Source organism: Maribacter corallii, from assembly GCF_047345415.1.
GTDB lineage: Bacteria > Bacteroidota > Bacteroidia > Flavobacteriales > Flavobacteriaceae > Maribacter_C.
This window is the reverse complement of record NZ_JBLFEP010000003.1, coordinates 344823-460165: the sequence shown is the minus strand read 5'-3', so window position 1 is coordinate 460165 and position 115343 is coordinate 344823. Positions and strand designations below refer to the sequence as shown.

The following is a 115343-nucleotide window of genomic DNA, read 5'->3' as shown; positions in this document are numbered from 1 at the left end:
TATCTTGGTATAATAGTTGGAAAATTTCACAACGAATGTACTGTGCTTGGCTCGTATCATTTTCTAATATTCATTGTGGATCGCGATGATTACAAAAAAGAAGAACTGAATAAAAAACAGCCAGCGTGCGGGTTTATTGTGTGTATTTAGTTTAAAATGTTGCATACTCCAATTAAATAGTAACGCCAATAGAAACCAGACCACATAATTACGCAGGGGTGGGTCGTTTTCCAAAAAGGACCACATGTCCATCAAAGGAGCTACTTTTTCAAGTAAGCTATCGTAAAGCAGCATCAGGGCGGCTGCCCCTAGGATGATCAAACCGTTTTTCGATGTGTATTTTGAGATAATACTATTGGAAGCATAGACTAGAAAAACCCAGTTAAGACCAATGATAATGGGCACATCGAATATTTTGAGACCAAGTCCATTGCCATATACATATTCGCCGAATACTTTGCCCGTTGCTACACCGATAATTTCGATGATAATGCTTACCACAAAGATACCCGCCAAAACCGCAATGGTCTTTGAGGTCCATCCCTTGTGATGCGAAAAGATGGCCACGGCAACCAAAACCAAAGTATACGGTGTAATCAGTACAAAGAGGTCATGTGTAAAAGGGGTAAAATACAAGCCCAGACCAACAGCGTAAAAAATGATGAACGTAATGGGCAGCCCCTCATTCACTAGATATGTAAGGATCCGATTCATCTGATAGGCGAGCATTTCATTCGTAGAAATTTTTCACTGACCGAGCGGTCCTTCCTTCGCGCAGTTGGCCCATACTTCCTGTACACGTGGCCAATGGCCAAAAACACAACTATTATACCGATCAATACTTCCTTCATGCGTTTTCCACTCTTTTAAATCGCGTTTCAAACATATGGGTCAGCGCCAATGGTAATAGAAGCAACGAAAAATTGTAAAACATGTCTTCTAAAGGAATGGAAAGAATCCGAATTCCCATGAAGACTTCAGGGTTGTAATCAAAAACCGCTTGTTCAATTCCCGTGCCTGTTAAGATTCCGTTGACAATAAAAAACGGAATGAGTAAAATAGGATATATGGGCAGGTAGTATTGTACCACTTCCCTAGCGAAAAAATAACTTAACAAAAGCACTGCCGGCAACACCAAAAAATTGACAAAAGTGTAGCTAAGCTCTCGATTCAAAAATGATACGATGACCGATAACACCACTATCGCAAATGTCAAAATCGTTGTCCAACGCTCGGATAATTTAAATTTTGGAAAATGGAATTGAATCGCATAAAAGGAGAAGGCACATGCATATGGAATAACAATAAAAAACAGGTATTCCTCTAAAGGGAGCTTGTTGATATAAATGCCCGAATTGTAAATCGGATTGAAAAACCAATAGCCCAGATGCGTAAAAACCATATCCCAAACAACAAAAACGATCATCGTAATTAAAATGGCGGGAAGTAGGTATTTCCAACGCGTATAGAGCCTAAGATTTTTCTCGAAACTCAAAGCGAGTGGTCCGGCAAGTGAAACAGTCAGTATGATCAAATAGAGCGACATAGTTCTTTGGTTTCGTATGTGCTATGCCAGTGAGAATTTATTTAGAATCGTCATTATTAGCTCACGCGAAAGTAATAATCTTTTTCAAACTCGCCTATTTTTAAATAGGTGAGCTTCCCCGATTCCAAAAACCTTTTGTAGTTCAATTACGTCACCGCTTATAGACTACGGATATATGGCGGAATTTTTCTTTTTGGTTACCCTTACGTAACATCATCACAAATCAATCGTCTTTAAAAAAAGGTGGAAAAGCATGGGCACCATAATTGCGATTATCATTCTTTTTGGAGCCATACAGGGCTTTGCGGTTTGCGTGTACCTCTACCATAAGAAAAAGGAAAATGTAAGGGCCTTTCACTTTTATTTCCTCTTTCTGTTTTCCTTAGCCTTTTTTAATTTCCTTTATGCCCTGAAATACATAGACATTGACGCTATAGGCTTTATTCCTTTGGCCGCTTTCCCTTTTCCCTATAAATATCTCATCGGAACAGGTTTTTATCTGTACATAATACATCAGATTCCAACTGAAAAAAAGAGCGCTATAAACTACCTCTTATTCCTACCTGCTTTCTGCTATGGTATCTTGAGAGCCTATTGGTATTTCGTGCTACACTCCGGAAAGGACAAAGATATCTTCTGGAACGTGTATCAAAGTGGCTTTTTCACCTACAACGAGTATGTCTATTTGCTTTTGAATCTGCTATTGGTAGGTTTGGCCATACGATTTTTGAAAAAGAACAAATCTCGACTTAGGGGAACCAATATCACCCGTAAAAACTGGGAATGGCTTCTGAAATTTTCCTATGCATTTTTGGTGTTTACTGGCCTACACCTTGTGCTCGCCGTAATTGTTCATGCCGTGGGAGATGCCTACAATGGCATCGTCTATTCCATACTCCTGATGTTGAACTCCGTTTATATTTATTGGGTCGGTTTCGAATCACTTGTCAAACTGAGGTTTTTATTCAACCGGCATACGTTAAAAGAGGAGGGTCGAGATAAAAATGAGTTTTCAGATCCATTGGCTCGAAATCTTGCCCATTATATGAACGGAGAAGAAATTTTTGTGAACAAAAATTTAAAGATGGCCGAGGTGGCCGCTTTGGTCAACAGTACGGAAAAAGAATTATCGCAATACATATACGAGACTTTTGGGGTATCCTTTTCAACCTATATCAATGAACTAAGGGTGCAAAAAGTAAAAACGCTCTTACAGGCGGAAGAACAAAAGAAGTTTACCCTCTTGGCTATAGCCGAAAATGCAGGATTTAATTCAAAATCCTCTTTTAATGCCGTATTCAAAAAAGTAACCGGCCTAACACCTACTCAGTACAAAGAAGCCCATTGCAGCTAATACGTCCATATTTTTTTTTCTGGACATTCTTACCCTCTTTTTCCTTGATAGCCCATGGGACCGCCCGTAGTTTTGATGCTGTTAACTTTAAAATTCAAAACAATGAAATCAGCAGTTTTAAGCATTCTTACGGGGCTTTTTCTTTTCATCTCCCCTGTCCATAGCCAAGGTGAGGGATTCACCTTTAAAGACAGTGTCAATACCTTGTACGACAAACTATTCGAAGAGTTGGAAGAGAACTACCTACATGCAGACAAGGTAGATTGGCCATCGGTGAAATCCTATATCAAAAAAGAGGCTTTGAAAAGTGGCACATTTCAAAAGTCGTTGGCGACTTCCGTAAAATTGTTCGACACGGTACAGGGAAACCATCTTCTGCTTTTCGCAGAAAAAGACTGGTATAAAAGTACGCTGGGCAAGCAACTGGTCAAAGACCATTTCAACCAAAGTCTGCTGGACGCCTATTCAAATAATAGAGGGTTCGAAACCAAGGTTGTCGATACGAGCTACGGCTATGTTCTCATACCCGGAATGTTACTAAAAGATGCAACCACAGCAGAACTTGATCAGGCAGCCCAGAAGATCTATGATGCTATTTTGGAAATCGACAAATCGAACGACCTAAAAGGATGGATCGTAGACCTGCGCCTGAACATTGGCGGCAACTCCAATGTCATGTTAGCCGGATTGTACCACCTACTGGGCAACGGAACGCTCTTGCTGGATTTGGATAGTAACAAAAATGCAACCACGCTTACGAGTCTTGTCGATGGTGTGCTGTATCAAAACCATAAGGTCAACACCACGGTCAAACCAACCGCCAAACCGAAGCCCAAGATTCCGGTCGCCCTCATATCCGGAATCCTTACGAACAGTGCTGGTGAGTTTGTGCTCTTGGGTTTTAGAGGTCGTAAAAATACAATCGTAATCGGTGAGGAAAGCTATGGGAGTACCACGGCCAACGACCTGTATGAACTTCCGTTCGGTATAAAAGCCGCAATTACGGAAAGCTATGGAACCGATCGATCCGCCAAATTCACGAAGACCGTCGTACCGGATATTGAAGTGATCAAACAGACCAACTTTGAAAACCTTTCCCGAGATCGGAATATTATCGAGGCCATCAAGTTTATCGAATCAAGTCAATAGATCCACAAAAGAACAGACATCCATCTATTTTGTATCTTCAGGGCAAAATCGAAGTAAATAACCTCGGGGCAAGCCCACGAGGCATTAGAAGGAAAATTAACAATGATTTCGACGCAAGCCTGCCTGTCCGGCAGGCAGGCATCGTAGCATTTTAAATCTCGATTATCGAGTAAACCGATCGCATCCATGAAACTACTGTTCGCCCAAAGATCATATGTCACTATTGCCCTCTTCTTACTGGTCCAAGGACCGGTCTTGGCTCAGGAAAAACCTAATGTCATCTTGATTTTCCCGGATAACCTCGGGGTGGGTGAAGTAGCGGCTTTTGGAGGGGCACGAGGGGTACCTACGCCCAATATTGACCGAATCGGAACCGAGGGCATACGCCTGACCAACTTCAATGTGGAGTATTCCTGTACGCCTTCTCGGATCGCTATCTTGACCGGGCGCTACGCGGTTCGGGCCGGTGAAGACTATTATGCGGGTACCACCCTATGGGAGGAAACGGTGGCCGAACGTTTAAAAACCGAAGGTTATGCGACCGCACTTTTCGGCAAATGGGATTTGGGTGCAAAAAATTGGCAGGGCAAGCGCGAACCGACCCAACAGGGTTTTGACGAATGGTACGGCATTCCCGGTACCACGCATGTATCCCAATTTCCCAGTATGGAAGGTTTTGACCCCGGCTTACAACCAGCTCCGTATATTTGGGAAGGTACCGTTGGGTCTCCATCCAAAAAGGTAAAGCCCTTTACCCCCGAGACCAGACGTACCATCGATCGCGAGGCTGCGGAAAAGGGTAAAGCATTCATCAAGGAAAATGCCAAGAAGAATACACCTTTCTTTTTGTACTATGCCATGACCCAATTGCATTTTCCCGCACTGCCCCACCCTGATAAGGCCGGTACTACCGGAGCAGGTGATATGGGGGATGCCATGGCCGATGTCGATTATAATGTGGGATTGATCTTAGATCAGCTAAAGGCATCGGGAATTGAGGACAATACCTTAGTCATCTGGTGCACTGATAATGGCGCGGAAATGAGACGCCCATGGCGTGGTTCTCCGGGCCCTTGGCGCGGGTACTACAATTCGGCTATGGAAGGTGGGGTACGAACCCCAGCCGTCATCCGATGGCCTAAAAGAATCCCTGCCGGACAGGTTTCCAATGAAATGGTGCACGAGGTAGACTTATTTACAAGTATACTCCATGCGGCCGGTGCTCCGGATACCGTACCTCAAGATCGTATCATCGATGGGGTCAACCAAGTACCCTTTTGGGAAGGAAAACAAACCCATTCCAATCGAGAAAGTGCCATTTTCACCCAACGCTTTGGACAAATTATGGCGGTCAAGTGGCGGGATTGGAAACTGTGGTATGTCTACAAAACCGAAATGCCGGATCCTGAACCGGATAATCTGGTACGCCTATTCGATCTACGTGTCGATCCCCGGGAGGAAATCGATGTGAAAGACTATTATCCTGGGGTCATCGGTATTATGGATAAACTCGTACAGGAATACGAAGCGACCTTTATCAAACATCCGAGGGTAAGTGCTAGTGCCAATGCGGCGGACCCTTACATCGCTCCCCCGATAAATTCAGGCGCGCCCGTACAAACCTATACCCGTTCGGATAGCACCACACTCGGTCCGCGAAGTGCGGCCATGGCGAATCCTGATTTTTCCGGGACTTGGTCCACTACGGTCTTGCATCGGGTGTCCGTCATCAATAGAAAAGAAGAACCCCTTATGCCCACGTTAGGCAGCGGATGGGGAGATAAGATATCGATACAACATACGCCAACCAAATTAGACGTAGAACGCGTGGTTTTTATCCCACGGGAAATTCAACAACTAGTCTCGTATCACTTTGCCCTGGATGGTTCTTCTTCCGAAAACCCCATTCAAATGGGCCGGACCGGAAAGCCGATCGTTTCGACCAGTACTTGGGAAGGTGCTAGGTTGGTCATTACGTCACAATACCCGTTTCAAGATTCCAAAAGCGGAAAGTGGCTCACAAGCAAGGTCACGCAGACCCTTTGGCTTCAACCCCCCAGCGGAACGCCATGGGAACCGACTTTAATCGTCGAAACTTCGCGCGAAGGATTGTTCGGGGGATTGACCACGACCAATCGTACCGTCTATACGAAAGGGTACCGTTAGCTGTATCAAGGCGATTGGCGATTGATAAATTCCAAAAAACAAATTCCAAATTCCAATGGCCTGAACTTGTAATCAATGTTTGGTGCTTGGGATTTGGTGCTTGATGTTTGATGTCGGAAGCTTGAAGTAAGATCTGTCAAGTCAAAGCGACTGGCGTATAGCGTATAATAAACTGCAAAACCTGAAACCTGAAACCTGAAACCTGAAACCTGAAATTTAAAACCTACCCTTTTTTGCGCTTCATTTTTTGCTCCACGACATCTACGGGATATTTGGCGGCCAGTTTGCGTATTTCATAACTGAACTCCATAAATGTTTCTTCCCATAGTTTGGCCTCTTCAGGGGTGTACTCATAAAAACCCTGGGCGTTGGCTACTCCCTTCCCTCCTGCTGCCACGATATCATCGATTAGTTTGGGCACTTCGGTGGTATTCGTCAAGGTCGGAAACAAATCCTTCATTACGGTATGATAGGCAGGTACTCCAGTGAGATCCATCCAACGGAAAACCCCCACCAAAGTCATCCAATACCCCGCATTATTGCGGCAGGCGCGGTCGACATCCGCCACCGAGGCGTAACCGTTCTCTACCAAGTGAAAGGCTTCACGGTATAGGGCATACATTAGCCGATTGGTGATGAAGCCCCGAATGTCTTTCCGTACCAATGTCGGTTCTTTTCCCCAAGCATGGGAGAGCTCATACAAGTCTTCCCCCAATTGAACATTGCTCTGCGCTCCGCAAATGATTTCCAAAAAACGGGAGATATGGGAAGGTTCGGCCCAATGCAATCCAAAAAAGCGCTCCGGATGGGTGGTTTGCTGTTGCAATAACGTAATTGGTATGGCCGAGGTGTTGCTGGCCAAAAGGCAAGTGGCGTCTACGACCGATTCGATTTTTTGATATACCGTTTTCTTGATTTCCAGGTTCTCAAGCGTACATTCTATGACCAGATAACAACTCTTAAGCTTTGTATAGTCCTCTGTAATCGTACAGCTACTCAGATGGGTGTCCGGTTCTAGCCTTGTCAATTGCTCTTTATACGATTTCTGTAAGTGGGCTTGTATTCTGGTTTCCGCATGTTTCAGGTCGTCGGGTATGGGTGCTACGGCAATGACCTGATGTCCGGCCATCAAAAGGCAGGTGGTGATACTGCAGCCCATAAGACCTAACCCTACTACCCCAATGGTGATTTCTTCTGTATGACGCTTGTTGTTCTTCATCATTTGAAATATTCTTAGTATGTCGCCCGACCACCTGACAGATCAAAGGTGAATCCGGTGGAAAAACTATTTTCCTTGCTAACGATGAATAACGCCATATGGGCCAATTCGTCCAAGGTACCGCAACGTTTCATCGGGATTTTATCCGTCATATACTTCACCTGCTCGTCGGGCATTTGCGCTACCATTGCCGTTCGAATCACGGCCGGAGCCAAGGCGTTCACGGTAATACCGGTTTCTGCATATTCCTTTCCCTGAACTTTGGTCATGGCGATTACGGCAGCTTTCGATGCCGAATAGGCCAACATACCGGCATTGCCCTCTTTTCCGGCAATGGAAGCGATATGCAATATTCGACCATAGTCTTGTTGCAGCATGAGCGGTAAGCAATATTTACTGGTCAAAAAACTGCCGACATAGTTAACATCCATTACGGCTTTAATGTTCTCAGTTGCCGCCAAATGACTTTTTACGTTGGTTTCCCCCACAATCCCTGCACTATTGATCAAGATATGAACAGCTCCAAATCGTTGATGTATCGATTGAATGGTGGTTTTAACCTGCTGTTCGTCCGTAATATCTATCGGATACACCTCATTCGGGTTTTGCAAAGAGGCCTGCAAGCCCAATAAAGTGTCCTCGTTTTTATCCAATAGGGCCAATTCGACTCCGTGTTCGGATAACTTATGGGCAATAGCCATCCCTAGTCCAGATGCGGCCCCGGTGACTATGGCCACCTTGTTCTTAAAATTGTTGAACATACTTTTTAGTTTTCCCTTTCAAGATAAGACAATCCACATTATCATGCTTCCAAAGCCAGGTCGCGGGGCAGTTAGTAGTGATTTTACCGGATAGCAGTTGTTCCGTAGCGTCTTTTTTATGCGCTCCTGATACCAAGAGTATGATTTTTTTGGCAGCTAGAATATCCTGGATTCCAAGGGTCAATCCCTGAGCTGGTTTTGACTCAGCGCCTCTTATCATATGGTGTCCTTGCGATTCAGGGGTCAGGTTTGCGATATGACAATGCGGTTGTAGTTCATCTGCGGGTTCATTAAAACCGAGATGCCCGTTCTTTCCCAGACCTAGAATACAAAGGTCAATGGGGCCCTCGCGATTCAACCATTCCTGAACTCGTTTACATTCCCGTTCCAGGGATTTCACATTTACATTAAAGCTTAGGTAGCGCGCTATCGGAATTTTCAAGGGTTGTAGTATATAATCGTTGATGTATGAATGACATGAACCTTCGGTAGAGGAAAGTCCGATCCATTCATCCAAGGGAATGATTCTTGCATTGGCAAAGAACTTGTCATGCTTTGCCAAATGACGATAAAGAGGTTTTGGAGAACTTCCGGTGGCTGTACAGAGCAGGGCATTCGTTTTGCGCTTTACTTCCTGTAAAACCAACTCGGCCGCTTGCTGCCCCATAGTTTCCTCACTTTCGAAGTATTGGATTCTCATGAGACCTCTTTTGTTTTAGCCGATTCCACTAATTTCAGGGTAATCCAGCCACATACTATACCCACAAGTATCAATACCAGTGCAATACTATAACTACCTAATACCAAATGACCTACACTAAATAAAATACTATTTAAAAATATTACGCCAAAGACAAAACCCAACCAAGAATCCCGTGAGCTACTTTTATCCACGAGCTCGGGAACTTGTTCGGCTATAGGCTTCCACCATCCTTTTGGACGAACTTTGATATAAAAAGCAAGTAGCTTTTCGTTGTCCACCGGTTTCGTAACGAAGGTGACCACCAAACTAATAACCGTACACAGTAAAAGAATGACCGTGGCCCTGATTAGAGCCACGTCATCTTGATACCATCCATTGACCACGGTCAAGGCCTTGTCATTGATCCACCCAAAGCTATGCATCCATTTCACCCATAAAAACCCGTTGGCCAGCACCAGAGCCGAGACCATACTTGCAATTTCGGACCAAGCATTGATACGCCACCAAAACCAACGAAGCATCAATATAATGGCAATACCGGACACAATTTCAATGATATATATCCATGCGCCTGCAATACTATCCATTTGCCATGCAGCGATGGCCGAAAGCAACAATAACAGTACAATACTCACTCGAGACACCAATAAATAATGGCGGTCATCTCCTTTTGTATTCATAAACCGTTTGTAAATATCATTTACCATATACGACCCGCCCCAACACAAATGCGTATCAATGGTACTCATAAAAGCAGCCATAAAGGCTGCGACTAAAAGTCCCTTGAGGCCGACGGGCAAGACCGCATTGATCATCATTGGATAGGCTAATTCAGGGTCGGCCAAAAGTGCTTCCGAAGCCTCTGAAATGGGTAAAATAACAATGGAACCAAGACCGACCACAATCCATGGCCATGTCAAGATCACGACACCTGCCACCGCAAACCAAAGTGAAGCTTTGATCGCATGTTTTTCGGTACGGGCAGAAAATAAGCGTTGTACAATATAGCCATCGCCCTGTGCTTGCCCCAACCATAGTACACCAATAAGGCATACAAAAGCGATCATCTCGGTAGCCCCGATATGGGACAAATCGGGAAACATGTCCAACACACCCGCCGGCGCATCGGATCTTGCGGCAATTTGAGTAGCCAGTGCCGTTGGCCCCCCGACTTGAATAAGTACCAAAACTGCAAGTATCATCGTACTAATGACGCCTGCGGAAAAATGCAGCATATCTAAAATCACCACACCTTTAATGCCTGAAGTCAGTGTGTGCACTAAGGCAAACGTCAAGGTAATACCGAGAGCGAATTCAGCACTCCAGCCTAGCATAATATTCGAAAATTTGAGCATGGCGAGAATCACCCATCCCATGGAAATGCAGTTTTTGAAAACTCCGAAAAAAGCGGCCGTAAACCCTCGAAGCACGGAAGCCGATTTACCACTGTAGCGCAGTTCGATCATTTCGGCATCAGTCAAAATCTCAGCTCTACGCCAATATTTGGCATAAAAGAATACCATCATCATAATACCTGCGCCCAAATACCACCATAGCCAATTGCCATAAATACCTTTACTGCGAACTAAGGCAGTGACCGCCAACGGAGCATCTGTGGCAAACCAGGTCGCAGCAATTGAAGTTCCCAAAAGCCACCAAGGCAAATTGCGACCTGCTACAAAAAAATCCGTTATGTTCTTCGATTTGTGCTTTACGACAAAAAAGGCGAGACCTATTGCCAATAGCAGGTATGCAAAAATCACGGCCCAATCTAGGAATTCAAGTCCCATAGGCAGCTAGTTTTTGGAGTTGGAGATCTCTATGCATTTAATGGAGCGGAGGTAATACCTCTTTTTGCAAGGTCAACATTTCATTGCACATATCAATGGCATTTCGATAAGAGTCTACCGTAGGTTCAATAAGAATAGCTTGCAACAATTTATCCTTTGATTGTTCATCATAGGCCTCTACCAGAAGTTGATGAATACTGGCATGCAAGCGAATTGTTGCCGCTATACCTTCGGGTATCGGCTGCATCGCAACAGGCTGAATTCCGTCAGTATCGCAATAAGCCGGAAGCTCCACCACTAAATTATCGGGTAGATTCGGAATAGCTCCTTTATTCGGTACATTGACCGCTTCAAGCCATTGCCTTTCATTACTAATAACCGATTCCATAATTTGCGTGGCTATCTCACCAGAACTCTTAAAGCTACCATCTTCGTTCTGTAGTTGCAGTTCTTCCGTACTTCCTACCGGTAGTAATTTCTTAGTCCAGTCTTTGGTCCATTTCCGTTCATAATCCACCCGATCAACGGTATACACGCCTTCCGGAATTTGATTGTTTTCCCAAGGATGACCATCCGAAGGGTCATAGAAAAATTGCAATTGCGGAATCACAAATTCTTCTGCCCAACGAATATATTCCCCATAATGATTGGAAGCGGGTGAAGGCCACTGTCCGAATCTGCGAAACAGAATTCTGCCCAAGGCCAATTCATGCCATTTCGCCAACCAATCGCCTTCTTGTTCGACAGCTCGTAATTTCGGGTACAAATCCTCACCTGTAGATTTATGCTTAATCTCTTGAAACCATGTGAAGTGATTCATACCACATGCTTTGGTTTGTAATTCATCTAGGGGAACCTGTAATAATTCGGATAACTGTTCACGCCCCATAAAAACACCATGGCATAGGCCCACAGTTTGTATTGTGGTCAATCGTGTTACCGCCTCACATATTTTATGTTCCGGATTGGAGAAGTTCAAAAGCATCGCATTTGGGCATAACCTTTCCATGCTGCGGGCCAAATCCATAATCACCTTTATATTTCGCAGTGCATGAAAGAGCGAGCCAACTCCCCCATTTTCGCCGTAAACTTGTTTGAAACCATACTTTCTGGGAATATGAAAATCCTGCGCCCAATAGACATTTCGGTCTTTTTCAAGAGCACAAATAACAAAATCAGCTCCTTTAATGGCTTCATCCCTGTCTGTAGTAGCAATAATATGGGCTTGGCGCTTCAGCTTCTCATTGACATATTCGCCATGTTTGACCACATGGTCCAAATGGTTTTTCTCGATATCCATGAGATGAATCTCCAAACCATTCTTACATAGTGTCGTGCTCATTAAAATGTCTTGCACGATTATCGGTCCGAATTGCAAGCTGCCTGCACCGATATAGGCTATTTTGACCATGTATTTTCTTTTGATAGCTAGTGATTGCTAAATATAGAAGGATTTTACACCAGAAACAAATTGCCACACCTTAGTGTCTTGAAACTCAAAGGGGTCTATTTAATTGAAGATACCTGGCTATTCTGCAGGGAATTGATCTTGGATATCTTTGACAATCCTATACAAATCCGGAATCACGTTTCGGGCCAATTTTGAATTCCCATTCAAAAGCACACAAATACCCAGATCGGTATCAGGAAAAAGGGCGATTTCGTTTCGGTAGTTGTTCACACTGCCACCATGGTGCCAAACGGTCGTTTTTTTAGGGGAATCCGATTGCTGAAACTCATGTATGCGCCATCCAAACCCATAAGAGGACTGTACATGACCCTGCCAACGTTGGTAGTACTTGTTATTGTAGTTCAAGGCGACAAAAGGTTCAAAGACATCTTGTATCGCATCTTTTGGCATCACCTCGGGCCGATGCCCCAACAAGAAGCGCATCCATTTGGCCATATCGAGGGAGCTTGCGTTGATTCCACCTGCGACGACTGCGTTGTAATATCGATCCCGTAGAGGTAAACTTCTCCATCCCTTTCGCCTTTTGGAATGCGGCATGGCCACATTGTCGCTCTCCAGTAGTGTACTATGGTCCATCGATATGGAAGACATTCCCAGCGGCTCGAAAAAGCGTTTGCGCAAGAGGGTCTTGACATCTTTACCTGTCGCCCGCCGCACTACTTCCTGACTTAAGGAAAACATGGCATTTTGATAACTGTACATTTGCCCCGGTTCACTTATCGGCTTTACTTCATTGAAACGTGATGCAATTTTTTCTACGGAAAGTCCGGCCTCTACCAAATTGGTAAAGCTGTGATAGGGTGTTCCTGACGTATGCGATAAAATATGGGATAGCTTTACTTTTTGGGTATGTTGTTCATCCCCAAATTTGAACTCGGGCAGGTATTCGACTACCTTGTCATTGAAGTCCAATTGCCCCTCTTGTTTTAGATCTGCCATCAAGACCCCACCGAATCCCTTTGAAAGGGAACCTAGCCGAAATACGGTTTCTCCATCGACCCCGGCAGCGCCTCCAATGCTTCGCTTGCCATACCCCTCGGAAATCAAAATGGAATCACCTTTTACGATACTAACCCCGGCACCTACCATGGTTCCTGATTGTATCGCTTTTTTAAAATATCCTGCCAAGGCTTTTTGAAGCCTTTCTTGACGTGATCTATATAATTTGATTTCTTTTTTGGAGACCGAAATACGTGTGGTCATCACTTCTACGCCGATGTCTTTTGCCTCGCGTGCAGATTCGCTCTTCAGCACATTAAGTGCCAATACCGTAAACAAGGCTGCGATGACTACAACACCGCCAACCAAGAATTTTAATTTACTCACAGGTCAAGTTTAAGGTTTGGTATGATACGGACCAAGCCGCATCTGGTATATCCATAACTGAAAAAAGGACTGTTTTAGTATACAAAACATGCCATGGGGGACATTCAAACTTAACCAAGTTTTGTCAAAACCGGAAACAATTCTTGCCAAAGAAAACCTAAGACATGCATGTTTTACGTTAAAAATACCTCAGGGCCATCCATCTGTTTTCCGTTTTGGCGAAAAGCCATGAAGAAACAGTAAGAATAAACCTCTAAAGCATCTGAAACAGAGAAATTGATCTAAAAGTGTTTGTATGAGGTAGTACTTATGGAGTCACGGACTATGGTCTAGTTCTAAGTCTTGAATCTGCCTGTTCTTTTTACGAAACCAAGGTCGAATTTTCTCTGAAATCAGTTAACTTCAAAATCTAGATAACCCATAAGCCGCTACTGATGTCAAAATGGAAGTATTTTTATTTCGGATGGATCGCATTATTGTTAGTTGGTTGTGGAGCACCCGCTTCCAAGGACGAGCGTCCCAATATTGTCTTGATCATGTCCGACGACATGGGATATTCGGATATCGGATGCTTTGGAGGGGTCATCGAAACCCCTGTGTTGGATGGTTTGGCCGAAAACGGCTTACGCTATACCCAATTTTATAATACTGCTCGCTGTTGTCCTTCGCGGGCGGCCTTGTTAACTGGTGTTTATCCGCATCAAGCGGGAATCGGCCATATGGTCAATGATCATGGAAATGATATTTATAATGGCGATTTGAGCGCAAAAGCCGTAACGATTGCCGAAGTTTTACGACAAGCCGGTTATGCAACGTATATGTCCGGAAAATGGCACGTGACTCCATATAAGCCCAATGAAGCGCATCCCTCTAAGGAAAATTGGCCCTTGCAACGCGGGTTTGATCGATTCTTTGGTACCATTCACGGAGCGGGAAGTTTTTATGACCCCAATTCACTGACACGCGACAATGATTTCATAGCACCATCAAAAGATTTCTATTATACCGATGCGATCTCGGACAATGCCGTCTCCTTTATTGAAAATAACGAGCCAGATACTCCATTTTTTCTCTATGTGCCGTATACCGCGGCGCACTGGCCGATGCACGCAAAACCAACGGACATTGCAAAATATAAAGGGAAATTTGATTCGGGCTGGGATGTGATGCGAGTGGAAAAGTACACTCAGATGCTAGACTTAGGGCTACTAAGACCTGAATGGCCGTTACCTGAAAAGGATGGCATACCCGATTGGGAGGAAACACCACATCAAGATTGGTACAGCTCGCTCATGGAAGTCTACGCGGCCATGGTCGATAATATGGATCAAGGCATCGGGCGTATCATGAGTGCTTTGGAAGCCAAGGGACTTCAGGAAAATACCTTGGTCTTCTTTCTACAGGACAATGGCGGTTGTGCGGAAGAATTTGGTTTTCGTGCGCAAATCGAGCCAAATCACAAGGACGTATCAATGGATTCGATTCGACCCATGGGCGACGATGAACTACAGACCCAAATGGTTCCTAAATACACACGGGACGGAAAACCCGTACTATCTGGAATAGGCCTTCAACCCGGAACTGCCGACACCTATCTCGGCTATGGAAAACCTTGGGCCAACGCGAGCAATATTCCGTTTCGGATGTACAAACACTGGGTTCACGAAGGGGGCATCGCCACTCCCTTAATCGTACACTGGCCTAAAGGTATTGCCTCAAAAAATGAATTCCGAAACCAACCCGGACATCTCATCGATATTATGGCCACCTGCGTGGATGTGGCCAATGCCAACTATCCAAAAAACTATCATACGAATTCAATTGTGCCCATGGAGGGCATCTCTTTGGCACCTTCTTTTGAAAAAAAGCCGTTGCAAGAACGCACGCTCTTTTGGGAACATGAAGGCAACAAGGCCGTCCGGTCCGGGAACTACAAACTGGTTTCAAAATGGAATGAGCAGAGCGAATATGCCTGGGAACTATATGATATGAACTCCGACCGAACCGAAACCAAAGACCTATCACTTCAAATGCCCGAAAAAGTAAAGGAAATGGAACAGCTATGGCAGGATTGGGCAAAAAAAGTGGGTGTACGCAACTGGACAACAAAAGAATTGGTCGAATGAGGACACTCGGCATATTTTCGGTTCTGTTGACAGGTATTCTTATCCTCTACGCCTGTGGTGGGCAAAAGAGCAGGAGTCTAAAGCTTGTTTCACCTTCCACTATGGAGGACATCTACGATACCATCAAAACCCCATATAAATACGGGGTAGTTTTTCAGCACCCTGATACCACCAAATTGATCGACTCCCCAACTATTTTCCGAAAAGATGGCCAATGGCACATGACCTATATTGTTTTTGACGGGCAAGGCTATGAGACTTGGCTAGCGCAAAGTCCGGATTTGCTCCAATGGGAATCAAAAGGCAAACTTTTATCGTTTACCCAAAACACTTGGGATGCCAATCAAAAGGCAGGTTATGTCTCTTTAGTCCAGTATGATTGGGGAGGGGATTATGGCGTTGAAAACTACAAAGATTCGTATTGGATGACCTATTTGGGCGGCAATAGCAGCGGATATGAAAAGGGTGTCTTGAAAATTGGTCTGGCACAGACCGACGACCTGACGCAGGTGCAGCTATGGAAGACGAAACAGGCGCCAGTGCTTTCACCGAATGATGAAGATGCCCGTTGGTTCGAAAACAAAACCATCTACAAGAGTCTCGTCATTAAAGACACGCTCTCACATACGGGCAGCCCCTTCGTGATGTTCTACAATGCGAAAGGAGATGGGGATTTTGAAAGTATAGGTATGGCTGTCTCAGATGATATGTTAAATTGGAAACGCTATGGTGAAGATCCCGTAATCACGCGTAAAAAAGGTATTTGCGGGGATGCTCAAATTACCAAAATCAATGATGTGTACGTAATGTTCTATTTTGGTGCCTTTTGGAAACCTGGAGCTTTTGAACGTTTTGCTTGTTCGTATGACCTGATCAACTGGACAGATTGGACCGGACCAGACCTAATCGCGCCATCGAAGGATTACGATAGGGAATATGCACACAAGCCATGGGTCATCAAATGGAACGGTATCGTCTACCACTTCTACAATGCGGTCGGCAACCAAGGACGGGTCATCGCCTTGGCAACCTCAAAACAGGTTTCCAGCGATTAAAAAATGTTTTAAAGAATATAATCCGTGCTCACAAAATTGGACAGCCGTGTCTCCAACAATTTCTCAAGAATCTCATTGTTGAGCGCATTGTCTTTTGAAGCCACAAAAGTTCGAATCGAAAAGGACCGCAGGGCATCATGAACACTTAACGTCGCCACAGCCGAATCTTTTCTGCCAGTAAACGGATACACATCCGGACCACGTTGACACGAGCTATTCAGATTGACACGGCAAACCAAGTTGGCCAGGGTGTCGATCAAGGGAGCTAGGGTATAGACATCCTTACCGAACAGGCTCACTTGTTGTCCATAATTACTCTCGGCCATATCATCCAATGGTTGTTCAATATCGTTGAAAGCCAAAATGGGAATAATCGGCCCAAATTGCTCTTCTTGATAGACTCGCATATCCTTGGTTACTGGATAGACCACAGCAGGCCAGATGTAATTATCAAAATGTTGCCCGCCTTTTTCATTCAGCACCTTGGCTCCTTTTTCAATGGCGTCGTCCAATAATTCTTGAATATAGGCTGGCTTTCCGGCTTCGGGCAAAGGGGTGAGCTTCACGCCTTTCTCCCAGGGGTTGCCAAACGGAAGTTTGTCTACTGCTGCGCTAAAACGTTCGTTGAACTCCTCCACGATTTCTTCATGTACATAAACCACTTTTAAGGCCGTACACCGTTGTCCGTTAAAGGAAAGGGTGCCCGCCAGACATTCATCGATCGTCAAATCCAAATCGGCATCCGGTAGCACAATGGCAGGATTTTTAGCTTCAAGTCCCAATACGAGCCGCAGGCGGTTGCTCTTCGGATGCTGTTCCTGTAAAGCGTTTGCAGAGGAACTATGACCGATTAGCGCGAGTACATCCACTTTACCGGTCTTCATAATCGGCCCTGCAATGGCCCTGCCTCGCCCGAATACAACATTGACTACCCCTTTGGGAAAACTTTCTTGAAAGGCCTCTAATAAAGGGGTTATCAGCAATACCCCGATCTTCGCGGGTTTAAAAACGGCCGTATTGCCCATTAATATGGCAGGTATCAGCAAACAAAAGGTTTCGTTTAGTGGATAGTTATAGGGCCCTAAACAGAGTACGACCCCGAGCGGACCTCTTCTAATATGTGCCAACACCTCCGATTTCTTTTGGAATTTGGCGGAGTCTCGATCTAGGTTCTTATAGTTCTCTATGGTATCATTGATGTATTCGACGGTACGATCGAACTCCTTTTCGGAATCGGGCAATGTTTTCCCGATTTCCCACATGAGCAGTTTGACCACTTCTTCGCGTTTGGTCTTCATTTTCTCGACAAAACGCTCCATACAGGAAATCCGGTCCCTGACACGCATGGTGGGCCAAGCGCCTTGACCTTTTCCGTAGGCCCGAACAGCGGCTTCCAATGCCTCCAATGCTTCCGTTTCGCCCATATCAGGGGCGCTGCCCAAAAAGGTGGGGGCGTAGCTTTCCGTAACCGAAATCGTCGAATAGACTTCCGCTGTTTTACCCGACCATTCTTTGAGTGTTCCGTCGACCAAATACTGTCGTTGATCGATGGTTTCAGTGATTTGGTAAGCTGCAGGTATTTCAGGTGTGTTCATCTCGATGCGTTTTTCAAATTTCCATAAATTTAAAAGACCCACAGGAAACCCGTGGGTCCTTATTGCCCTTTCCCTTATGGGGGGAACTCGCCTATCCACTGATAGACTTAAGAAAAAGGCCTATACGATTGGCTTCATCGCGGTCATGGACTCCCTAAGGCGCGCCCCCACGATTTCTACCGGATGCTCTCTAAGTACTTTATTGACGTGAATCAATTTGGCATTATCCACGCCATTACCTTCACCATACCCCTTACCGATGACATCGGTATCTATTTTTGTCATAAAATCGGCCAATAACGGTTTACACGCATGGTCGAACAAATAACATCCGTATTCAGCGGTATCCGAAATGACACGGTTCATTTCAAACAGTTTCTTTCTGGCAATGGTATTGGCAATCAAAGGCGTTTCATGCAAGGACTCATAATAAGCGGACTCACCGATGATTCCGGATTCGGTCATACTTTCATAAGCCAGCTCTACTCCTGCCCTGACCATGGCTACCATCAACACCCCATTGTCATAATATTCTTGTTCGGAAATCTCCACATCGGCTGCGGGTGTCTTTTCAAATGCGGTCTCCCCAGTGGCAGCTCTCCACCCCAATAGATTTTTATCGTCATTGGCCCAGTCTTCCATCATGGTTTTCGAGAAGTGTCCGGTCATGATATCATCCATGTGCTTGTGGAACAATGGGCGCATGATATCCTTTAATTCCTCTGAAAGTTCAAAGGCCTTTATTTTCGCCGGGTTGGATAGGCGGTCCATCATATTGGTTATTCCACCATACTTCATCCCTTCCGTAACGGTTTCCCATCCGTATTGGATCAATTTGGATGCGTAACCGGCATTCACTCCTTTTTCGATCATCTTATCGAAGCACAGAATACTTCCGGTCTGCAATAAACCACAGAGAATGGTCTGCTCACCCATCAAATCGGATTTGACCTCGGCAACGAAAGACGATTCCAAAACACCGGCCCGATGGCCTCCTGTACCCACGGCATAGGCCTTCGCCTGCTCCAATCCCTTACCTTGTGGGTCGTTGTCGGGGTGCACTGCAATCAAGGTCGGTACCCCGAACCCTCTTTTGTATTCTTCACGTACTTCAGAACCCGGACATTTGGGTGCTACCATAATGACCGTCAAATCTTCCCGAATCTGCATTCCTTCCTCTACAATATTGAAGCCATGGGAATACGAAAGTGTTGCGCCTTGTTTCATTAAGGGCATCACCGTACTCACCACATTGGTATGTTGCTTATCAGGAGTAAGGTTAATGACTACATCGGCATTCGGAATCAATTCTTCATAACTGCCAACTGTAAACCCGTTTTCCGTCGCGTTTAAATAGGACTGTCTTTTCTCTGAAATCGCAGCTTCACGTAACGTATAGGAGATATCTAATCCTGAATCGCGCATGTTGAGTCCTTGGTTCAATCCTTGTGCCCCGCACCCTACAATTACGATTTTCTTTCCTTTAAGTGCGGATACGCCATCAGAAAATTCGTTTGACTCCATGAATCGACATTTACCGAGTTGGGTCAATTGGTCCCTTAAGGATAGCGTATTGAAGTAATTTGCCATAATAGTATTCTCTTTGTGTCTTCCCGTATCGGGAAAATGTATATTAAGGTTATTATTTAATTATTCTTGTTCTTGAAATTCATTTAACATTGCCGTAATTCTCATTTCCGATTTTGTGACGGCAATTCTACCCGAACGCACAAATTGCATGATGCCAAAGGGTTCAAAAAGGTCGTGCATTTCATCGATTTCGTGTTTTCTTCCTGTCTTCGCCAAAACGAAAAAATCGCGTGAGACCGTTACGATCTGTGAATTGCTCTCTTTGATGATATTTTGAATTTGACGCTCATCGAACAAAAGGCTACTCGCGATTTTAAATAAGGCCGATTCTTGATAAATGGTCTCCTCATCCGTATGGTAAAAGGCTTTGATGACCTCGATTTGTTTTTCAATTTGCCCTACTATCTTGCGTGTCCAGTCCTCCGTGATATGCACGACGATAGTGAATTTCGAGACGCCCGATATTTCCGATTTCGAAACATTCAAACTCTCGATATTGATGTGTCTTTTCAAGAATATTCCAGATATTCTATTCAACAATCCTACGTTATTTTCGGAGTAGACCGAAATAGTAAACCACTGTTTTTCCATGTTATTTATATCACAACTATTTTGTTCGCACCGCGATAATCAAACCTGTGGACCAATTCATTTTGGTCAGGTTGAAATCATCTCGTTTTTCTAAATAATCCACCAATCTATTGACGTGGTTCTCATGCCCTTCCGGCCAATTTGGCTGAGCTCTCATATCATCTATAATATAAAACCCACCGATCTTCACCATGCGCAATACGTCATCGATTTCACTGTATTTTCCAGGCCAGGCATCGGCAAAAATCAAGTCGAACTCAAGATTTTTATGTGCCTTTATCCACTTGGCACCATCTTCACAGACAATATCAAGTCGATTATCGTTCCCGAAATAGTGTTTCGCGATTTCAATAAGTTCTGGATCATTGTCAACAGTAGTCAAGCGTGCCTCTTCACCCATACCATCGACCATCCATGCTAGGCTTAATCCGATCCCGGTACCCAATTCGAGAAAACTTCCTTTTGGCTTGGAAGCCATAAGTGTTTTCAACAGTGTTCCGATATACAGGTCAGATGACATGGTAAATCCGATTTCTTCGGATTTACGGACTATCTCAGAATGTATGCTCGGAATATCCGAAATATAGGAATCGTTCACTGGATCTATATATTACTAAATGGCGTATTCTTTGTTTTTACCTGTTTTTCTAATCGCTATTATTTCAATCGAATATCGGAAACCGACGCTCCTGAAGGAATCATTGGAAACACGTTATCTTCTTTTTCGACTTTCACCTCTAAAAAATAGGGTTTGTCGGAAGCGATCATTTCGGCTACGGTCGATTTCAAATCTTTGCGTTCGCTTACACATTTGGCCTCAATATGATAGCCCTCGGCGATTTTCACGAAATCAGGATTCACCATGACCGTGGATGCATAGCGGCTTTCGAAGAACAGTTCTTGCCACTGTCTGACCATACCAAGATGATCGTTGTTCAATACTACGATCTTCACCGGTATCTGATGTTGGAATATGACCCCCAACTCTTGTATGGTCATTTGATATCCGCCATCACCTATAATGGCAACGACCTCACGCTCCATAGCCCCCATTTTGGCTCCGATGGCTGCCGGAAGGGCAAAACCCATAGTTCCTAATCCCCCTGAGGTGATGTTACTCTTTGAATCCTCGAATTTGGCATAGCGACAAGCGATCATTTGATGCTGTCCTACATCCGTAACGATAACTGCCTTATTTTTGGTCGCCAAATTGATTTCCTCGATTACCTCACCCATCGTCAGTCCAGGCTTTGTCGGATGGATATCATTTTTGATGACCGTGTCGAATTCAATTTGATACTTTTCCTTAAACACATTATGCCAAGCCTCATGACTATTTTCATTTATTAACGGAAGCAATAGTTTTAAGGTTTCTCGCGCATTCCCCAAAACGGCTACATCGGCTTTTACATTCTTATTGATTTCTGCTGGATCGATTTCAAAATGAATCACCTTCGCCTGCTTGGCATAGGTATCCAAACTACCCGTAACGCGGTCATCAAATCGCATACCGATGGCCAATAGTACGTCACACTCATTGGTGAGTATATTCGGCCCGTAATTTCCATGCATCCCTACCATGCCCACATTCAATGGATGACTGGTCGGTATGGCAGATTCACCCATGATGGTCCATGCTGCAGGAATGCCTGCTTTTTCGATCAACGCCTTCAATTCTTCTTCCGCCTCTCCTAGAATGACGCCTTGACCCCAAACGATATAGGGCTTTTTGGCGGCATTGATACTATTTGCAGCGCTTTTGATCGCACTCATATCCGGTTTCGGCACGGGCTTATAACTGCGCACACCGGTACATTTTTCATAGGTAAAATCCAGCTCATCAAATTGGGCGTTCTTTGTAATATCCACTAAAACAGGGCCTGGACGCCCAGATTTCGCGATATAAAACGCCTTTGCCATTACCTCGGGAATTTCCGAAGCCTTGGTAATCTGGTGATTCCATTTCGTCACCGGTGTTGAAATACCGATGATATCCGTTTCTTGAAAGGCATCGGAGCCCAACAGATGCCTGGGTACTTGCCCTGTCAAGCAGACCATCGGGGTCGAATCGATTTGCGCATCTGCCAAACCGGTGACCAGATTGGTTGCTCCGGGACCTGAGGTAGCCATGGCAACACCAACCTTACCCGAAACCCTAGCATAGCCTTGGGCCGCATGGGTCGCTCCTTGTTCATGTCGTGTTAGAATATGGGTCAGTTTATCCTGAAATTTGTAGAGCTCATCATAAACAGGCATTATCGCACCACCAGGGTACCCATAAAGTAAATCGACACCTTCGGCCAAAAGGCAGTGGATTATTGCTTCGGCCCCACTCATACGGGTGCCTTTTTGCTGTTCCGCCTTTGGCTTAGCCTCATTGGCGGATTGGTTTTTTTCTTTTACTGTTTCCATATTCCAAACTCAAGTTCAAGTACGACGTAGTGACTCCGTAAGATACGTGTCATCACTTTGTGTACTTTTTTATTAAAACTCATCGGTTACACATCCCTGTGCGGCCGAGGATACAGAGCGTGCATACTTATACAACACGCCTTTTTTAAATTTTAGCTCCGGTTCTACCCAGTTTTCCTTTCGTCTTTTCAGTTCCTCCTCTGAAACGTCCACATTTATCGAATTGGTCTCCGCATCAATGGTAATCGTGTCACCATCCTCTACGAGTCCAATGACTCCTCCTTCTTGCGCTTCGGGCGAAATATGTCCTACGACAAAGCCGTGCGTACCACCGGAGAAGCGACCATCAGTAATCAACGCAACCTCCTTGCCTAGACCAGCGCCCATAATGGCAGCGGTCGGTTTTAACATTTCGGGCATACCGGGACCTCCTTTAGGACCTTCATAGCGAATCACTACGACGTCTCCTTTTTGAACAAGTCCTGTTCGAATGCCATCATTCGCATCGTATTCACTATTGAAAACCTTGGCTTTTCCCTCAAAACGCAGTCCTTCTTTTCCTGTAATTTTAGCTACTGAACCATTTTGGGCCAAATTGCCATATAACATTCGTAAATGCCCGGTGGCCTTAATCGGTTTGTCTAGCGGGCGGATGACATCTTGGCCTTCTTCCAGATCAGGAACGTCCGCCAAATTCTCGGCCAAAGTCTTGCCTGTAACGGTCATACAATCACCGTGAAGTAAGCCGTTTTTCAATAGGTATTTCAACAAAGCCGGTATTCCACCCACTCTGTGCACGTCTTCCATCAAGTACTTTCCACTAGGTTTCAAATCGGCAATGAACGGAGTAGTGTCACTGATATGTTGAAAATCTTGTAATGTAAATTCAATATCGGCGGCTCTTGCAATTGCTAAAAAATGCAGCACCGCATTGGTAGAGCCTCCTGTTATGGTCACAAGTCTAATGGCGTTTTCCAATGATTTTCGAGTCACGATGTCCAAAGGTTTGATGTCCTTTTCAATGAGTGTTCGCATCTGCTTCCCTGCCGCCACACACTCGGCCTCTTTGTTGTCACTTATCGCAGGATTGGAAGAATTGTAGGGCAAAGCCATTCCTAATGCCTCAATAGCCGAGGCCATAGTATTGGCTGTATACATACCTCCACAGGCCCCCGCACCCGGGATCGACTTCTTAATAATCGATTTGAACTCGGATTCTTCCATGGTACCGGCTACTTTCTCGCCCCATGCTTCAAAAGCGGAGACAATATCCAATTTCTTATCGTTATGACATCCCGAAGCAATTGTTCCGCCATAAACCAAAATAGCGGGGCGATTCAATCGTAACATCGCCATTAAAGCGCCAGGCATATTTTTATCGCATCCGACTACCGTCACCAAGCCATCGTATGACATCCCTTGAACAACGGCCTCCATTGAATCCGCGATGATATCACGAGAAGGAAGGGAAAAACGCATACCAGGGGTACCCATCGAAATACCATCACTTATGCCGATGGTATTGAAAATAAGTCCGACCGTCTCTTTCGAGTTCACCCCCTCTTTCACCAATTTTGCAAGATCGTTCAAGTGCATGTTACAGGGGTTGCCCTCATAACCTGTACTGGCAATACCCACCAGTGGCTTTTCGAAATCCGCATCGGTAAACCCAATAGCGTATAACATGGCCTGTGCCGCTGGCTGTGTTGGGTCTTGGGTTACATTCTTACTGTATTTGTTTAATTCCATTATCGTGTTCTATTCCGGTTTTTATTCGCACATCTCAGCGCTTATTAACAAATATAGAAGTTTCCTAAAGCCCGCGTTTTAACCAAAACAGGTGGATGTAAAGTCAATTTTGCCATATTTTAGCCAACTCCTTTATTTACAATAGGTTAAACCTTCTATTCATACCATATTCATGCATTAGATCGGACTTTGGATTGTTCCTAAAAAAGAAAGCCTGTATCGGGTTTCGATACAGGCTTTCTTGACAATGAAAATCCATATCATCCCGTTATGGGACAATAAGAAGCACATTGACTACTACTTTATTTATTTTCATTACTACAATGATAGGTAAAAATTAGCAGTTGAAAAAAATCAGGCCCTTAAAAGTTTGAACGCGATAGCATCTCCGAACTTTTTCTGTGCCAAAACGGAAATCGCCTTGTCGGAAAGCTGTAAAATTCTCGGATATCCGCCGGTCGTTTGACCATCTTTCATCAGAATAATCAATCGTCCGGAAGGCGTTAACTGCACGGTGCCCGGTAAAGTGGCGGAAGTCAACATTGTAAGTTGATGTCCCTCAATGGTATCGGCCAATTGGTAGGCCATACGATTATTCTCTTTCGCTACGTTGAATTCGCCAGCGAAAAGCCGCTCTAATTGTTTGTCATGCAGTTGTTCGAATTCAGGGCCTTTCGACACCTCCAAGATCGTTTCATCCAAAAAAGAATCGACCTTAATTTCCGATATTTTGGGTTCAAAGATGCTCACACCATCATAAGGCACCTCCGCCCTATCGCTCAAACAATTTTTAATGGTCACCGGAAAGTATTGAGATCGGCTCATCAAGATGGAGTCGGTCTTAAAACCATCTTTTACCGCCAAATAATTTCGAAACCCTTTTTTCAATCGTCCATACGATAGAATATCACCAGCTTCGACTTTGTGTATCTTATAATGTTGGATCGGATTGTTGTTCAAGGTTACCGAAATTTCGGCACCGCCTAAGCAGATATAGGTGGGTGCCTCAAATTCAATGGTGGGTCCTGTCATGGTCATCTCCATTAAGGCTGCGTTTGGTTCATTCTCCAGTAGCAAGTTGATTTTTGTAGCGGAGAACGAATCCATGAAGCCGGAAACCGGAACGCCCTTGTCCAGATAACCGAAGCGACCTTCATCTTGAATACTGGTGAAAAATCCTGATTTTAGCAGTCTAAGCATCCAACTTGATTTTTTCCAATTTATAAATCCCGACCTCCCCTTCTATTTTATGCAGGTCGTATTCGGCTTTTTCTATAGCATAAAACTGCACCTTGTCTCCTACATTTACAAAACAGGGGTCTTCATTGCCGGGGTTGAACATCGCGACCGAACAATTTCCGATAATATTCCACCCCCCTGGTGACTCCTGCGGGTAAATACCCGTTTGCTTCCCGGCCAAGCCAACAGCTCCTTTCTGCACTTTAAGGCGCGGTTCTTTTCTTCTAGGAATTTCCAATTTTGAAGGCAAGCCTCCTAAATACATGAACCCTGGTAAAAAACCAATACCGTATACCGTGTACCGCGAGGCTGTATGGAGCTCGATTACTTCGCCTATTGACATTTTCAGCCGCTCAGCTACTTCGGGCAGGTCTATTCCGAATTCCAGATCATAACACACCGGCAGTCTCCACAGAAACCTTTCCCGACTTTCAGAGGTGAAATCCTCGGCATACCATTTGGTGATATCTGTCCGTAGTTCGGAGAAAGCAATAGGACTCTTGCGGTGGATCAGGGTAATCGAATTGTAAGAGGGCACGATTTCCCATGCCGATTGGTCAAGACAATTTTGCTTTAAGTGTTTGGAGAACAGTAGAATATCATCAAGAATGGATTCCTCGACTTTTGGAGGCCATTCTACCAAAATAGCATGAACGCCGAACTGGCGTATGGAGATGGAATAATCGCTCACTTCTTGATATGCAAATTATACATGATTTGATGAGCTGAAATATACGTTAATATTTCCAAAGCAGATGGGGTATCCCCATGGATACAATAGGTATCGGCCAACATTCGTATGCGCTTCCCACTCGGAAGCTTGGCCTCTCTTTCATGCACCATTCGCGCAATGTGTTCCAACACGGCTTGGGGCTCTTGAATGACGGCGTTTTCTTTTTTTCTTGACATGAGCAGGCCTTCATCGGTATAATTACGATCTCCGAACGCTTCATACTTTATCTGAAAACCGGACACCAGGGCCTCTCCTTCAATGGCCGAGTTAAAGGGTACGTATAGAAAGGAATCCTTTTTATAGGGTTCAATGGCTTCCAAAAACGTACGTGCTAGGTCTCTATCTACCGTAATATCATTATAAAGTGCTCCGTGCGCCTTAATGTGGTATAGCGAAATTTGTTCTTCCGTTAGAATGGAAACGAACTCGGCCATCTGTTTTTGTAAGGAATCGATCAATTGCTCCTTGGGCATTGACAGGCTTACCCGCCCAAAATTCTCCCGATCCGGATAGGAAGGGTGTGCACCGACCTTGACCTTATGTTGTTTTGCGATCTTTGCGACCTGTGCCATGGTCTTAAGGTCTCCTGCGTGACCTCCGCAAGCGATACTGCATGAAGAGACCAGGGGTAATATCTTTTCTTCATTCCCGACACCTTCACCTACATCACAATTGATATCGATAGCTACTTTTTCCATTATAATAGACCAATTACTTTAAATATACTCTTTAATCCCAAGGCCAGTGCCAACACTATAATAAGGATACCGATAGCATTCTGGAACTTCGTATTCCTGTAGTCGCCCATAACCGAAACCTTGTTTACGATCCACAGTAAAAACACGGCGATCAAGGGTAATAGAATGCCATTCGCTACTTGGGCGAACTTAATGATTTCAATTGGGGTATATCCAAAAAAGAGAAAACCGACGCCCAAAGCGAGAATAACCATCCAGACCATTTTGAACTTGATGTGCTGCAATCCTACCCGCCAGCCAAAGCAGCTATTTACCACATAGGCAGCTGCCAAAGGAGCTGTAATTGCCGAGGTCACGCCTGCCGCAAAAAGTCCTATCCCCATAAAGTACTTCGCCGCACTACCATAAAGCGGTTGAAGTCCCTTGGCCAGATCAAGTACATTCGTAATCGTTTCACCTTGTATTGTACTTGCCGCGATAATGATACACATAGAGACCATGCCGCCCAATGCGATTGAAATATAGGTATCGCGCCGTACGGACTTCAGGTCATCTTTTGACTTCCATTTTTCGCTGACCAAAGAGGCATGTAGAAAAAGATTGTACGGCACTACGGTCGTACCTACCAATGCGATAAGGGTCAATATTCCGTTTTGGGGAATTTCAGGTATAAAAAGACCTTTAAAGATCTGACCTAGATCAGGTTTAGTAATAATCGCGGTCACGACGAAAGACAAGCTCATGACGATGACCAAGGACACCAACACTTTCTCAAGCACTTTATAATTGCCGATATACAATAGACCAAAGGCACATATACCTATGATTAAGGGATAATAATTTACATAATCGACGCCGAAAAGGGCCTCAAGTCCCAAAGTAGCTCCCCCGATATTACCCGCTTCATAAGCGGCGTTACCAATCACTATAGCCCCTAATATAATACCTATGACGCTATAGCGAATCAAAGGAGTCTTCAATTCACTTTTGATGACATCGGCCAATCCCCTTTGCGTAATGATCCCTAATCGCGCGGCCATCTCTTGTAACACTATTGTTGCTATGATCGAAAGCAACATCGCCCACAAGAGCGTATAGCCGAATGCCGCACCGGCAAGGGTGCAGGCCGTTACGGTTCCTGGACCTATAAAGGCTGCGGCCACGAGGACACCGGGGCCAATTTTTTTGAACATCTCTAGTGCGGTTGTTAACTTATCGGGTAAATATAGAAGGTTCTTTCCAATTCCGTTGCTATGAAAACCATATAAATTCAGAGGTTCATTTTAACAAATTTTGTGCATTTCATCTAAAAATTTGCAGTTCGTCTAAAAGTGGGGTACCGTACATCGAGATTATATAATATTCCAAAAAAGCGTCGGTTATACTAATCCCAAACCACAATTAACCTACTTAAATGACGTGTTTAGAATGTAATAAAGAACTCGGTTACGTTGACCACAAAAACTCCATGAGCTCCCTAGGTGTAGAACTATGCAGTCAGCATAGAATACGAATGGAAAAGCTGCGTAAGCAAAATGGAACGCCCTTAGAAGCGATACAGCTCTATTATGGACTAAAGGAGGAAGGCGTAAGTGCAATGCTAGAATGGTGGGATGGCAAGAAGTCAGTAGACATAGCTATTTCACGGGTGAAGTTGAACATTGAGATCGATTGTGAATATCATATGTTGACACATGAACAGGCCATAAACGATTTGGAAGAGGCGATGCACTCGTTTAAAAACGGGTTTACCACCATTCGAATTCCACATGTTCTCATTAAATATTATCTCAAAGAAACCGTTCATAATATTATCGGTATTATGGAAGGATTGCGAGCGAACATCAAAGCAATTTAATCCCCTAAAAAAACAGTTGTATGTCACCCATGAAAAAGATTTTGAAGCTACCGCTGAGAGTGTCCATTGCGATCTTATTATTCGGAATGTTGGCCAAAATATTGGAGTGGCCCTATGCCAAGGAAGTCATGCTATTGGGCTTTTCGTTAATCGGAGTTCTATACATGCTTCGATTCGCCAAGAAAACCGAAAAGCGATTCATCGATTATACCAAATTGGTATTGATCGTCTTTTGGTCTACAAACGGAATTTTCAGGGTTCTGGACTTTCCCTATACCCTATTCTTCCAGATCATCACCGCAATTGCTTTCCTTACTTGGTTCATTATGGAAGGAACCGCTTATTTTCTCGATGAGGACCGTAGGGCAAAAAATAGTTTAGGACAAATATTATGGAACTGTCTACTTGTCGTAGGAACTTTGGGCGTAATCGCAGGAACAATCCTTAAAGTTTTGGATTGGAGTTATGCAATTCACTTACTTTCATTAGGCATTACCTTAATCGGAGCTTATGTATTAAAGGATGTTTTCGTACCCGCTTCGCCGCGCAAGGAAGAACCGAATAATGAAGAATTTCAGCTTTGAATCCAAATGGTTGTGGAGTTAACAGGATTCTTGAACCATCGCAGATAGCGATGGTTCTTTTTTTGTTCGTATCCGACCGTGTTTCGCTTCAGCCTCAAAACCGGTTTGTAACCACCGTTTAGAACTTACCAACACTATTATTCGTATCTTCTAGCTCTCAAAAAGATATGAAATGAAAAACATTGATCGTAGAAAATGGCTAAAGACCGTTGGACTCTCCAGTGGTTTTGCCCTGGTGGGTGGCTTGGAGGCTTTTGCAGTTGAAACCCCGGATAAAGTTACTTCTAATGGACTCATAAAATTGAGTTCCAACGAAAACCCTTATGGCCCTTCAAAACGGGTCAGGGCGGCAATTACCGACTCATATGATGCTGCATGCCGGTATCCTTTTCAGGCGCTATCCGGTCTTGTCGAAATGATCGCTGAAAAGGAAGGTGTGACCAAAGACCATATCGTCGTCACGGGTGGCTCAGGGGAAGGCCTGTGTGCCGCTGGATTGGTGTACGGGGTGGCCGGCGGTGAAATTATCGCGGCGGATCCTACATTTCAACAGATTCTTCGCTATGGGGAAGCACATGGCGCATACGTACATCGGGTGGCGGTAGATGCTACCTTTAATCATGATTTGGAGGCCATGGCCAAACGGATCACCACACGTACGCGGCTCATTTACATTTGCAATCCCAATAACCCCACAGGTACGATAATCGAAAAAAACCAATTGCAGGATTTTTGTGCATCCATGAGCGAGCAGGCCGTGGTTTTTAGTGATGAAGCCTATTATGATTTTATTCTTGAGCCCGATTACCCCTCTATGGTAGAATTGGTCAAAAAAGGCAACAACGTTATCGTCTCTAAGACCTTTTCAAAGGTATATGGCATGGCAGGGCTTCGTATCGGGTATTTGGTCACGCGACCCGATATCGCCTCACGATTGAAGCGAAGCGTGATGGCCAGAACCAACATGTTGGCCATCGCCGCCGCAAAAGAGGCTTTGAAGGATGATGAATTCTATAAATTCAGCCTCATGAAAAACGCTGAGGGAAAAAAACTCATTTATGGGGCTTTGGATGATCTAGGTTTGGAATACATCAAGTCACATACCAACTTTGTTTTCTTTAAGTCTGGGAGGCATATTGACGGGTTGATAGCGGATATGAAAAAGGAGAATATTATGATCGGTCGCCCATTCCCTCCTTTTTACAACTGGGCCCGTATCAGTACAGGGAAAGTCGAGGAAGTAGAACTCTTTGGAAAGGCCATTCGAAAGGTACTTGGCTAAGGAACCGGCCCGTCGAACGGCCAAAATTATCGATAAGGCTTGATCTGTAACCATCTGTGTATCGGGTACTCATAGATAAAATACACACGTTTATCGAGCTCAAGGTCATCTGTCGAAATTATCCTCCCTTGACAGAATGGTTCGGGTACTGATATCACTTCTCGCGTTTTACTAACAAATTCATACGTATGCAGAAGGAAACTTCAATCTATGCTAGTCTTTTGTATGCCTATTGCGCATTTTGCATTATTTGGGCCCTATTGGTACTTCTAATGTACACCTAAGCGCTAGGATGCAGTAAAACTGGGAAGCGGCAAATGCCGCTTCTCTTTATTTTAAACCCTCCTAAACTCCGTTACGGAGGTAAAATTCACAATATTACCAGGTATTTTTCGTTTCTGTATTGCCTTCAAATGATATTGAAATGAAGAAAATAGTTTTTTTAGCAATCGGTATTTTACTGTTCTATGCCACACCTATTCATGCTACACTTTCGAATAGCAAGAAACAGGCTCCGCCACAAACGCGAATAGAAATTACACTTCCGAACAGTGCTTCGGTCTGGTTGTCTCCAGGAAAAGTCAAAATGGAATGGTATACCAAGAACATTCCGGACGACAAGACCATACAGTTCTATCTGACCAAAGATGATATGGTGGTTCAGGAACTCGGAATTTTCAAGAACAACAAATTCGTTGAAGACGTATCATTGGATCGAGGACTTGCGGAGGGTACGAACTACCGGGTCATCGGTATTGAACTTTTTCCGGATAACAAATATTCGATTGCAAAATTCGCCACTCCCTTTTTCACCATCAAAAAGGCCCCCCGTAAGGAAAAAGCCATTGTTAAAACCGAAGCCAAAAAGGTATTGGAAGTGTCAGAAGAAAAACCAGTTGTACGAGAGAGTTTTGACGGTAGAAATCTGAACTATGTCAATGAGATCCAGGTCAAAAGTGAAAATATCAAAATCAATTTGCGCGATCACGGTCGTGTTGACGGTGACATCGTATCGATTTATCTCAATGGAGAAGCGGTCGTATCAAAGTACCTACTGACTTATCGCAATAAAACTTTCGATATCAAATTAGACCCGAATAAATCGAACGATCTCTTTCTATATGCCCATAATTTGGGTACATCACCACCGAATACCGTAGCCATTGAAATTAAGGATGGACCCGTTTCCGAAAAAATTATCTTGAATTCCGATTTAAAAAGTTGTGAGGCGGTACTCATTAAAATAGCGGACTAGAACGTAGTCATTTCATAAGATTTAGGGCGACGGGTACCGAAAACAAGCGGTATGCCAAATATACCTTACCGTTGGTCGGTCTATTGCCAAAGATATACTTCCATTACCCAATTATTAGCTACCTTAGAACAGCAACAATTGCCCGCTATGAAAAAAAAATTGATCGATTTATTGAAAATCGCTCCGTTCACGTATTATCAAAATGCCAAAACAAGGGTCAAAAGGGCCAAATCAAAACGACTCATACGATCTTATTTAAAACAGGCCGATAGACCGATGCTTAATATCGGCACGGGGGTCAATGTTTTGAAAGGGTGGCTCAATACGGACCTCTATCCGCAAAAACCGGAAGTCGTTTATCTTGATGCCAGTATCAAATTTCCATTTGAGGACAATACCTTCGATCATATTTATTCCGAACACATTTTCGAGCATCTTTATTTTGAAGACTCCTGTAATATGCTCGCGGAGTGCTATCGGGTGTTAAAACCAAATGGTGTGATGCGCTTGGCTTTACCCCATGTCGGTTTTCTTCAAGGGCTCTATAATAACCAAGAGGACAAGGTCAACAAAGCCTATATTGAATTCGCCAAAAAATACTTTATTCCTGAACAGACCAAGGTCGTTGGCGACAGTGACCACTACAACATTTATGTCATCAACAATTTCTACCGTAACTGGGGGCATCAGGTCATTCACAGTTATGAAACGCTGAAGGAACTCGTAGAAAAGTTCCAGTTTCAACAAGTGGAACGAAAAGAGGTCGGTGAAAGTGACTTGGCCGACCTACAAGGCTTGGACGGAAATGGCCGAGCAGAGTATCCACCTGAATTCTACAAGGTACAGACGTTGATCATTGAGGCGAGAAAAATCTGATTATCCCATCAGTATAATTGCCCGTTGAACAGGCTTTAACTTGATTATCGATTCTATCAATTGGTTTTTGGAAACAACCCGTACATTTCTCTAGCGTGAACCCAATTTGTTCCAATTCATTTGTCCCAATGCAAATCATGGTGTAAATTATACCGTTTGTCGATTTATAAGGGGTAGCCGTCTATAAATTCTTTCGTCCAAATTCAAAACAGGTATATTTATTTCTTTATATTCAAGTAGGATATTTTATACAACGACTGAACCCCTTTATGAAGAAATTAATACCCTTAGCACTATTAATCATAGCTTTCTTCTATTGGGGCTGCGAGAAAGAAGAAACTCCAAAATATACATTGGAAGTAAGTTCCACACCAAGCGAAGGTGGAAGTGTGAGCCCGCAATCAGGAGAATTCACCGGAGGTGAAAAGATTTCCTTGACTGCGACACCAAAAGAAGGATATAGCTTCAAGCAGTGGAACGGTGGGATGTCAAGCGATGCGAATCCCTTGGAAATCGTGCTCAGTGGGGACTTCAAGATTACCGCCGAATTTGAATTGGACGATTTGGACGGTGATGGAGTAATCGGTGATGCGGATCATTGTCCCGATACGCCAGCGGGAGCAACGGTAGATGAAAGTGGCTGTTCCCCTAGTGAAAAGGATACCGACGGTGATGGGGTAACCGATGATGTGGACCAATGTGCCGACACTCCTGAAGGTGCCGAAGTTGACGAGTTCGGTTGTGGTCCTTCACAAATAGATGGGGATGAGGACGGTGTGCCGAACGATGTGGATCAATGTGCCCATACCCCTCTCGGGGAAACCGTTGATTCAGATGGTTGTTCCTCCAGCCAAAAAGATTCGGATGGTGACGGGGTAACCGACGATGTAGACCAATGTGCCGATACTCCTGAAGGTGCCGAAGTTGATGAATTTGGCTGTGACGATTCGCAGGTCGATGGCGATGAAGACGGTATTGCCAATGATCAAGATGAATGTCCGAATACCCCAGCCGGAGAAACGGTTGACGAAAATGGCTGTTCTGCCAGTCAAAAAGATTCGGATCAAGACGGGGTAACCGACGATAAAGATCTCTGCCCTGATTCTCCACAAGATGAGGAGGTAGACGCTCAAGGCTGCACGGGAAGTCAACTTGATAAGGAACCTCCGATCATTACGGAAGTGAATGTCGATGAAATAAGTCAGACCTCTTTTAGGGTATCTTGGAAACTTGACGAAGGCAGTAAAGGGTATATCCGATTTGGAACGAGCCCTGGAGTATATGTAGGTGCTACAGCTATCGCCAACAACCTACTAACCCTTCACATTCAGACCGTTGGAAACAACAACCCCTTTCCCTTAACCGAAAACACCACTTATTATTGGCAAATTTACACGGAAGACCAGTATGGAAATACTTCGTTTTCGGAAGAATATGAGACTAGCACTAAGTCTCAACCACAAGAACGTCCATTTATATTTACCCATTCTTGGCTCTACTGGGAATCTGAGTCCTATGAGGTTACTATACCTACCGATCCTGCCTACACCTATGATTATATGGTTGATTGGGGTGATGGACACATTGACACCCACGTAAATGGTGATATTACCCATGAGTATGCTGCTACTGAGCGTATCTACGTGTATCCCATTAAGATATATGGTCAGTTCCCAAAAATCGCCTTTGGTTTGCAAGATTACTATACCTTCCTTCACGACCACAGAACAGAGGTTCTACAATGGGGAGATATAAAATGGTCATCTATGGAATCCTCCTTTGCAGCTGAAGGTGTACGCGTATCGGCAAAAGACGTCCCCGATCTCAGTCAATGTACCAGTCTTCGTAATATGTTTGCAAATGCAAACCTTTATATGGATGCATCCATTAAGGACTGGGACATCAGTACCATAACCGATTTGTTAGGAATGTTTTGGGGTACCGGATTCAATATGGACATCTCCTCTTGGGATGTAAGCAACGTGACAAATATGGCTAGATTGTTCTCTGGGGGTGAACACAATAGTGGCCTGGATGGAGGGTTCAACTGGGGTGAATTCAATCAGGATATCTCTAATTGGGATGTTAGCAATGTTGAGAATATGGCCTATATGTTTGATTCCTGTGACTTCAATCAAGATATCTCTTTTTGGGATATCAGTAATGTTCGCAATATGGAAGGTATGTTTCAAGCTAGTGCATTTAACCAAGATATTTCTAATTGGGATGTCTCCAATGTGCAAAATATGGCCTACATGTTCCGAAATTTTGGTTACCAAGGACCATCTATGAGCACGGATACTTTTAATCAGAACATCGCGACATGGGATGTGAGCAACGTTAAAAATATGATTGGAATGTTCGAGGAAAGTCGATTTAACCAAAGTATTTCATCTTGGAATACGAGTAACGTGACCAATATGGGTCGAATGTTCGCCGGAAGTGATTTCAATCAAGATATTTCCTCATGGGATACCAGTAATGTGTTGGATATGTCCTATATGTTCGCTAGTACTGCCTTCACTCAAAACATCGCCAATTGGGATGTTAGCAACGTTAGGTTTATGAATGGGATGTTCAGTGGTAGAGCTGAGTATAGCCGAAAAGGTAATCTTTTCAATCAAGATCTATCCACTTGGAATGTCGCCAATGTTGAAAGTATGAGGGGAATGTTTTCCTATAGTAATTTTAACCAAGAAATTTCCTCATGGAATACGGGCAACGTACGTGATATGAGCGAAATGTTCGAGGAAAGCATTTTTAATCAGGATATTTCCTCTTGGGAGACGGCCAACGTACAGAATATGGACAGAATGTTCGCTCAAAGCATTTTCAATCAGGATATTTCTTCTTGGAACGTGGGCAAAGTCACGAATTTCTTTAGAATGTTTAGTGGAACTAAATTCAATCAAGACATTTCCTATTGGGACGTTAGCAGTGCTACAGAAATGCAGTCTATGTTTAGCGGTGCAATCAAGTTCAACCAAGACTTATCCGTTTGGAACGTTGCTAAGGTAACCAATTGTAGGTACTTCAGTATCAATACAGGGTCGTGGGTATTACCAAAACCAAATTTCACAAATTGTAGTCCCTAATTTGAAAAGCCTCTATTTCCGCTCGAAATCACGTACGGCCCGAACCAAAAATTGTCGATGTGTTCCCCGGCTATTGTAATGATAAGAAGCGTTGCCATCAGTAAACCGAACTAACTTCGCCTGGTTTTCATCATAGGGCGTTGCGCTCCAATACAGGTCGTCCGCAAAATGCCCATCGTTATCCGCTCCTTTTCCAAGGACGTCGTACATGCTTTTCAATTCATCGTGTGTCGGTAAGCGCCAGCCCTCCCCCAATTCTTCGTGAATTTTTAGGGCATCGGTCCATATCATGGGTCCCAAATCGTTCCGGTGGGCAACTCTACCCGTTTTTCCGTTAGTGTCGATTTCAAAAATGAGTCCATCGCCATAAGAATCACCAATAGTCAAGGTCAATTCCGCAGCTGCCGCATTCGAGCTTGAAGCCTCTGGTTGCTCTGCTACGGATACTTCACTTGTTGAAGCGGGTACTGCCTCTTTTGGACTAGAAGCATCCGTTGCGCTTGTTCCATTCTTAGTTTCCGGTAGTAGCTCTCCTTCGGAGTTCTTACCGAATTGCGAAAGCACGATACTTCCTAAAATGATGAGTACTGTTGCGGCTATTCCAAGAAGTATCCGTTTTCTATTGATTGTATTTTTAGGTGGGGTTTCATCATTCTGATACGGGGGAAGATCCTCGGTTACGCTATCGTTAGGAGATCTTTCCTCCTCGTGCTGATACGTGGTTCGTGCAACTTCCTCCACATCCTCGATTGCCGTCGGCACGACTTCCTCCGTTACTTCCGGTAGCACTTCCTCCGTCTTCTCTTCGACCTCTTCACCTTCCGCGGAATCCTGGGTTTTGGACTTGGTTGCAGTTTCGGCCTTCGGCGCTACAGTATCGTTCGCCTTATCCACAGTAGTATCTTTCAGAGGCATATCCTCGGGAATCGCAGCGGCATCCACTTTGGACGCTAGACGCTCAGAATACGCAATCGTAGAAGCAATTTTTCTTCTGATATAATCCGCACTTACATCCAAGGCCTTTTTGGGCGAACTCCAACTTCGCAAGGGTTTTCCCGCTTCGGGCAATACCTGTAGTTGTTTGAAACTGAAGGTGTACTCGTCGGAACTGAAATCAATGTCCCATGGACAGTCATCGATGAGGATTGGAATGAGCAAAGCATCATTGTTCCTGTAACGATCTACGACCTGCTTAAACTCCAATTGCTGTATAAAGCTCGAATACATGAAGGTATTACTAATGAGAAAGATATAAACATCCGCCTCTTCAATACGCGATACGATTTGAGGATACCAGCTTTTATCGGGGTAAATGGGATCATCGTACCAAAATGAAACTCCTGCTTCTTTTTTCAAAGGGTAAAGCTGATCCAATACTTGTAAGAGCAGTGTGCTGTCCTCTTTTGTGTAAATGAAGAAAATATTCTTTGTCCCGCTCATTTCTAAAATCATTTCGTAGGCCACCTAAAAAACTTTAGGCGGCGATGAAGCCGGGGGGACTTTATCTCCTTAATTCTGAACACTCTAAGATATAAAATAATCTGATCTGCGAAAATATTGTAACTAAATAATTTTCAAGCCATTATGGGTTAATTAGTACTGCTTTGGTTGTAGTCTCTCCATTTCTTGTGACGGTATCGTTGCACGTTTCCCCGATGTCAAGTCCACACAACGAATAATTTACTATCTTACCCTATAGTATCTTAAAAACAACTAGCATGATCAACACCAGCTCTTTGTGTTATCGTAGGTTAGTTCCCCTCCATAAACGTTCGGTATCTTTCGTTCTACTTACTATGGCCATCATGGCAACCCCGATACATGCACAACAAACTGACATCGATCCGATCCACAAGAGCACGAGCCTGATGCTGCAATTTTTTGGACCTGAAGCATTGGGTATTCATGTCAATCATAATACCACTAAAAGAATCGCAATGAATTTTGGTCTGGGTGTGGGCTTGGATGCACATATTGGTCTTAATGGATATCTGACGGACAGAAGCCAAAAACGTTTTGCATGGTACGGGGGACTACAAGTCTACTTGATCAGAGAGGTCGTGTTCAGCGTAGGGGACATTTTCGGTAGCATGGGTTCTTCAGGGTCGAGCAACAAGGAATCTCAAATTGGGGTATACATTCCCTTAGGCTTTGAGTACATCGCGACAAAAGGTTTCACCCTTCAACTAGATGTTGGCCCGAATCTTATTGGCGAAGATTGGGGCCAGACCAATACGGCCACTATCATGGGGTCTTTTAAGATCGGGTATACGTTCCGGGCGAAGTAACACTAGCTCAAAACAAGATTTCGTTTCAGCTCTAATGCGCAGGTTTTGAATGAAATGGACAACCACCCCTCTCCATACAGGTCCCTATACTGAACCACCTCGGCAATAGAGTTGTTGCCATTGACTTTTTATACTTCTTCTAAATCCGCTACAGTACGCGCAATTTTAGCTATAAAATTTAATTATAAGTAGATATCATTATATTCTAAAAAAGAAGTCTACCATTTAATTTGTGTAATACTACTCAAAGCTGAAACAAAATTTAGTGTAATCTCAACAAAATGTATTGCTCAACCCATGCAAGGAGCCTTCTGAAGAGTTCGTTCCCTGAAACGTTTCGCAAGTCTAAGGTTAAGTGTTGATTTGAATTTTCCGGTTATTATGCCATATTAGTTTAACAGCCCATAATTAATAGCTTTTTTAACAATCCCCACACTATTTCTAGCACCCAATTTACTCATAAGATTCATTCTGTGGGTTTCAACTGTTTTTACACTGATGAAGAGCTTTTCTGAGATTTCTTGCGTAGTAAGTTCTTCTGCTATGGCTTCTAAAATTTCTTGTTCCCTTCGGGTCAGTTTTGGTATGAATGTACTCTTTCCTTGTTTACCTAACGCCCGATTCAATAATTTTTTTTCGATTTTTTTTTGAAGGTACTGCTCGCCTTTCAAGACCGTTTTTAAAGCATCTATCATTTCCTCTTTTTGGGTGTTTTTGAGCAAATAACCTCTGGCCCCGTGATGTAGCATTCTTTTTACAAAAGAAATTTCTTCAAAATTGGTCAATGCCAATATTTTAAGTTCAGGATGTTTCCTATGCAGTATTTTACAAAGTTCCATCCCATCCATATCAGGTAGGTTGATATCTAAAAGAAGAATGTCCGGTTTGTCCGTCTTAATTTGTTTTAACGTCTTTTCGGCGGTGTCGTAGGTTCCAACAACCTTTATCTCAGGCGTGTCAGTGAGCATGGCCTCAATACCATTAAGTACCAGAACATGATCATCGGTTATGGCTAGTTTAGTTGTCATTTAATTTGGTTGTATCTACTTCAATGGTAAAGGACGTCCCTTTTTTGTTGCTTACCAAGTCTTGTGCAGCTTTCAAATACTCGATTCTTGATGCTATATTTTTTAATCCGATGCCCTTGTTTTCACTTGTCGTCGGATCAAAACCTTTGCCATTGTCCTCGACGGTAATCTGTAAATTATTTTCGTGACAACTTATCTGTACAGTAATTTGCTTTGCCTTCGCATGTTTAATACTATTGCTGACAAGCTCTTGTACAATCCTATAGATATTGATTTCATTATTTTTTGACAGCTGTGGATGCTCTCCGATATGTTGAAAGTCGATTTTTGGTTCGTGTACTTCGTTCATAGTACCACAGTAGTCTTCCAGGGCTTCTACCAGATTAAACCTCTCAAGTGACGGTGGCACTAGGTTATGGGAGATCGCCCGTACTTGCTCACTTGACTTGTCGATCATGGTGACTACTTCGTTGACAACTGCCGTATTATGTTCTAGCATGGATGTCAATTTGTACTTAATGGCCGAGAGATCACCATTTACGCCATCATGTAATTCTTTTGCGATACGGAATCGCTCTTTCTCTTCACCTTCCATTAAAGATTCCAAAGTCTTCACTTGTTGTTCCCTTTTTAATGTCAAGATTTCTTGGTTTTTTCGTTTTTGTCGCTGTTGGTATAGAAACCAGCCCATGAGGGAACTGATTAAAAGAATAATAGTAATCCCGGTCATGATACTATATTGGGTCTGTTTTTTTTGAAGCTCGACTTGTTTCTTCTCTATAGCTAGCTTTTGCTCAGCGATTTCTTTGTCTTTTCTTTCGGTTTCGTACTGAATGTTCAATGAATTTATAGTGTTCCTTTGCCCTTCGTTGATTAAGGAGTCGTAATATTTGAAATAGATTTCTGTGTTGTGTAAAGCCGCTTTGTAACTCTTTTTCGATTTAAATATGTCTGACAATAAGCTATAGGCATTCATTAATACATCCTTATTGTTTATTCCAAAATCAATGGCGCGCCGAGCATTTTGTTCCGCTGAATCCAAACGGTTTAAGAATAATTGACATTTTGCTATCAGTATATGGCACATGGCCATATAATTCGGGTCGTTTATTTTTTTTTCGATTTCCAATGCCTTCTGTGCCAATTCTAGGGCTTTCGGATAATTTTTCGATTCAAGAAAATACTGTGACTCCCCGTATTCGATAAGAAAAGATAGATGTGGATTGGCATTTTTAGAAAGGTATTGTTTGGCTTTTGTCAACACGGAAATGATACTATCTTTTTTCTTTTCTCTTAAAAAAAGACTGGATAGGTTGTAATAGTTATAAACCAATTGAGTGGAATCACTTAATTTCTTGGCTATTTCAATGGATTTGTAATAATAGTTTTTTGCTTCTTCAAAACGATGTATTTTCTCGAAAATGGTCGCGAGATTTCCATAGGCCACTAAAGTGCTACTAGGTTCTTTTATGCTATCATAAATATGCAAAGCTTTTAAGTAGTAGGTGACCGTTTTGGTATAATCTGCTTTTAGGCTGTGTACATTACCGATGTTGACATTGACATCGGCAACAACTTTTAAGTTCTTGTTCTTGATGAAATAAAATTTCGATTTTTCATAATAATAAATAGCTGAATCATACTTGCCCATATCGCTATAGACAATGCCTTTGTATTGATTTGACTTTCCGGCAAAAAAGTCAAGTTTTGCTTTCTTGGCAAGTTCATAAGCATTGTTATACGTGATAATCGCACTATCAGGGTTGTTTTGCTCATATTCGTAACCAAGATCCAATAGGTTTTTAATGGTAATGGAATCGTTCTGCGAAAACCCAGAAAACGGGGTGATATAAAAGAGTAGTGCTGTTAGTACTATTTTCAAAACTTGTGGTTTTCTTTAGTCAAGATACGCTTTAAATTTAAAGCACCGATTTGGGCGCTCTGGCCTTTGGTAATGCAATGCCTTTAATGTGCGGACTTAGCGACAAAAATTTGAATCTTGAACATAATATCTTGAATTATCCAAAAAAGTATTGCCTTCTTCGTTTGTTGATAGGTCGTACTCAACAATAGTTCCATCGGTGAAAGCGAGCTCCAAAACGGATGTATCCCCAACGCTGTATATGGTATAGGTGCCTGAGTCATTCTCATTGCTCCCAGCAGAACCGAATCCGTAACTTTCGTCAAAGGCAATGTGCGAATTCCCATAATAGGCAAAGCCGCCATCACTGCATAAATCAATGGTGCGCTTTTCGGACCCATCACCTCGGGTCAACCCAAAATAAAGTTGCTTGCCCATGAGTTTTTGTTTCCAAAAAGAGGTTGCATTACTATCTTCCGCTTGCGAGAACTCAACGGAACTTGCCAATTTGTTCGCTTCTTTTCTATGCGCTTGTGAATAGGCGGTGGTTTCGGTCAAGATCAAAATGTTCATGCCTTTCCCCAAGCCATTGATTAACCCAATTGCATAGGCCTTTACTTGTTGCCCATTGAAGGTTCCGGAATACGTGCCTTCCACACGATTTTTTTTTATCAAAAACGCATTATCGGCAGTAAGTTGCACCCCCTCTTCAAAAACCCCTTGCTCAGCTTGTTGCTTAAGGTCCTTAGCACTGCTATTCGTATTTGACGATAGTATCATTAAACCCGGTATACTCTGATGCCCAAGGACGATATAATCACCATCTACTTGTCCGCGCCAACCTTCTGGAATATCAAAGCTTAACCCAAGTTCTTGTAGCTCAACATGTTGTGATATTTGGGCCTGTACTTTTATAGCTAGCAATATAAAAAGTGGAAATATTATATTCTTCATAGTCTGCTGGTATTGGATTTTAAATCAAACTCAGTCCTTAATTAATCGTACTGGAAAGTAGGCGTGCTCTACTGGAATTAATAAACCGGTGTTGGGTGGAATACCATATTCTACCGCTTCATATTGAACACCGGAGAAACCAGTTTGTCCGAATTTAAGTATTCGAAAAAATTCATGAACATCATCTTCGAGGTCTGAGGTAAGTCGATCATTTCTTGTTGATGTCCAAAAAGTTGCCAAATCGCCAAATTTCCAGTATGCACACTCAAATGGGTAAGTGTTAGCATATGGGATAACATAACCAACCGGTAATGCTGAAAATCCACTACTATTTGTGCCCGACGCACCATCGAAATTCCATAAATTGGAATCGGCCTTCAACTTTGATGCTGCCTCGTTAGGACCGCCAAGAAAGTCCACTAGCGCCACATATTCTTCCCGAGATGGTAGATGCCAACCATCGGGAATGGCGATATCTAATTGCTCTAAATTATATAGACGTCCATAAGTCCCGCAATTTTCGTTGGAACCTTTGCATCCAATGACTTGTTCTTCTTCCGGACATAAAGACCCCTCTATTTCATAATTTAGGTTCTCAGCCAACCAAGTTTGATTTCCTATGGTCACAGCACAGTATTTCTTTCCATCTCGTTGGTCAGTAAATGAATTTTGTTGATCACAGCCATCACATTCTGTTACTTCATCCCCTTGAACTTGATAGCAAACATCCATTTTACCATTATCGGCCACCAATTGTGCAATACCGACCAATATATTGCCGCCATTGCCTATTTTGCCGACCAAGTCTAAGAATTTCAACAGTGACGCGAATTTTTTGAGGTAATCCGTCAATTGGCCTCCGCTACCTAAGCAGTTGACCAGCGTTTGGGTTTGGTTAAAAAATGTATACAACACGTCATATAGTAGTCCTAATTTTTCTTGTTGGGTGGTCGCATCACCAAAAGACCCGAAGGTTTGTGCATGCTGTTTAAAATCGGCGATAATGGGTTGAACGCAATCGCCCAATGGTAATACTTCAAGAATCAAATCTGTACCCCAATTAATATAATTACTTAAAAGCGCTACTTGATTTTCTGTAGAGATATCCGCTAATTTGCCCGTTCTTATTCTGATGTCATATTGGCCGTCTTCATCGAACGTATATTTGTATTCCACTGGTTGTAGATTTCCTGGTAATGCTGTACCACCATATGCACTCGCGAAGGCTCCTATTGCACCACCAATGGTTGTAGGTAAAAACGTAATGCGTTCAGAGGTAATACGTTTGACTTTTACATCGTCTTTATAAATACCAATTTCGGTATCATAGGTTTTACCCAAGTTTACAAAGGTGATTTCATTGTTGGTGAGACGAATATCTACCGGGTCATAAGAATAATTCAGTTTTCTGGTTTTACTCGCTTGAGGGAATAGGGTTTGATTGTAAAAAACGGATATCGCAGTCGCTAATTCCTCGCTTGAAACATCTAAGAGATTCAAGTTTTCGTTTAGGTTTTTTTCAATGGCCGTCTCTAAATTAGAGAAATCGGGATTACTCAAAAACCTAGCGATGAGTTCCAATTTGACTTCTTTGGTCATCAACAAAGAGAATGGCAAATTCATAAGTATGGCCAAAGCAGTTGATTTCGTGTCGATTGTAAAATCAGTTTGCCCAGGGTAGCTAAAACCCATTAACAGTACATCGCCATTGCCATCACTTACCAATTGAGTGAGGAATTGATCTTCTTGAGTGGCAATTTCATAGGTGCCATCAGATACGGTAGCTTTATCAATTGGTGATACGATGGTCAGATTGTTAACGTCAATAACACTTTCTGTGGGTATTACTATTGTGCCCGTGATTGTACTTTGAGTGGTTGTAGGCGACGGAGTTTCCGCTATAGGGTCGTCACTTTTCGCCATGGGTTCATCTTTTTGGCAACCTAAAAGGGCTGCAAAAAAGAGTACAATGATTACTGTTCTATTGAGTGTTGTTTTCATATTTTTTTATCGATTATATTTTTGATGAAGAACTTGTACAAAATACTTCTGGATCCACTTGAAGATCAGTGCCATGTAGCGGCTGTAATTGACATACAGCAAATGGGATAATTGTTAGCTGGTTATCTAGCAAATTCAAAGTGACTAAATTGGTCAGGTTGCCTATTTCACTAGGGATTTCGGTCAATTGATTGTTGTTTAAACTCAAATAATTTAAATTGGTGAGGTTGCCGATTTCAGGAGGTATTTTAGTAAGTTGGTTATTGCTTAGATCCAAATTTGTAAGGTCGGATAGATTTCCAATTTCTGGAGGTATTTCGATAAGGTCATTCCTTGCTAAACCTAAAAAGACCAAAGAAGTGAGATTTCCAATTTCAGGAGGAAGTTGAACGGACTCTAATCCATTTAGGCTTAAACTAACCAAAGATGATAGGTTTCCAATTTCAGGAGGAAGTTGAGTCAACGGGTTGTTGGTCAGTTCTAAACTGACCAATTTGCTGAGGTTCCCAATTTCAAGGGGTATTTGGGTAAGTTGATTGTTGCCAAGTGCTAAATGTTCTAAATTAACAAGAGTTCCTATTTGAGTGGTGAGGGTACTTAAATTGCCTTTACTAAGGGAGAGTACTTTTAATTCATTGAGATTCCCAATTTCCTCAGGAAGTTTACTAATTTCGGTTTGTACCAGATTTAAATACGTTAAATTGATTAGACTCCCAACTTCTTTGGGTATATACTTCAAAGGAGTTCTGGCAATAGCTAATAAGGTTAAATGGTCTAATAATCCGACTTTAGGAGATAAATATTCAATGTTTTTATCGGATAGATTTAGACCGGTCACATGGCCATCTATATCAATAGTTACGCCTTGCCAATTGCCAATATCTGTACTTTCAATATCCCATCCTAAGGTATTACCGGGACTCTCATTATAAATGGCAATGAGTACGGCTCTTTGAGATAGTGTTGCCCTAACTTCGTATTCTGTAGTAGAACCGTCTTGCGCAGTAATTTTATACGTAACGGTTTCTTCAAAATTTTGTAACCCTTGCGGACTGATAGAGGCATCATTTGAGGTTTGTATGGTGGGCAATAGGGCAGAAATATCTGCTCCATCCGGCACGTTGAATGTGATACGTTTATTCTCCTCGTCTATTTCCGCAATGATATTTATGTCAAAAGGATTTTCCGATAGTAAAAATTGAAAGCTTAAAATTGCTTTTTCTGTATTTGGGGCGGTGGTTATAGTTGCAGTGTAGGTGCTTTTTGTATTGTCTTCCGCTGTAATGGTATAGATCACGGGGCTACTAAAATCTTGTGCTCCTGTTGGTGTTATGTTTGCCTTGTCAGAAACAGTAGTAGTAGGTGTAAAAGAAGTGAGGTCTGCACCGTAGGGTACAAGGGCACTAATAGTTTTATTGGCCTCATCAATGCTGGCGGTTATTTTCTCAGACAACCCATTATTGTTAGAGGTGTTAAATTCAAAACCGGTTATTTGTTTTGCGCTACTTTTTAGATTTACCTCAGGCAGAACATCTAGGCTATCATCATTCTTACTACAGCTTGCGAAAATCAATATCCCTAAAAGGCATATTAGTTTTATGGTCGTTTTCATAATTAGACTATTATAGAATTACAACCGCAAGCTAGTATGAAGAGGTAAAAATAAGTTCAGGGCATACGCTGAACTTTAAAAATTCAGGGTATACCCTGATAGAAGAAGTGTGTCTCTATGTATGAAGATTTGAATAGGCCAAAGGTGAGTTCCATTTAAGAAACCTTGCTTGAAAATATGAAAAAGATCAGCATATCTATTAGCTTAATGGGGTGAATAAAATTATTTTAAATCTTAATAAGTTCAGCCCAACCATCCCTCTCGATCTAGGGAACGATATTGAATGGCTTCACTGATATGAGATTCGTTAATTTCTGTTTCATTTGCTAAGTCGGCGATGCTTCTTGCTACCTTCAAAATACGGTCGTAGGCCCACCCGTTTTTTCAAATCTATGTCATGGAAGGTGATGTGCGGTACATTTTAATTGACGACGGGTATTTCTGGGTTGTTTTTATCGATGGGATGTCTGGAAATAGAGGGAATTCCCCTTTCATAAATTAAATGCTCCCCCTGGTCAAGCTCTTTTTTAAAACTGTGGTAATTGACGCTACTTGCAGCCAAAACACTGCAATGAGATCTAAACTTCTATGTATTTTATGTTTCATGGGGTATGCAACTAGCCTATCGGCACAGGTTTCAGGTACGGTCTTAGACGAAGATGGAAAACCCATAGCCTATGCAAACGCTACCCTTCACACTGTACCCGACGACGCATTACACTCTGGAACAATTACTGATGAAAATGGGAATTTTGAAATTGAACTTTCCGAGGAAGGAATGTACATCCTTCGTATCAGCCTACTATCCTACCAAACCTGGGCCTCTGAACCCTTTACCATCTCGTCTATATCAGCACGAAAATCCTTCCCTTCCATTACTATGCGTGAAGATATTACGCAGTTGGATGGCGTTGCCGTAATCGGGCAGCGGAAATTGATACAGCGCACCCAAGAAGGGAGCGTCATCAATGTTCAGGAAAGTATATTAACAAAGGGGAGTAACGCGTTACAGGTTTTGGAACGGTCTCCCGGGGTGATTTTGGATCGCCGTAACAATGGTTTTTCCCTCAATGGCAAGAGTGGCACCTTAATCATGATCAACGGTAAAGTACAACGGATTCCTGTTGCCGATTTAATATCACTGCTGAATGGAATGAGTGCCGATAACATTCAAAAAATCGAATTATTGACCAACCCCTCTGCACGTTACGATGTGGATGGAAACGCAGGTATTATTAATATTGTACTGGCCAAAAACGAAGCTTTAGGTTTAAAGGGCGCCCTTGGCCTCAGTGGTGGGTATGGGGAAGGACCTAAACAAACGAGTAATTTTTCCTTAAACTATGGTGGGGAGCGTAGTTTTGCATTTGGAGCGTATACTTTTTCCTATGATGATTCCTCAAGTGGATGGAAAGGCGAAGGCGTGACGGACCTTCCCGTTCTAGGAGGTAATACCGATATCATTTTTACCAGCAATACCCGGCAAATAAATCGGAACCATAACATCAACTTGGGGTATGAATACCGCATATCGGAAGCTGCCTTAGTGGGTGCCAGTATTCTTTACAACAAGTCGAAACCTTTGGTTTTTACCCAAAACAGGGTGTTGTATGACTTCGTCATCGACCCCTATCTCGATGCGCGCATCAATTTAAATGGGGATGGAACAAGAAAAAACACCACGGCCTCTGCCTACTTCGAACAAAAAGGGAAGGACACGGAAAACCAAAGCACTTTTTCGGTAACGACCGATTATGTGCACTACAATAGCCAAACCCCAAATTTTGTACGCAGCACCTATTTTGACGAAAACGGGAATTTCTATCAGCCAGATAGTGAGATTTATAATCGAGGTAACCGTGGATCAAATGAAACCGATATCAAGGTAGGGGTCTTGAAAATGGATTATAAGAAGGAACTCAACGAAAGCCTCGTTTTAGAAGGAGGCTTGAAAGGTTCCTATTCCCGAACAGGAAATGATGCCCGTATCGAAATACAAGAGGGCGATGACTTTGTTTTGGACGAACGTTTTATCAGTAGGATCGGCACAACCGAGAAAATTACAGCACTTTATGCGATGGTCGATCATACTACCAGCGAAAAGTTAAAAACACAGGTAGGTCTCCGTTATGAAAATTGGTCACAAGATTTTGGCGATGCCACGTTGAACCGAAGTTTTGGCAAGCTTTTCCCATCGGTATTTCTTGAGTATTCCCTTTCAGATACCACGGCATTGAATTTGGCCTATACCAAAAGAATTACAAGACCCGATTATAGCGATTTGGCCTCTTTTTTGAGTTATAACGGACCAACATCGGTATTCAGCGGTAATCCACAATTGTTGCCGGCCATTTCGGATAACCTTACCCTCACCTATTCTAACAGATCATTCAGTGTGTCTTTGATCGCATCGGAAGAGAAAAATCCTTTCGCCCGTTTTCAGATCACCAAAAATCCTCAAAGTACCGTTGCGGTCATCGCTCCCGTCAATTTGGACTACCAGCGCAGTATGGATATGCAAACGAACATTCCTATTCGCATCAACAACTGGTGGAATATCAACCTGAATGGCACTTTCGGAATCCGGGAATTCAAATTGTTGCATACCACTGAAAAACTAACCCACGATTACCTGCATTATAATTTCAGCGGAAGTCAGACCATGATGCTACCAAAAGACTTCTCCTTAGAGCTTTCGGGTTGGTATACTTCTAAGCATTTTAACGGGAGTACCCAAGTCGACGGTTTTGGTATGCTTAATGCTGGACTCAAGAAAACCTTTAAGAATGGCAGTAGCCTCCAGTTCTCGGTTACGGATATTTTTGAAAGTTTCGATATCCGTTCACAAGTGGGCTCTTTAACACGGGAGGCATTTGGTGACGAATTTGAGGTCAACTACAGCTCTGAATCGGGCAGGTCAAGCATATACAATCTAAGTTTCACGTATCCCTTTGGTAACAGAAAAGTAAGTGAAACCAATGGCAGAACCGGGGCGGCCACTGAAAAGTCAAGGCTTTAAATATTATTTGCCTCTCCATCGTCAGTAATACTCCCCTTTCCTGTTTTAATTTTCAAAATTGTTTCTTTTCGCCAAGTTGTAAGATGAGAGATTATTTCAGCTATACTGTGAAGATTTGGTTTTGGTCTAACAAAAGCCGAATCCTGCGTAATAAGAGCGAGTTTTTTGTTAAAATTCGGACCCATCCAATTTTTACCTTCTTGCACATCGCGAAGCTGAACGATTCTATTATCAATTAAGAGTTTCATAGAGGTATTTGTAAAGTGTTTTTTAGACTTTCTTATGTATTGGAATGAAAAAAGTTAAAAATGGTGAGTATTTATTTTTCAACTTTTACGATAATATTCCCATTCTGTAAAATTGTTTCGGGAGATTTGATCAGCTCTAAATTTTCCAATGGATTTCCATTTATGAGCAAAAGATCTGCTTTTTTCCCTACTTCGACGGTTCCAAAATCGGGATTATCCAAAAAGAGTTTTGAAGGTAAATGAGTAGCACCTGAGAGGATTTCAAAATTACTAAGTCCATAGGCTTTTAAAGCATCAATTTCTTGTAGATAAGTACTTCCCGCATAGGTGCCAGGTAGAGAACTGTCCGTTCCCAATATAAATTGAACATTTCTTTCCTTTAGCAATGTGAAGTTATCGAACAAGAACTGGCTTTTATCGGTAACGTCATCAAAAAAAGCTTTCATGGTTTTTTGGCTTTCGACATCTAACCCTTTTGCTCCCGTTACCGGGTCAAGTATAATTTTGGGAACTAATAAAGTATCAATGCCTTCCGGATAATACTCGCCTTTATTAATATTGTTCACGTTCTGAAACGCGGCCAAAGTATATATTATTGGCACTTTTGAACTTGCGATAATATCCGCCTGCCCGGGAGTCAGCTTACCCCTCCAAACACCATGAGCAAGAATATCGGCACCAGCATTTACGGCATCAACGGCGTTCTGTGGACTGCCGATATGTACAAAGACTTTATAACCCTTGCCGTGGGCCTGATCAATCAAAGCTTGTAATACATCGTAGCTCATTACAGGAGAATCAGGAGGAATCCGATCATATATGATTTTGACATAATCCACATTTTCCTCTAAGTACTCTTGAATGACTTTTTCCGCATCGTCGGCCTTTTCAATCGTAGGGGCAAGCATATTTATAAAAGATCTTAAAGGCCAACCCAGAATTTCCTTTGTTAAAGGAATTGGATGGCCGTTTTTCACCGTTATCGGTATATGGCTATGATATATTGTAGGTCCCAATAGTTCACCTTTACCAACTTCTTGTGATAGTTTCTCTATATCCGATGCCATACCTCCCAAATCAAAGACCGTCGTAATTCCGGAGTGGAGATAGGCTTTTAGATTATAGGTTTCATCAGCACTCACGTTCTCCCAAGGGACAGCACCGCTTCCTGACAAATGTACGTGGGCGTCAATTAACCCGGGCATCAGTGTTTTGCCATTTCCATCAATAATATGGTAGGTCTGATCATTTTTGGTTTTGGAATGTTCGGTAATACGTTCTATGAACCCGTTTTCAACGAGAACATCTTTATTTAGAACTAGGGAGCTATCCTTTCCATTGAATATGTGAACATTTTTAATGAGAATCGGGAGCGCACTTTTATTTTCTTTTACGAGTTGCTTAGTATAATAATTACTACAACCCGCTGTGAAAGTTAAAAAAACTATGGACAGAATACATTTGGAAATTTTCATGATTAGTTCATTTAGGCTAATTTTACAAAGCAAATATAATTAATTAGCTCAAATGAACTAATGACTACGAAACAAAAGATTTTAAACAAGGCATTGGACCTTTTCAATTCAAACGGGGTAGAGAAGGTCACCACTAGACACATAGCCAAATCCATTGACATGAGCCAGGGTAATCTACACTATCATTATCCTACAAAAGATATGGTGCTTAAAGCTTTGTTCGCTCAATTCCTTTCCGAGGTTCAAGGTGCTGAAAGACTCACGGATAAAGGATTTGACAAGGAAGAGGTAATAGGTTCGATGAAAGACAATTTCAAGATCATGTTTACATACCGTTTCTTCTTTAAGGATAATGAAGTAGTTTGGCGTAGGCTCCCTGAGATCAAAAAAACTACTTTGGATTTGTTCAATTTAAAGAAAACCCAGATTTTACAAATTATTAAGCTTTACAAAAATCAAGGTATATTCAGGGAACAGATTAGTGAAAATCAGATTTTGTTTTTAGCAGAACAGTTTATATTTTCCATTACATCATGGCTGAGCGCCAAAGAATATTTGGATCAAGAATCTGATATTTCAGAATACTATGCGCGATTTACATTTAGGATTTGGATTCCTTATTTAAAGGATGATGAAATGAGAAAATGGGAAGAGATTTTATGATTTCTTAAGACGTCTGAACATCCAATAGTCAAGTGTCCAGTTTTATGAAAACTTTAATTGAACAAGAAGTGAATACTGTTTTGATCTCAAAAACTTTTGAAAAATGAAGGTTTCTTAAATAGCGAACGTTTATTGTTACTTGACTTATTCCTTTGCTTAGTTCTTTTAATTGGCCGTTAAAAAGAATATATAAAAACTATTGATTGACTTAGGATTTTATCTGTTCATGCGAGTAAGCTTTATTAGTGACTCACCTCTTAAAATTTGGATTAGTACTTTTGAACTCTCCTTATCCTTGTGTTATGGCATCGATAGGGAGTTTTTAATGATTTATTATTAAATTGTGGGTAAAAATTAGGCGTTGGCTAGTAAAGATGATTTCTTTTCTTTCAAAAATACGGTAAACAAAGTCTCGGACGAGACGGTGCTGCAAAACTTAGACTATCTAGAAACGGTAAAAACCTTCGCTAGAATTACAAATAAAAGTATCTACATAGTCGATTATCAATCTAAGGGGTTTGATTATGTTTCTGAAAACCCACTTTTTCTTTGTGGACATTCTTCAGAAGATGTTCAAAAAATGGGATATGATTTTTACTTTAAACATGTTCCAGAAAATGACTTAAAACTATTACTTACTATAAATACAGTAGGCTTTGATTTTTATGAAAGTATTGAACTTTCCGAACGTAAAAAACATATCATTTCCTATGACTTTCATTTAAAACAGAGTGATGAAAGGTCTATCTTAATCAATCAAAAACTAACTCCCTTATTTCTAACTGAAGATGGTAAAATTTGGAAAGCACTCTGTGTAGTCTCCCTTTCCTCAGCAAGTAGCGCCGGTAATATTAGAATTTATAAAGAAGGAGAGAATAAAATGTTCTCATTTAATTTAAAAGATTCTTGCTGGACATCATCCGAAAAAGTGACACTCACCAATAGGGAAAAAGAAATTGTACAATACTCTATAAAGAACGCCACCATCAAAGAAATTGCCGAGGCTCTTTTTGTTTCACAAGACACCATCAAATTCCATAGAAAAAAACTTTTTGAAAAATTAGAGGTTTCCAATATCTCGGAGGCTGTTTCTTATGTTATTAGCGACCGTATTGATTTGACTTTAAAGACTCAAACTCCCTGACATATAAAACTACCCTTAGGTGTAGTACTATTATTTCTTCTCATCGCTTTCTTTGTGGTATTAAATTACAACGCGCATTATTGTTGGAGTTTATTCATCAATCCAATCACTTATGTCGTACAAATCGGCTGTATGATTAATTTTTTGTAGAACCCTTTCTCAACCAAAACACAATCAACTATGCAAAATCTTATTCTTTTCATCCTTCTTATTTTGTCTTCCTATCTCCTGAGCTCACAAGAGGACAAAATAGACAATTCATCTAGAACTTTAATTGAAAAATTAAATAGGGCAAACAACAAGAATCTAATTAGAGGGTTTTCAGTAGCCGTGGTTAATGATATGGAAACTCTTTTTGAAAAAGGCTTTGGTTTTGCAGATGTAGATAGTGCAAAACAATATACCTCAAAGACTACGCAGCCCGTAGCTTCCATATCTAAGGTGTTAATAGGGCTTTCGTTGATAAAGGCAGAAGAAATGAATCTTCTTAGCTTAGAAGAGCCAGTAAACAAATACTTAAGTTTTAAAGTAATCAATCCAAATTATCCCAATGACGAAATTTTGATTAGGCATCTAGCCTATCATACATCATCTATCATTGATAAAGACGAAATTTACAATAGCCAGTTCTTTTTAGAGGATGAGATAGAACTACAAGACAACGAAGCAGAAGACTACTATGATTTTTTCAAAAAGGCAAGTGAAAAAAAATCGTTGAAAGTGTATCTTGAAAACGCCTTTTCTAGTAGTGTTGATGATGCACTTCCTTTTGCAAATAGCAAACCCGGTGAGATTAGGGAATACTCAAATATAGGTTCGGATTTATGTGCTTTAATCATACAAAACGCATCGAAAAAAGACTTTAGGTATTTTACGGTTGAACATATTTTGAACCCTTTGAAAATGAATAACTCAAGTTGGCGACCAGAAAATATACAAAGCAAAAACCGTTCTAGGTTATTTGTGACAAATGACACGATGATTCCTAATTATGTTCAAGGTTCCTATCCAAATGGCTCGTTTAGGTCATCAAGCCATGACTTGGGGATATTGCTTTCTGAACTTATTAGAGGCTATAATGGAAAAGGTAAAGTCTTATCTAAAGAAGGCTATAAAAGATTTTATCAAAAAGAAAAGCATGATGAGGAGTTTTATGGTTGTTTTATTGAATATAATAACAAGTGGATTCGTATAACCGATGATATGATCGGTCATGATGGAAGTGACCCCGGTGTATTCACAGGTATGTTTTTCAATCCAAAAAGGAATACCGGTAAAATACTCATTTCAAATACCGACACCGATTACATAGGTGAAAACAAAATTTATGAAGAAATCACAATGATTTGGAAATCGCTAATAGATTATGAAATCAAGTTAGCTAAAACCACAAATAAGTAAAATCAAATACAATAATCAAAGTATGCATAAATTAAGCCCACCATACCTCTTTTTAATAGTGGTATTTTCATGCAACCTATCTATTTCACAAGACATTGAATCTAAAGTAGATGCATCATATGAGGTAAAACAGAACGAACCAGGGTTTTCAATCGCCGTATTTAAAAAAGATGATGTCATTTTAGAAAAGCAATATGGTATTGCAAACATGGGTTACGGAATACCAGTGACAAAAGAAACTATTTTCGATATCGGCTCCATTGGAAAACAATTTACAGCGGCAGCCATACTTTTATTGGAAGAAGAAGGAAAATTATCAATTAAAGAACCTGTAAACAAGTACATAGAAAACTTCCCTAATTATCCAAAAGGCACACCAACAATAGAGCACCTCTTAAATCAAACTAGTGGCATAAAAGAGGTAGACCCTTATTTAGGAGTATTGGACCTTCATGCTCATGATTATATAAGTCAATCGCAACTTATAAACATCACGACCAAGGTAAATGAGCTACTATTTGAACCGGGAGAATATTTCTATTATGCAAATATCAATTACATATTATTGGCGGTTATAATTGAGAAGGTTTCGGGGAATTCTTATAACAATTATCTCAATGAAAATATATTTCAACCGTTGGGAATGACCCGGACCATAGTAGATAATAAAACTTACCAAATAATAGAAAACCGAGCTATTGGTTATGGGAATGATGAAGATGAATTTTATAAATCTCACCGTCATTCTTTAATGTTTGCCGGAGACGGGCAAATATTGACCAACCCAACAGATATATTCAAATGGCATCAGGGGTTTAAGAACGCAACTATAGGCACATCTGGTTTATGGAAAAAAATGCACACAAAAGCCAAACTGAATAACGGAACAAGTATCAATTTTGGTCTAGGGGTGGAATTCGAAACTCATAACGGTTACCAAGCCATGGGTTTTGACGGTATGATCATAAGCGGTTTTGTTTCTAAATATCTATATTTTCCTGAGTTGGACATTGCTTTTTTCACCACACAAAATACATTCGACTGGGATTTTAAAGAACGATTTTTTAAGCTTGTAGACCTTTATGTTCCCAAAAAATCAATACATAATAAAAGAAACAAGTTTAAGGAAGTTAAACTTTCAAATAATGAATTAAAAAAATATGAAGGGGATTACTTGTTTTATTACAACGATGATGATCGGAAAGCAAATTCAGTACGCCTGAAGAACGATCAGCTCTTGGTTCTTTCTCTCGATGGAGATGAAATCGCAAAGTTGATTCCGATTGGAGGGCATAAATTTTTGTTCGGTGAGGAAGCAAGTGCTATTCTTGAATTTAAGATTGATGGAAACTTTAAGCAATATTTCTATGACGACCTTCAAAATAAAAAACCATGGCTTTTCAAAGAGTATAATCCACATGAACATTCGGAAAAAGAGCTAAGAGAATATGAAGGGTCATATTTCAATAACGACTTTCAAATTAGCAAGCGACTTAAGTTTGAGAACGGTAAGCTTTATTACTATTATAGAAACGGTGCTTGGAAAGAAGAAATGTTATCGCTTTCGAAAGACCTTTTGGAAATACCCATTAGCCCTATTGAATTCGTCAGAAATGAAAAAAATCAAATCATTGGGTTTGATTTAATGGGTGTGTTCTTTCAGAGACAGTAATCGTAATAATGAATAAAAAATAGATATTGCGTTTATTCTAGTTCAACTTATTTAAGTTTGATAAAACCAACGTTTCTTGGTACTTGACTTATTCCTTTGCTTAGTTCTTTTAATTGGCCGTTTAATAGAACGCCAGTCTTTCTTCTCGATTATTGTTGTTATTACTTGTAACCTTGGTTCTTTTTATAAGTCTTTACTGTGAATGATAACGGTATTAACAACTATGAACACAATAAGCAGAACAGTTTTGCTTTGTTTCCTGAGCCTATATTTCTCAATTGCAATTGCCCAGAATACAGTAATGTATCAGCCAGAACAAATGCATGTGGATTTGGAGAAATTTAAAACAGCGCTTATCAAGATCCATCCGGGAACATATACTCATCAAAGCCCAGAGGAATTTGAGCAGCTGGTGGATCGTCTGAAGTTGGAGACTTCCAAACCCATGGAGGGCACTGCATTTTACAAAATTGTCCTGAGGTTGATTGCGGGCATTCATGACGGGCATACCCAGGCGTATACCTTGGGGGAATTAGGTAATATGGTTAATAATCAAAAACGACTTCCCTTTCAGGTTTATATCAAAGATGAGCGGATTTTTATAATAAAGGACATGAGCTCCCAAAAAATCCCTGAGGGTTCAGAAATTCTGGCAATTGATGGACATTTGAGCAATGAGATAATTTCTGAGATATTGGCCCATTATTCTTCGGATGGTAAAAGCCTAAACGGTATGTGCCATTGGTTGGGTGGGCCCTATAGATCGTTTAGCCGATTGTATCCTGAGATATTTGGAGGGCAAGAGTCTCATAATATGGTATATCGAGATCCTAAAACCAAAGAAATTGCAAATAGAAGAATCAGAACGGTTTCCAAGGAGGTCTATGAAACCATTAAGGCTAAAAGATATCCATCCCTAAAGCAGGTGGACGAAGCTTTCGGCTTTAAGATAAATGAGAAGGAAAATTATGCTTATTTAAAAATCGCCAGATTTATCAAAGATGGTTATGATGACCCCGAAAACACCTATTCTGATTTTTTTAAAACATGTTTCAAAGAGATTTCATATAAGAAAATTCAAAACTTGATAATTGATTTGAGGGATAACGGAGGCGGAAAAGCAAGCAATGCGGCCTACCTGCTCCGATATTTTATAAATAAACCGATTGCCCCGGCAAAGGAAATATACACTCTGGGAAATGATGATTATTTCATCGAATTAACAGGCGACACCCTTAATCTGGACAAATCTTTTGGGCTCTTACCTATTAAGAACGGTAAGTTCAGAGTAACACGGACGGATGTATTGCGTGATCTGATGACATATAAACCGATTCAGGAATATAGTTATACGGGGAAAATGGCCGTCCTTATCAATGGTGGAACCACCTCGGCAGCCGGAATTGCGGCGGGTCTTTTAAAGGAACATACAAATGCAACTTTTGTCGGCGAGGAAACTTATGGATATGCCGGTATTAGTAACGGGGTGCGCCAAATCTCCATTAAGGGGGATTATACCGAAACAGCAATCTATTTGCCACTCCTACATGCCGAGTATGCTATGGACAAACATGTCCAAAAAAGGAGTGTCGTCCCTGACTATCAAATATCCTATTCGATCCAAGATATTTTAAATGACAAAGATGCAATTCTGGAATTTGTAAAAGAAAAGGTGCTATCTAACAATTAGTCTCGACCAAGAGAGTCTTGTTTTATGAACATTTCTTGGGAATTTACTCCTTCGTCATTGGAAGTCTCAATAACTCGCCTCAAAATGGGACAAACAAATACTTTGAAAAGCGTGATAATTATAAGGCAAGAGAATATATCATTTTGTTAACAACATTATTGTCGATTCCTTAACTAAATGATTGTTTGATTGACAAAATGAAAGTTGTCTTATCCATAAAAAACCTTGATTAAGAAGAATTTTCCCTGTTTCATCGCAATTTCATCTTTTGACCGAGGCTCGGCTCCTAATTTCGCTGTAAATAATTTTAAATATATAAACATGAAAGTTTTAAAATCGATTACAGTAGTAGCAATGATGTTAATGGTGACCTTATCATCGGCGCAAACAAAAACAGAAAGAAAATTGACTAAGGAAGCGGTCAAGGCCAAACAGGTTTTGTTGGCGGAGAATCCAGAACTGGGTACCCTATTCGAAAATTCGGTAGGATATGTGATATTTCCCAATGTTGGTAAGGCAGGGTTAATTTTTGGAGGAGCGGCAGGTAAAGGTGTTCTTGTTGAGCACAAAATGCTTACGGGTACTGTGGATATGAAAAAAATAAATATTGGGATGCAGGCTGGTATACAAGAAATGGCTCAGGTTCTATTCTTCCAAACCGCAGAGACATTAAGTGATTTCAAGGAAGGTAACTTTGAGTTTGGTGCTCAAGCTTCCTTAATTGCCTTAAACTCTGGTATAGCCACCAATACGGCTTATCAGGATGGAGTTTCTGTATTTGTGATGCCAAAGTCGGGTCTGATGATGGATGCTTCAATTGGTGGACAAAAATTCAATTATAGAGCACTGTAGTAAAAAATTCCTTAAGGATAAAAAGGCCGTCATTCGACGGCTTTTTTTGTTTTGTTTAAATCCAATTTTAAGAAAGGTGATCTTAAAACAAAAACCAATCGATAAATCCCTCTTTTAAAAAAGGAAGATGACAATGGGATTTAAGAAAAGGCCAATGCTTTTCAAATATCAGGTGGTTTTTCAAAAGGATATGATTACCTTGAGTGTAGTTAAAAGATATTGTTTATCAAAAAAACTACTTTGCATGATAAATGAAATTCTATTAAAATATGCTCGTTTTACAGACGATGAATTGGATATAATCAGAGAAAAATTCTCTCCACTAAAAATGGACAAAAACGAACTATTTCTTGATGCTGGTCAAATTTGCAATAGAGCAGGCTTGATTATCAATGGAAAGTTCATTCTTTCACAAGTGTCGGAATCAGGGAATGAGGCCATATTGGACTTCTTTATAACCGGGGAGTTAATATCCGATTATTATAGTCTGCTCAAAAACTATCCAAGCAAAACCTATATTAAAGCTTTAAAGAAGGCCGAACTTTTGGTCATCACTAAAAAAGATTTGGAATATTTATATAGGACAATCCCAAAATTTCAAATATTCGGGAGAAAACTTGCCGAAGAATCATTTATCCGATTAGCCGAAACCATTAAATTACAATCGGTATCGCCGAAAGAGAGGTATCAAATATTTATGGCTAATAAAATAGAAATAATCAAAGAGTTTCCCCAGTATATGATTGCTTCCTATCTGCGTATAAGTCCTGAATGGCTTTCTAAAATCCGAGGACATAAATGATTTCTTGAATTAATTCAATGAAATTTATATGAAGACCCGATAATTTTGTTTTAAAATATAATAAAGTTATGGGCAAGTTCATTTTAAAACATAGCGTAGGAGTATTTGCACTACTTTTGTTGGGTTCATGTAGTCTTGGAAAAGAAGCAGACCCGTCAGATTATCCGGTGGGGCTTTCCTCACAAGAAAAAGAGCATCCGTTATCGAAGTACTATTACAATCATAAAAGAGTAAGCGATAAGCGTATAGCTGGCTTAATGTATCATGAACCTGAAGCTGGTCTAGCATTTGAAGATATTAACGAAATGCTCGAACCTGGATATCTTCCTTTAGAGAATGGATATACCAAACTTAAGGATGGCACTGGTTACGTAGCGACCAACATCCAATTTCCTAAAACTACCGGTAAGATGATTGATTGGTGGTTTGAATGGGTAGGTTACGATGTAATGCGTTACAAAATATGGTATCCCGGATTGCACGCATCGGCTCTTTATGAGAATTATGAAGAGCCTGAAACATTTTCTATTTCAAAATATGTTCTGGCAAATCCCGAAGGAAAAACCAAGCATACCATAGAGGCTATGGTAAAGGATGGTCCCCTGCAAGACCTTCAAATTACTTTTGTAAATCCGGAGCAGTACGGTTTGGACATTTCCAAATTGGGAAAAGACCAATGGGCAATTTGTGGAAACGTGAAATCTGGAAATCGTCTGGTGGTGCAAATGGTTCACTTTGTAAGGAATACTCCGGATGGAGTAGAAATGCGAAGCAGGTTTTGGGTAGGGAAAGATCTACCGTGGATTTTAAGGAAGTTGGGTGTCAAAAATCAGGCACTTTATGACCTCGCTCACCATTGTCTTACAGAATATACCCAATTAGCAAGTTTTTTGCCAGAGGTGTACAATATGTATGCGACCGACTTAGGACGGTATGAAAATGCTGTTCTGACGCAAGGAACTCGTTCAGAATAGCCCTCCCTCTGCTACTTACAAACATTGACTTGCAGGTTTTGTATTTGTGGATTGTGCTATTATTTCAAATAAAAAAATGTAAATCTTATGAAACTAAGGTCTAGAATACTTTTAATGTTACTCTTGATGGTGATACTTTTTTGTGGTTGTGTCAATTTGTTCACATATACTGATTTGAGATCCGAAGGATACGTTTATCCCAATGATATTTCCAAAGCGAAACTGCTGATGCAAGAAATGTCAGTTGCCCACCGGAATCATCTTTGGGATGGTATTCAAACCTACAATGTGCAATTGGAAGAGGAGTCCTTTGGGTTTTTCGGCAAAAAATCATCCCCATTCAAAGAACTAGACATGACTTTTTCCCTAAACTACATACCAAAAACCTTCGATGGTTTGATGGAGATTCGCAGCGGAAAGGAAAAAGGACAATTCTGGGGAGTACAAGAAGGAAAAACATACCAGAGAATTGAAGAAAATGTATTCGTTAAAGAAAATGATGCATACCAATTTTCAATAAATACTTATCAATATTTCCTTGAGCTTCCTAATAGGATAACTGAAGCTACTATAGTAGATTATCTTGGTTCAGAAACAATTGATGGTATTGCCGCAGATGGTGTTATCGTCTCATGGAATACGTTGGAACCTCAGAGAGATATTGACCAATTCGTTATTTGGTTGCACTCGAAGACAAAACGAATTGTCAAAGTAGAGTATACCATTAGAGAAAAGTTCAAGTTTGTTAAAGGAGAGGCTTTTTACAAAGGTTATAAAGAATATGATGGTTTTCTATTACCTACGGAAATTGCCTCTAGATCCAACATAAAGAAAAACGGGTATATTCATGTGAAGCAAATCAAAGGGTTTACACCAAACGTTTTAAGCATAGATCAGCTCAGACCTCTTTAATTCGTATGTTTACTCAATAATTGAGATTCACAATGCTTCGAGGTTTACCTCGAAATCTTATAATGGTTAGCCATGAATACCTCGTGGGCCTGTCCAGAGGTAGTTTGCTATACTTTGATTTTACAGTTGTTTTGCAGATAGTTATGAGTTGATTTGTATGATTGTTTTGCGTTGTGGGTAAGGATTGGAAATCGATTCATCGGTTTAGAAGTTTCATGATTTTATGTATGGGTTTCAAAATATAGCGTTTTCGGATATTGAAAGAATAAATAAAAGAACCAGCGGGATAGTCTATTTTTTTCATCATTAAGTCCAGTACATAAATTTCACTTTTTTCAACATATATTTTGGCACATTTCATTTTCCAAAGTTTCCATATAATTCGCCATTTTTTCCTTGTAATCTATTGAAAAGGCTTCGCAGTTACTTGTGAAGCCTTTTTACTAAGTTGAAAAACCAACCAATCTCAAATGCTTAAATGCCGATCATTGTATGGTATATCTCACCAACACCAAATTATCCAACACCACATTTGTTGACCAAATAAATTCAGCATCATTTTCAGGATCGTCGAATACATCGGTAAAATTGGTGTACGAAGGTTTGTTGTTCACTACAATGGTTTCATTGGTATAGGTAGTCGCATTAGGCCATTCCGAATCATCGAACCCCTCCGCCTCCCAGTTGGCATCAATGGCCCAATGTAAGCCATAATACGACGTTCCATTGTTTGAAGCCGCTTCGTCGCAGTCATCGGTACCCCTGGTCGCGCCGTTTTCCGTTGGGCAACTTAAGTCTTTAATCGGTGCGGTATAAAAGGTCTGCGCTTTCCAGTCACTTCCGGTAATGGCGACTATTTCACCCGATTCGTCCTTAAATACCGCGACCATACCTCCATCACCGGCATAGTATGCATTTCCCTGGTTGTTTTCAGAACCCAATCCCAGATTTTCTTCCCAATCCACCAGTTTCATGGCAATCGTGTACGGTGCTGTGACTTTAAAACGAACAATACTCGAATTGAATTCCGTAAACGGCACGGCATCTTTGCCAACCGCAACACCATTGACGTACATTTCAAAATAATTGTCAGCAAAGATATAGGCCGTAATCACTTCTCCGTCGGAATCGATTTCTACGATATCGCTACCATCCAATGCATTTACTGCCTCCTCGGCGGAGCTGTAGGTGTTTCCATAAGTGTTATGTAAATCGGATGCGAACGGAAAGCCGTCATCGGTGAAGTTTACCTGTGCCGGAACCGTCCATGTAGCGCCGTCCGTGGCTTCTATCGTTCCCAGGCCTGCATCTCTAACACCGCCCGGGAATAAATTTGCGGTCGTTGTTTCCGCCAATCCTTGGGTTACCGAAGCTGTACCTGTATAAGTGGAATCTGAACCATCACCAGTCCCTTCAGTATCATCGGCATCCGTATTATCGGATACATAGCCATCCGGTTGGTCACAGGCTTCTAGACTACTATCAGGGTTTCCCAATCCATCGCCATCGGCATCTTCATACCAAGTTGTTAATGTACAGGAGCTATCATCATTGTCGCTACAGCCAGTAAAGCCAAAGCTTGCTATAACCGCCATCAATAAGGTGATTTTAAGTGTTTTTTTCATGTTCATCTTTTTTAAAACTATTATAAACAACGTTTGCTATAAAGTATTCTATCTTTGATAAGTTTCAATGGTAGTGGTGCCATCGGGATTCACAAATTCATAAGTGTATAGACCGTTATCGTCCCAGCCATAATTAATTATATATTCTTCCGAGTCTACTGTGTAGGTCAAGGAATAGGAATTTGTTCCGGTTGATTCGAATGCTGTTATTGCCGCTCCTGCCAAGGGCGTCAGCGCTCGTCTCAATTCCTGTGTCATGGCTTGTGGGATCACTTGGTTTTCAGGAGCGGTAGTATTCGGGTCTAGATTGACCTCCCCGCGCATACTGGCGATGAAGTACGGATATTCTGCTATGGTATGATATTGATATGACCCATCTTCATTGAACTTTCCGAGGTATTCATCCAGTTCTTCGCTTGTTTCGCCATAAATAGGGAACCCATCTACCGCATAGGCGATGGGCATTCCTTCGCCGACCGTTGTTTGCAAATGGGTGGGTGGCAAGTGATAGTGATAATCGTCCGCCCTTCCACAATGACCGCCCCATTGATCCAGTTCCCCAATATCGTTGGCATCTTCACCTCTATTATTCAAAGGATTGAAAACTGGGATTCCATTGGCGGCCACGGCTATCGCACCGCGTAATAGATTGGTCTGGGTCGACAACGGATTTTCCGCCAGTTCCGGCTGAATGGGAATCGCCCAGCTATTGTCCCCCGTATATCCATGGTCTATGGGTACTTGTTGCTGCCAATTGGTAATACCCACCATCATATTATGGTCTGGAATTCCGTTGGAAGCAATATAGAAATAGGTATCGTCCGAAGAAGTGCTGACACCGTTAAAACTTTCGAATACCGATTGCAAAAATGAAATATCATTCGCCGGGACGGTATCGTTTTCCAAAGAATCGATTTCCCCTGTGGTATCATCGGATGGGTCATCGTTGCTACAGGAAACGAAAACAATGACCAAAATTCCTAAAATACCGTATGCCAGATGTGCTTTTTTCTTCCATCTTACGAAAAGAAAGACGGAAAGCACTAAAAGAACGAATCCTATTAAAGCAAACCATGGTTTTGAGTTTGACAAGGATGTATTTACTTTGTTACGTGCTTTTTTTGTATTGAGCGCCTCGATCATTTCGTTTCTCTCAAGGATATACACCTGATCCTCAAAAGTAAAATCTGAGAGGTCGAATTTGAGAATCCTGTGATTCGGGTCGCCGAGCCAGACCTTGTCTTTCTCGTATTTGATAAAATCCGCTTTAAATGAGGTTTCTTTCGATTCCAGTTTCCATTCCTTTAACGGTGTTCCGTGCCCTCCAACATGGGCTTGAAGATTAAGATTGAAAATCAGAAAAATCAGGGGGATAAAAAAAGAGTGTGTTCTCATGATGAATGGGGTTTTATTTTACCTTTTGACAGGAACCCGATTCAAATCCTTCGCTGAATGCTCCTTTTAAAAAAAAATTAACAAATGCTATCGTAGAATATATCGCAAAGCCTTATCCTTAAACTCTTCATAGTAAGGAAGTTGCTCTTCTTTCAGTACTGACTTCATATCATCAAAATGTTTTTTCGTAATCTGTATTTTTTTTGCCTCGATATCTTTGACACAGTCCAATAAAGCCTGCGATGGTCGCGTAAAGTAGTCGCGAACACATTTTTTTTGTTCTTCCTGCAATAGTACCATGGCTTCATGGTGCTGTTTACTGAAGGCTTTGAATCGGATATTCTGATCTTCACTTAAACGCAATATTTCTATCGCATTCGGTTTGCTATGTTCTTTGGTATGATTTGCCGGTTTTTTTGTTAGGAACAAATAGGAAACCTGCGCTATGTTAACCGTCAGTAGCACGCCTATCGCAATCTTATACAGTGTTTCTCGTCGCATCTGTTTTTGGTTTTTAAAAGGTATACTCAGTTAACAGGGAAATTTCCTGTCCCCTACTATCCGCTGCGCTCTGAGCGGCGCTATCACTTTGCAATTTCAGTGCGTATATGTTAATTATCACAACCACGGAAGCCGCTACCGCTGCCAAGGCCATATTCTTCATGGAAATAATCCCCCTTTCTTTATCGTTGGTGATTTCAGCTATTATTTTATCGAATAGGTCGCCTTTGGGAACGGCACTTTCCATGCCTTTTAGGCTTTTTAGGACCTCTTCGGCCCATTGTTCTTCGTTCTCCATTGGTGTGGGTTTATTTATTAGACATTATTTTTTCTGATTTCCTTCGGGATAGATCGCAATCAGTTGTTTTCTTAAGTTTTGTTTGGCCCTTTGCAATAAGCTCTCCACCGATTTCAGTGTGATTTCCATAATATCGGCTACTTCTTGTCTAGGTAGGCCCTCCACATAACTTAAAAGGAAAGCTGTTTTTTGATTTTCAGAAAGCTTATTGATTTCGGCAAACAAAAACCGTGCTTTTTCCTTGTTCTCCAATTGAATTCCCGGATGGTCGAAATCGACACTTTCCCACTCCATGATTCCATTTCCAGATAATGGGCTTCTTTTCTTTTTTTCTAACTGATTTAGTGCTTTATTAACCGTTATTCTATAAATCCAAGTGCCTACTTTAGACTTTCCTTTGAATGTATTTGCTTTGTTATAAATAGTTAAAAATACATCTTGTGTAATTTCTTCTGCCTCTTCGATATTTTGTAAATACCCAATGGCGGTATTGTATACCTTATTTTTATAAAGCACGTACAACTGTTTAAAGGCTTCCTGATTTCCTTGGGCTATATTTTTTAAAAGTATTGTTTCGATAGTTAGAATCGTGTTGCAATCCACAAATGAATCTTATCAATAACTCATCAGCATTATGTTTACGCATATTTTTTATGTAAAGACGTCTTTATAAATTAATAATGTCTCCACATGTCATTTCTATAGTCCCTTGAGTACCTCTAGAGGAAAATAAATAAGGAGAATCTTCCCAAAGATGTTCTTTGCTTTTCTTAATTTTTTCCAATACCTGCTCGTTTTCGTATATCAACCACCTTTTCTTCACTTCTAACACTTTCTTTCCAAAGTCCGTATTAAAAGAAATATTCTGCAAAAATTCCAGATTTTTTCTAAACCATTCTTCATGTGTATAGTGTGAGGAGTTGATAGAGGATATTTCCTTTCGTAAAAGACCATTTAGTCTCCAATAATCATTCTGCGAAATATGGAATATATCGGCATCCTTGATTATAGACTCTGTGAGGTCAGCAGGAATAGCACCAAGTTTAGTGGCCATGATGCAATCGGTAACTTGGTATATTATGGAAGATCTCACATTATTGGTTTTTAGAAAATTGGCCGCCATCTTTGCGCTTAGATGCTCATGACCTATATTTTTGCTTAAAAAGCCTAGGTCATGAAACCAAGCGGCCAATTCGAGAATCATGGACTGTCTTTTTTCTAATTTTGATTTTTTTGAAATTATACGCACCGCTCCAACCACCATCTTCGTGTGTGCAATGTTGTGGTAATATATGTTTTTGGGCAGATGAAATGTAAGTAGATTAGTCACATATTGTTCAACTTTTTTTATCAAGGCTTGTTCCAGTTCCATAATTCAGTTTTTTTGATTTAACGTGGAATAAACCTAAAACAAAGGAAAAGAAATCTGCTTGAATATTATTTTATCCTTGGATTTTTCTGTTAAGCACCTTGGTTTTAATTCCGGATAAAAGTTTTTAAAGCCGAAGCGTTGAAAATTTCGAGCTAATATCATTGGTTATCAAAGCTAGTTTTAAACCCTCAATATCATTCAATAGTTACTAACACAATAAGGATGTTAATTCAATTTTCGAATGTAATTTTCCCAAATATCTTTCTCACCAGCAATAGGGGAGAGTAACCGTGGCATTCACAATTTTAAGGGACCCTTCTCAACATATCGTACTGTCAATAAGCATATTTACTGGATTTAAGGTTGATTCTGGCACATTTATCGGTATTCTCAGTCATGATAAATGCATGTTTGAATTCCTTTAACACCTTTACATCCTGTTTTATCGGAATATTTCCTTGTTAAACATTTTTTAGGAAATCTTTTGTCCTTTCATAAAATAGATTTGTCCCAAATTAAATTCAATCTAATCTTATGAAAAGATACAGTTTCGTTATCATCATGTTAATTGCTTTTGCGAGTAATGCACAAAAAAGTTATACTTTAAGTGGCTATGTTAAAGAACAGGCCACTGGCGAGGAACTGTTCGGAGTTAATGTCCTTGTTGGGTCATCTAGCGGAACAGTCACTAATGACTATGGTTTTTATTCAATAACACTTCCTGAGGGTACTTATCAGGTAGTAGTAAGTTATTTGGGTTTTCAAGAAGTGGTCAAGGAGATCGACTTGAACGCTAATCTCAAAATCAATTTTGAGATGACCGAGGATGCCGCACAATTAGACGAGGTCGTGGTTACTTCGAAAAGCGTAGCCAAAGACGTAAGGTCTACTGAAATGAGCGTGGTCTCCGTCAAGGCCGAAACAATTAAAAAGCTACCGGCCGTACTTGGGGAGCCCGATCTATTGCGGTCTATACAATTATTACCTGGGGTCTCAAGCGTAAACGATGCTTCCTCGGGGATTAATGTAAGGGGTGGCTCTGCCGATCAAAACCTTATCCTCTTGGACGAAGGAACAATTTATAATGCTTCCCATTTATTCGGTTTCTTTTCTGTATTCAACACAAGCGCTATAAAGGATGTGAAGCTCTATAAAGGGGGTATACCCTCTATTTATGGAGGTCGTTTGTCATCAGTGCTCGATGTAAAGCAACGTGAGGGAAACATCAAAAAATTTGGTGGAGAGCTAGGTATTGGGCTTATTTCAAGTAAGGCTTTGATAGAAGGTCCTATTTTTAAAGGAGACAAGGAAGAAGGAAGAGGCAGTTACATGCTTGCAGGGAGACGCTCTTATATCGACTTGTTCGCCCCTCTTTCCAGTGATTTTGAAGATACTACTTTATTCTTCTATGATTTCAACTTAAAGGCCAATTATAACATCAACGAGAACAATCGAATATTTCTTTCGGGATATTTCGGTAGGGACCGTTTTGAGCTCGATAACTTTTTGGGGACTTTTTGGGGCAATGCTTCAGGTACCTTACGATGGACAAGTGTACTTAACGATAAGTTGTTCTTGCAGACTTCAGCAATATTCAGCAACTATGATTATAACTTAGATAACCTTCGTTCTGGGTCTGAGTTCAGATGGAATTCGAATATCTTGAATTTTAACGTAAAGCCTAAGTTAACTTGGTTCATCAATTCTAAGAACACTTTGACAGCAGGTATCGACTATACCTATTATAATTTTCAACCGGGTGAAATCAGTCCATTGAATGGGTCTGCCATCAATCCGCAAAAATTCAAGGAAAAATTTGCTACTGAAGGTGCTGGTTATATAGATTTTAAGCGGGAGCTTTCAGATAAACTTAGTATACGCTACGGATCAAGACTTTCGTATTTCAATCGTATGGGCAGTGATGTCATTCCAACCTATGAAAATGGTAGCCCGTTGACCTATATTCCCGAACAGAATCTTTATGTGGAAAATCCAGTTATAGGTGAAACCGCTTTTGGTTCAGGAAAAAGTATCAAGAATTTCTTTAATCTTGAACCGCGCTTTTCTGCACGTTATTTACTAAATGACGACAACTCGTTAAAAATGAGTTACAACCGTACCTATCAGTACCTGCACTTGATATCGAATACTACTTCAGCTACACCCTTAGATGTATGGGCACCAAGTGGTAGTTTCTTAAAACCCCAATACGCAGACCAAGTTGCCTTGGGTTATTTTAGAAATTTCAAGGAAGGTGCATATGATATGAATGTAGAGGTTTACTATAAAGACATGAATGACGTTACCGATTTTATAGATGGCGCAGACTTGTTATTTACCGAAAACATTGAGACTCAGGTTGCGCAGGGAGATGGACGTGCATTTGGATTGGAACTTCAAGTAAACAAAAATGAAGGGAAACTAACAGGGTGGTTAAGCTATACTTTGGCTAGAAGTGAACGTCAGGTACTTGGCATCAACAATAATGAGTTCTATCCTGCTAATAATGACCAGCTTCATGAACTCAATTTGGTTGCGTTCTATAAACTGAACGATCGTTGGGACTTTGGTGGGAACTTTGTTTTTGGTTCAGGAAAACCGGTAACTTACCCAACGGGACAGTACGAGCAAAATGGTTTGGTCGTTGCAGATTACCAAAACCGTAATGGTGACAGGCTCCCGGCATATCATCGCCTAGACCTTTCGGCAACTTTGAACCCAAAGCCTGGTAAGAAGGGGAAATGGATATTCAGCCTAGCAAATGCCTACAATAGACAAAATGCCGCTTCTATTTTCTTTAGGGAACTGGGTGAGGTAAATAACGTCGAATTGGCAACGGGAGAGACCGAGGCGGTGAAATTATCTTACTTCGGAATTGTACCAAGCGTTACTTATCAATTTAAATTTTAATCAAAATGAAGACTAAAACATACTTAAGAACATTATTATTTGTGCTATTGACCACTTGGATTGTTGGCTGCGAAACCGTCGTGACTGAAGATATTACTCTGAATGGAGGAGAACCCCGTTTGGTTCTGGACGGGGGTATTGAAAGAAACACCATATCGCCCTTGGCGGAACAGCAGATTCGATTGTCTTCGACTATTGGGTTTTTGGACACTGAAGACCCTACGCCCATTACCGATGCAGAAGTAGTTGTCAACGATGGTGATACCGACTATGAATTTGCACATGTTAGAAATGGTATATATTCAAATTCCAGTATCCCTACCAACTTGAATGCGGAGTATACCATTACGATTGTATGGAACGGGGAAACCTATTTAGGAACCGATAGCCTTAACGAAGTAGTTCCTTTTGTGGGTGTTTATTCAGAATTTGAAGAAGAGACTGAATTTACAGAAGAGGGGTATTTCGTTAAATTTGATAGTCAAGACCCTGAAGATGAGGAGAATTTTTACTATTATCGGGTCTTTAGAAATGGGGAGTTCGTTATTGTTCCAGATCCAGGGAATGGCCTTACCCTAGTGGAAAGTGATGAATTCTTTAATGGACAGTTGCGTACCGGGGTGAACCCCAATGAGGAAGCAGTATTTGAGCTAGGCGACATTGCTACGGCACAACAGTTGGGCATTACCAATGATTATTTTGGTTATTTGGTGGAACTCTTTAACCAGACGGGAAACCAAGGATTGTCCTTTATTGGTAATCCGCCACCAGCATCGATAAGAGGGAATATGTTGAATATCGACAATCCAAGTAATAGAGCATTGGGGTATTTCTATGCCGTTGATGTTCAAGAGGTAACTATAGAAATCATTGAATAGACCAAATGTTTAAAAAAAGTAGGATATATTTTTATGCGTTGATAAGCTTTCTGATTTGCTTTTTCAATTTTCTAACAGAAATTGAAAGCAATAGCTTAGACGAAGCTATCTACGAAACGGTCATTGTATTTCCACTTATCATGTTTTTGTTGGGCGGGGTATATCTTACAAGAAAATTTCTTTATAAGAGGGGGTATTTTTCTGAACGCTTTGAAAGTGATTCTAAAGTAGGTAAGAGAAATCTGGTCCAGGTAATCGTATTAAAGGTTTTATTGATAACATTTATGATTAAAGCTTTAGGAGACTGGTTGTTCAATGATGATGTGGATAGTGTTTTTTTCGATGTTATTTTCTTTGCAGTGCTCGCTGCAAGTATAGTGGCCGTATTATTGGTCTATTTTCTGGAGAATTTTATTTCCACAGTAGAGCACAAACACCATATCGAAATTCAATTGTCCCGACATGAAAAAGAAAAGGTGATTGCCAAATACCTGTCATTAAGGAGACAATTGAACCCTCACTTTTTGTTCAACAGTTTCAACGGTCTGATAAGTTTGATTTCCATTGACCAAAGGAAAGCAGAAAACTTTGTGGAAGAACTCTCCAACATATATCGTTATAACCTTTCACAGGCTGATGAAGTCGTGGTGAGTTTGAGAAAGGAACTGAAAATGATCGCGTCTTATGTAGGATTGCAACAGATAAGATTCAGTGGAGCGCTGATATATCATGAAGAGGTTGAAGAGGCTTATAAGGATTTCCTAGTTCCCCCTATGAGCCTTCAGTTGTTGGTAGAAAATGCAATTAAACACAATAGGGTGGAGGCAAAGAACCCTTTGGTCATTAAAATTTTTAATGATGCCGATTATGTGGTCGTTCAGAACAACCTTCAAGCAAAGAATAAGAGCCATAGCAGGAATGATTCCTTTGGTATCGGCACTGAAAATCTGAAGAACCAATTAGAGGTAATTCAGTCTCGAAAACCAATCTTTGATATCAAAAATGAACATTATCTTGTCAAGATACCAATGATAAAAAATGAAATAGATGATTAATACGCTGATAGTTGAAGACGAGCCTTTAGCAGCTGAAAGATTGCAATTACTGCTATCTGAAATGGATAGTGAAATCCAAATCAAAGGAAGAACACAGTCCATTGAAGAGACCATTACATTTTTGAACAATCAAGAAGTGAATTTGATATTTTTGGACATTTATCTATCGGACGGAAATTCATTTGAAATATTTGAACGTATTACTAATAAAACACCGATAATATTCACTACCGCATATTCCGAATTCGCTATTAGAGCATTTGAGAGAAATAGTGTGTCCTATCTTTTAAAACCCATTAAAAGGGAGGAATTGGCAATGGCTCTTAGTAAGTTTAAAGAATATCATACTTCTTCAGAGAATGACATTGAAAAGGAAGTTATCCAAAATGTTTTTTCAAAGCAAATTTCATACAAAGAGAGATTTGTAATAAAGCAAAATAATCGTCTGGAAAGTATTGAAGTAAAGGATATAGGTTATTTTTTTGTCGAGGACAAGGTAACGTTCGTCATGATGAAATCCGGTAAAAGGTTTTACTTGGATATGAATCTAAAAGAACTTGAAAATAAACTGAACCCTTCAGAATTTTTTCGGATAAACAGGAAATACTTAATTAATTTAAAAAGCATAGGCCAAATGTACTATGTTTCACAATCACGTATAAAAATAGAACTTGTGCCCAAGAACCTAAATGACCCAAACCTCATTTTGGTGGCAATCGAAAAAATCGGAAAATTTAAAAAGTGGTTAGACGGAGAAACCTAAAATTTCAGATGCTTTTTACTGAATATTTGGTTTTATGTTGAAACTATTTGTTTGCTAAATATTTTGACAAAAATTACTCTAACTAATGAAAATAAATTTCAAGAACTTATTACTATTTTGGCTTGGTTTATCTCTAATGTTTTTGGCATATTCGATTGTAAAACTTTCGAATTCTTTAGTATCGGTGAACAGAAATATTCCTGAAATTATAAACCAAGTTTCCCTTGTTAACCAAAGAATAGATACTATAACAACAAAAAGCATTCCTGACATTCTGCATATAATTCCTTCGGTAACGAATGGAATAGATAGTATTCAGACGAAAATACCCTTTATTTTAACTGAAACCAATGGTTTGAGAAGTACTACAATACCAAATATTCTTCAAGAATTTGGTCTAGTCCGTGCCCAAATACCGGGTGTACTGGAACGAATGGATTCGATAAACAGGCAAGTCCCCAAGGTTATCAATACGATCGACAGAACCACTTTAGCTATAAATGAATCACTCCTTAGAGTAGATTCAATTAATGCACAAATTCCCGAAATAATGCTAGCTGTGAATACAATTAGTGATTCTATCTCAAGTTACATGGGGCAAGCCCATATAGTTGTTGCAAATGCCGACAAAGTTGCAAATAAAGCCGCAAGAGATGCTTCAATGGGTTTTATTGGCGGTATCCTTTCTTCACCTTTTGATGCCGCAATAGAGATAGGTAATTTTGTTATTGGCGAAAAAAGCACTTTGACAGATGAAGATGCCTTAGTAGCTGAACAACAAGTAATTTTATTTCTCGACCAAAATTCTGATGATAATAGACAAGAATGGACTAGTGATCAAATTAATAAATCAGGCGAGATCCAAGTACTACGTAGTTCCCAAAAAAAAGGAAGAAAAATTAAAAAAATAAAAATCAGCTTTGACAACTCTGACGAGTCCATAGTCGCTTTATTCTTTAAAGATGACTATGGAAAATGGCATTTTTGGAAGTAAGACTACTACTAATATATAGTTGCCAATACTTAAAAATACCCAATATATTCGAGGTGGAACTTTGTAAGATTCTATTCAATCTATTGATTAATTGTTTTGGTCATCTTTTAAGAAAAACGACATCCAAAAAGGAATTATACGTATTTATGGTCCAAAAGAAACTTTTAAAACCAGTATCCGATACTTACAAATAGTTCGCCTTCTTCAATTTCTTTTGCGGAGTACATAATTTTTATAGGCCCTAAAAAAGATTCGAAACCATAGCCCACCCCAAATCCTGATAATACAGGGCCTTTAAACAAATCACCTTCTCTGTATAGGTTATCACCCACTTTAGCGAAATTTCCGGAAAAAATAAGATGATTTTTTTTTGTGAATTCAAAATCCATAGTGGTGCTTGACTTCCAATAACTATTTCCTGGGATGCTCAAGAAATCATACCCAAAGAAAGGCACGAAATTATTGATAAGATTATTACCATACCCCCCCAAGACGAAGTCAAAAGAGTTGACGTCAGATGTTCCGATTTTAAATCCTCCCCCTAATTCAAAGTTAACGGATAGATTTCGTGTTATCGGCATAGCCAGCCCCAATTGGGCTTTAGCTATTGCAAATTCGGAGAAATCATCACTGAAGTCAGATGCAAGGAGATAAAGATGGATATCGCTATCAAAATATACTCCTTTAGAAGGGAAGTATATGTCATCATACGTGTCTAATTTAAGTTGCGCGAAAGTACTCAAATAATTGCTTTTTTCGAATAAAAGACGATCGTCATCATCCACCGAAAATTCAATTTCAGAATTTTCGTTCTCATTTGGTACTTCTGATATTGTCTCTGTACTATACCTTAAAGACTTATGCTCCGCACCTAGCGTAATACCAAGTTCTTCACCCAATTTGGATGTTAAATAGAGTTGGTTGGTAAAATCGGTAACAACCAAATTTATATTGTTTACCCCTTCAACGTTGGGTACTTCATAATTATTCAAGAGAATGTTATAGGGGATATCTTTTTCAAATTCGTTGAGCCTTGAATTTAGCCCAAAACTCCAGTTCGTCCCTTTATCAATGTAATATTCCATTTCATACCTAAGTCTATCCCCAATAATAAAATCAAAAGACAGTAATCCATCTTGGGTAAATACATCTTTTTGGGTAAAGTTTACGAGTACAGCACTCCTGTAAAGTTCATCATAATGTGCTCCAAAACGTATAAAGCTCTTGTTCTTACTTTCCTTCAAGTTTAACTGAAGTTCTTCAACATTATCAATTGAATGTAAGCGATAGCGAATATTTTCAAAATTACGAGTAGCGACCAGATTATTTATTCCATGTTGTAACTCCTTAAAAGTGATACTATCACCAAGTTTAAACTTTAATTTTCCCATGATGTATTTTTTGGAATGATTTACTTTATCTCCCAGAAAAGACAAGTCATTTATTATCATTTTGTCATCGGGCTTGAGAAAGGTAACCTGAGTTTGTAATTTATTTTCTGGATTTGATACGGATTTTAAATCTTCGAATAATTTCTTCGCTGCAGTTTGCCCCAATCCTATTATTGTATCGTTCTTGGCAAAATCCAATACTGAATAATCTTCCATAGGAGGTTTGATGTAAATAGTTGTCTTTTTTGATTTTTCTTTCATGTAGTCAACGGCATCAAAGTTGTTTATTTGTAAGAGTATTTCCGTAAATGAGGATAAGGACTCACGGTCAGATAATCCATGTTGCACATCAACCCCAATGATAACATTGGCCCCCATTTTATAAACTTCTTCCAAAGGATAGTTATTAACCACACCACCATCAATTAATATTTGGTCATCAATTTCAGCCGGCGCAAAGAGTGATGGTAATGTGCCACTTGCCATAATGGCTTCTGGTAGGTATCCTTTTTTTAAAACAACTTCATTGCCACTCTCAATATCCGTTGCAATACAAACGAAAGGAATTGGCAATTGATCGAAATCTTTAGTATTTCTAACATGGTATAACAACCTAGCCAACTCATTATAAATATTCTGACCACCCGAAAAGGCTGATGGCACTGAAATTTTAAAATTATTGAAGGGTAGGGTTACCGCATATCTTTCGGAGTCTTCTTTTTCATAAAAAGTTTTTGCATTCCTCGGAAGGTTGTCTTGTATCAAAACACCTAAGTCTGTGACACTAAAAATAGAATCAAGCTCTGATGCTGAGTACCCAGCTGCATACAATCCGCCTATAATAGCCCCCATGCTGGTGCCTCCTATATAATCAATTTGTACGCCTGCTTCTTCAATAATTTTAAGCGCTCCAATGTGGGCAAGTCCCTTTGCTCCACCGCCGCTTAGTACAAGGCCCACTTTCAAATCATCTACTTTCTTTTCTTTTTGAGCTGAACTAAATATGGTAAAAAAAAATACAAATATGAGGTGATAGGGTTTATTCATTTGACTTTGTTGAATATATTATCTATTTACATAACAGGATTGTGATAGGCGTATAATACTACTTCAGAGATTTATTTTCCCAAAAGATATTATAGCAGTATAAATGCTCTACTATAAATTCAGCTAAACCTTTGAAAAAAATGGATAAAACCCATTTTTTTATTGTTAAACATATTATTTGGTTTGGTTTCTTGGCGATTTGAATGAATCAATTGCTACCTTAATTCTTTCGATATACTATGGATAATGGTATTTTGGTTAATAAGCTTTTTTGAAGAGTAGGCCTTAAGAGGCCTTTAACATAGCACAAAAAGAATAAGAAGTGTGCGGCTTAAGAAGAACATATTATAGGACTCAAACAATTTTCTCCATTGGCTCTTTCAACTAACCGTTTTATAGAACTATACCTATCAATTAGAATTATGTTTTAGTTTAGAGGAATGCAAAAAACAATATTCGAAATTAGCAAAATGGATTGTCCGTCTGAGGAAAATCTCATACGAATGAATTTGGACGGAATTTCAAGTATTGCAAATTTAGATTTTGATATTGAGAATCGAAAATTGACCGTTTTTCACAACGGAGAAATCGACCAAATCGAAAAGTCTATTATCCAGCTAGATTTAGGTGGAAGGAAAATCTCCACGGAGCCGACCGACCAAACGGATTTTGAAGAGAATACGAACCAAAAAAAGCTACTCTGGTCCGTACTTCTAATCAATTTTGCTTTTTTCATTATCGAAATGACAACAGGAATTATTTCAAAATCAATGGTGCTTGTAGCCGATAGTCTGGATATGCTTGCAGATAGTTTCGTTTATGGGATTAGTCTTTTTGCGGTTGGCGGAACGTTAATTAGGAAAAAGCGGATTGCAAAACTTGGCGGATATTTTCAAATCACACTTGCTTTTATAGGATTTGTAGAAGTTTTAAGGAGATTTTTCGGAGACGAGAAACTTCCGGATTTTTCGACAATGATTGTAGTTTCGATTTTTGCTCTTATCGCAAACGGAATTTGTCTGTATATTTTACAGAAGTCAAAAAGTAAAGAAGAGGCACATATGAAGGCTAGTATGATTTTTACCTCGAATGATGTGATTATTAACTTAGGTATTATAAGCGCTGGAGTTTTAGTTAATTGGTTGAGTTCTAGTAAACCTGATTTGATTATAGGGACAATTGTTTTTGTTTTGGTAATTCAAGGTGCGATTCGTATACTGAAATTGGGCAAGTGAAGGAAAAGCACTAACCTTAATAAATCTATAACCCCATAAAAGGAACCTTTTTTAAAACGGTATTTTTCTTCTGCCCCCATTTTTTTTAGATCCGCCGATTAAAAACACAGATTTTAGTTAATAACTAGGAATATTTAGGATACACAAATAAAATTTTCGCTAGATGAATCCACTTTCTCTTAAGTAATGTTTTGGGAAAAAGATTATTCTTAAATTTAAGGATGGCCAGACTATTACTTATCATACTGATATTTTGTATTGGAAAAGTTTGTGCGCAATCAAAAATTGATAGCCTAGAACACGTGCTCAATATTGAAAAAGTGGATTCCTCAAGGGTCAATATCTTATTGCGTCTGGCTGATGAATATCGCTACGAAAACCCAAAAGAAGCAGAGGGACACCTTCAAGTAGCGATGCTACTCTCTTCAAAGATCAAGGATAAAAAATATGAGGTAAAGACCCTTAACCAATTGGGGGATATTTTGACCGACCAATCCAACAACGACTCTGCCATAGTATATTACCAAAAAGCCCTCACGCTAGCCGAACAGATAAAATTCGACGATGGCAGGAGTACCTCTCTAATCGGATTGGGCAATGCCCATACCAGAAAGGGAAATCTCGAAAAAGGCGAAGAATACCTTAAATCAAATATTGACTTCGCCAAGGAGATTGAAGATTTTGAGGGTGTTGCCAGTTCCTTCAACAATTTGGGAAACGTTTACAATGAACGAGGGGAATATAAAAAGGCCATGGAGGCTTACACCGAAGCCTCAAAAATGAACACCCGTATTGGTAATGAAAAAAACGCGGGCATCAACCTGGCCAATATCGGGCTGATCCATCAAAAACTAAAAAATTTTAAGGAGTCAATCGAGTATTACACAAAAAGTGATAGTCTCTTCAAGAAATTCGATTTTTTGCCAGGCCGGGCCTTTGTTGTGAAAAACATGGGCATTGTCTTTAGAAATCAAGGCAAACTCGATGACGCGTTAAGGCAATATCAAAGTGCACTTGGGATTTATAGAAAGATGGGCAGTACTAGGGAGATGTCACAGGTATATCAAAATATAGGAAACATTTATTCGGATAAAAAAGAATCGAATGAGGCCATCGAAAACTATCGGCAATCATTGTCGATCGCGAGAGGAATAGATGACTCCATCAACATGGCCATGGCAAGTCAATCTTTAGGACAAGAGTTCCTCTATTTCAAACAACTCGATAGCTCAGAGGTGTTTTCAAGCAAAGCAGTAGAAATAGCCCAAGCCATAGGGGCAAATTTGACCGAGATGGATGGTTACAAAACTTTGTCGGAAGTCAATTATGCGAAAGCAAACCATAAAAGGGCCTATAATCTAAGGATCAACTTTGAGACATTGCGGGACAGTTTCTATAATCTGGAAAAACGGGATCTCGCTGAGGAAATCGAGGCAAAGTACCAAAACGAGCAAAAAACCCAGGAAATCGCCTTGCTGGCCTCTGAAAAAGAACTTCAGGCGCTACAGTTGGGAAAAAGAAAGAACGAACGTAACGGTATAATCATCGTTGCCTTACTTATCCTTTTATTGGCCGCCCTTCTGTATAACCAATTCCGAATCAAACAAAAGTCCAACAGGGAACTCCAAGAGTTGAACCAGTTAAAATCCGATTTTTTTGCCAATATCTCCCACGAATTCAGAACGCCATTGACCCTGATTCAAGGTCCCATTGAGCATTTGGAACAAAACCCGGAAGAAAAACTCGAGAGGGAAGACATTAAAATGATTCGGCGCAATACCAATAAAGTATTGGGACTGGTCAATCAGTTGTTGGACCTTTCAAGGATTGACGAGGGCAAGCTAAAGCTAAGATCCACAGAAGGCAATGTATTCAAATGCCTACGTACCGCAGCAGCCTCCTTCAACTCCCATGCGGCACAGCGAAATATGGACTATCGGGTCAAAGTGCCCAATGAAATTTTATGGGCATCCTTTGACCGCGATAAACTTGAAAAAGTAGTCTATAACTTGTTGAGCAACGCCTTTAAATTCACTGGGGATGGCGAACAGGTATCTTTTGAAGCAGCTTACGAATCAGAAGAATTGATAATCCAAGTCTCCGATTGCGGGCGGGGCATCGAGGAAGACAAATTGCCCTTTATTTTTGACCGCTTCTATCAAGTGGACAGTAGCATCACAAAAGACAGGGAAGGTTCGGGAATTGGTTTATCGCTTTCCAAAGATTTGGTGAAATTGATGGATGGCACCATTACGGTATCCAGCGAAGCGGGCAAGGGCACTTATTTTACGGTTCAGATTCCCATGGAAAAAATCAAAACGTTTCAAAAGCAACCCAAAGAGGCTAAGCAAAAAAACCAAAAAGAGTCTACGGGGCCCAGGTCTTTCGAGTTTCCCAAAACCGATGATCGCGAAGTCCCCAAAATATTGGTGGTAGAGGATAATGAGGACATGCGCCAGTTCATTAATGTCCAGCTGTTGAAAAACTATCGGGTCATCGAAGCAAAAAATGGGGAACAGGGACTGAAATTGGCAAGCTCGGACGCACCGGACCTGATTGTGACCGATTTGATGATGCCGAAGATGGACGGTCTGGAACTTTGCAATAGGTTGAAAACTAACCTCGACACGAGCCACATTCCCATAATTATGTTGACTGCCCGGGCAGGTGAGGCGAATAAAATCGAAGGACTGGAGACTGGAGCCGATGCATATTTGACCAAGCCCTTTAGCGCCAAGGAACTTTTGGCCAGGGCAAGGAACCTTATCGACCAAAGACAGCACCTTCAAGCGTATTACCAAAAAAGTGAGCGTACCATAGCTCCGAAAAAAATCACAACGACCTCGCTGGATCGAAAATTTATGGAGAAGGTATTGAACCTTTTTGAAGAACAGCACACCGATGCCAATTTTGGAGTACCCCAAATGCAACAGGAACTGGCCATGAGCAAAACCCAACTGCACCGAAAAACAAAGGCCCTGACCAATGAGACCCCGGGAGAACTACTCCGTAATTTCCGGTTGAAAAGGGCCGCTCAATTGCTCTCACAAAAGTCGGACACCGTAACTCAAATAGCCTATCAGGTTGGGTTTAACAACCTTTCCTACTTTGCAAAATGCTTCAAGGCATTGTACGGTGTTTCCCCTTCCTCCTATTGATTTTTTTTGTTAAGACTGATTAAAAACGATCACTCGGTACATTATTCGATACCCCTGTTGCACATTTCGGAACTGCAGTGTCAGCACCTAGTCGAGTCGAAATATAACTTTGGTACTTAACAAAAGTCCCCCTTCACTATTAAAACACCACAGATCATGAAAACGCTATTTCTAAAAAAGTATGAGTATTCATTTAGGTTGCTTATACTCATCATAGTAACATCTTGCACAGCAATAAGTTGCAGCAAGGATGGGGACAATGAACCTATTGCGGATGATGAACCGGTAAACTTGAAACCCTCCATAACAGCAATCGCCCCCACCAGTGGGGTAGTTGGTACAGCGGTGACGATAACGGGCACCAATTTCAGCAGTACCAACAACCAGAACGAGGTGGCCTTCAATGGCACGACAGCTACAGTTACTTCGGCCTCGGCAACACAGTTGGTAGTCAATGTGCCAGAAAATGCGACTTCTGGAACAGTTTCTGTCGCAATTGATAGAGAAAGCACTGTAGGACCTTCTTTTACAGTGATTACAGCCAATGCCTCATTGTGCGACCAGACCATGATAGAGAAAAATACTACTTGGGAAGACTTGGTGCCGGGCAATGAAATCGATTATGTGGTACAATGTGAGGTTTTGGTTAAGGGCAATGCACTGTTGACCATAGAGCCGGGGGTGGTCATTGCTTTTGAGGGAGAAAATAGCGGCATTTTTACCAGTGAAGGCGGTGGGGTAAAGGCAATAGGTACCGCGACCGATGCTATACGGTTTTTGGGCACTTCGGATAACAAAGGGGTATGGAAAGGAATCTATTTCGGTTCCACCCATCCTGAAAACCGCCTGGAAAACGTTATAGTGATGCATGCGGGTCGTTCGGCTTCGGGCCAATCGGGAGAGAAAGGGGCCGTTCAGTTGTCAAAGGATGAGGATTCATCGGCGGCAATCGTCAACTGCATCATTACCAATAACGATGGATATGGCTTTTTCCTTACGGATGAAAGTAATCTGAAAGAGTTTTCCGGAAATACGATTGCGGACAATGAGGAAGCTCCGGTCGGTTTATATTTTAATCAGATGGGAGCTTTGGATGCAGCATCGGATTACCTTGGGAATGCGAAAAATTATGTCGAGGTGCGGGAAAACGAAATCGAAAATGATATGGTGGATATGCCACTTTTAAACGTTCCTTATAGATTCGTGGAAAGTAAAAAATACAATATCAAGAATGCCTTGAACATTGCTGCCGGTACTACTTTAGAGTTTACCAACGGTGCGGGATTTCGACTGGGGGAACAGTCTTCTGATTGTGCAGATACGTCAGGTTCTTTAAATGCCACAGGAACTATGGACAGCCCAATAACGTTTAAAGGAGTAACCCCCGGAAAGGGCACTTGGCTGGGAATTGGCTTTAATTCAGCTAGTCCAAATAATAATTTGATATACTGTTCCATTTCGGGTGGAGGAAGCGGCAAAATGTATAACGGCGCCGATTTTGCCGCAAACATTACGTTGCAGTGTGATAGTAAGGTGACCATCCAAAATTCCTCAATTACGGATAGCAGCGAATTTGGAATCTATATGCTGGACGAGGATGCGGAGCTGGAAGACTTTTTGGAAAATACGATCGTGAACAACGAATTGGCCCCACTTTGGATGCACTTGCCACAAGTGAATCAGTTGGATGCTGCTACATCGTATGCGGAAGGAAATGGAAGAGCTTACATTCAGGTCGAAGGGGATGCCGTGACCGAAGCTGACCTTACCATCAAAAAACTAGAAGTGCCCTATCGAATCGAAACGGAGGAGTCCGGTCGAGAGACCTATGTGGAAAGGGCCATTACCATACAAGCCGGAACCATTTTGGAGTTTGAAACCGGTGCTGGCCTGGTCCTGGGTAGTCCGGGAGTGGACTGTATTCCCACCACGGGATCTTTAAATGCTCAGGGAACCACAGAAGAACCCATCGTTTTCCGAGGGGCTGCGGAAGGTCAAGGCACGTGGTTGGGTATCGGCATAAATTCCAGTACCAGCGCCAACCTGTTTACCTACTGTGAGATTTCCGGGGGTGGTTCCAAGCAATTGTACAATGCGGGAGGACAAGGCAACATCGTAATCCATTGCAGCGGCAATTTGACCGTCGAGAACAGTACGGTTAAGGACAGTGGCGGATGGGGCATTGATTTTGTACAGGGAGGTAATTCCTTGTCCGAAACAGGAAATACGTTTTCAAATAATCTATCAGGGGATATAGCCCCGAATTAAAAAAGACTTCAATGAAATTCAAGATATTGATACTGGTTTTTTTCGTGTCTTTTAATTTGACGGCACAGATTGCCAACGAAAAGATAGAAGAGGAAAAAATCAAAAAGACCATAAGTGTCCTTGTCGAAGGTTGGAAACAGGGCAGTGGTAAAAAATTTGCCTCGGCCTTTACTGAAGAAGCGGATTTTACCGTGTTGTTTGGCATGCATATTCAGAGCAGAAAGGCGATAGCAGAAGGACATGATTTCATATTCGACCGATTTTATGCCAATACAGTCTGGGCCCTACGACCAGTAAAAATCAATTTTTTGAGTGCAGATATTGCACTGGCACATTGCTCAGGGGCGATTCATGTTGTGGGGGAAACTGTTGCCTCCCAACCGGCTGCCGTTCCCCTTTTGGTCTTAAAAAAGCTGGAGGAAGGGGAATGGAAAATAACGGCATTGCAGAATACTCCATACTTGGTTGATGAATTGAGTATGGACGGTGACCTTGCAAAATTTAAAAATTGGATAGGGGAAAACAGAAAATAAAATGGGGGCTAAGTCTGAACTTATTTTCTTCAAATGCTCCGCTATGTGGTATGTGCTCCCCCGCTACCGCCAGTTTGCAACTGTTGGTATGTATCTCAAAACCTAGACCAACCACCCTTCTCGATCCAAACTCTTATATTGAATCGTCTCGGCAATATGATTTCCATTGACTTCCAGAACCCTCTCTTAAATTCCGGGAGTTCATCCAAAAATAAAACGCCATTGTGAAACAAAGAGATTTCCCCTGATTGTGGGTATGCCCCTCCCCCAACCAAGGCCACATCTGAGATTCTATCAAATGCAGTGGTCTACGTATTAATTGATTTTGGTCGAGCATTATCATCGGTTAATGGATAAAATCGTAGTCTCTTAAAACCTGAATTTCTGGAACATATAAAAAAGACCACAAATGGGACCCATATAGGAAAAGTCTCCTATTGTAACAAAAGTATCGCTTAAAATAGCCAATTTAAAAAACAATATACATTACAATAGATAGAGATTGAGAACATAATAGCTCTATCCCCGCATCTTCGGTTTAATAAGAACTGACAATACTACCCCTAGCTTTCCTAACCGCGCGTTGATGAGACTATCAACCCCATTATTTAAATCCATTAACTTCATAAAGTCATATCTTTAGAGGAACCAACTATTCTCTTATGATCAAATTCTTCCGCCGTATCCGGCAAAAATTGCTTGAAGAAAATCGTTTTTCAAAGTATCTGGTCTATGGCATTGGTGAAATCATTTTGGTTGTCATTGGTATTTTGATTGCCCTTAAAATAGATGGTTGGAACCAAGACAAGAAGGATAGAAAATTAGAACAGCAATATTATTGTAGATTATTGGAAGATGTTAATCAAGATTTAATAAACTATAACGATTATGTTGTTCTCTTAAACGAAAAAATAGACGTAAATAACACCCTAATCCAGAGGTTGCAAGACGATTCAATGTCTTTGGACAGCATAGCACCACTTGTTCTAAAATCTATAAAATACTCCATTAGAGATACCAGAGCTACAACCGATGCTTTTGAAGATATTAAATCGAGTGGAAACTTAAATATTATTAAGGATTTATCTATAAAAAATCAATTAGCAGCCTATTACAAAACTCTGGCAAATACAAGTGCTGTTATAGAAAGTAATGGAAATGCAATTACAGATAAACGATTTTTTGAAAGTGAAGATTTAATAAGTTCTGGATGGATAAAATTAATAGAAGATTTTAATGCAATAGATACTACAAAAGTCAAATACCAATCGCTCAAATCAGAAATCAATTTTACTAAAGAAATTAGAAAAAATATGATGAATGATGCGATATTTTATTTAGCGGTCAATTCAAGAAGTAGACAGCTTTTAACAAGGCTCAAAAATGAAATCTTATCCATGATTGAGTTACTCAATTCTAAATGTCGAAATCATAATGCTTAAATTCTTTGGGAAAATCCGTCAAAAACTACTCTCTGAAAATAAATTCAGTAAGTATCTGATTTATGCCATTGGAGAGATTGTACTTGTTGTTATTGGGATTCTTATTGCGTTACAAATTAACAATTGGAATATTACACAACAAGATAGAAAAACAGAGAAACAGAACCTTCTAGCACTTCAGGAAGAATTTTCAAAAAATAAAACTAAAATTCAAGAAGTTATACAGCAAAATAATCAAAATATTTCAGGCGCAGAAAAGATGATTCAATCCTTTAGTAGTACATCTAAAGACACTATTTCAGAGCAAACAATAGCAATTTATGGTAGTGAAACCTTTGGTAAAGAAATAAATTTTGAGCCTGAAACTGGCGTTCTTACTGAAATTATAAGCTCTGGTCAGTTAAAACTTATCCTAAACAACAAGTTAAAACATAAATTGGCGGGATTACAAAGCAAGATTGATGAAATTAAACAACAAGAGAAAGAAGTTCTCGATTACCGAATCATAGCTATTAAACAAATGATAAATGAAGGAAATATGGAAAGAGTTTATGCAGATTTAGGAATCAGAAAATCATATGTAAATACCACTTTTGAAAGTACAGGAATAAAATCTATGCTAAACTCATTACCTTTCTTAAATCAAATCGTTTTATATCAGTCTAGCTCAAATGTCACTAATCAGGCATTTTACGACCCATTGAATAAAGAAATTGAAATAATACTGGAGTTAATAACTAACCGTTTGAAAGAATTGTAAAAAATAACGAAAGCAAAAAAAAATAGGCACTAAATAATCTAAATCATGAAAATAAAAACCAACCGACTGACTTTACTCGCAGCACTTTTTACATTGGCTTTTGGAATCCAAAGTTGTGAACAAAAAGAAAAGAAAGAAACTAAAGAAGTGGAAAAAGAAGTAATCGTTGAATCTGATAAACCTGAATATTTTCTGTTAAGACCAGAAGTGGAGAAAGCTTACGGATATTCCCATGCTGTGAAAATTGGAAATAGCATTAAAATTTCAGGAGCGGTAAGTATGGACGATGACGGAAACCCAACTGCGGTTGGCGATATAGAACAGCAGATGAAAAACTGTTATGCTGATTTGGAAAAAATATTAAAACACTTTGGTTGCACATTTGACGATGTAATAAAAGAAGATATTTTCACAACTGATATGGCACAAATGCTAGAAAAATCAGCATATCGAGCTGAAATTTATAAAAATGGATTCCCAACTGGTTCTTGGCTTGAAGTAAAAGGATTGGCATTACCGGAATTTATGGTCGAAATCGAACTTGAAGTACACAAATCTGAATAAAAGCAAGAACGCACAACAATAGATGCTAACCGCAAATACGAATAGCCGAGCCCTTTGGGGTTCATTAACCAACACAAAAAACAATTAAAGTGAAACATTATAGAAATCTCTTACTTACACTATTGACCATCATTGGTGTTTTCTCCTGTGATTCTCCCGAAAAAAATATTGAATATGGTGAAGCAACAAAGGAGTTAATAGTCCTTTTAGATAATGACCCTAAACTAAAATCATTGCTTGTTTCTTCACTGGAGAAGGCAAAAGAAATTAATCCCGACAGGAATACAAATCCTGCTCAAAACCTTGAGGAATATTATAGGTTCGTTACATGGACAGAAACAACAATGCCTTGGGCCATCGTTAAAAAAGAAGAATACCCAGAAATATTTGATAATATCTTTCAGGGTCTTTGCGCGTTTTATTTTTTAATCGATCAACCACTTCCAGAGTTGGAGGGTCAAGGATTGGTGAACAACGCCTTGCAGTATTATGAACCATTTGCCAAATGGCTGGTCACTTTCAGTAAATCATGGGGGTCTTTTTTGGATACTGAAGAATCTTGGAATGAAGAACATTATCAAATGGCATTAAATGACCCCAATTTCGGTCTGCGAAACGGTTGGTATGAAGATCCGGCAAACTGGAAGACTTTTAACCAATTCTTTGCCAGATACCTTAAGTCTCCTGACATGAGACCTGTTGCAAGTCCAGATTTAGATTCTGTAGTGGTGTCATTTGCTGACTCAGAACCGCAGGGCGTATGGGACATCGATGGCAACTCATATCTAATGGATGAAGGAGGGGTTCCAGTAAAGTCTGCTACACTTAAATCTATATCAAAACTTATCGGTGATGATAGTCAGTACAAAGACGCATTTTCTAATGGCACATTTACCCATTCCTTCCTCAATGTTAATGACTATCACAGATATCATTTCCCTATGAGCGGCACCATAAAAGAGGCTAGAATTATACCAGGTATCAACCCTCCGGGCGGACAACTCTGGTGGGATAATGAAAACAATCGATATGCCTTTAATCCAAGCGCCAAAACGGGATGGCAATCTATTGAGACCAGAGGATGTGTTATCCTTGAAACTAATGAATACGGACTTGTCGCCTTAATGCCAATTGGGATGGGAGCAGTAAGCTCGGTAAATTTTGAAAAAAATGTTATCCCCGGCACAAGTGTAAAAAAAGGTGATATGCTTGGACATTTTGCCTTTGGTGGATCAGACTTTATAATGATTTTTCAAGATGGAGTTACTTTCAGTTTGGAAGCCCCGATGCAAGAGGATGGTCAATCATATCAGCATATATTAATGGGTGAAAAACTGGGGGTTTTATCTAAACATAAATAACGAAACGCCATGAAGTGTATAGTGTATAGTAACTTATAAGAAGCTACGACACCACCCAAGGAGCATTGCCTATGTTCTGAAGAGTACTGTAAAAAGAACATTTATTGGACCCTTTTTGCCATGTAGACAACTATTTGTTTAAGTTGAATCTGATATGGTTTAAACCTAGAATTATTAGTTATTGACCTCCGACGCCCCGCTACCGTCAGTTTGCAACTGTTGGTCCCCTATGTATCTCAAAACCTACCCCAACCACCCCTCGCGATCCAAGCTCCGATACTGAATCGCCTCGGCGATATGATTACCGTTTACTTCGCTCACTTTTTCCAAATCCGCAATGGTTCGTGCGACCTTTAGAATCCGGTCATAAGCACGGGCAGAAAGATTTAAACGCTCCATGGCATTTTTAAGCATTTCTTTTGAGGCATCGTCCAGCTTACAGAATTCACGAATCTGCTTGGTATTCATTTGGGCATTGTAATGTACCTTATCCAAGCCGGTAAATCGTTGGGACTGTAGTTCACGAGCCGCGGTCACCCGTTGTCGAATGGCGGAACTCTGTTCGCCCTTACGGTCATCGGAAAGCTTTTCAAAGGGCACGGGCGTGACTTCGATGTGAATGTCGATACGATCCAATAAAGGACCGGAAATCTTGCTTAAATAGCGTTGCATTTCAGCTGGAGAGGAGGTTACAGGAGCATCAGGGTCATTGAAGTAGCCACCAGGACTAGGATTCATACTGGCTACTAGCATAAAACTACTGGGGTAGGTCACCGTAAAACGCGCACGGGAAATGGTTACCTCACGATCTTCCAAGGGTTGTCGCATGACTTCCAGAACCCCTCTTTTAAATTCCGGGAGTTCATCCAAAAATAAAACGCCATTGTGGGACAAAGAGATTTCCCCAGGTTGTGGGTACGCCCCTCCCCCGACCAGGGCTACGTCTGAGATAGTACAAGATGTGAGCAAAACAAAATTAAAATGCAAATATCTAAAAAACAGGAGTTTAAAAAGATGAAATCGTATCCTATTGAGCTTACTCCCGCTCTTTTGGTAAGGATTAATAAGATTCTAGGTGTGAAGTCAGGAAGTAACAGCGAAATATTAATGAACGGTCAAATATAGGGTTATGAGATTAAAAAGAAAGAATTTAAGGAAGATAGTCAAGAATTTATTAGTAGAAAGTCTTGCACAACGTCGGGTCGAAAATGGAATGGACATAATTCTGAACGCTAGGGGGCGCGATGGCAATCAATGGGAAGTCGCCATGAAATCCAAAATGGTAGATTCGATTATCAATTTGTACCTCATGCAGTTTAAAGTGCTGGATAGATTTGATTTGACCGAGCTTCACCCCCATCTCGACGGCTTCTATCATGGCGAGAATATAGATGTATTCGGACATGAAGACCCTGAAAAACTAGCGGATATTGTCTTAGCTGGTTGGGATGCTCTGATTTCCGAATACAAAGAGCTTTTGTGACATAAAAATATTTAGGTACTGATTCCCCGAACCCTCACTAATTAAAAAAAGTGGGGGTTTTTTATGCTCACTCGATAACTCCGAATAACTAAGTCTATGTAATCTCCTATAGCTCTATTTCTTTGCGGAATTAAATAAAATGAATCGAATATCATTTTTTAATCAAAAAATTTTAATGCTGCAAACAACTGTAAATAAAAGTAACCTAGAGAGGCATTAAAGCGAAGTAGATTGCAAAAAAGTTTTCTGGCCGGAAGCTAATGATGAATCTAAAAAAAAGTTATCAGCATGAGTGAAATATTAAAAGAAGTGAAAAACCTAAGGAGGGAGAATCAGACGCTATTGAAGAAACAGAATCAGGCCATCGAACTTACGGTTACTTTGCGTGAGAAGATAGAGAAACTACTCAATCCTACCCCACCTGAGAATGTGACAATGAAAGACGCATGTCACTTGTTAAACAGAAGTCACGCCGTTGTACTAGGCTACATCAAAGAGGCCGATATACAACCGTCAAAAACGTTGGGCCGTAGCAAGTCCTACAGATATTCGGATATCAAAAGTATTGGCGACATGCTAGGTATCAAGCTTCAAAAATTATCAGCCTAATTGGGGTCTTTACTAAAGATTGTAGAAGACGTTCAGAACGAAATCTACGAACCGCCTAAGAACCAATTTTGGAAGATTAAGCGCAACCAGAAAGACGCTAACAAATACGTCGTTCTGCCTGACACACTTGGTTTCATATCGTATCTCGAATCTCTTGGAGTGTGTTTCGAGTCCTCTAGCCGTGAACTGGTTATTCATGAAAAGGGAATAGTGTCTAAAATAGATATCTCAGACCTGAAGAGAATTGTGCAGAAGAACATTCAGCGCTTCCCTGACGTGTCGGATGACGGAGCTACTAAAAACGACATCCTATCAATGGTGATGGCTAATGAAGCTAGGCTTTTCAAAGTCAAGGGGTTACTTGAATTCTTGCCGCTGGTCGAATTTCCTTGGGTCGCCTCAACCGAGTCGGTCGGTTATTTCTTTTATCGTAATGGTTTGGTAGAGGTTTCCGAAGTGGATATTGTGGTTAAGCCTTATGAATCCATGGACGGTTTTATCTGGGATACTCAGGTAATCGATAGGGATTTCGAACTAGTTGAACCCGAAGGTACAGATTGGGCCGACTTCGTTTACAAGGCTGCTGGTAGTACGGATGAGCTTGTAGCAAATTTAAATGCAGCTTTAGGCTATACGTTGCACGCTTATAAAGACCCGTCTAAGGCCTTCCTAGTGCTGTTTGGTGAAGCTGTCGAGGACTCAAATAAGGGAGGTGGAGCTGGCAAAGGGCTTACAGGTGTAGGTATATCCAAAATAGTGAATACAGCCTTTAAGGACATGAGGCAGTACAGCGCTTCCGACCCCTTTAAATTTTCGATGGTGAACCAAGATACACAAGTTCTTGTATTATCCGACCTGAAGCCAAACTTCAAGCATGATATACTTTACAACATGATAACAGAAAGCCTTGAAATAAACGCCAAAAACACCCCAGTAGCGGTATATCCTTTTTCCGAATCACCAAAGCTCTTGGCATCAACGAATTACAGCCTTGATGATGAAGCTGGTCACGGAAACCGAAGACTGCGACTTGTAGAATTTAGCTCGTTTTGGAATGCCAGTAACACACCAGACAAGCACTATGGGAAGCTACTCTTTGACCAGTGGGATGAAACCGAATGGGCCGCATTTGATTCCTACATGCTTTTAGCTGTAGCCCAGTACTTGAAAAATGGGTTTCCAAAGGTTCCAGAGTCTGAATCTAGCAAGCGTAAAAGAATCCTAGGGAAACCCGGAATGATAGACCTAATGGAATGGCTGGAAAACTACGTTTCGGACGGTTACTCATCATTTGCCGATACCTACATCGATTATTCTCGCAGTAAGTACATCAGCAAGTCGCCGATAGGTAAAAACGTTTTCCTTTCGCGGTTGGAAGAGGCTATAAATATATCTGGGTCTAAGAGTATGGACATAGCCGAGAACGGGAGCGTAAAGAGCTTGAAAATATGGTAGAATTCCTTCCATACAAGCCGAATAGCAAGGTGAGGTGCCCGAAATGCGGAAGGGCTAAGGCGCTTACCCTTTACCGGGACTCGGAAACATTGGAGGTCTTCCCTTCCGAGTTTGGTAAGTGCGACCGGATTATGAAGTGTGGTTTTCATAATCGCCCAGATTCAAAAGGCAAAGGTGTCCCATGTTTCGTTCCCGAACCTGTCAAGCCAATAGATTACTTGCCGATGAGCGAACTGGAAGAGCGAATGATAAACTCTAAGGAAAACCACTTCTTTACTTGGCTCGGCGGACTTATCGGAATTGAAGGCCTGAAAGTGCTGAAGGAACGATATAAGCTCGGCACCAGTACTATATACAATGGGCTGGTTTCGTTCCCGCAAATCGACGCGAAAGGAAGGCTTCACCGCATAAAGGAAATGCGGTACAACCCAAACAACGGTAAGAGGTCTAAGATGTTGGGTTCCCAGCGCTGGGCCTTCGAAAAGAGGTTATTCCCTGACATGAATTTGGAACAAGTCTATTTTGGTTCTCATTTGATAGTTGGAAACGATAAGCCTATCGCGTTGGTCGAGTCTGAAAAAACGGCCCTAGTATGCTCACACTTCATGTCGAAATTCATTTGGCTGGCGACGGGTTCACTAGGTATGCTATCCAATGAGCGCTGTAAACACTTGAGAGGCAGGGAACTATTCCTGTTCCCTGACCTTGGGGCGACAGAAGTCTGGGCTAAAAAAACCAGATACTTAAAAGGCTTCAAGGGTATCAAGGTAAGCAAGTACCTCGAAGAAAACGCAAATGAGTATAACCTTAAAGAAGGCGACGACCTCGCTGATTTATTCATAAACGAATTAAAAAATAGAAATGAGTAATACCAAAAACATAGAGAAAATCTATAGAATTCAAAACGATGAAATAGTTCCCATGTATCTGGGTTGGCTGCAATACCTCGAAAGCATCGGAATTTTCCGTAGTGCTGAGCCTAACAAACTCGAATACCTATATAACAGGGGATTGACCGATTTTGTAGTAATTGATATCAGAGATGCTAAAGAATTGGTATACAGTGATATACTGAATAGCGATTTAAATAATTATGGGGCTGTCCTTGAAATGGTCATAGAGTACTCTAACAAGCTCTTCTCGCCCGCAACACTGGATTACCTTGATACAATTTAATTAACCCTTAAAAAATAAATAATGACAGTAAAAAACACATTTCAAAAAGCAGTGGCTTTCTTCGGCCAATCTCCAAAGCAGCCCAAAGTCAAGGCTCAGAAGACCTTAATACTTAGAGGTAAAATCGTGAAGCGTGCCACCGGAAGCAAAATACGCCTGGTCAACCCAGAGGCCCGTATCCTAGCAATTGAACACCAGAAAAAGCTTCGTGAAAATGCAATCAATGCCCTAGCGATGAATTTACCTACCGAAACGGAAAAAGAACAAGAGAAAATTGGCACCATCAAGAATGCTGTGAAAAGCCTAACCGCAAATCTTCCCAAGGAATCCGACTTGGGACTTAACCCCAACTGGAACGCAAGCGTACTGTTGTCTCATATCGGCGATGCCGCCCACAGGTCATCGTTGGAAAGTGATGTTGTTTGGGGTCGAGACGGTGAGGGTTTATTAATACTGGAAATTGAAGCTCAAACCATCAAGATAACACCCGAATATTTTGAGTTGTTCGATAAGGCAGCGGAAAGGTTATTCAACTGGTCTGGCATGGGAAAATCCCTAAATGACTCAGAAGGTACGGAACCTGATACGAACGCATTTCTATGGAACCTTGGTGATAGTGGGGCTCGTTACTCGAACGAACAGAAAAAGCTGAAGTCTTCGGATTGGTATTTGGATAAGCTGGTCGAAAAGGCTTCCACTGCTACATTAGTATACGAAAAGGCCACTGCAAAGAAAGCTGATATACTTGAGGCGCTAGCTCTAGCAACGGCAAAAGAAGGTATTAGACTTGGCTTCACTCGTGATAAAGATAAGAACGTCCTTATAGAATGCTCGGACAATCGATTTGGCTGTACAGAGCTATCGACCAAAGTTCTGCTACCATTCTTACAGCAGATTATAGATGAAAGTTCCGTTGCTGGGCGCTTGACGGCTAAGAAAGACGTGTCAGATTTGCTAACAGGATTCACGAACCTATTGACGCTTTAGTATGTTCTACAGAAAGGTAATCCTAAACATGCCAGAAAATAAATCAAGGCTTTGGGCAAAGCAAAGACGGAAAAAAAACCGATTCACTAATAAAGTCAATAAAGACAACAATTATGCAAGATTCGATAAATAGATATTTTAAAAGACAATTGAAGGCAGGAAATACATACTCAGTCAGAAGACACGGAGGTTTATACCTTAATAATGATTTCGTAAAGCACGAACATCTTTCAGAACCCGCACAAAGGCGAGGAATCGACCCTTCTGTAATGCACGGGCAAATGGTCACCATCGCAAGGGAGCACCAGCGAGCTAGGCAATTGGGTAAGACCAGCGTTGAGATTTTTAAGGAGGTGGAGACCTACCTAAAAAAAACCAATATCGACGGCTCCTTGGGTCGGGCTAAAACCCAGCCCTTGCTTATTGAAGCTATTGCAGATGCTTTCGATGAAGGAAGGGTGTTTATCACAAGCAATCCCAGAAGGTCTTTTCTAATGCCTTGCTCGGATAAAGTAGGAACGGGCTTTACGAAAAATGAGTTGGTCAAGGTGTTCGAAAGCTTTATTAATGCCGCTGGCCTATCCGATAGCCTCAATAGTGAGCATGCAGGCTATGATTTAATGGATGCTTTTTTGGCGAAGATTATTTTTTATTAAAATTATGAGCATGGTATTTGACTTTTTCAGGTATCATGCTCACTTTGGTTTTCAAGTGATATTTAGTGGTTAAGGCCAATGAATACAGGGGTTAAGCTGATTTTTACTGAAAAATCCCAGTTCACTTGACTTAAAAGTCATTCCTCTCGGAAGCCCCGAAAATAAAGGGACTCCAAAGAAAAACAAATCACTTTACGCAAAAAACTGGAAAAATTTGTCTGAAAACTATACGTTATCTATATATATATTGTTTTTTCATTTTTCTTAGAAATAAGTGTAAAAAAGGATAAAAGTAATATTGAAACCGTGTAAACACTAGTGTTTACTGGCCTTCACAGACTTCTCACTTTGGAGAGTAGTCATCTTGTAAAATCACTCCCAAACTCCGTTAGCTACTGCTCCCATTGGCTTTAACCCCAATAGTTCACTTGGAAATCAAGTCATTTTTTGAAACACCAAGTAATATTTATTTTTCCTTTTGAATCGAACATCAAACTACTAAAGAATTAGTAGATATGCGTGTTCCTTTTTATTAAGGGCTATTTTACTATCCAAAACGCCTGTCTTAGATACCCCTACCCCCTTGTTTCATTGGTACGGAAGTCCTAAAAAGTATTTATAACATATCTGGAAGGAACGTTACTGTTATGTTATTTTAAATTACCTTCACCAAATGAAGTACATAGCCTATTATAGAGTATCGACCAAAGAACAAGGTTTAAGTGGTCTCGGCCTCGAATCCCAAAAGGAAAGCATCAGGAAATTCATAGCTTCCGCGAAGGGAAACCTATTAGCCGAATTCACAGATATAGCGAGCGGTAAAAACGATAACAGAGCGAACCTAAACGAAGCTCTTATCGAGTGCCAAAAGCATCAAGCCGTACTAGTTGTAAAGAAACTGGACAGACTCTCTAGAGGGGGCTTCAAAATCGCCGTACGACTAGATGAACTTGGAATAAAATACATCGAATCGGACTCACCACAAGATGACGGACTATTAAAGGATATAAAGCTCGCTATGGCTAAAGATGAAAGGAAGAAAATCAGCGAACGTACTAAGTCTGCTTTAGCAGCAAAAAAGGCTAGAGGTGATTTTTTGGGCAACCCCCGTAACCTAACGCAAGAGGGCCGATTAAAGGGTGCTAAAGCGATGTCGGTAAAAGCTGAACTCAATCCAAACAATAGGGCCGCTAAAGGCGCATTAGAACTGATGGATGGCAAAGGTTGGACATTGCAGCAAAAAGCCGATTACCTCAATGAGAGGGGTTATAAGACCTCTAGGGGCAAACTATTTACTTCGATGCAGGTATCTAGGTTGTTGAGGTGTTTGGATTTCATTTAGTTCAATCTCTCTTCCAAAGCTTGGACTTCTGCTTGACTTCGATATCTAGCATTATTCCAAACTCACCAGATTTAGCTTCTTTAAGCGGCTTTCCATTTTCACGTATATCGACAATTTTCGCTTTGGCGAACTTTTCATTTTTCTCTACTAAGATTTCATCACCTAGCATTATTGGACAATCATCAATATTAACTATACATACCTTACCGCCCTTTAGAACTTTCATAGGTGTATCTAACAATACTATGTTCTTAGGTCTGAAATCAATTAATCCATACCCCATCAAATCATTTTGAGCTTCTTCCTTGGAAATGATACCAGCTTCAATTTGATCATAAAGTTGGAATAGCTGCCAAGTAGACAGTAGTCCCCTTTTTTCATTAATAGCATGCTTAATTTGATCTTTAGAAAACGGTGGATTCTTTCTTTTTAAAGGTGGAAGGTGTAACTGGTGATTTACTATGTATAGGGCAAAAACATCAAACGCTTTCCTCTCCTCGCACCTACGAAACTTGATCTTAGAAATTTGGCTGCAATCAGAATCTGTTGAAGTTCCACCTATTCCTTTACATTCAATGACAATAAGACCATCAGCAATCGGAACTTGTAAATCTTCCTCTAGCCTTTCAGTAGGGTCTTTCACTTTATCATAGTCGATTACCTCATCAAATCCTAACCATTCTAGAAAATCAATTATGGCTTTTACTAGATTATCCCCAGTCTCAGTTATGATGTCATGTAAAAACGAGTACTTCTTATAGTTCGCATTTATATCGGCATCATTCTTCCTGATACTCTCTTTAAATGCTTCTTCAATGCTATTCCTTTCTTTTTGAAGATTCGAATAATTTGGCAACCAATATTCTTTTTCCTGTTTCCATTCGGATTTAGTGGCATAAGGGAATATCTCAGGAAAAAGGGAAGGAGCTACATCCGTCAAAAATTCTTTTATAAACTCCCCCTTATTTTCTACCTGTGGGAAAATCATGAGATTACTAAACTCATTTGACTCAAAATACGAAACGATCTTACCATTAATGTTTTTTAAAAGCGGCCTGAAATTTTCTTGTTCATGTCTTCCCTCATAGCTATGAATTGTTGGATGATAAAAGGTCTGATTGTATTTAAATTTTTCTGAATATTTCTTTAAGAAAACTCGTAAACTATTATCAACATCGCAAACACTAACCTCTTGCCCTTCTTCAGGTACGTCACAAGGTACGTTAGGCCAAAACGAATAAATATTATGGTGAAGTAAGGGATGTCTTTCATAACTATTTTCGCTTATACTTACTGGCACATATTCTACTTCATACTTCGATGTTGAGAAAACAATTAAGAGAAAAACTCTATTTCTTATTCTAACTAGTTCATCTCTGAGTTTCGAGCTTAATATTGGTCGCGGATCGAAAAGTGTTTCAGGATAACAGCTTAATAATAAAGTATCAATATTACCTGTGTAATTTTTATTGATTCGATCACTTTTATCATATGGTCTAGACCTGTGTCTATCTAAGTCTATTATACATATATCTTGTTCATTTATTCCTGGCGGCAATTCACTTTTCAATTTTATTCTGTGCGAATCTCTTAAGCCAGTATTTTCAACACTTATTTTCGTGCCTAAAGATCCCCTTTTCAAGTTAAATCCTGACCTCTCTAGAGACCATATGACATTAGGCTCGATATCGATACAACCTATCCTTGGACGATTAATTAATTCAACTTTTTCATCCTCTTTTTGATCTGTTAAATCTTCAGTTTTATTTCTAAATAAACCCATGAACATTTATTGCCTTTAAGTAAATACTTCTATTATGTTAGTCACAATATTAATCTAAAATTTCCTGTTTTCTTCTAGTGCTATTCAGTTTTTTCTGACTCAGAATTAACAATCAAAGTTGATAACCTCTCATCAGCCTGCCTAACAAAAGATTCCGTAAGTTCCCCTTCATGTTTCATTACCCTGTTCTCAATCCTGTCACCGCCCTTGAAGACTTCCAATCGGCACATGTACTTATCCCCGTCGAAACGGTCGTATACCTCTACTTTTATTTGGGAGAAACCATGCTTCCTGAACCGGAATTTCAATAGTTTCTCAACTAGCTTTTCTTGTCTATACATATTCATATTTCCTCTTTTGTCCAAATCCCCCCGTCTTCCGGTGAGTGGTATAAATGCCCGTCATACTCGAACCTTTCGTACTTCTCAACCATCGCTATCATAATCGATACCAGTTTCAATTGCGAGTAATGGGGCGTACCAACATACTTACCATTCGTCTTAACCACATACTTGCCCGAATCAAGCACGGCCTTATCATCGCCTTTTCTGACCACCATACGACCATTGCCACAAGCGCAATGAAACACGAATGATTTTACGTTCATAGATTCAAGTTTGACAAGTTCCGACTTCATAAAACTAAATTAGGAATAAATCCAATATTTAGGATATATTCCAATAATATTTATCCACAAATCTTTGAATCTTACATCTTTACATCATTTGTATTACAAATAAGTTAAGTATATTTAACAATATATTAAGGCTTAACGATACAACATATATGGAGAGAATCGCGTTGAAACAGAGCACAAACTTATTCATGGAGAAAAAACAACTACCCAGTTGTCCCCACTGCAAGAGCGTACTAACCTTAAAATCAACCAATAACACCGTCCAGTGTACGGACTGCCTTTGTCTATTCGACTATGGCGGAAAGATTTTAAACCCAAAATATTTGAAAGGAAAATAGAAATTCCTCTCTTAAGAATTTCAACATTTTTTTATACATTAGGTCTAATCAACTCAAAGACCATGTGTTACAATACCCGCCAATCCCGAAAAGCTAAAGACCTTGAACGATATTATGAGCGCGATAGGCTTCTAGGGGAAATGCCAGAAGACCAAGAATTGATTTATAATTCCGCTAATGGCTTTGCACATCCCAATATGTGGATAATTCCTCAGGAACGACCTAATAACTTTATTCCTGTCAAATGGGGATTGATTCCGAAGGGAAATCTAGGTGCCAATGCCGATGAGTACTATAAGAACTCAATTCGGTACGGCTCAGGCCTAAATGCTAGGTCGGAAAAACTCTTCTATTCCAATCAATACGCACCGAGCGCCTTCACTAGAAGATGTATTATTCCGGTCGATGGGTTCTTTGAGCCGCATACAGCGAAAAAGAACGGGAAGGATTTCAAGATTCCGTTTTACTTTTGCCGCAAAAACGAAGCTCCGATAAGTCTAGCCGGAATCTACGCCGTGACCACTGACAAATTGGTAACTTTCACGATACTGACCAAGGAAGCGACACCACTTTTCGCCAAAATCCACAACAAAAAGAACCGTAGGCCCGTAATCCTTAATGATGAGGATATCGATACATGGTTAAGTAATGATTTAGACCAAGATGAGGTTAACGAGGTGATTTACGAAGACTTACCGGATGAAGAACTCAACGCCTACCCGATAAGCAAAGACCTCTACAAACGAAACGGCGAAGCCGATAGGGAAGACATTATTGAAAAGGTCGAATACGAGGAACTTGAAATAGATTACTGATTAAGCGACAACATATTACCGTACCAGATACCTTCTATCTCTTCAAAGCCCCTTGATTCTTGTTTTCCTATTATAAAATGTGGTAATCATTAACCAAATGTCTATGAAGAACGTAAATGCGGTTAATGGCCCAGTTCTTTCAAATGTTGATAACTAATAGACATTACATTGATTTCATACAAAAACACATAAAAATTATATCAAAAACATAACGTTTTTATGTGTTCTTCTCTGTTTATATACTAACCTTCATGTTGATAAGTATGTTTCCTTGGAATAACGAATGGAGGTATCTTTACATATGGCAAATGCACCCGATTAAAGGTGCATTTAAGTAGAGAGAGGGTTAGACCGTTCACTAGACTTGTTCAACATTGTTTGTCAGATGTGGAATAGTCAAATAATGATAATGTGAATGGTTCTTAATCCTCTTTTGTCGTTGGTGTTATAGTAAATATATGACAAATCGAAACGAACTCAGCTCGTGACACCATAAACTAAGGATTAAATTACAAACAGTATGTTGTTGAAATCTTAAGTAATACCCTACCCAATTGCCTTCAACGTCAAATTAGCTTCTATGTTCATGAATTAAGCGACAGCATATTACCGTACCAGATACCTTCTATCTCTTCAAAGCCCATATCCTCAAGCTGACTTGCATATTGAGCAATGCGGCCCTTTCTATTGGTTACGAACATTTCAGTACGTACCGGAATGTTAAACCTGATTTCTATAACATGCTCACCCAGTTCTTCCCAGTGACTTATTATGATTCTTCGTATGTATTTATGGATTAGGTCGCGTTTAGTATTAAATGGTGTGTTCTCCCTAATACTATCGATATCGGTTTGAATATCGGCCTTCATAGCGTCGCTCCTAGCAAGGAACTCCAAATCTTCTTTGACATTCGTTAGCTTGGCTTCCATATCCGACACCTCTTGCCTTATCCTTTTTAATTCCGGCTCTATGTCCTCTTCCTTGATTTCATCCATTAGCGTTAGCCGTATAGCTTTTTTCCGTTGCTCGTGAAGCTTCTGAATTTTCTTTTGGAGCGTTTCCCTTTCCAAAAGCAATTCCCCTACCCTATTTCTACTGGTATCGTCCTCTAGTGAGCTTTTGACGATGCGTAACAATCTATCACCCTTCAGGAACCTGCTGAAAATAATATCTTCAAGAAAATCGATATTGATGCCTCTACTCTTGCAGTTCTCGCTAGGAATCCGCTTGCTGCTACAGATATAGGCGTTGTCCTTTAGGTTCGCCCGCTTTCGACCATAGATATTACGTCCACAGCGTCCGCATTCCAAAAGCCCTTTGAGCAAGTACAGATGGTCTACCTTCTTTCCGCTGTGTTTCCGGTTCTTTGGTAGGTTGTCATTGACTTTCTGCCAGTAATCGGAATCGAATATAGCAGGGCAATCATAGTACTCCTTACCCCATTTGCGCTTGCCCTTGTAAATCGGGTTGCGTAAAATGTCCTGTACTTGCTTATCACTCCATTTGATATCCTTCTTTTCTTTTACGGTCTTCTTACCCGTGAATCGGTTGGTCGTCGTTAGCGTCCCTCCTAGCGTGCTGTATCTGGTCGGTATCCCCGTCTCGTTCAACCATTTTTTGATTGTGGAACTACCGATACCGGATAATGACTTAACGTAAATCTCCTTTACGATTTCGGCTTCTTCTTCGTTCACCACAAGGTAACCCTCTGAATCTTTCATATAACCGAAGGGCATAACCTTTGCGTGAGCTTTCCCTTCTTGGGCATTGCGTTTGAGCACGGCCTTGATTTTCTTACTGGTCACCCTTTTGTACATGGCATCCATCTGAGATTTGATACCATAAAGAAAAAAGGTGTTGGGGTCGTTCAGGTCAATGAGCTTTCCATCTTCATAGAAATCGATACCCTTCTTGATAAGCAAATCCGCTAAAGTGAACCAAATTATTTCCTCTCGCTGCGTCCTATCGGCGTTCCATACCCAAAGCCCTTTTATGGTGCCGCTATCCAAATCGAAGACCAGACGTTCGAATTCGGGACGGTCTTCTATCTTCCCGCCTCCCGATATCCCTTGGTCGACATAATATTCGAAAGGTGAACCTATGGAGTCCGCGAACTCCTTACCCCTCTGCTGCTGCTCCTTAATAGATTTCTGGTTATCCCTGTCTACTGAAATTCGGCAATATATCGCTATCATAGTTGCGAATGTAAGCTATTTAAACTACATTTACACAATATAAACTTTCACATCCGAAATGGTATGATGTGGTGACCGAAAGGGACGTTGGCTCATGAGTCCGGTATTCTTGACCTTTCCGACAACACTATGGATCTTAGTCGTTTCAAGGGCCTCGTGCAAGGTCATCGGCGGCAAAATGGAGGGCAGTCGTTTCGCCAACATGGTTTTTCCTGAGCCCGGGGGACCGATTAGAATAATATTATGCCCTCCGGCAGCGGCAATCTCCATACAGCGCTTGATACTTTCTTGTCCACGTACATCGGAGAAATCAAATTCTGGAAAATCCAGACTCTTGTGGAACTCAGCTCTGGTATCCACTATGGTCTCTTCAAGTGGTGTTCCCTTGTCAAAAAAATCGATGACCTCACTAATATTTTCTACGCCATAGACTTTGATTCCCGAAACGATAGCGGCCTCTTTGGCATTTTCATCGGGAAGTATGAACCCCTCAAACCCTTCTTCCAAGGCTTTAATAGCAATAGGCAAGGCGCCTTTTATGGGTTGTACACTGCCATCCAATGACAGTTCCCCCATAATGATATACTTCTCTAAGTTTTTAGATTGTATCTGGCCAGATGCAGTAAGTATTCCAATAGCCAAAGTAAGGTCATACGCAGAACCTTCTTTTCGGAGGTCTGCAGGGGCAAGATTCAAGGTGATTTTCTTCCCTGGAATCTTATACCCGTTATTAAGTAATGCGGCGGCTATCCGGTAATTGCTTTCTTTGATGGCGTTATCCGGTAGTCCGACCAAATGATACCCGACCCCTGAATCTACATTGACCTCCACGGTTATCGTGGTGGCCTCGATACCGAAAACGGCACTTCCATATACTTTTGTCAACATGTCGTATTATTCTGGTCTAAATGTAAGTAAATCTTACTATTTTAACCAAATCGAATACGCTTACTCTTTATTATTCCACCGTAATGGTCTTGGTAATGGCAACGGGGCGGCCGTATATGGAGAATCCCTCTAGCCTCAGTTCGTATTCCCCAGGAACTTCAGAGGTAAAGAAGTCCAGACCCATCTGGCTTCCTTCTAACGACACATTGGGCTGCCAGAGTAACTGATCGCGAAAATCGGGTATTCTCGTATTGGTGTCTTCCGTGTAGGACTGGGCGAAATACCGCTTTGGTAAGCGCGGACGATCCAATTCTATTTTCGTCATACCCGTCGCATTGATCAGGTCGTAGTAATTGCCGTCTTTGGTCACCAAATTGATCAACCCAAAATAGGTCGTACCGCCCATAGCGAATTTCTCCCGTACCGTATTGACCGTTTTGATCAGTCTAGAATCAAATTCCAATAATTCGGTTTGATCCGGCATGAGAACACCATCTACAAATACCATGGCATCGTATTCGGACTCTTCGTAAGTCTCGTCGAATGATCGCACCTTAAAAGATACCGTCTTGTCCTTGTTTCGTTTGGTCCACACATTTTCCACCAATTCCACAACGGTCTCATCGAGTGTCTTAAAGCGAGTGTATTCGTCCAAATCAAGGGTTTCTACATAGGCCCCTCCGTAGGGATCGTTTAACGCATCTAACTTCAAGGTGTCCGGTTTTACCGCGAAATAGCCGTTTTCGATTTGGTTGTGTAGACTGCGTCTCACAATCGCGTCTTGCATGTTCGTATCCATCAGGAAACGTCCAAATTGCAACCCTGAATAGTCTAGAGGCGGGTCTTTCAAGATTTCGATAGTGTAACTGCCTTTAGGAGCATCCAACACTTGTAAGATGGCTTGAGGCTCCGCATAATCCTTGGAAAGATTGATATAGAATAATCCGGTACTATCCGTCCCCACAACTTTGATCTGGAAATCTTCCCCTGGTATGGAGATGGCTATCGGCTGACTCGCCAAGGCTAAGTCACTGGAGTTTGCCCGAATTCGCCCTTTTAACAGTTCCCCGTTTCCTTCAGGGGCAAAGGCAATGGTCTCATAGAAAATCGGAGCATTCGCCATCTGCTCGGCATGCCATTCGATATATGACTGTGGGCTACGCTTTGGCCTGTGATTTAGGTCTTCCTTCTTTCGTACGGAAATATTGTAATTCCCATAGCCCGAGGCTCCCCTAAAGTTTTGAATGGACAGGGCTACCTTTGATTTTTTTGGATACGATTCCTTATCCGTTTCCAAAATGAAGCGTTTGTCCTCTTCCCCATTCGTAGCCATGTTTTCCGTGATGGAGGTCACATTTTCGGATAAATCGGGAAGTACGGCATCCTGATTGGTTTGATAGGGATTGATGATGCTGATGTCTTCCTGAAAAAATCGGTTCATGGCACCATTCTTCATCCACCTCGTATAGGCAATCAATTTGTAATTCCCTGACGGTACAGTGGTAGGCACAAAAAAATCGCCTTGTCCCCGACTCTTTTCCAGTCGAATTTTATGTTTGAAAACCACTTCTGTATTTTCAGAAATCAATTCCACATAGGCGATGGTACTGATATCACTGGGTTGTTTGGTCTTATCATTGAGACAATACACCTTGTAGAATAAATATTCCCCCGTAAAAAGCAAAGATGTATTCAGGCTTACATACACTTTTTCGCTGGGAGTGTCCTTGAATTGTTCTAAAACACTATTGCCGGTTTCTTGGGCCATGAGAGGTGTTCCCAACATCAACATCAACACTACGAATACTACTTTGTACTTTTTCATTTCTACTAATTTAATCATTTTATTCTTCCCAAAAATCGGGTACTATATTGCTTCCTAAGGCCGTACAATCACCACACTCTCGTTGAACGACCGTATACGGTCCTTGGCATTCTATGTCAGAGGTATTCACATCAAAATACGAGATTGCGCCTCTGGCCATCCCTTCAATCAGGGATTCTGGACATGGGTTGCCTACCATACCCTGAAAACAATAAGATATATGTTCCAAAGGCGCTGAAAAAGGCACACAGTTCATCACATATAAGGGGAATGGCTCGTCAGGATAAAAATCGCGAAAACCGAAGAAGAGTCGCTTCTCCGATACCGAAGCGACTTCAAAATAACCCAAAACCAACTTATCCGCATTATTCTCGGCCGCAATATTTCCTTCTAACAAGCCTGGTTGAATTTCGGTAAAAACACTGGTCGAAGAGGAGAAATTTTCCAAGCTTTGATAGTACGAGAAGGCATCGGCAGATTGCACATATTGCTTCACCAAAATACTGTACCGATGCGTCAATATGAAGTCGCTACCCGGTATAAAACGTACGGGGAAGCGTTGGACCTTTGTTTCAGAAAGACCGGCTGCACTGGCCTGTATGATATCTTGAGATGCTACCGTATTATAGCAGGTCTGTTCTTCCTGTGTTCTTCTTACGATTTCCAAGTCATAAATAATTCTAGGATCCATGAAGTCAGGATTACAAGGTTCGTAATTGGTCAGTTCAAAGGCAAGGGGGGACCAATTTGGTGCAATAATTTTATAGGTTTCCTCGTATTCATAACGATGGTACAACGACTGTCCCGAGCTGTCAAAACTATCTGCGTACACAAAAATACCGTCCTCCCCTTGATCATTGGTCTCCCGCTCCGCATAGATCTCTTGGATTTCGGATTCCGATTCAAAACGTTCGGTTTTTGAACGATACACCGTTCCATCCGTGGTCTCGATGGCCAAGGTATAGCCTACGCCCTTCTGGGCGGCGAATTCCGTATTGGAAACATAGGTGCCGGGTTCGCTCTCGCTGAATTCATAAGTGTTTTGCATCTCATCCAAAAGGCGCACCTGTGCGTTACGTTCTGGGGCGTTAATAGAATCTTCAAAACGAACGGCACGCGAGAGCACTACCTGATGTCGTTTTATTTCATTGGTCAAGGATGCTTCAATGACCAGGGCGTCTTGAAACGTCTCTGTTTGGAATTCAAAAGGCTCCACACAACCTGAAATAAAACAGAAACCAACAATAAAAATCAAATACTTCTTCATTTCTTAATCAATCCAAAAATCAGGTTTCACATTCGTTCCTAAAATCGTACAATCTCCGCAGATACTTGGGGTCATATAATACGGCCCCTCACATTCGCCAGGGTCTTCATTGATAGCGAAATAGTTGAGCTCTTCCGCTTTTACCCGCCTAATCAGTGCAGGCGGTGGACAACCTAGCGGTTGTGGTCCATCTTTTTCGGGATTTCCCAAAGCTGGTGATAGCAGACGATCGCAATTAGTGTTTCCGAAAAAGGGGGGCAGCTCCTCACCGGGGAATAAATCAGCATAACTGAAGAAAACGCGCTTCCTATCCACACTGGCTACCTCGAAATACCCCAGCACAAGACCGTCCTCTACATCGGTTCTTCTGATATTGCCTTCCAAAAAACCAGGTTGTATTTCACTGAATACACTTTCGCTCTGCGCAAAATTGCTTAGGTTCTGATAGTAATTATATGCCCCGCTATTAATGACATACTGATTTAAAAGCATGCTATAGCGATGCGATATAATGGCATTGTTTCTATTGATAAACCGCACGACATGGCCTTCCAAAATTGCCGCTGACAAGGTATTCGTGTTGGCCAAATCAATCGCTACACTACTATTGCTGTTGAAACAAACACGTTCTTCTTCTTGCCTTCGTTGTAATCTCACATCGGGCCATAAAAATGTAGTGTCATTGACAAAAATACCTTCTTCACGTATGATTTCCACCTGTAGCCCACTATAGGTCGGTGCAATGATCTTATAGGTCTCTACGTAATCATACCTGAAAAAATCGGACTCATCCGTCAAATTGGCCCCATCTGCGTAAATAATCACTCCTTCCTCTCCGTTTTCATTAAAACCCCGTTCGACATACAGGTCATTGATCTTGGATTTCCCCGAAAGTGATTCGAACCCCGACTCATAGGTCTCTTGGTTTGCCGTCAGAATCCGTAATTGATAGTCGGTATTTTCGGCTAGGCCGAATGGAAAGGTCGATTCGTACAGGCCGTTGTCTTTATCCGTAAACTCGATTACATTGCCCTGATCATCCACCAATTCTACCTTGGCTCCATTTTCGGGATTCAAGCGTTCATTGGTTGCTGGCACAAAGGACTGCCTTACGTCCAAAGAGTCGAATTCAATATTGACATTTGCCAAATCAGCGGCCCGAGAAAGCACCACAAACTGATTCTTCACAATGTCGGTCATGCTAGTTTGAACCACAAGAATACCTTCGGCATCCCGTGTCTCGAACTCAAAAGGCTCGATACAAGCTGTAAATGAAAACAAGGTCGTTATGTATAGCATAAGCTTTTTCAAAATCAATCTATCCAAAAATCGGGTTTGACATTTGTTCCAAGGGCCGTACAATCCCCACAAATTCTTGGGGTTACAAAATAGGGGCCTTCACATATACCCGGTCCCCCGTTTAAAAAAGTGAACTCAACGGTTTCTCTTTTAATTCTACTTATTAATGGTTCTGGACACGCGCCGTCAGGGCTTGGCGGACCATCCCGTTCAGGATTCGGGATTGGAAAGCTCAGACGCCGACTACAATTGACATTAAAAAAATAAGGCGGTAGCTCCTCTCCTTCAAAGAAATCGACATAATCGAAGTACAATCGCTTCTGTGAAACGCTAGATACATCAAAATAACCAATGACTATATCTTCTTCGGTATCCCCTCTAATATTCCCCTCTAAGAATCCAGGCTGTATTTCACTGAAAACACTTTCGCTACTTGAGAAGCTATCAAGCACTTGGTAGTAGCTATGCGTATCATCGGAAATCACAAACTGTTTTACCAAAACACTATAGCGATGCGATAAAATCGGATTATTTCGGCTGATGAAACGTATCAATTTTCGCTCTGAAACGGACTGGTCCAATAAATCGGCACTGGCCAATTTGATGGCCGTAGAGTTCACCGTTTTATAACAGACTTGCTCTTCTTGTGCCCTAGGCACCAGCCGTACATCGGGATACAAGGGATTGTCGAATTGATCGAACTCAAGTGCTTCCCTAGTGATTTCAAACTCCTGTTCGGTCCAGTTCGGGGCAATGATCTTATAGGTTTCCTCATAGGTGTACCGAAAATAGTTCCTTGAATTTGTTTCATCGACTCCATCCGCATAAATGGCCATCCCTTCTTCACCAGCATCGTTTACAATCCGTTCTGCATAAATGTTTTCCAAATTGGAACTTCCCACAGCCTCCCTACTCTCCGAAGTATATGACCTACCGTCGGCAGTGGTGATCAGAAGTTGATAGTTTCTTCCTATTTCCGTGGCAAAAGGTGTTTCAGATTCATAGATTCCCTGTTCCGATTCGGAAAAAGGATAGGTGTTGCCCATATCATCCAATACGGTTACGGTGGCATTTTTCTCCGGAATCCTGGTATCCACTTCCGAACTCTCGGGAGTACTTGAAGTCGTCACATTATTTCGGTATGGGGGGATGTTCACGTTCTCTAAGTCTGCTGCCCTACCCAACAACACGGTTTGGTTTGAAAGTTCATCGGTCAAGGTCGCTTCAACGATCAAAATAGTGTCCACTTCCCTTATCTCGAACTCAAAAGTTTCGATACAGGATGCCAAGAAAAGTGTAAACGTCATATATAGTACTATTTTTTTCACGTTAATCTATCCAAAAATCAGGTTTGACATCACTGCCCAACACGGTGCAATCCCCACATGCTCTGGAACGGGTCAGATAGGGTGCCACAAAATCAGGAGGGTCTACCACTCCCGCATAAACAATGGTTCCCGCTTGGATCTGTCCAATCAAGGGGGAATCACAATTTCCGTCACACACGCCTCTTGATCCTTCCGTACAATGATAGCCCCGAGGAATCAATCTGGGGTTGCCCAGAGTTCGGCAATTGACGGGATACTCCGGTAGTTCCTCATCAGGGAAGAGGTCTTCATAATTAAAAAAGACCCGTTTTGAGCTCACCGCGGCAGTCTCAAAATATCCGATTACATTTTGATCGTCGTCGGTCATGGAGGTGATATTACCCGATAAAAAACCCGGTTGTATTTCATTGAAAACACTTTCAGATACACTAAAGGCCTCCAAACTCTGATAATATGAATGTGCATCTACCGATTGTGAATATTGATTGACCAGAATACTATAGCGGTGTGTCAGTATATAGTTCTCGCGATTCACGAACCGGACCTCAAAATCAGAAACCGTATTGTTTTCAAGATTAGCGGTTGAGACCAAAATAATGTCTTTGGACTTGTCTTGACCATAGCAAATACGCTCTTTTTGGGGGTCCCGTTGCTTAATACCTACCTCAAATGCATCACCGTCAACACAGGCCAACGAATCAATAATATTAAATGCTACAGGGTCCCAATTTGGGGCCACGATTTTATAATTCTCCTCATAATCATAGCGAAAGTACCGCGGCTGGTCACCCAAACTTTCATTATCCAAAATAATGGAAACCCCATCTTCACCAAAGTCGTTGGTAGCCCGTTTGATTTCTATGTCCGCTATGGGTACATTGTCCGGCATCGTTTCGGCTGTCGAACTATAGGCCGCACCATCAGATGTGGTGATTTTTAGTTGGTAGCTTTCATTTGACTTCGCACCAAAGGCCACAGTCGACGTATACTGTCCGGGTGAGGTCTCTTCAAAGGTATAGCTGATACCTGACCCCTCTTCTATGGTCACCGTAGCATTGCGCTCAGGACTACTATCGTCTTGTTCAAAAGGTCTTGCCCTGGTCAGTACTACCTGATGCTGTTTTTCTTCGTTCGTTATTCGCGCATCTACGACCAAGGCCCCTTCAAAATCTAGGGTTTCTGCCTCAAAGGGTTCAATACACCCTTGGAAGAGTAAAAAAACTAGGATAACGAGGATTGATTCTTTCATATTTTTTTAATCTATCCAAAAGTCGGGTTTCACTTTGCTACCCAAAACCGTGCAATCTCCACACGTCCTAGGTAAGGTATAATAGGGAGCCGCGAAATCTGCCGGTTCTGCAACGCCGGCATATACAATAGTACCCGTCTGTATCTGTCCGATCAAAGGGGAATCGCAGTTTCCATCGCAGACACTATCGGGGGGTTGCGTACAATGGTACCCTTCCGGAATCAATTGGGGGTTACCTATGGTACGACAATTTATAGGGTACTCCGGAAGTTCTTCATCGGGAAAAAGATCTTCGTAATTAAAAAAGATCCGTTTTGAACTCACTGCCGCTGTCTCGAAATAGCCAATCACATTTTCATTCGAATCGCGGTCGGAAACGATATTCCCGGCCAAAAAACCAGGTTGTATTTCAGAGAAAATACTCTCGGATACACTAAAAGCCTCTAAACTTTGATAATAGGAATGTGCATCGACCGACTGCGAGAATTGATGCACCAAAATGCTGTAGCGATGTGTGAGCGCGTAGTTATCCCGATTTACAAATCGAACTCGAAAATCCGTGATGCTATTGTTCTCCAAATTTGAGGTAGAGGCCAATAAAATCTCGGTGGAGGCATTTCGTCCATAGCAAATACGGCCATCGGTAGAACCTTTGGGTTCGATATCCACTTGAAAGGCGTCTCCATCGCTGCACGCGATAGAATCGATCACCTTAAAGGTGAACGGATCCCAATTCGGGGCAATGATCTTAAAATTCTCTTCATAATCATACCGGAAATACCTCGGTTGCACTCCAAAACTACTATTATCAACAAATACGGCGATGCCATCCTCACCCAGGTCATTGACTTCCCTTTGTATTTCAAGATCCGCAATTGGCACATTTTCGGGCATGGTCTCGGTATTAGAAGTATATGAAGCACCATTTGAGGTGGTGATCCGTAATTGATAAGATTCATTTTCCTTTGCGCCAAAAATGGCGGATGATAGATACTGCCCGGGCGCTACTTCCTCGAAGGCATAGTTTGTACCTGAACCCTCAACAATACGCACCACCGCGTCCCGTTCCGGCACCGTACCCTCTTCCTCAAAAGGACGGGCCCTTGACAATAATACGCGATGTTGTTTCTCCTCATTCGTGAGTCGCGCATCAACGACCAATGCACCTTCGAAATCAAAAGTTTCGGCCACAAAAGGTTCAATACATCCTTGATATACCGGAAAAACGAATATGACATAGAACACCTTCCTCATCATCCTTTTAATCTATCCAAAAATCAGGTTTTACATTTGATCCAAATTCCCTACAATCAATACAACCCGTGGCCTTGACAAAAAACGGCCCCAGCCCTTCTACCAACCCATCGCCCATGGGTGGCTCATAGTCTTCATTGACCTCATGATAGGCGATAAGACCAGCTTGTATTCCATCTAGAAGCGGCGAGACAACGTCAGACTCATCCACTACAAAACCTGGGCCGACATGGGGTACGAAGGCAATTAGTTGTGGTGCTGTTGTCAATTCACAGTTAATGATGTAAGGCGGCAATTGACGATCTGGATAAAAATCCACATAATCAAAAAAGAGGCGTTCGTTCGTTATTGCGGCTATTTCAAAGTAACCCAAAACGATCTCTTCCGGATCTTGGGCCTTAATATTGCCTTCCAATAAACCGGGTTGTATGTCGGTAAACACACTTTCATCGGAGGTGAAGTCCCTTAGCGTACTATAATAGCTATACGAATCAGCACTTAAGTTGTATTGCTTTATAAGAATACTATAGCGATGTGCTATCTTAAAATCATTATTTTCCAGAAATCGTATTTCAAACTTGCCGGCGGCATTGCCAACGTTTTGCTCACTATCTCGAAGAATCAAGTCGAGACTCTTTGCAGAGGCATAACAGAATTGTGAGGCATCGACCCGGGGTTTGATACTGATGTCCAAAGGATCATTGTCCTCTTCTTGGAAGAACAAGGAATCAATCACATCAAACTCAAAGGGGTTATAAAAGGGGGCAACGATTTTATAGGTTTCCTCATACTCATATCTAAAATATTTGGGTTCCGCATTGGCACTCTCGTTCTTGATCTGAACACTTAATCCCTCATTGTCTTCATCGTCGAATCCTATTTCGGCCTTTAGCTCGGTAATCGCTATGCGCTCCGGGGTCATCACGGTTTCGGATATATAAGATCTACCTTCGGCCGTGGTAACCGACAGGGTGTAACCCATATCGGGCCGGGCCGCAAAAGCTGAAGTAGATTGATAGTTGCCTGCTTTCGTTTCCTGAAAATTATAGGTCGCACCTGAATCATCCCTAATTTGGATGGTCGCATTTGACTCTACCTCAAAGTCACTATTCTCAAAAGGGTAGGTTCGTCTCAGAATAACCTCATGTTGTTTTAGCTCGTCCGTAATCCTTGCATCGATTACCAAGACATTCTCGAAGGTCAAAGTCTCGGCCACAAAGGGTTCGACACAACTACCCAACGCCATAAACAAGGCGACAAGAACATATTTGGTATCTATATTGTGCAACTTCATAGGGTCAAATTCCGCTATTAGAACTTAAAATTATAGGTAATCGAAGGGATCGGAATTGCGAATATTGAGCTCTTGAATGCCTTTACCCCACCATCTTCGGACACAAAGAATACGGAATACGGATTCGCACGTCCCAAGACATTATAGACCGAAATATTCCAGAAACTATGTGCGAACTTTTTGATCTTGTGATTTCCCTCAATATTGATCCCAATATCCATTCGAAAGTAATCGGGAATTCTAAATTCATTTCGATTGCTATAAAACACATATTCGGAATTATTGAAATTGTACTGCCCGATCGGATAGGTTACCGGACGACCTGTCTGATACGAAAAATTGAGGGATGCACTGTACCGTGTCGTAAACTTGTAATTGGCCACCAAACTCACATCATGCGGCTTATCGAAATTGGATGGGAAAAATTCCCCACCATTGATTCGCTCTTCCGAAAACTCACTTGCGAATTTTATGAGTGATCGCGAGTAGGTATAACCCAACCAACCGTTCAATTTGCCAGAGTTCTTCCGCAACAGAAATTCTACGCCATAAGCTTGTCCCTCTCCTTGCAACACCTCTTGTTCAATGGTGTCGTTCAACAGTAGCTGAGCACCTGTCTTGAAATCCAAAATATCTTCCGAGGTCTTATAGTATCCTTCGATACTTAATTCGTAAAGATCATCATCAAAATTCTTGAAGAGCCCTAAGCTGTATTGATTGGAACGCTGTGGTCTGATGTTCGAGTCTGAAAGTTTCCAGGTATCGATGGGTGAAACGGTGGTGGTATTCGACAAGGTATGTATGTATTGGTACATACTATTGAAACCGGCTTTCAAAGAAAAATCCGGCGTAAACGAATATCTACCCGATACGCGAAATTCCGGTCCTCCGTACGTTTCTATGGTCTCGTTGTCATCAAAATCGGTACTTCCGATCAACGTTGCTTGATTTCTCGGCTGTCCATCGGCATAAATTCGTTGGGTAGAAGGTCCTAGAGCGGTATAGTATGAGTACCGCAATCCTGCGCTAAGTCCGACCTTATCCCCGAGATTGATCTCATCACTGATATAAATCGCACCTTCCAACGCTCGATCTTCGGGCACTGCAAACGAACTGATAATGGATTCACCCCCCGTAGGTCGAATAAACCCGGGATTCACACTATACAATTTTGCCGCAACTCCATAATCAAACGTATGCACGTCGTTCATCAGATATTTGAACTTGAGTTTGGCTTCTGTTTCCTCAACACTGTATCCTAATAAAAAGTCATTGTTCGCCTGACCGTCAAAATCGATGTCAAAGGCATATTTACTATTGGCCAACGACAGACTACCGTTGTTCTTTTCATTGAACTTATGCTTCCAATCCACTGAAAACATTCGGTTACTGTACCCGAACAAAGAGTCCGAGGTGATACTGAAAGAATCCTCACTGTAATACCCGGTAGCCTTCACCTGATTATTCTCATTGATCTTATGGGTATAATTAGCGACGATATCATAAAAGGAAGCCGAACTGTTATTTAACGATTCATCGTCTAAAGACTGCAATATCCAATCGGAATACGCGCCCCTACCGCCTATCACCAAGGAAGATTTATCTTTGACCACGGGAATCTCCAACATTAAGTTACCGGTCACGGGACCAATGGAGGCTTCCCCTGAAAATTCTTCGGTATTTCCATCAATCGTGGTGATATCGAACACGGACGATAGGCGTCCACCAAATTCAGCAGGTACGTTGCCTTTATAGATATCCACTCCTTTTGTTGCAAAAGGGTTTAAGGCCTGGAATATTCCGAAAAAATGAGTTGGATTATAGACGACTCCTTCATCTAGTAGAATCAGGTTCTGGTCGGTTTTACCTCCCCTTACATTAAGTCCGGAAGCCCCCTCGCCCGCATTGGTGATGCCCGGTAGTTGGGTAGCGACTGAAAGGATGTTCCGTTCTCCCAAAACCATAGGGATATCCTTGGTTTCTTCCGACTCTATCGTCGTAGACCCCGTAATCTCTTCCTCCACGTTCTTTGCTTTATCGGCCTCAACGACCACTTCATCCAATTGTTCGATATTCTCGTTCAAACTAAAATCAAGACGCCCGTCATTGTAGATCACCACTCTTTTACGCTGGGTCTCGATACCAAGGGCCTTGGTTTCAAAAAGATTTTCTCCTGGCGGAAGGGCGATTTCATAAAAACCGTTCTCATCGGTCACTGTGCCGATCTTTCGATTTCGAACCACTAAGGAAAGGTCCGGAATTGGCTTACCGGTTTTGGCATTCATGACATACCCGGTAAGGGTATACCGCCGCTTCTGGCCTTCCAGAGTTTCTTTACCTATTCTAACGGTCTCGACCCGCCGTTGTAACCGAGATTGTTGTTCCGGAAAGAAGACCGGATTCAATGCTTCGGTAGACTCCTCCGTTTCCCCCACCTGTATTGTTTCCTGTCCTGATTTATCAAAAAAACCATTGGGCAGTTCATCGTAAATGATGTTGTTTTGGGTCAAAATGACTTTCTCTCCATCCAGCACGTAATAATTGATGATCGTATTCTGGAAAATAGCATCCAATATATCCGTCACTGCAACATCGGTATATGAGCCGGAAATCGCTTCATTGCTCAACCAGTCATCAACATAATAAAAGTTCAACTGGGTTTTTTCCTCAATGGACTTCATCACCTCTCGTACATTGGTATCAGTGAAGGAAATGGTGATTTTTGGCTCTTCGGTTTGACCCATGACAATAGTACTTGCCATGAGAAACAACAACGAAAATAGTGTTCTTCTCATCTTAATCGGTTGGTTTCATTGGGTTTCAAGCCCATATAGAAGGCCCTAACTCCCATTCATAATAGGGTTGTGGAAAAGTCAATTCTTTTCTTTGAAGATACTAAAAAAATCTTAAAATAAAGGGGAAATGAAACTTATCAGGAATTCCATAAAATTCGCAGATGTTTATTGTCAAATTGGAAAGCTTAACAGAAATGACCGTTAAAATTGACAATCACTTGGGAATCAAAATCAATTTGGAATCGGAGTCTTCCGTAATCGCCGTTCGGTTCATTTGCATTTTTCGAAACGCGCCTTTGACATACATTTCGGCCTGATCTTGATAGTACTTACTAAAGGGATTTCCCGACTGGCCCGTAGGAAGAATGCTCATACTATTCTCAATATCCGAAAAATCGACTACTCTTCGGGTCGAAGGACCGGAGCCCACTTCATAATAGCCCGTCGCACTATAACCAAATCCGAGATTATTGATAACCTCCCTACTACCGTGTATGGGAAAAGGTCCTACGTTGAAAAAAGAACGCAAAAGACCTCCGGCTTGCCCGATAGGGTGCCCGTGCTCCAACGTATGCAGTTTATTCCATGTCCAATCGGAAGGGTCTTTGCCCAAGTCATTCTCGAGCGAAGCGAAGGCTTCCGAAAATGATTTTTGAATCATGTCCGACTGCTTTTCGTTTGCTTCGGTACGCACATCGTTCCACCAGATAGACCTCGGGTTGGCGACCATCTTGGCGATGTTTCGCTTGAGCAAGTGTGTTTTTAGCAATCGATTGAAATTGGTTGCGCCCAACTCATCCTCAAAAGTATCTTTAAGAAGATAGTATATCCATCGGTGATACAGGGCCGCCTCAACGCTACTGGTCGGATAATCACCCTTCCAATTGTACAACTGATCTAAAAGTTCGAGCTGCACCGAGTTCAGTACTTTGATATCCAATCCTTTTGATAAATTCTTCACTATCGATGGATTGACAGCGGATGTCACATCGGTCAACATTTCACCTATCGATTCTCGATCCCAATCGTTTTTAGGTTCAAGGAGTTCAACAATGCGTTTTGCTCTGTTTTCCGGCAAGTAGTACCCGGGGTACAATTGACCGGCAATGGAATCAGGCTGATTATTGGCCGAATATACATAGTGCCAAGGAGGATTTATTGCCTGTGGGTTCTCAGTGAAGGGCAAATATTCACGCTCGGCGGGATAGGCCTTCTGATCAACTTGAATTAATTTGGTGTTTATGCTATCTGGTACTTTATGCAGTTTGGCAGTAGCCCACCAAGCGATATTACCCTCCACATCACCATACATGATGTTAAGTCCAGGGGCATGAATTTTGGGCAAGGCATCCTTGAACTCCACAATGTTACGAGCGGTAGCCATTTCGTATAAGGCCTGCATGGCTTGATTTTCATTTTGGGTATAGGTCCACCACATTGATATGGGCTTCTCATGCCTTATTTCGTTCATGACCCCACTTAACACCGGACCTCTCCGTGTTTTTTTTACCGTAAAGTCAACAGTATCCCCATCTTTAACACTGATACTATAGGCCTTTGTTTCAAACGGGACCCAGGTATTCTTCCATCGGTATTTGTCCGGGTCTTGAGGGTTTACCTCCTCATAATAAAAATCGGTATCGTCATTCTCGAACATGGTCATGCCATAGGCAAGGGTTCTATCATGAGCGAGCGCAGGAAAGGGAATACCCGCCAAATGATATCCGTACTTTTCATAGGTTGGCGTGACAACGTGCGCTTCGTACCAAACCGAGGGTTGTGCAAACCCTATATGTGGGTCATTGGCAAAAATCACCTTCCCATTTTTAGTTTTTTCCGGGCCGACCACCCAACCGTTACTGCCTTCAAACAGCGGTATATGAAGTGACTCAAGTGTTTCGATTACCGAGCTGACCACCTCGGTCTGCCCATTTTTACCGGGCGCTCCCTTGAAGTTTTGTATCAAAGTACTCTTGGGGTCGATAGCAATGTCAAAATCATTGAGATATTCGCTCCCCAAACTATCCTTGATTTTGGTAAGTAAGGGATCCGTTTTGTGTGCCTGAGCAAAACTGAAGGCCATATAGCCAAAGACGTTCTGAATGTCATGCAAGGTAAATTCGGTTTTCTCTAGCCCCGTCAGGTAAAACTCCAATGGGGTCGGTCCGTCCTTTACGAACTCATTAATTCCATCAAGATAGGCTTGGGACAACACTACCGCTTCAGAATTGGGATCGAGTTTCGCAACTGCGCGGGCAGAAGATTCATCTATACCCAGTGCTAAAAAGAACTTATCGGT

91 protein-coding genes and 5 pseudogenes (2 of these 96 cut by a window edge) are annotated in these 115343 nt (G+C 41.2%); 46 read left to right on the top strand and 50 right to left on the bottom strand.

Going from position 1 to position 115343, the window contains the following annotated elements:
• The 3 genes from ACKWCA_RS11955 to ACKWCA_RS11945 form a co-directional block, all read right to left on the bottom strand.
• On the bottom strand, positions 1–60 hold the 5' portion of the coding sequence (locus tag ACKWCA_RS11955) for a 1-acyl-sn-glycerol-3-phosphate acyltransferase (RefSeq protein ID WP_413978430.1). The gene continues 561 nt to the left of window position 1, outside the view; 60 of the gene's 621 nt are visible here — the first part of the coding sequence; the start codon lies at positions 58–60; its stop codon lies off the left edge, out of view.
• 3 nt (positions 61–63) lie between these two features.
• Positions 64–714 (bottom strand): carotenoid biosynthesis protein, encoded by a 651-nt coding sequence (locus tag ACKWCA_RS11950; protein WP_413978429.1) that lies wholly within the window; start codon positions 712–714, stop codon positions 64–66.
• A 133-nt stretch (positions 715–847) separates the two neighbouring features.
• Positions 848–1546 (bottom strand): lycopene cyclase domain-containing protein, encoded by a 699-nt coding sequence (locus tag ACKWCA_RS11945; RefSeq protein ID WP_413978428.1) that lies wholly within the window; start codon positions 1544–1546, stop codon positions 848–850.
• Between the two features lie 253 nt (positions 1547–1799).
• Here ACKWCA_RS11945 and ACKWCA_RS11940 point away from each other — a divergent pair, with 253 nt between their 5' ends.
• The 3 genes from ACKWCA_RS11940 (at position 1800) to ACKWCA_RS11930 (ending at position 6215) form a co-directional block, all read left to right on the top strand.
• Positions 1800–2900, top strand: coding sequence for a helix-turn-helix domain-containing protein (locus tag ACKWCA_RS11940; protein ID WP_413978427.1), 1101 nt, complete (start codon positions 1800–1802; stop codon positions 2898–2900).
• 102 nt (positions 2901–3002) lie between these two features.
• Positions 3003–4049 (top strand): S41 family peptidase, encoded by a 1047-nt coding sequence (locus tag ACKWCA_RS11935; protein WP_413978426.1) that lies wholly within the window; start codon positions 3003–3005, stop codon positions 4047–4049.
• Between the two features lie 186 nt (positions 4050–4235).
• Positions 4236–6215, top strand: coding sequence for a sulfatase-like hydrolase/transferase (locus ACKWCA_RS11930; protein WP_413978425.1), 1980 nt, complete (start codon positions 4236–4238; stop codon positions 6213–6215).
• Between the two features lie 223 nt (positions 6216–6438).
• Here the strand turns inward: ACKWCA_RS11930 and ACKWCA_RS11925 are convergent, their stop codons facing one another.
• The 6 genes from ACKWCA_RS11925 to ACKWCA_RS11900 all read right to left on the bottom strand — a co-directional run bounded on the left by ACKWCA_RS11925 (position 6439) and on the right by ACKWCA_RS11900 (position 13485).
• Positions 6439–7437 (bottom strand): 3-hydroxyacyl-CoA dehydrogenase family protein, encoded by a 999-nt coding sequence (locus ACKWCA_RS11925; RefSeq protein WP_413978424.1) that lies wholly within the window; start codon positions 7435–7437, stop codon positions 6439–6441.
• 11 nt (positions 7438–7448) lie between these two features.
• Complete coding sequence (locus ACKWCA_RS11920) at positions 7449–8195, bottom strand: SDR family NAD(P)-dependent oxidoreductase (protein ID WP_413978423.1); 747 nt, start codon at positions 8193–8195, stop codon at positions 7449–7451.
• The gene (locus ACKWCA_RS11915; RefSeq protein ID WP_413978422.1) at positions 8179–8895 is read right to left on the bottom strand and encodes a galactosamine-6-phosphate isomerase; all 717 of its coding nucleotides are present in this window, start codon (positions 8893–8895) and stop codon (positions 8179–8181) included. The genes ACKWCA_RS11920 and ACKWCA_RS11915 overlap by 17 nt, the downstream gene beginning before the upstream one ends.
• Complete coding sequence (locus ACKWCA_RS11910; protein ID WP_413978421.1) at positions 8892–10688, bottom strand: sodium:solute symporter family protein; 1797 nt, start codon at positions 10686–10688, stop codon at positions 8892–8894. The genes ACKWCA_RS11915 and ACKWCA_RS11910 overlap by 4 nt, the downstream gene beginning before the upstream one ends.
• A gap of 37 nt (positions 10689–10725) precedes the next feature.
• Entirely contained in the window at positions 10726–12099 is a 1374-nt protein-coding gene (locus tag ACKWCA_RS11905) for a family 4 glycosyl hydrolase (RefSeq protein ID WP_413978420.1), read from the bottom strand.
• A 117-nt stretch (positions 12100–12216) separates the two neighbouring features.
• Positions 12217–13485 carry a serine hydrolase domain-containing protein gene (locus tag ACKWCA_RS11900; protein WP_413978419.1) on the bottom strand — a complete coding sequence of 423 codons (1269 nt, stop codon included), beginning with the start codon at positions 13483–13485 and terminating at the stop codon, positions 12217–12219.
• 434 nt (positions 13486–13919) lie between these two features.
• Between ACKWCA_RS11900 and ACKWCA_RS11895 the strand changes: the two genes are divergently transcribed.
• Positions 13920–15611: an arylsulfatase gene (locus ACKWCA_RS11895; RefSeq protein WP_413978418.1), complete on the top strand. Its 1692-nt coding sequence runs from the start codon at positions 13920–13922 to the stop codon at positions 15609–15611.
• Complete coding sequence (locus ACKWCA_RS11890) at positions 15608–16666, top strand: glycoside hydrolase family protein (RefSeq protein ID WP_413978417.1); 1059 nt, start codon at positions 15608–15610, stop codon at positions 16664–16666. The genes ACKWCA_RS11895 and ACKWCA_RS11890 overlap by 4 nt, the downstream gene beginning before the upstream one ends.
• Before the next feature lie 8 nt (positions 16667–16674).
• Here the strand turns inward: ACKWCA_RS11890 and ACKWCA_RS11885 are convergent, their stop codons facing one another.
• From ACKWCA_RS11885 to ACKWCA_RS11840, 10 genes are all read right to left on the bottom strand, one after another.
• Entirely contained in the window at positions 16675–18261 is a 1587-nt protein-coding gene (locus ACKWCA_RS11885) for an NADP-dependent glyceraldehyde-3-phosphate dehydrogenase (protein WP_413978416.1), read from the bottom strand.
• Between the two features lie 120 nt (positions 18262–18381).
• Complete coding sequence (gene ilvC, locus ACKWCA_RS11880) at positions 18382–19851, bottom strand: ketol-acid reductoisomerase (RefSeq protein ID WP_413978415.1); 1470 nt, start codon at positions 19849–19851, stop codon at positions 18382–18384.
• Between the two features lie 60 nt (positions 19852–19911).
• Positions 19912–20442: an acetolactate synthase small subunit gene (gene ilvN / locus ACKWCA_RS11875; protein WP_413978414.1), complete on the bottom strand. Its 531-nt coding sequence runs from the start codon at positions 20440–20442 to the stop codon at positions 19912–19914.
• Between the two features lie 16 nt (positions 20443–20458).
• Positions 20459–21040 carry an O-methyltransferase gene (locus ACKWCA_RS11870; protein ID WP_413978413.1) on the bottom strand — a complete coding sequence of 194 codons (582 nt, stop codon included), beginning with the start codon at positions 21038–21040 and terminating at the stop codon, positions 20459–20461.
• A gap of 59 nt (positions 21041–21099) precedes the next feature.
• Complete coding sequence (ilvB, locus tag ACKWCA_RS11865) at positions 21100–22854, bottom strand: biosynthetic-type acetolactate synthase large subunit (RefSeq protein ID WP_413978412.1); 1755 nt, start codon at positions 22852–22854, stop codon at positions 21100–21102.
• A gap of 72 nt (positions 22855–22926) precedes the next feature.
• Positions 22927–24603: a dihydroxy-acid dehydratase gene (gene ilvD / locus ACKWCA_RS11860; protein WP_413978411.1), complete on the bottom strand. Its 1677-nt coding sequence runs from the start codon at positions 24601–24603 to the stop codon at positions 22927–22929.
• 354 nt (positions 24604–24957) lie between these two features.
• Entirely contained in the window at positions 24958–25803 is an 846-nt protein-coding gene (locus tag ACKWCA_RS11855) for a 5-oxoprolinase subunit C family protein (protein WP_413978410.1), read from the bottom strand.
• A complete protein-coding gene (gene pxpB / locus ACKWCA_RS11850) occupies positions 25796–26533 on the bottom strand; it encodes a 5-oxoprolinase subunit PxpB (RefSeq protein WP_413978409.1) in 738 nt (245 codons plus the stop codon). Before pxpB ends, ACKWCA_RS11855 begins: the two co-directional genes overlap by 8 nt.
• Complete coding sequence (gene pxpA, locus ACKWCA_RS11845) at positions 26530–27273, bottom strand: 5-oxoprolinase subunit PxpA (RefSeq protein ID WP_413978408.1); 744 nt, start codon at positions 27271–27273, stop codon at positions 26530–26532. Before pxpA ends, pxpB begins: the two co-directional genes overlap by 4 nt.
• Complete coding sequence (locus ACKWCA_RS11840) at positions 27273–28466, bottom strand: Nramp family divalent metal transporter (RefSeq protein WP_413978407.1); 1194 nt, start codon at positions 28464–28466, stop codon at positions 27273–27275. The genes pxpA and ACKWCA_RS11840 overlap by 1 nt, the downstream gene beginning before the upstream one ends.
• 221 nt (positions 28467–28687) lie before the next feature.
• Between ACKWCA_RS11840 and ACKWCA_RS11835 the strand changes: the two genes are divergently transcribed.
• The 6 genes from ACKWCA_RS11835 to ACKWCA_RS11810 all read left to right on the top strand — a co-directional run bounded on the left by ACKWCA_RS11835 (position 28688) and on the right by ACKWCA_RS11810 (position 36223).
• Positions 28688–29131: a hypothetical protein gene (locus tag ACKWCA_RS11835; RefSeq protein WP_413978406.1), complete on the top strand. Its 444-nt coding sequence runs from the start codon at positions 28688–28690 to the stop codon at positions 29129–29131.
• A gap of 20 nt (positions 29132–29151) precedes the next feature.
• Positions 29152–29715: a hypothetical protein gene (locus ACKWCA_RS11830; protein WP_413978405.1), complete on the top strand. Its 564-nt coding sequence runs from the start codon at positions 29152–29154 to the stop codon at positions 29713–29715.
• 172 nt (positions 29716–29887) lie between these two features.
• Entirely contained in the window at positions 29888–30997 is a 1110-nt protein-coding gene (locus ACKWCA_RS11825; RefSeq protein WP_413978404.1) for a pyridoxal phosphate-dependent aminotransferase, read from the top strand.
• A 424-nt stretch (positions 30998–31421) separates the two neighbouring features.
• Positions 31422–32252, top strand: a complete 831-nt coding sequence (locus ACKWCA_RS11820; RefSeq protein ID WP_413978403.1) for a hypothetical protein — start codon at positions 31422–31424, stop codon at positions 32250–32252.
• A 51-nt stretch (positions 32253–32303) separates the two neighbouring features.
• Positions 32304–33128 carry a class I SAM-dependent methyltransferase gene (locus ACKWCA_RS11815; protein WP_413978402.1) on the top strand — a complete coding sequence of 275 codons (825 nt, stop codon included), beginning with the start codon at positions 32304–32306 and terminating at the stop codon, positions 33126–33128.
• 269 nt (positions 33129–33397) lie between these two features.
• Entirely contained in the window at positions 33398–36223 is a 2826-nt protein-coding gene (locus tag ACKWCA_RS11810) for a BspA family leucine-rich repeat surface protein (RefSeq protein WP_413978401.1), read from the top strand.
• A 12-nt stretch (positions 36224–36235) separates the two neighbouring features.
• On the opposite strand, the gene ACKWCA_RS11805 is transcribed toward ACKWCA_RS11810, so the two are convergent.
• A complete protein-coding gene (locus tag ACKWCA_RS11805) occupies positions 36236–37663 on the bottom strand; it encodes an Lcl domain-containing protein (protein ID WP_413978400.1) in 1428 nt (475 codons plus the stop codon).
• Positions 37664–38028: 365 nt separating this feature from the next.
• On the opposite strand from ACKWCA_RS11805, the gene ACKWCA_RS11800 reads away from it, so the two are divergent.
• Complete coding sequence (locus ACKWCA_RS11800) at positions 38029–38511, top strand: hypothetical protein (protein ID WP_413978399.1); 483 nt, start codon at positions 38029–38031, stop codon at positions 38509–38511.
• Between the two features lie 389 nt (positions 38512–38900).
• Here ACKWCA_RS11800 and ACKWCA_RS11795 read toward each other — a convergent pair whose 3' ends face one another.
• The 6 genes and pseudogenes from ACKWCA_RS11795 to ACKWCA_RS11770 form a co-directional block, all read right to left on the bottom strand.
• On the bottom strand, positions 38901–39539 hold the full coding sequence (locus tag ACKWCA_RS11795; RefSeq protein WP_413978398.1) for a response regulator: 639 nt from the start codon (positions 39537–39539) through the stop codon (positions 38901–38903).
• Positions 39529–41421 carry a tetratricopeptide repeat-containing sensor histidine kinase gene (locus ACKWCA_RS11790; protein ID WP_413978397.1) on the bottom strand — a complete coding sequence of 631 codons (1893 nt, stop codon included), beginning with the start codon at positions 41419–41421 and terminating at the stop codon, positions 39529–39531. The genes ACKWCA_RS11795 and ACKWCA_RS11790 overlap by 11 nt, the downstream gene beginning before the upstream one ends.
• A 96-nt stretch (positions 41422–41517) precedes the next feature.
• Positions 41518–42354, bottom strand: a complete 837-nt coding sequence (locus ACKWCA_RS11785) for a hypothetical protein (RefSeq protein WP_413978396.1) — start codon at positions 42352–42354, stop codon at positions 41518–41520.
• A 30-nt stretch (positions 42355–42384) separates the two neighbouring features.
• Positions 42385–44355: an FISUMP domain-containing protein gene (locus tag ACKWCA_RS11780; RefSeq protein ID WP_413978395.1), complete on the bottom strand. Its 1971-nt coding sequence runs from the start codon at positions 44353–44355 to the stop codon at positions 42385–42387.
• Positions 44356–44368: 13 nt separating this feature from the next.
• Complete coding sequence (locus ACKWCA_RS11775; RefSeq protein ID WP_413978394.1) at positions 44369–45967, bottom strand: leucine-rich repeat domain-containing protein; 1599 nt, start codon at positions 45965–45967, stop codon at positions 44369–44371.
• Between the two features lie 243 nt (positions 45968–46210).
• Positions 46211–46339: pseudogene (locus ACKWCA_RS11770) on the bottom strand (magnesium chelatase subunit ChlI family protein); the annotation flags it as partial.
• Between the two features lie 199 nt (positions 46340–46538).
• Here ACKWCA_RS11770 and ACKWCA_RS11765 point away from each other — a divergent pair.
• The gene (locus tag ACKWCA_RS11765; RefSeq protein ID WP_413978393.1) at positions 46539–48986 is read left to right on the top strand and encodes a TonB-dependent receptor domain-containing protein; all 2448 of its coding nucleotides are present in this window, start codon (positions 46539–46541) and stop codon (positions 48984–48986) included.
• Here the strand turns inward: ACKWCA_RS11765 and ACKWCA_RS11760 are convergent.
• Positions 48983–49234 carry a hypothetical protein gene (locus tag ACKWCA_RS11760; protein WP_413978392.1) on the bottom strand — a complete coding sequence of 84 codons (252 nt, stop codon included), beginning with the start codon at positions 49232–49234 and terminating at the stop codon, positions 48983–48985. The genes ACKWCA_RS11765 and ACKWCA_RS11760 overlap by 4 nt on opposite strands.
• 71 nt (positions 49235–49305) lie before the next feature.
• On the bottom strand, positions 49306–50709 hold the full coding sequence (locus tag ACKWCA_RS11755) for an amidohydrolase family protein (RefSeq protein WP_413978391.1): 1404 nt from the start codon (positions 50707–50709) through the stop codon (positions 49306–49308).
• 60 nt (positions 50710–50769) lie between these two features.
• On the opposite strand from ACKWCA_RS11755, the gene ACKWCA_RS11750 reads away from it, so the two are divergent.
• The 9 genes from ACKWCA_RS11750 to ACKWCA_RS11710 all read left to right on the top strand — a co-directional run bounded on the left by ACKWCA_RS11750 (position 50770) and on the right by ACKWCA_RS11710 (position 60819).
• Positions 50770–51372: a TetR/AcrR family transcriptional regulator gene (locus tag ACKWCA_RS11750; protein WP_413978390.1), complete on the top strand. Its 603-nt coding sequence runs from the start codon at positions 50770–50772 to the stop codon at positions 51370–51372.
• A 361-nt stretch (positions 51373–51733) separates the two neighbouring features.
• Positions 51734–52516: a response regulator transcription factor gene (locus ACKWCA_RS11745; protein ID WP_413978389.1), complete on the top strand. Its 783-nt coding sequence runs from the start codon at positions 51734–51736 to the stop codon at positions 52514–52516.
• A gap of 180 nt (positions 52517–52696) precedes the next feature.
• On the top strand, positions 52697–53917 hold the full coding sequence (locus ACKWCA_RS11740) for a serine hydrolase domain-containing protein (protein ID WP_413978388.1): 1221 nt from the start codon (positions 52697–52699) through the stop codon (positions 53915–53917).
• Positions 53918–53939: 22 nt separating this feature from the next.
• Positions 53940–55589: a serine hydrolase domain-containing protein gene (locus ACKWCA_RS11735; RefSeq protein WP_413978387.1), complete on the top strand. Its 1650-nt coding sequence runs from the start codon at positions 53940–53942 to the stop codon at positions 55587–55589.
• Positions 55590–55890: 301 nt separating this feature from the next.
• Positions 55891–57279 (top strand): S41 family peptidase, encoded by a 1389-nt coding sequence (locus ACKWCA_RS11730; RefSeq protein ID WP_413978386.1) that lies wholly within the window; start codon positions 55891–55893, stop codon positions 57277–57279.
• A gap of 321 nt (positions 57280–57600) precedes the next feature.
• Positions 57601–58131 (top strand): lipid-binding SYLF domain-containing protein, encoded by a 531-nt coding sequence (locus ACKWCA_RS11725; protein ID WP_413978385.1) that lies wholly within the window; start codon positions 57601–57603, stop codon positions 58129–58131.
• 133 nt (positions 58132–58264) lie between these two features.
• Positions 58265–58933, top strand: a complete 669-nt coding sequence (locus ACKWCA_RS11720) for a Crp/Fnr family transcriptional regulator (protein WP_413978384.1) — start codon at positions 58265–58267, stop codon at positions 58931–58933.
• Positions 58934–59001: 68 nt separating this feature from the next.
• Positions 59002–59907: a DAPG hydrolase family protein gene (locus tag ACKWCA_RS11715; protein WP_413978383.1), complete on the top strand. Its 906-nt coding sequence runs from the start codon at positions 59002–59004 to the stop codon at positions 59905–59907.
• Positions 59908–59994: 87 nt separating this feature from the next.
• Positions 59995–60819 carry a hypothetical protein gene (locus tag ACKWCA_RS11710; protein ID WP_413978382.1) on the top strand — a complete coding sequence of 275 codons (825 nt, stop codon included), beginning with the start codon at positions 59995–59997 and terminating at the stop codon, positions 60817–60819.
• 485 nt (positions 60820–61304) lie between these two features.
• Here ACKWCA_RS11710 and ACKWCA_RS11705 read toward each other — a convergent pair whose 3' ends face one another.
• From ACKWCA_RS11705 to ACKWCA_RS11680, 6 genes are all read right to left on the bottom strand, one after another.
• A complete protein-coding gene (locus ACKWCA_RS11705) occupies positions 61305–62444 on the bottom strand; it encodes a hypothetical protein (RefSeq protein ID WP_413978381.1) in 1140 nt (379 codons plus the stop codon).
• A gap of 48 nt (positions 62445–62492) precedes the next feature.
• Positions 62493–63839, bottom strand: coding sequence for a YHYH protein (locus ACKWCA_RS11700; RefSeq protein ID WP_413978380.1), 1347 nt, complete (start codon positions 63837–63839; stop codon positions 62493–62495).
• An 87-nt stretch (positions 63840–63926) separates the two neighbouring features.
• The gene (locus ACKWCA_RS11695; RefSeq protein ID WP_413978379.1) at positions 63927–64340 is read right to left on the bottom strand and encodes a hypothetical protein; all 414 of its coding nucleotides are present in this window, start codon (positions 64338–64340) and stop codon (positions 63927–63929) included.
• 13 nt (positions 64341–64353) lie between these two features.
• Complete coding sequence (locus tag ACKWCA_RS11690) at positions 64354–64638, bottom strand: hypothetical protein (RefSeq protein ID WP_413978378.1); 285 nt, start codon at positions 64636–64638, stop codon at positions 64354–64356.
• A gap of 24 nt (positions 64639–64662) precedes the next feature.
• Entirely contained in the window at positions 64663–65241 is a 579-nt protein-coding gene (locus tag ACKWCA_RS11685; RefSeq protein WP_413978377.1) for an RNA polymerase sigma factor, read from the bottom strand.
• 64 nt (positions 65242–65305) lie between these two features.
• Positions 65306–66010, bottom strand: a complete 705-nt coding sequence (locus tag ACKWCA_RS11680) for an HD domain-containing protein (protein ID WP_413978376.1) — start codon at positions 66008–66010, stop codon at positions 65306–65308.
• A gap of 534 nt (positions 66011–66544) precedes the next feature.
• Between ACKWCA_RS11680 and ACKWCA_RS11675 the strand changes: the two genes are divergently transcribed.
• The 5 genes from ACKWCA_RS11675 (at position 66545) to ACKWCA_RS11655 (ending at position 72610) form a co-directional block, all read left to right on the top strand.
• Positions 66545–68920 (top strand): TonB-dependent receptor, encoded by a 2376-nt coding sequence (locus ACKWCA_RS11675; RefSeq protein ID WP_413978375.1) that lies wholly within the window; start codon positions 66545–66547, stop codon positions 68918–68920.
• 5 nt (positions 68921–68925) lie between these two features.
• Positions 68926–69798, top strand: coding sequence for a DUF4249 domain-containing protein (locus ACKWCA_RS11670; RefSeq protein WP_413978374.1), 873 nt, complete (start codon positions 68926–68928; stop codon positions 69796–69798).
• A 284-nt stretch (positions 69799–70082) separates the two neighbouring features.
• The gene (locus ACKWCA_RS11665; RefSeq protein ID WP_413978373.1) at positions 70083–70853 is read left to right on the top strand and encodes a sensor histidine kinase; all 771 of its coding nucleotides are present in this window, start codon (positions 70083–70085) and stop codon (positions 70851–70853) included.
• Entirely contained in the window at positions 70846–71616 is a 771-nt protein-coding gene (locus ACKWCA_RS11660; protein ID WP_413978372.1) for a LytR/AlgR family response regulator transcription factor, read from the top strand. Before ACKWCA_RS11665 ends, ACKWCA_RS11660 begins: the two co-directional genes overlap by 8 nt.
• 85 nt (positions 71617–71701) lie before the next feature.
• Entirely contained in the window at positions 71702–72610 is a 909-nt protein-coding gene (locus tag ACKWCA_RS11655; protein WP_413978371.1) for a hypothetical protein, read from the top strand.
• Between the two features lie 164 nt (positions 72611–72774).
• Here the strand turns inward: ACKWCA_RS11655 and ACKWCA_RS11650 are convergent, their stop codons facing one another.
• Positions 72775–75048, bottom strand: coding sequence for a patatin-like phospholipase family protein (locus tag ACKWCA_RS11650; RefSeq protein ID WP_413978370.1), 2274 nt, complete (start codon positions 75046–75048; stop codon positions 72775–72777).
• Positions 75049–75488: 440 nt separating this feature from the next.
• Here ACKWCA_RS11650 and ACKWCA_RS11645 point away from each other — a divergent pair, with 440 nt between their 5' ends.
• The 4 genes from ACKWCA_RS11645 (at position 75489) to ACKWCA_RS11630 (ending at position 82242) form a co-directional block, all read left to right on the top strand.
• Positions 75489–76283, top strand: a complete 795-nt coding sequence (locus ACKWCA_RS11645; protein WP_413978369.1) for a cation transporter — start codon at positions 75489–75491, stop codon at positions 76281–76283.
• Between the two features lie 221 nt (positions 76284–76504).
• A complete protein-coding gene (locus tag ACKWCA_RS11640; protein WP_413978368.1) occupies positions 76505–79441 on the top strand; it encodes a hybrid sensor histidine kinase/response regulator transcription factor in 2937 nt (978 codons plus the stop codon).
• A gap of 156 nt (positions 79442–79597) precedes the next feature.
• Positions 79598–81709, top strand: a complete 2112-nt coding sequence (locus tag ACKWCA_RS11635) for an IPT/TIG domain-containing protein (protein WP_413978367.1) — start codon at positions 79598–79600, stop codon at positions 81707–81709.
• 11 nt (positions 81710–81720) lie between these two features.
• Positions 81721–82242: an SgcJ/EcaC family oxidoreductase gene (locus tag ACKWCA_RS11630; RefSeq protein WP_413978366.1), complete on the top strand. Its 522-nt coding sequence runs from the start codon at positions 81721–81723 to the stop codon at positions 82240–82242.
• A gap of 164 nt (positions 82243–82406) precedes the next feature.
• On the opposite strand, the pseudogene ACKWCA_RS11625 reads toward ACKWCA_RS11630, so the two are convergent.
• Positions 82407–82532 (bottom strand): annotated as a pseudogene (locus ACKWCA_RS11625) (ATP-binding protein); the annotation flags it as partial.
• 372 nt (positions 82533–82904) lie between these two features.
• On the opposite strand from ACKWCA_RS11625, the gene ACKWCA_RS11620 reads away from it, so the two are divergent.
• The 4 genes from ACKWCA_RS11620 (at position 82905) to ACKWCA_RS11605 (ending at position 86369) form a co-directional block, all read left to right on the top strand.
• The gene (locus ACKWCA_RS11620) at positions 82905–83684 is read left to right on the top strand and encodes a DUF6090 family protein (protein WP_377767074.1); all 780 of its coding nucleotides are present in this window, start codon (positions 82905–82907) and stop codon (positions 83682–83684) included.
• Complete coding sequence (locus ACKWCA_RS11615) at positions 83677–84444, top strand: DUF6090 family protein (RefSeq protein WP_413978365.1); 768 nt, start codon at positions 83677–83679, stop codon at positions 84442–84444. Before ACKWCA_RS11620 ends, ACKWCA_RS11615 begins: the two co-directional genes overlap by 8 nt.
• A 45-nt stretch (positions 84445–84489) precedes the next feature.
• Positions 84490–85008 carry a RidA family protein gene (locus ACKWCA_RS11610; RefSeq protein WP_413978364.1) on the top strand — a complete coding sequence of 173 codons (519 nt, stop codon included), beginning with the start codon at positions 84490–84492 and terminating at the stop codon, positions 85006–85008.
• An 89-nt stretch (positions 85009–85097) separates the two neighbouring features.
• Entirely contained in the window at positions 85098–86369 is a 1272-nt protein-coding gene (locus tag ACKWCA_RS11605) for a phosphatidylserine decarboxylase (protein WP_413978363.1), read from the top strand.
• A gap of 243 nt (positions 86370–86612) precedes the next feature.
• On the opposite strand, the pseudogene ACKWCA_RS11600 reads toward ACKWCA_RS11605, so the two are convergent.
• A pseudogene (locus ACKWCA_RS11600) lies at positions 86613–87323 on the bottom strand (YifB family Mg chelatase-like AAA ATPase); the annotation flags it as partial.
• A 175-nt stretch (positions 87324–87498) separates the two neighbouring features.
• On the opposite strand from ACKWCA_RS11600, the gene ACKWCA_RS11595 reads away from it, so the two are divergent.
• From ACKWCA_RS11595 to ACKWCA_RS11555, 9 genes and pseudogenes are all read left to right on the top strand, one after another.
• On the top strand, positions 87499–87852 hold the full coding sequence (locus ACKWCA_RS11595) for a hypothetical protein (protein ID WP_413978362.1): 354 nt from the start codon (positions 87499–87501) through the stop codon (positions 87850–87852).
• Positions 87853–88140: 288 nt separating this feature from the next.
• On the top strand, positions 88141–88461 hold the full coding sequence (locus tag ACKWCA_RS11590) for a hypothetical protein (protein WP_413978361.1): 321 nt from the start codon (positions 88141–88143) through the stop codon (positions 88459–88461).
• Positions 88462–89916 (top strand): hypothetical protein, encoded by a 1455-nt coding sequence (locus tag ACKWCA_RS11585; protein ID WP_413978360.1) that lies wholly within the window; start codon positions 88462–88464, stop codon positions 89914–89916.
• A pseudogene (locus ACKWCA_RS11580) lies at positions 89910–90068 on the top strand (PG0870-related protein); the annotation flags it as partial. The gene ACKWCA_RS11585 and the pseudogene ACKWCA_RS11580, both read left to right, overlap by 7 nt.
• Positions 90069–90140: 72 nt before the next feature.
• The gene (locus ACKWCA_RS11575) at positions 90141–90785 is read left to right on the top strand and encodes a DUF6371 domain-containing protein (protein ID WP_413978902.1); all 645 of its coding nucleotides are present in this window, start codon (positions 90141–90143) and stop codon (positions 90783–90785) included.
• Positions 90778–91092 (top strand): hypothetical protein, encoded by a 315-nt coding sequence (locus ACKWCA_RS11570; RefSeq protein WP_413978359.1) that lies wholly within the window; start codon positions 90778–90780, stop codon positions 91090–91092. Before ACKWCA_RS11575 ends, ACKWCA_RS11570 begins: the two co-directional genes overlap by 8 nt.
• 21 nt (positions 91093–91113) lie before the next feature.
• A complete protein-coding gene (locus ACKWCA_RS11565) occupies positions 91114–92079 on the top strand; it encodes a hypothetical protein (protein WP_413978358.1) in 966 nt (321 codons plus the stop codon).
• 113 nt (positions 92080–92192) lie between these two features.
• Positions 92193–92735: a hypothetical protein gene (locus ACKWCA_RS11560; protein WP_413978357.1), complete on the top strand. Its 543-nt coding sequence runs from the start codon at positions 92193–92195 to the stop codon at positions 92733–92735.
• A 673-nt stretch (positions 92736–93408) separates the two neighbouring features.
• Positions 93409–94077, top strand: coding sequence for a recombinase family protein (locus tag ACKWCA_RS11555; protein ID WP_413978356.1), 669 nt, complete (start codon positions 93409–93411; stop codon positions 94075–94077).
• Between the two features lies 1 nt (position 94078).
• On the opposite strand, the gene ACKWCA_RS11550 is transcribed toward ACKWCA_RS11555, so the two are convergent.
• On the bottom strand, positions 94079–95860 hold the full coding sequence (locus ACKWCA_RS11550) for a hypothetical protein (RefSeq protein ID WP_413978355.1): 1782 nt from the start codon (positions 95858–95860) through the stop codon (positions 94079–94081).
• A 170-nt stretch (positions 95861–96030) separates the two neighbouring features.
• Between ACKWCA_RS11550 and ACKWCA_RS11545 the strand changes: the two genes are divergently transcribed.
• Entirely contained in the window at positions 96031–96171 is a 141-nt protein-coding gene (locus ACKWCA_RS11545) for a hypothetical protein (protein ID WP_413978354.1), read from the top strand.
• A 32-nt stretch (positions 96172–96203) separates the two neighbouring features.
• Here ACKWCA_RS11545 and ACKWCA_RS11540 read toward each other — a convergent pair whose 3' ends face one another.
• Positions 96204–96467 carry a hypothetical protein gene (locus ACKWCA_RS11540; protein WP_413978353.1) on the bottom strand — a complete coding sequence of 88 codons (264 nt, stop codon included), beginning with the start codon at positions 96465–96467 and terminating at the stop codon, positions 96204–96206.
• A 430-nt stretch (positions 96468–96897) separates the two neighbouring features.
• Between ACKWCA_RS11540 and ACKWCA_RS11535 the strand changes: the two genes are divergently transcribed.
• Positions 96898–97650 carry an SOS response-associated peptidase gene (locus tag ACKWCA_RS11535; protein WP_413978352.1) on the top strand — a complete coding sequence of 251 codons (753 nt, stop codon included), beginning with the start codon at positions 96898–96900 and terminating at the stop codon, positions 97648–97650.
• Between the two features lie 584 nt (positions 97651–98234).
• On the opposite strand, the gene ACKWCA_RS11530 is transcribed toward ACKWCA_RS11535, so the two are convergent.
• The 11 genes and pseudogenes from ACKWCA_RS11530 to ACKWCA_RS11480 form a co-directional block, all read right to left on the bottom strand.
• Positions 98235–99845: a recombinase family protein gene (locus ACKWCA_RS11530; protein ID WP_413978351.1), complete on the bottom strand. Its 1611-nt coding sequence runs from the start codon at positions 99843–99845 to the stop codon at positions 98235–98237.
• Between the two features lie 48 nt (positions 99846–99893).
• A pseudogene (locus ACKWCA_RS11525) lies at positions 99894–100733 on the bottom strand (YifB family Mg chelatase-like AAA ATPase); the annotation flags it as partial.
• 70 nt (positions 100734–100803) lie between these two features.
• Entirely contained in the window at positions 100804–102558 is a 1755-nt protein-coding gene (locus ACKWCA_RS11520) for a hypothetical protein (RefSeq protein WP_413978350.1), read from the bottom strand.
• A 19-nt stretch (positions 102559–102577) separates the two neighbouring features.
• Positions 102578–103825: a DUF4249 domain-containing protein gene (locus tag ACKWCA_RS11515; RefSeq protein WP_413978349.1), complete on the bottom strand. Its 1248-nt coding sequence runs from the start codon at positions 103823–103825 to the stop codon at positions 102578–102580.
• Positions 103826–103828: 3 nt separating this feature from the next.
• A complete protein-coding gene (locus ACKWCA_RS11510; protein ID WP_413978348.1) occupies positions 103829–105151 on the bottom strand; it encodes a DUF4249 domain-containing protein in 1323 nt (440 codons plus the stop codon).
• Positions 105139–106431: a DUF4249 domain-containing protein gene (locus tag ACKWCA_RS11505; protein ID WP_413978347.1), complete on the bottom strand. Its 1293-nt coding sequence runs from the start codon at positions 106429–106431 to the stop codon at positions 105139–105141. Before ACKWCA_RS11505 ends, ACKWCA_RS11510 begins: the two co-directional genes overlap by 13 nt.
• 22 nt (positions 106432–106453) lie before the next feature.
• Entirely contained in the window at positions 106454–107701 is a 1248-nt protein-coding gene (locus ACKWCA_RS11500; protein WP_413978346.1) for a DUF4249 domain-containing protein, read from the bottom strand.
• A 6-nt stretch (positions 107702–107707) separates the two neighbouring features.
• Positions 107708–108958: a DUF4249 domain-containing protein gene (locus ACKWCA_RS11495; protein WP_413978345.1), complete on the bottom strand. Its 1251-nt coding sequence runs from the start codon at positions 108956–108958 to the stop codon at positions 107708–107710.
• Between the two features lie 4 nt (positions 108959–108962).
• A complete protein-coding gene (locus ACKWCA_RS11490) occupies positions 108963–110249 on the bottom strand; it encodes a DUF4249 domain-containing protein (RefSeq protein ID WP_413978344.1) in 1287 nt (428 codons plus the stop codon).
• A 17-nt stretch (positions 110250–110266) separates the two neighbouring features.
• A complete protein-coding gene (locus tag ACKWCA_RS11485; RefSeq protein WP_413978343.1) occupies positions 110267–113044 on the bottom strand; it encodes a TonB-dependent receptor in 2778 nt (925 codons plus the stop codon).
• A 214-nt stretch (positions 113045–113258) separates the two neighbouring features.
• Positions 113259–115343: the 3' portion of a penicillin acylase family protein gene (locus tag ACKWCA_RS11480; RefSeq protein ID WP_413978342.1), read on the bottom strand. 309 nt of this gene lie beyond the right edge of the window; 2085 of the gene's 2394 nt are visible here — the last part of the coding sequence; the start codon falls outside the window, past its right edge; it ends in the stop codon at positions 113259–113261.

Excerpts from the sequence above, each read along its gene's own strand:
- ACKWCA_RS11950 (WP_413978429.1), bottom strand. The coding sequence starts at position 714 with ATGAATCGGATCCTTACATATCTAGTGAATGAGGGGCTGCCCATTACG.
- ACKWCA_RS11945 (WP_413978428.1), bottom strand. The coding sequence starts at position 1,546 with ATGTCGCTCTATTTGATCATACTGACTGTTTCACTTGCCGGACCACTC.
- ACKWCA_RS11940 (WP_413978427.1), top strand. The coding sequence starts at position 1,800 with ATGGGCACCATAATTGCGATTATCATTCTTTTTGGAGCCATACAGGGC.
- ACKWCA_RS11935 (WP_413978426.1), top strand. The coding sequence starts at position 3,003 with ATGAAATCAGCAGTTTTAAGCATTCTTACGGGGCTTTTTCTTTTCATC.
- ACKWCA_RS11930 (WP_413978425.1), top strand. The coding sequence starts at position 4,236 with ATGAAACTACTGTTCGCCCAAAGATCATATGTCACTATTGCCCTCTTC.
- ACKWCA_RS11925 (WP_413978424.1), bottom strand. The coding sequence starts at position 7,437 with ATGATGAAGAACAACAAGCGTCATACAGAAGAAATCACCATTGGGGTA.
- ACKWCA_RS11920 (WP_413978423.1), bottom strand. The coding sequence starts at position 8,195 with ATGTTCAACAATTTTAAGAACAAGGTGGCCATAGTCACCGGGGCCGCA.
- ACKWCA_RS11915 (WP_413978422.1), bottom strand. The coding sequence starts at position 8,895 with ATGAGAATCCAATACTTCGAAAGTGAGGAAACTATGGGGCAGCAAGCG.
- ACKWCA_RS11910 (WP_413978421.1), bottom strand. The coding sequence starts at position 10,688 with ATGGGACTTGAATTCCTAGATTGGGCCGTGATTTTTGCATACCTGCTA.
- ACKWCA_RS11905 (WP_413978420.1), bottom strand. The coding sequence starts at position 12,099 with ATGGTCAAAATAGCCTATATCGGTGCAGGCAGCTTGCAATTCGGACCG.
- ACKWCA_RS11895 (WP_413978418.1), top strand. The coding sequence starts at position 13,920 with ATGTCAAAATGGAAGTATTTTTATTTCGGATGGATCGCATTATTGTTA.
- ACKWCA_RS11890 (WP_413978417.1), top strand. The coding sequence starts at position 15,608 with ATGAGGACACTCGGCATATTTTCGGTTCTGTTGACAGGTATTCTTATC.
- ACKWCA_RS11885 (WP_413978416.1), bottom strand. The coding sequence starts at position 18,261 with ATGAACACACCTGAAATACCTGCAGCTTACCAAATCACTGAAACCATC.
- ilvC (WP_413978415.1), bottom strand. The coding sequence starts at position 19,851 with ATGGCAAATTACTTCAATACGCTATCCTTAAGGGACCAATTGACCCAA.
- ilvN (WP_413978414.1), bottom strand. The coding sequence starts at position 20,442 with ATGGAAAAACAGTGGTTTACTATTTCGGTCTACTCCGAAAATAACGTA.
- ilvB (WP_413978412.1), bottom strand. The coding sequence starts at position 22,854 with ATGGAAACAGTAAAAGAAAAAAACCAATCCGCCAATGAGGCTAAGCCA.
- ilvD (WP_413978411.1), bottom strand. The coding sequence starts at position 24,603 with ATGGAATTAAACAAATACAGTAAGAATGTAACCCAAGACCCAACACAG.
- ACKWCA_RS11855 (WP_413978410.1), bottom strand. The coding sequence starts at position 25,803 with ATGCTTAGACTGCTAAAATCAGGATTTTTCACCAGTATTCAAGATGAA.
- pxpA (WP_413978408.1), bottom strand. The coding sequence starts at position 27,273 with ATGGAAAAAGTAGCTATCGATATCAATTGTGATGTAGGTGAAGGTGTC.
- ACKWCA_RS11840 (WP_413978407.1), bottom strand. The coding sequence starts at position 28,466 with ATGTTCAAAAAAATTGGCCCCGGTGTCCTCGTGGCCGCAGCCTTTATA.
- ACKWCA_RS11835 (WP_413978406.1), top strand. The coding sequence starts at position 28,688 with ATGACGTGTTTAGAATGTAATAAAGAACTCGGTTACGTTGACCACAAA.
- ACKWCA_RS11830 (WP_413978405.1), top strand. The coding sequence starts at position 29,152 with ATGTCACCCATGAAAAAGATTTTGAAGCTACCGCTGAGAGTGTCCATT.
- ACKWCA_RS11825 (WP_413978404.1), top strand. The coding sequence starts at position 29,888 with ATGAAAAACATTGATCGTAGAAAATGGCTAAAGACCGTTGGACTCTCC.
- ACKWCA_RS11820 (WP_413978403.1), top strand. The coding sequence starts at position 31,422 with ATGAAGAAAATAGTTTTTTTAGCAATCGGTATTTTACTGTTCTATGCC.
- ACKWCA_RS11815 (WP_413978402.1), top strand. The coding sequence starts at position 32,304 with ATGCCAAATATACCTTACCGTTGGTCGGTCTATTGCCAAAGATATACT.
- ACKWCA_RS11810 (WP_413978401.1), top strand. The coding sequence starts at position 33,398 with ATGAAGAAATTAATACCCTTAGCACTATTAATCATAGCTTTCTTCTAT.
- ACKWCA_RS11805 (WP_413978400.1), bottom strand. The coding sequence starts at position 37,663 with ATGAGCGGGACAAAGAATATTTTCTTCATTTACACAAAAGAGGACAGC.
- ACKWCA_RS11800 (WP_413978399.1), top strand. The coding sequence starts at position 38,029 with ATGGCAACCCCGATACATGCACAACAAACTGACATCGATCCGATCCAC.
- ACKWCA_RS11795 (WP_413978398.1), bottom strand. The coding sequence starts at position 39,539 with ATGACAACTAAACTAGCCATAACCGATGATCATGTTCTGGTACTTAAT.
- ACKWCA_RS11785 (WP_413978396.1), bottom strand. The coding sequence starts at position 42,354 with ATGAAGAATATAATATTTCCACTTTTTATATTGCTAGCTATAAAAGTA.
- ACKWCA_RS11780 (WP_413978395.1), bottom strand. The coding sequence starts at position 44,355 with ATGAAAACAACACTCAATAGAACAGTAATCATTGTACTCTTTTTTGCA.
- ACKWCA_RS11775 (WP_413978394.1), bottom strand. The coding sequence starts at position 45,967 with ATGAAAACGACCATAAAACTAATATGCCTTTTAGGGATATTGATTTTC.
- ACKWCA_RS11765 (WP_413978393.1), top strand. The coding sequence starts at position 46,539 with ATGAGATCTAAACTTCTATGTATTTTATGTTTCATGGGGTATGCAACT.
- ACKWCA_RS11760 (WP_413978392.1), bottom strand. The coding sequence starts at position 49,234 with ATGAAACTCTTAATTGATAATAGAATCGTTCAGCTTCGCGATGTGCAA.
- ACKWCA_RS11755 (WP_413978391.1), bottom strand. The coding sequence starts at position 50,709 with ATGAAAATTTCCAAATGTATTCTGTCCATAGTTTTTTTAACTTTCACA.
- ACKWCA_RS11750 (WP_413978390.1), top strand. The coding sequence starts at position 50,770 with ATGACTACGAAACAAAAGATTTTAAACAAGGCATTGGACCTTTTCAAT.
- ACKWCA_RS11740 (WP_413978388.1), top strand. The coding sequence starts at position 52,697 with ATGCAAAATCTTATTCTTTTCATCCTTCTTATTTTGTCTTCCTATCTC.
- ACKWCA_RS11735 (WP_413978387.1), top strand. The coding sequence starts at position 53,940 with ATGCATAAATTAAGCCCACCATACCTCTTTTTAATAGTGGTATTTTCA.
- ACKWCA_RS11730 (WP_413978386.1), top strand. The coding sequence starts at position 55,891 with ATGTATCAGCCAGAACAAATGCATGTGGATTTGGAGAAATTTAAAACA.
- ACKWCA_RS11725 (WP_413978385.1), top strand. The coding sequence starts at position 57,601 with ATGAAAGTTTTAAAATCGATTACAGTAGTAGCAATGATGTTAATGGTG.
- ACKWCA_RS11720 (WP_413978384.1), top strand. The coding sequence starts at position 58,265 with ATGGGATTTAAGAAAAGGCCAATGCTTTTCAAATATCAGGTGGTTTTT.
- ACKWCA_RS11715 (WP_413978383.1), top strand. The coding sequence starts at position 59,002 with ATGGGCAAGTTCATTTTAAAACATAGCGTAGGAGTATTTGCACTACTT.
- ACKWCA_RS11710 (WP_413978382.1), top strand. The coding sequence starts at position 59,995 with ATGAAACTAAGGTCTAGAATACTTTTAATGTTACTCTTGATGGTGATA.
- ACKWCA_RS11705 (WP_413978381.1), bottom strand. The coding sequence starts at position 62,444 with ATGAAAAAAACACTTAAAATCACCTTATTGATGGCGGTTATAGCAAGC.
- ACKWCA_RS11700 (WP_413978380.1), bottom strand. The coding sequence starts at position 63,839 with ATGAGAACACACTCTTTTTTTATCCCCCTGATTTTTCTGATTTTCAAT.
- ACKWCA_RS11695 (WP_413978379.1), bottom strand. The coding sequence starts at position 64,340 with ATGCGACGAGAAACACTGTATAAGATTGCGATAGGCGTGCTACTGACG.
- ACKWCA_RS11690 (WP_413978378.1), bottom strand. The coding sequence starts at position 64,638 with ATGGAGAACGAAGAACAATGGGCCGAAGAGGTCCTAAAAAGCCTAAAA.
- ACKWCA_RS11680 (WP_413978376.1), bottom strand. The coding sequence starts at position 66,010 with ATGGAACTGGAACAAGCCTTGATAAAAAAAGTTGAACAATATGTGACT.
- ACKWCA_RS11675 (WP_413978375.1), top strand. The coding sequence starts at position 66,545 with ATGAAAAGATACAGTTTCGTTATCATCATGTTAATTGCTTTTGCGAGT.
- ACKWCA_RS11670 (WP_413978374.1), top strand. The coding sequence starts at position 68,926 with ATGAAGACTAAAACATACTTAAGAACATTATTATTTGTGCTATTGACC.
- ACKWCA_RS11665 (WP_413978373.1), top strand. The coding sequence starts at position 70,083 with ATGATTAAAGCTTTAGGAGACTGGTTGTTCAATGATGATGTGGATAGT.
- ACKWCA_RS11660 (WP_413978372.1), top strand. The coding sequence starts at position 70,846 with ATGATTAATACGCTGATAGTTGAAGACGAGCCTTTAGCAGCTGAAAGA.
- ACKWCA_RS11655 (WP_413978371.1), top strand. The coding sequence starts at position 71,702 with ATGAAAATAAATTTCAAGAACTTATTACTATTTTGGCTTGGTTTATCT.
- ACKWCA_RS11650 (WP_413978370.1), bottom strand. The coding sequence starts at position 75,048 with ATGAATAAACCCTATCACCTCATATTTGTATTTTTTTTTACCATATTT.
- ACKWCA_RS11645 (WP_413978369.1), top strand. The coding sequence starts at position 75,489 with ATGCAAAAAACAATATTCGAAATTAGCAAAATGGATTGTCCGTCTGAG.
- ACKWCA_RS11640 (WP_413978368.1), top strand. The coding sequence starts at position 76,505 with ATGGCCAGACTATTACTTATCATACTGATATTTTGTATTGGAAAAGTT.
- ACKWCA_RS11635 (WP_413978367.1), top strand. The coding sequence starts at position 79,598 with ATGAAAACGCTATTTCTAAAAAAGTATGAGTATTCATTTAGGTTGCTT.
- ACKWCA_RS11630 (WP_413978366.1), top strand. The coding sequence starts at position 81,721 with ATGAAATTCAAGATATTGATACTGGTTTTTTTCGTGTCTTTTAATTTG.
- ACKWCA_RS11620 (WP_377767074.1), top strand. The coding sequence starts at position 82,905 with ATGATCAAATTCTTCCGCCGTATCCGGCAAAAATTGCTTGAAGAAAAT.
- ACKWCA_RS11615 (WP_413978365.1), top strand. The coding sequence starts at position 83,677 with ATGCTTAAATTCTTTGGGAAAATCCGTCAAAAACTACTCTCTGAAAAT.
- ACKWCA_RS11610 (WP_413978364.1), top strand. The coding sequence starts at position 84,490 with ATGAAAATAAAAACCAACCGACTGACTTTACTCGCAGCACTTTTTACA.
- ACKWCA_RS11595 (WP_413978362.1), top strand. The coding sequence starts at position 87,499 with ATGAGATTAAAAAGAAAGAATTTAAGGAAGATAGTCAAGAATTTATTA.
- ACKWCA_RS11590 (WP_413978361.1), top strand. The coding sequence starts at position 88,141 with ATGAGTGAAATATTAAAAGAAGTGAAAAACCTAAGGAGGGAGAATCAG.
- ACKWCA_RS11575 (WP_413978902.1), top strand. The coding sequence starts at position 90,141 with ATGAGCGAACTGGAAGAGCGAATGATAAACTCTAAGGAAAACCACTTC.
- ACKWCA_RS11570 (WP_413978359.1), top strand. The coding sequence starts at position 90,778 with ATGAGTAATACCAAAAACATAGAGAAAATCTATAGAATTCAAAACGAT.
- ACKWCA_RS11565 (WP_413978358.1), top strand. The coding sequence starts at position 91,114 with ATGACAGTAAAAAACACATTTCAAAAAGCAGTGGCTTTCTTCGGCCAA.
- ACKWCA_RS11560 (WP_413978357.1), top strand. The coding sequence starts at position 92,193 with ATGCAAGATTCGATAAATAGATATTTTAAAAGACAATTGAAGGCAGGA.
- ACKWCA_RS11555 (WP_413978356.1), top strand. The coding sequence starts at position 93,409 with ATGAAGTACATAGCCTATTATAGAGTATCGACCAAAGAACAAGGTTTA.
- ACKWCA_RS11550 (WP_413978355.1), bottom strand. The coding sequence starts at position 95,860 with ATGGGTTTATTTAGAAATAAAACTGAAGATTTAACAGATCAAAAAGAG.
- ACKWCA_RS11545 (WP_413978354.1), top strand. The coding sequence starts at position 96,031 with ATGTTTCATTACCCTGTTCTCAATCCTGTCACCGCCCTTGAAGACTTC.
- ACKWCA_RS11540 (WP_413978353.1), bottom strand. The coding sequence starts at position 96,467 with ATGAACGTAAAATCATTCGTGTTTCATTGCGCTTGTGGCAATGGTCGT.
- ACKWCA_RS11535 (WP_413978352.1), top strand. The coding sequence starts at position 96,898 with ATGTGTTACAATACCCGCCAATCCCGAAAAGCTAAAGACCTTGAACGA.
- ACKWCA_RS11530 (WP_413978351.1), bottom strand. The coding sequence starts at position 99,845 with ATGATAGCGATATATTGCCGAATTTCAGTAGACAGGGATAACCAGAAA.
- ACKWCA_RS11520 (WP_413978350.1), bottom strand. The coding sequence starts at position 102,558 with ATGAAAAAGTACAAAGTAGTATTCGTAGTGTTGATGTTGATGTTGGGA.
- ACKWCA_RS11515 (WP_413978349.1), bottom strand. The coding sequence starts at position 103,825 with ATGAAGAAGTATTTGATTTTTATTGTTGGTTTCTGTTTTATTTCAGGT.
- ACKWCA_RS11505 (WP_413978347.1), bottom strand. The coding sequence starts at position 106,431 with ATGACGTTTACACTTTTCTTGGCATCCTGTATCGAAACTTTTGAGTTC.
- ACKWCA_RS11500 (WP_413978346.1), bottom strand. The coding sequence starts at position 107,701 with ATGAAAGAATCAATCCTCGTTATCCTAGTTTTTTTACTCTTCCAAGGG.
- ACKWCA_RS11495 (WP_413978345.1), bottom strand. The coding sequence starts at position 108,958 with ATGATGAGGAAGGTGTTCTATGTCATATTCGTTTTTCCGGTATATCAA.
- ACKWCA_RS11490 (WP_413978344.1), bottom strand. The coding sequence starts at position 110,249 with ATGAAGTTGCACAATATAGATACCAAATATGTTCTTGTCGCCTTGTTT.
- ACKWCA_RS11485 (WP_413978343.1), bottom strand. The coding sequence starts at position 113,044 with ATGAGAAGAACACTATTTTCGTTGTTGTTTCTCATGGCAAGTACTATT.